Source organism: Klebsiella sp. CN_Kp097 (assembly GCF_040064495.1).
Classification (GTDB): Bacteria; Pseudomonadota; Gammaproteobacteria; order Enterobacterales; family Enterobacteriaceae; genus Klebsiella; species Klebsiella aerogenes.
This window is the reverse complement of the sequence record NZ_JBEAIL010000004.1, coordinates 56,415-171,757: the sequence shown is the minus strand read 5'-3', so window position 1 is coordinate 171,757 and position 115,343 is coordinate 56,415. Positions and strand designations below refer to the sequence as shown.

The following is a 115,343-nucleotide window of genomic DNA, read 5'->3' as shown; positions in this document are numbered from 1 at the left end:
TTTTTGTGCCACAATTTCGGCTCCCTCTTCAGACAAGGATAAGTTGTGAACGGTGAATTGATTTGGGTGTTATCGCTACTGGCCATCGCGGTTGTCTTGTTTGCAACCGGCAAGGTGCGCATGGATGCCATCGCGCTGATGATCATTGTGGCGTTTGTGCTTAGCGGTACGTTAACCCTCAGCGAGGCCTTCTCCGGCTTTAGCGATCCGAACGTCATTCTCATTGCTGCGTTATTTATCATTGGCGATGGCCTGGTGCGCACCGGCGTGGCGACTAAAATGGGCTCCTGGCTGGTCAAGGTTGCCGGTAATAGCGAAACCAAAATGCTGGTCTACCTGATGCTCACCGTTGCCGGGCTGGGCGCGTTTATGAGCTCAACCGGTGTCGTGGCGATATTTATTCCGGTGGTGCTCAGCGTTTCGCTGCGTATGAATACCTCGCCATCGCGGCTGATGATGCCGCTGAGTTTCGCCGGGCTGATTAGCGGCATGATGACCCTGGTGGCGACGCCGCCGAACCTGGTGGTCAACAGTGAACTGCTGCGCGAAGGGTTGCATGGATTCAGCTTCTTCAGCGTGACCCCGATTGGCCTGGTGGTGCTGGTGTTGGGTATCGTCTATATGCTGGTGATGCGCTTTATGCTGAAGAGCGAAGATGACAGCGCCGCTCGCGATGTGCGCAAGAAAAGCACCTTTCGTGATTTAATCAAAGAGTACCGCCTTACCGGCAGGGCGCGCCGGCTGGCGATTCGTCCGGGCTCGCCGATGATCGGCCAGCGGCTTGATGATTTAAAGCTGCGTGAACGCTACTGCGCCAACGTTATCGGCGTCGAACGCTGGCGGCGTTTTCGCCGGGTGATTGTCAACGTTAACGGGGTATCGGAGTTTCGCGCCCGTGACGTGTTGCTTATCGATATGTCAGCCTCCGACGTCGATCTGCGGCAGTTTTGCGGCGAACAGATGCTTGAGCCGATGGTGCTGCGTGGCGAATACTTTGCCGATCAGGCGCTGGACGTCGGCATGGCTGAAGTCTCGTTAATCCCTGATTCAGAGCTTATCGGTAAAACGGTGCGCGAGATGGCTTTCCGTACCCGTTTTGGTCTGAATATCGTTGGTCTGAAGCGCGATGGCAAAGCGCTCGACGGCGCGGTAGTCGATGAACCTCTCCAGTTAGGCGATATTATGCTGGTGGTCGGCAACTGGCGGCAGATAGCCATGCTGGCGAAACGTGGCCGCGATTTTGTGGTGCTGAATATGCCGGTAGAGGTCAACGATGCTTCGCCAGCGCATAGTCAGGCGCCGCACGCCATATTCTGCCTGGTGTTGATGGTAGCGCTGATGCTTACCGATGAAATCCCCAACCCTATCGCTGCCATCATCGCCTGCCTGTTGATGGGCAAATTTCGCTGCATCAACGCCGAGAGCGCCTATAAGGCGATTCACTGGCCGAGCATCATTTTGATTGTGGGGATGATGCCGTTCGCCCTGGCATTGCAGAAAACCGGCGGCGTGGATTTGGTGGTGCAGGGGTTAATGGACGTCGCCGGGAGCAAAGGCCCCTACTTGATGCTGGGTTGTCTGTTTGTGATGTGCGCGGCGATTGGTCTGTTTATCTCTAACACCGCGACGGCGGTGCTGATGGCGCCGATTGCTCTGGCGGCGGCGAAATCGATGGGGGTATCGCCGTATCCCTTCGCCATGGTGGTGGCGATGGCGGCTTCGGCGGCTTTCATGACCCCGGTCTCTTCACCGGTTAACACGCTGGTGCTCGGACCCGGTAAATATTCGTTTAGTGATTTTGTCAAAATCGGTGTGCCCTTCACCGTACTGGTGATGGTGGTCTGCGTGCTGCTGATCCCGGTACTCTTTCCGTTTTAATTCATTCAGGCCGGGCAGGGGATGCCCGGCCTGAAAATTAAAGCGGTGAATCCTGGCTGATTTCATCGAGCGACAGCTGGAAGCTCGGGACAAATACCTGCATAAAGTAATCCATCTCCGGGCTACGGCGCGACTCCAGCGTTTTTTCCAACCGACCTTTAGCCAGCAGGAATTCGTTATTGCCGGCGGAAAGCTCTTCAAGACATTTCAGATAGGCGCAAAGAGCGTCGGCCTGCTTCACAATTGACTGCTCTTCTTCACTGTAATGGTGCTCATCAATCAGGGGCTCAAAGATATCGCGCAGCTCATCGGGAACCATATCGACCAGTTTTTGCTGAGCAATTTTCTCAATCGCCTTATATTCCTGGGCAATCTGCGAATTGAAGTATTTCACCGGTGTGGGCAGATCGCCGGTGAGGACCTCGGAGGCATCGTGATACATCGCCAGCAGGGCAATACGTTCGGCGTTGACCTGGCCGCCAAACTTGCGGTTCTTTATTGCCGCCAGCGCATGGGCGACCATCGCCACCTGCAAACTGTGCTCGGAGACGTTTTCGGTACGCACGTTGCGCATCAAAGGCCAGCGGTTAATTAGTTTCAGGCGGGAGAGGTGGGCAAAGAAATGACTCTGACTCATAGGAACCCTTAAGCGGTGACAAAATCAGGTTCCATTGTGCGCAGGGATCGCCGCCGGATGCAAATACCGGCGGCGGCGCGATTAAAGCTGATGATAGCCGGAGAGGAAACGGCCAAAGCGAGAAATCGCCATTTCCAGGTCATCTTCACGCGGCAGGGTGACGATACGCACATGATCCGGCCACGGCCAGTTAAAGGCGGTACCCTGAACCAACAGCACTTTCTCCTGCAGCAGGAAATCGAGCACCATTTTCTGGTCATCGTGGATATTAAAGCGTTTGGCGTCGATTTTCGGGAACATATACAGCGCGCCTTTCGGCTTGACGCAGGAGACGCCTGGGATCTCGTTGATTAACTCCCAGGCGCGGTTGCGTTGCTCATACAAACGCCCGCCCGGAATGATAAATTCGCTAATGCTCTGATAGCCGCCCAGCGCGGTTTGGATTGCGTGTTGCGCCGGGACGTTGGCGCACAGGCGCATCGAGGCCAGCATTTCCAGCCCTTCGATATAGCCTTTGGCGTGCTTTTTCGGCCCGTTAAGCACCATCCAGCCCTGGCGGAAACCGGCGACACGATAGGTCTTCGACAGTCCGTTAAAGGTGACGGTCAGCATATCCGGCGCCAGCGCGGCGATCGAATGGTGTTCGGCATCGTCGTACAGGATCTTGTCGTAGATTTCGTCGGCGAAAATAATCAGGTTGTGCTGACGGGCGATCTCGACTATCTCCTGCAACAGTTCTTTGGAATAAACGGCGCCCGTCGGGTTATTCGGGTTAATGATGACGATCCCACGGGTGCGTGGCGTAATTTTGGCACGGATATCGTCGAGGTCCGGGAACCAGTCTGAGGATTCGTCGCACAGATAGTGCACCGCTTTGCCGCTGGAAAGGGAGACCGCAGCGGTCCACAGCGGGTAGTCCGGAGCCGGAACCAGCATTTCGTCGCCGCTGTTGAGCAGCGCCTGCATGGCCTGGACGATCAGCTCGGACACGCCGTTACCGATATAGATATCTTCCACGGTAACATCGCGCATCCCGCGCGCCTGGTAGTGCTGCATAATCGCTTTACGGGCGGAATAGAGACCTTTTGAGTCGCTGTAGCCCTGGGCGGTCGGCAGATTGCGGATAACGTCGACGAGGATTTCGTCAGGCGCATCGAAGCCGAACGGCGCCGGGTTGCCGATATTCAGCTTGAGTACTTTGTTGCCTTCTTCTTCAAGGCGTTTTGCTTCTTTGAGAACCGGACCGCGGATGTCGTAACAGACATTCTCTAACTTGCTGGATTTTTCGATAGGGGACATGAACCTTTGACCTTTTAGCTGTTATCGCCACTCCCTGCCGTGGAAGTCAGCACGGAACAATGTACTCCGCATCCCCGCTGTTTTGAAGGGTTAACAGGAGAAGATTTTGCTAATAGTATTTTTTTGGAGTAATGAGTTTATCTGTGTAATGGCGTTATTCTTTATATAATGTGCCTGGTATGGGTTTTTGAATGGTTTTATGTTGCGCGTATTAGGTGATTACATGGATGTTTATCCGGTTTGTTGCTGAAGGGAAAAGCGGTTTGCCGGAATTTTAACCGCTAAAAGACACTATGCTAATAAAAAGAGGGCGATGGCGACTGTAGCAACTATGTTAATTTTTTTTAATAAAACATGCCAATGAATGAATCAGGTATATTTGGTTGCATGGATTATTTCGGCTTTTGTTAATTTAATTATAGTGCTGCAAAAAAGTTTAAAATTACCTTAGATAATACTGATTAGCGCTTATAAATATTGTGGTTTTCGGTTAGGATAAGACAGTTAATATCGACGTGTAAACCTCTGTTTAACGGCGTGATTTTATTAATATATTGTTATTGCAGGCTTTTTTGTTTGTGTTCAGCAGGCGTTGTTATGCGTGTCGGGCTTCCTGGCGTAACGACATCTGTTATTGCAGACTTTGTTTGAGATTCATCACATAACCTAAGTCTCAGTAATTAAAAATGCGTAGAGCTACGAACAAAATATTACTCAAATTTTTCGCACATTTGTCGCGAACGAGTGCTTTCACATGCAATGACGTTCTTCCAGTTGTCCTCCGCGGAATTTGTCCGCTCGGCACGAGGCTCATGGAATAGCCGGAAACCTGGATACAGCATCAACAAGGCAGGCCAGCATTAGCGCCTGTAAGTGAAGAAATATGATAAATGCAAATCGTCCGATACTGAATCTCGATCTCGATCTGCTGCGGACCTTCGTCGCCGTCGCCGATCTGAGCACCTTCGCGGCGGCCGCTGCCGCGGTATGTCGTACCCAGTCCGCCGTCAGTCAGCAGATGCAGCGCCTGGAGCAACTGGTAGGCAAAGAGCTTTTCGCCCGTCATGGGCGCAATAAATTACTGACCGAGCAGGGGATCCAACTGCTCAGCTACGCGCGCAAAATACTGCGCTTTAATGATGAGGCCTGCATGTCGCTGATGTTTGGCAGCCTGCAGGGGACGCTGACTATCGGCGCTTCCGATGAAACGGCGGATACCATCCTGCCTTACCTGCTCAACCGAATCGGCAGCTTCTATCCCAAACTGACGCTGGAAATAAAGGTCCTGAGCTACGCCGATATCGTCGCGAAGTTGGGCAGCGGCGAGATCGACCTGGCATTAACAACGCATCAAACCGGCGAATTTGACGTCCTGACGCTGCGTACCTCGCCGACGCTGTGGTACTGCGCCGCGGATTACGTACTGGCGCAGGGTGAATCCGTTCCGCTGGTGCTGCTCGAAGAGTCCGGGCCGTTTCGCGAAGATATCATCTCCGCGCTGAATGCCGCGCAGGTTCCCTGGCATTTGGCGCATGCCGCCAGTTCTTTAGCCGGGGTGAAAGCGGCGGTGAAAGCGGGCCTTGGCGTCACCGCACGTCCGGTAGAAATGATGAGTCCGGAGTTACGGGTACCGGGTAAAAGCGATGGCCTACCGGGCTTGCCTGATACCCACTATGTGCTGAGCTGCAATCCGCAGCGGGAAAACGAACTGGCGCAGGCGATTTTTCAGTCGCTGAGCCAGGACCATAATCCGTGGAACACGGAAACGCTGTATACCCCGGAAGGGGGAGACAGTTCTCTGGTTTCATAAAGCCGAATTATCATATATCGATCACAATAATCCGGTAACAAAATGTAAGTGTAAAAAAGAGCCGCCGATCGACAAAATGAGGTCAGTGGCTCTTTTTTTTTATATTTTACAAGGATTTTAAGCAGTTTAATAATTTATTGATCTATGAATCAATCAGTTAGCTTGAAAGCGGCTATTGTTTCCCTGTTTTTAGCTGCAGTTTCAATACTTCCTGCTAATGTTAAAAAACCGGACGGATTGTTGCCGTTTTCCAGATGTAATTAACAAAAGCGTGTCACAGATCAAGAAAATACCCCTACTTGGGGGGAGGAATCGCGGCCAAATCCTGTCAAAATAGATTGGCGAAATTGATTTACGTCTAAAACGGACACGATTCAACAACACTAAATCCGAATGATATGCAAGGTTATTACGCAACAAAGGGCATTTAATGTTAATGAAAATATTCCAATGTAAATTAATGTAGTTAAAACTTTTGTTAAAGTTGACAAAAGGTTAAAGAAAGGGGTAAAAAGCCACGGCATTTGGGCTTCCTCATCAACCAGGGACGCTTTTTTGCAAGGTCATTTTTTTATTCCTCCCGTGAAACGCTGTGGCGTTCATCTGCCATCAAGAGCAGAGGGTTTTGGCGCTACACTTTTTTGGTTAAGCAATGCGTATGTCAACATCCACTGAAGTCATCGCTCATCATTGGGCATTCGCTATATTTCTCATCATCGCTATCGGTCTGTGCTGCCTGATGCTCGTCGGCGGCTGGTACCTCGGCGGTCGCGCGCGCGCGCGCAGCAAAAACACGCCGTTTGAATCGGGGATCGACTCCGTTGGTTCGGCCCGCTTACGTCTTTCTGCGAAGTTTTATCTGGTCGCCATGTTCTTCGTTATCTTCGACGTGGAAGCCCTGTATCTCTACGCATGGTCAACATCCATTCGCGAAAGCGGCTGGGTTGGCTTTGTGGAAGCCGCAATTTTCATTTTAGTGCTACTGGCTGGTCTGGTTTACCTCGTTCGCATCGGCGCACTGGACTGGACGCCTGCGCGTTCCCGTCGCACGCTGGTTAACCCGGAAACAGACAGTCCCACTAACCGTCATATGCAGTAAAAGCGAGGCAATAAGATGGATTATACGCTCACCCGCATAGATCCTAACGGTGAGAACGACCGTTACCCCCTGCAAAAACAGGAGATCGTAACTGACCCCCTGGAGCAAGAAGTCAATAAAAGCGTGTATATGGGGAAACTCGAACACGCGCTGCATGACATGGTGAACTGGGGCCGTAAGAACTCGATTTGGCCGTACAACTTCGGCCTGTCTTGCTGCTATGTAGAAATGGTGACGTCATTCACTGCGGTGCATGACGTTGCGCGTTTTGGCGCGGAAGTACTGCGTGCCTCTCCGCGTCAGGCCGACCTGATGGTGGTCGCCGGTACCTGCTTCACCAAAATGGCCCCGGTTATTCAGCGCCTGTACGATCAGATGCTGGAGCCGAAGTGGGTTATCTCTATGGGCGCATGCGCTAACTCCGGCGGGATGTACGATATCTACTCCGTCGTCCAGGGCGTGGACAAGTTTATTCCGGTGGATGTTTACATCCCGGGCTGTCCGCCGCGTCCGGAAGCTTATATGCAGGCGCTGATGCTGCTGCAGGAATCCATTGGTAAAGAGCGCCGTCCTCTCTCATGGGTGGTTGGCGATCAGGGCGTCTATCGCGCCAACATGCAATCCGAGCGCGAGCGTAAACGCGGCGAACGAATTGCGGTGACCAATCTGCGGACTCCGGACGAGATTTAACTTGCGCCTGCGGGCGGGAACCAGACTTCGCAAATCAATCTACAAAAGCAGCGAAGCCTCGCCCGGCAGTCACCACGGACCTTTTGCAATGGTGAACAATATGACTGATTTAACCGCGCATGACGCCGCACCAGCCTGGCAAACCCGCGATCACCTTGATGACCCGGTGATCGGCGAACTGCGCAACCGTTTTGGGCCGGATGCCTTTACCGTTCAGCCTACCCGTACCGGCGTTCCGGTGGTGTGGGTGAAGCGCGAACAGCTGCTTGAGGTGGGTGATTTCCTGAAGAGATTGCCGAAACCTTACGTGATGCTGTTTGACCTGCACGGCATGGACGAACGTTTACGTACGCACCGCGATGGCTTGCCAGCCGCGGATTTTTCCGTTTTCTACCACCTGATCTCAGTAGACCGCAACCGCGATATCATGCTCAAGGTGGCGTTGTCTGAAAACGATCTGCATCTGCCGACCTTCACCAAACTGTTCCCTAACGCCAACTGGTATGAGCGTGAAACCTGGGAAATGTTTGGCGTGACCTTCGACGGTCACCCGAATCTGCGCCGCATCATGATGCCGCCGACCTGGGAAGGCCACCCGCTGCGTAAAGACTATCCGGCGCGCGCCACCGAATTCGATCCGTTTGAGCTGACCAAAGCCAAGCAGGATCTGGAAATGGAAGCGTTAACCTTCAAGCCGGAAGAGTGGGGTATGAAGCGCGGCACCGAAAACGAGGACTTTATGTTCCTCAACCTCGGCCCGAACCACCCGTCCGCTCACGGCGCATTCCGTATTATTCTGCAGTTGGATGGCGAAGAGATCGTCGACTGCGTGCCGGACATCGGCTACCACCACCGCGGCGCGGAGAAAATGGGCGAACGCCAGTCCTGGCACAGCTACATCCCGTACACCGACCGTATCGAATACCTCGGCGGCTGCGTCAACGAGATGCCATACGTGCTGGCGGTGGAAAAACTGGCCGGGATCACCGTGCCGGATCGCGTGAACGTGATCCGCGTGATGCTGTCCGAACTGTTCCGCATCAATAGCCACCTGCTGTATATCTCGACCTTTATTCAGGACGTCGGCGCGATGACCCCGGTCTTCTTCGCCTTTACCGACCGTCAGAAAATCTACGATCTGGTCGAAGCGATCACCGGTTTCCGTATGCACCCGGCGTGGTTCCGCATCGGCGGCGTCGCCCACGACCTGCCGCGCGGCTGGGATCGCCTGCTGCGTGAATTCCTTGAGTGGATGCCGAAGCGCCTGGATTCCTATGAGAAAGCCGCGCTGCGCAACACCATTCTGATTGGCCGTTCCAAAGGCGTTGCCGCCTACACCGCGAAAGAAGCGCTGGAGTGGGGCACCACTGGCGCAGGTCTGCGCGCGACCGGTATCGGCTTCGACGTGCGTAAATGGCGTCCTTATTCTGGCTACGAAAACTTCGACTTTGAAATCCCGACCGGCGGCGGCGTTTCCGACTGCTACACCCGCGTGATGCTGAAAGTGGAAGAGCTGCGCCAGAGCCTGCGCATTCTCCAGCAGTGCCTCGATAATATGCCGGAAGGCCCGTTCAAAGCGGATCACCCGCTGACTACGCCGCCGCCGAAAGAGCGCACGCTGCAGCACATTGAGACCCTGATTACGCACTTCCTGCAGGTTTCCTGGGGCCCGGTGATGCCGGCCAACGAATCCTTCCAGATGGTTGAAGCGACGAAGGGGATTAACAGTTACTACCTGACCAGCGACGGCAGCACCATGAGCTACCGTACCCGTATTCGTACCCCGAGCTATGCGCACCTGCAGCAGATCCCGGCGGCGATCCGCGGCAGCCTGGTATCCGACCTTATCGTCTATCTGGGTAGTATCGATTTTGTTATGTCAGACGTGGACCGCTAATTATGCACGAGAATCAACAACCACAAACCGAGGCTTTTGAGCTGAGTGCGGCAGAGCGTGAAGCTATTGAGCACGAAAAGCACCACTACGAAGACCCGCGTGCGGCGTCCATCGAAGCGCTGAAAATTGTTCAAAAACAGCGCGGCTGGGTGCCGGATGGCGCGATCTACGCGATCGCCGATGTGCTGGGGATCCCGGCAAGCGATGTCGAAGGTGTGGCGACATTCTACAGCCAGATCTTCCGCCAGCCGGTTGGCCGTCACGTGATCCGCTACTGCGACAGCGTGGTGTGCCATATCACCGGTTTCCAGGGGATCCAGTCGGCTATCGAGAAAAAGCTGGACATCAAACCGGGTCAAACCACCTTTGATGGCCGCTTCACGCTGCTGCCGACCTGTTGCCTTGGCAACTGCGACAAGGGGCCGACCATGATGATTGATGACGACACGCACAGTTATCTGACGCCGGAAGCGATTCCTGACCTCCTGGAGCGGTATAAATGAAAACCATTATTCGTACTGCCGAAACGCATCCATTAACCTGGCGTCTGCGCGATGACAAGCAGCCGGTGTGGCTGGACGAGTATCGCAGCAAAAACGGTTATGAAGGGGCGCGCAAGGCCTTAAGCGGCATGGCGCCGGATGAAATCGTCAATGCGGTAAAAGACGCCGGCCTGAAAGGGCGCGGCGGCGCGGGCTTTTCCACCGGTCTGAAGTGGAGCCTGATGCCGAAAGACGAGTCCATGAACATCCGTTACCTGCTGTGTAATGCCGATGAAATGGAACCGGGTACCTATAAAGACCGTCTGCTGATGGAACAGCTGCCGCACCTGCTGGTGGAAGGCATGCTGATCTCCGCCTTTGCGCTGAAGGCCTACCGTGGTTACATCTTCCTGCGCGGCGAATATATCGAAGCGGCGCAGCATCTGCGTCGTGCGATTGCCGAAGCTACCGAAGCGGGCCTGTTGGGGAAAAACATCCTCGGTACCGGTTTTGACTTCGAGCTGTTCGTGCACACCGGGGCAGGGCGCTATATCTGCGGTGAAGAGACGGCGCTTATCAACTCGCTGGAAGGCCGTCGCGCTAACCCGCGCTCCAAGCCGCCGTTCCCGGCGAGCTCCGGCGTATGGGGTAAACCGACCTGCGTCAACAACGTTGAAACCCTGTGCAACGTCCCTGCCATCCTCGCCAACGGCGTGGAGTGGTACCAGAATATTTCAACCAGCAAAGATGCCGGCACCAAGCTGATGGGCTTCTCCGGGCGCGTGAAGAATCCGGGCGTATGGGAGCTGCCGTTCGGCACTACCGCGCGCGAGATCCTCGAAGATTACGCCGGCGGCATGCGCGATGGCCTGAAGTTTAAAGCCTGGCAGCCGGGCGGCGCCGGTACCGACTTCCTGACCGAAGCGCACCTCGATTTGCCGATGGAGTTTGAAAGCATTGGTAAAGCAGGTAGCCGTCTGGGCACCGCGCTGGCGATGGCCGTCGACCACGAGATCGGCATGGTTCCGCTGGTGCGCAATCTCGAAGAATTTTTTGCCCGCGAATCCTGCGGCTGGTGTACGCCTTGCCGCGACGGCCTGCCGTGGAGCGTGAAGATCCTGCGCGCCCTGGAGCGCGGCGAAGGCCAGCCTGGCGATATCGAAACTCTTGAGCAACTGTGTCGATTCCTCGGGCCGGGTAAAACCTTCTGCGCGCACGCGCCGGGCGCGGTTGAACCGCTGCAGAGCGCTATCAAATATTTCCGCGAAGAATTCGAGGCTGGCATTAAGCAGCAGTTCAGCAATACCCATGCAATTAACGGTATTCAGCCGAACCTGCTTAAGACGCGCTGGTAATCTAAAGGTTTTTTATTTTTGGAAGCACGCAAATGGCTACGATTCATGTAGACGGCAAAGAATACGAGGTCAACGGAGCGGACAACCTGCTAGAGGCTTGTCTCTCTCTTGGTCTTGATATTCCATACTTTTGCTGGCACCCGGCGCTAGGGAGCGTCGGTGCTTGCCGCCAGTGTGCGGTGAAGCAATATCAGAACGCGGAAGACACGCGTGGTCGCCTGGTGATGTCCTGTATGACTCCGGCATCTGACGGCACCTTTATTTCTATTGACGACGGCGAAGCGAAGCAGTTCCGCGAAAGCGTGGTGGAGTGGCTGATGACCAACCACCCGCACGACTGCCCGGTCTGCGAAGAGGGGGGCAACTGCCACCTGCAGGATATGACGGTCATGACCGGCCATAGCTTCCGCCGCTATCGTTTCACCAAGCGTACCCACCGCAACCAGGATTTGGGGCCATTTATTTCTCACGAAATGAACCGCTGCATCGCCTGCTACCGCTGCGTTCGCTACTATAAAGATTATGCCGACGGCACCGATCTGGGCGTTTATGGCGCTCATGACAACGTCTACTTCGGCCGCCCGGAAGATGGCACGCTGGAAAGCGAATTCTCCGGTAACCTGGTTGAAGTCTGCCCGACCGGCGTCTTCACCGATAAAACGCACTCCGAGCGTTACAACCGTAAGTGGGACATGCAGTTTGCGCCGAGCATCTGCCAGCAGTGTTCCATTGGCTGTAACATCAGCCCTGGCGAACGCTATGGCGAGCTGCGTCGTATCGAAAACCGTTATAACGGCACCGTGAACCGCTACTTCCTCTGCGACCGCGGTCGTTTCGGCTATGGCTACGTAAACCTCAAAGATCGTCCGCGTCAGCCGGTTCAGCGCCGCGGCGACGATCTGATCGCGCTCAACGCCGAACAGGCGATGCAGGGGGCGGCGGATATCCTGCGTCAGTCGAAGAAAGTCATTGGTATCGGTTCTCCGCGCGCCAGCATTGAAAGTAACTTCGCGCTGCGTGAGCTGGTCGGTAGCGAAAACTTCTATACCGGCATCGCTAAAGGCGAACAAGCGCGCCTGCAGATGATGCTCAAAGTGCTGCGCGAAGGTGGGATCCATACCCCGACGCTGCGCGATATCGAATCCTACGATGCGGTACTGGTGCTGGGCGAAGACATTACCCAGACCGGCGCGCGCGTTGCCCTGGCGGTACGCCAGGCGGTGAAAGGGAAAGCACGCGAAATGGCGGCGGCGCAGAAAGTGGCCGACTGGCAGATTGCGGCAATTCTCAACATCGGACAGCGCGCCAAGCATCCGTTATTCGTCACTAATATCGACGACACCCGTCTCGATGACATCGCGGCGTGGACCTATCGCGCGCCGGTGGAAGATCAGGCGCGTCTGGGCTTTGCTATCGCCCATGCGCTGGACAACAGCGCGCCGGCGGTTGATGGCCTGAGCCATGACCTGCAGGGTAAAGTTGATGTGATCGTTCAGGCGCTGGCCGGGGCGAAAAAACCGCTGATTATCTCCGGCACTAACGCCGGCAGCATGGAAATCATTCAGGCTGCCGCCAACGTGGCGAAAGCGTTGAAAGGCCGCGGCGCCGATGTTGGCGTGACTATGGTCGCCCGCGCGGTGAACAGCGTTGGCCTGGGCATGATCGGCGGCGGCTCGCTTGAAGAGGCGCTGGATGAACTGGAAAGCGGTGCCGCAGATGCGGTTATCGTGCTGGAAAACGACCTGCACCGTCATGCTTCCGCCGCACGCGTCGACGCTGCGCTGGCGAAAGCGCCGCTGGTGATGGTGGTTGATCATCAGCGCACCGCGATTATGGACAAAGCTCACCTGGTGCTCTCCGCGGCAAGCTTTGCTGAAAGCGACGGTACCGTGGTGAACAACGAAGGCCGCGCCCAGCGTTTCTTCCAGGTTTACGATCCGGCTTACTACGACGCGAAAACCGTGATGCTGGAAAGCTGGCGCTGGCTGCATTCGCTGCACAGCACCGTCAACAACCGTCAGGTTGACTGGACGCAGCTGGACCACGTCATCGATGCGGCGATTGCGGCGTTGCCGCAGCTGGCGGGCATTAAAGATGCCGCGCCGGATGCGACCTTCCGCATTCGCGGTCAGAAGCTGGCGCGTGAACCGCACCGCTACAGCGGCCGCACGGCGATGCGCGCCAACATCAGCGTGCACGAACCGCGCCAACCGCAGGATAAAGACACCATGTTCGCCTTCTCGATGGAAGGGAACAACCAGCCGTCCGCGCCGCGTTCGCAAATTCCGTTTGCGTGGGCGCCGGGCTGGAACTCCCCGCAGGCATGGAACAAATTCCAGGATGAAGTGGGCGGTAAACTGCGCCACGGCGATCCGGGCGTGCGTCTGATTGAAGCTTCCGCCAGCGGGCTGGAGTACTTCACGGCGGTTCCGGCCAGCTTCCACGCGGAAGAGGGCAAATGGCGTATCGCGCCTTACTACCACCTGTTTGGCAGCGATGAGCTGTCGCAGCGTTCTCCGGTGTTCCAGAGCCGGATGCCTGAGCCGTACATCAAGATGAACCCGGCGGATGCCGCAAAGCTTGGCGTCAATGCCGGGGCGATGGTTTCCTTCAGCGTTGAAGGCCAGACGCTGAGTCTGCCGCTGGTTATTTCTGAAGGGCTAGCCGCGGGACAGGTTGGCTTACCGATGGGCATGCCGGGCATCGCGCCGGTACTGGCCGGGGCGCGTATTGATTCACTGCAGGAGGCGCAAGCATGAGTTGGTTAACGCCGGATCTTATCGACATTTTGTTAAGCATCCTGAAGGCCGTGGTCATTCTGCTGGTGGTCGTCACCTGCGGCGCGTTCATGAGCTTCGGCGAGCGTCGTCTGCTCGGCCTGTTCCAGAACCGCTACGGACCTAACCGCGTGGGCTGGGGCGGTTCGCTGCAGCTGGTCGCCGACATGATCAAGATGTTCTTCAAAGAGGACTGGATCCCGCGCTTCTCCGATCGCGTGATCTTTACTCTGGCGCCGGTTATCGCCTTTACTTCGCTGCTGCTGGCTTTTGCTATCGTGCCGGTTAGCCCGTCGTGGGTGGTCGCCGACCTGAACATCGGTATTCTGTTCTTCCTGATGATGGCAGGCCTGGCGGTCTACGCGGTCCTGTTCGCCGGTTGGTCGAGTAACAACAAATACTCGTTGCTGGGGGCGATGCGTGCTTCCGCGCAAACGCTGAGCTACGAAGTGTTCCTCGGTCTCTCCCTGATGGGCGTGGTGGCGCAGGCGGGGTCATTCAACATGACCGATATCGTCAACAACCAGGCGCATCTGTGGAATGTCATCCCGCAGTTCTTTGGCTTCGTCACTTTCGCCATCGCCGGCGTGGCGGTGTGTCACCGTCACCCGTTCGACCAGCCGGAAGCGGAGCAGGAACTGGCCGATGGTTACCACATTGAATATTCCGGTATGAAATTCGGTCTGTTCTTCGTCGGTGAATACATCGGGATTGTCACCGTTTCAGCGCTGATCGTTACGCTGTTCTTCGGCGGCTGGAATGGCCCGTGGTTACCGCCTTTCATCTGGTTCGCGCTGAAAACCGCGTTCTTCATGATGATGTTCATTTTGATCCGCGCATCATTACCGCGTCCGCGTTATGACCAGGTAATGTCCTTTGGCTGGAAGGTATGCCTGCCGTTAACGCTGGTCAACTTGTTGGTAACGGCGGCTGTCATTCTCTGGCAGGCGCAATAAGGGGTGAATTGAACATGACCTTAAAAGAATTATTGGTAGGGTTCGGCACCCAGGTCCGCAGTATTTGCATGATCGGGATGCACGCCTTCGCCAAACGTGAAACTCAGATGTACCCGGAAGAGCCGGTATATCTGCCGCCGCGCTATCGTGGCCGTATCGTGCTGACGCGCGATCCGGACGGTGAGGAGCGCTGCGTTGCCTGTAACCTGTGTGCGGTAGCCTGCCCGGTTGGCTGTATTTCTCTGCAGAAAGCAGAGACCAAAGATGGCCGCTGGTACCCGGAGTTCTTCCGCATCAACTTCTCACGCTGCATTTTCTGCGGCCTGTGCGAAGAAGCATGCCCGACCACGGCGATTCAGTTGACCCCGGACTTCGAACTGGGCGAATACAAACGTCAGGATCTGGTGTACGAAAAAGAGGATCTGCTGATTTCCGGTCCGGGCAAATACCCGGAATATAACTTCTACCGGATGGCGGGTATGGCAATCGACGGCAAAGATAAGGGCGAAGCGGAAAACGAAGCTAAGCCAATCGACGTCAAGAGCCTGTTACCGTAAGGAGAGGGGCAATGGAATTCGCTTTTTATATCTGTGGCCTGATAGCCATCCTCGCAACCTTGCGGGTCGTCACCCACACCAATCCGGTGCACGCGCTGCTGTACCTGATCATTTCGCTGTTAGCGATTGCCGGGGTGTTTTTCTCGCTGGGCGCTTACTTCGCCGGTGCGCTGGAAATCATCGTTTACGCCGGGGCCATTATGGTGCTGTTCGTGTTCGTGGTGATGATGCTCAACCTGGGCGGCACCGAGATCGAACAGGAACGCAAATGGCTGCAGCCGGGGATCTGGATTGGCCCGGCCATCCTTTCCGCGGTGCTGCTGGTAGTTATCGTTTACGCCATCCTGGGCATTAATGACCAGGGTATCGACGGCGCGGCGATCAACGCCAAAGAAGTGGGTATTGCGCTGTTTGGGCCGTACGTCCTGGCGGTGGAGCTGGCCTCCATGCTGCTGCTGGCGGGCCTGGTTGTCGCCTTCCACATTGGCCGCGAAGAGCGCGCAGGTGAGGTGCTGAGCAACCGCGTGAATGACAGCGACAAAAGAAAAACGGAGGAACACGCATGATCCCCTTAACACATGGACTGATCCTCGCCGCCATCCTGTTTGTGCTCGGCCTGACTGGTCTTGTGATCCGCCGCAATCTGCTATTTATGCTGATTAGCCTGGAAATCATGATTAACGCCGCCGCGCTGGCATTCGTGGTCGCGGGAAGCTACTGGGGCCAGACTGATGGTCAGATTATGTATATCCTCGCCATCAGCCTCGCGGCTGCGGAAGCGAGTATCGGTCTGGCGCTGCTGCTGCAGCTCCATCGTCGCCGCCAGAACCTGAACATCGATTCAGTAAGTGAGTTGCGTGGATGAACATGCTTGCCTTAACCATTCTTCTGCCATTGATTGGCTTTGTGCTACTGGCCTTCTCCCGCGGACGCTGGTCGGAAAATCTTTCCGCCACCGTTGGGATGGGGTCGGTAGGCCTGGCGGCGCTGGTGACGGCGTACGTCGGCGTCGATTTTTTCGCTAACGGTAAACAGGCGGTCAGCGTACCGCTGTGGAACTGGATGTCGGTCGGTGATTTCAACATCGGCTTCAACCTGGTGCTGGATGGCCTGTCTCTGACCATGCTCTCCGTGGTTACCGGCGTCGGCTTCCTGATCCACATGTTCGCTTCCTGGTACATGCGCGGCGAAGAGGGCTACTCTCGCTTCTTCGCTTACACCAACCTGTTTATCGCCAGCATGGTCGTTCTGGTGCTGGCCGATAACCTGCTGTTAATGTACCTTGGTTGGGAAGGCGTGGGTCTATGTTCTTACCTGCTGATCGGTTTCTACTACACCGATCCGAAGAATAACGCCGCGGCGATGAAAGCGTTCGTGGTCACCCGCGTCGGCGACGTGTTCCTCGCCTTCGCGCTGTTCATTCTTTATAACGAACTGGGCACCCTGAACTTCCGCGAAATGGTTGAGCTGGCGCCGCAGCACTTCGCAAACGGCAGCACCACGCTGCAGTGGGCGACGCTGATGCTGCTCGGCGGCGCGGTCGGTAAATCCGCTCAGTTGCCGCTGCAAACGTGGCTTGCCGATGCGATGGCGGGCCCAACGCCGGTCTCTGCGCTGATCCACGCGGCTACCATGGTGACCGCGGGCGTGTACCTGATTGCCCGTACCCACGGCCTGTTCCTGATGACGCCGGAAGTGCTGCATCTGGTCGGTATCGTTGGCGCAATCACACTGGTGCTGGCGGGCTTCGCCGCGCTGGTGCAGACCGATATCAAACGTGTGCTGGCTTACTCGACCATGAGCCAGATTGGCTACATGTTCCTCGCGCTGGGCGTGCAGGCATGGGACGCAGCGATCTTCCACCTGATGACGCACGCGTTCTTTAAAGCGCTGCTGTTCCTGTCGTCCGGTTCGGTGATCCTCGCCTGCCATCATGAACAGAACATCTTCAAGATGGGCGGCCTGCGCAAATCCATTCCGCTGGTTTATGTCTGCTTCCTGGTGGGGGGCGCGGCGCTGTCCGCTCTGCCGCTTATCACCGCAGGCTTCTTCAGTAAGGATGAGATTCTGGCTGGCGCGATGGCCAACGGTCATATCAATCTGATGGTAGCGGGCCTGGTCGGCGCCTTTATGACCTCGCTGTATACCTTCCGTCTGATTTTCATCGTGTTCCACGGTAAAGAGCAAATTCACGCGCACGCAGGGAAGGGGATTACCCACCATCTGCCGCTGATTGTGCTGCTGATTCTGTCCACCTTCGTTGGCGCGCTGATTGTGCCGCCGCTGGAAGGCGTACTGCCGCAGACCACTGAGCTCGCTCACGGTAGCGTGATGACGCTGGAAATGACCTCCGGGATTATCGCTATCGCCGGCATCCTGATCGCCGCATGGCTGTGGCTGGGCAAACGTACGCTGGTGACTTCCATCGCCAACAGCGCGCCTGGCCGCTTCTTCGGCACCTGGTGGTTCCATGCCTGGGGCTTCGACTGGTTATACGACAAAGTGTTCGTCAAACCATTCCTCGGCATTGCCTGGCTGCTGAAGAGCGATCCGCTGAACTCGTTGATGAATATCCCGGCGATTCTGTCCCGCTTCGCAGGCAAAGGTCTGCTGGTGAGCGAGAACGGCTATCTGCGCTGGTATGTGGCTTCAATGAGCATTGGCGCGGTGGTGGTGCTGGCTCTGCTGATGGTACTGCGTTGATTTGAGCGCGCGGTTTTGCCCGGTGGCGCTTTGCTTACCGGGCCTACGAAACCGTAGGTCGGGTAAGCGAAGTGCCACCCGACACAACAAATCGCCCTCAAACGTGAATGTAGTCGAATTCGTTGAAAATCGGTCCTGAACGGGACTTTAACAAGGAATAAAAATCGCCATGTTATTACCCTGGCTAATATTAATCCCCTTTATTGGCGGCTTCCTGTGCTGGCAGACTGAACGCTTTGGCGTGAAACTGCCGCGCTGGATCGCGCTGATTACCATGGGACTGACGCTGGTGCTTGGCCTGCAGCTGTGGATGCAGGGCGGCTATTCTCTGACGCAATCCGCGGGGATTCCGCAGTGGCAGTCGGAATTCGTGCTGCCGTGGATCCCACGTTTCGGCATTAGCATCCATCTGGCGATTGACGGTCTGTCGCTGCTCATGGTGGTGCTGACCGGCCTGCTCGGCGTGTTGGCGGTGCTCTGTTCCTGGCGCGAAATCGAAAAGTACCAGGGCTTCTTCCACCTCAACCTGATGTGGATCCTGGGCGGCGTCATCGGGGTATTCCTCGCCATCGACATGTTCCTGTTCTTCTTCTTCTGGGAAATGATGTTGGTGCCGATGTACTTCCTGATCGCGCTGTGGGGGCACAAAGCCTCTGACGGTAAAACGCGTATCACGGCGGCCACCAAGTTCTTCATCTATACCCAGGCGAGCGGTCTGGTGATGCTGATCGCCATTCTGGCGCTGGCATTCGTCCACTTCAACGCCACCGGCGTGTGGACCTTCAACTATGAAGAGCTGCTGAAAACTCCGATGTCTCACGGCGTGGAATACATGCTAATGCTCGGCTTCTTCATCGCCTTCGCGGTGAAAATGCCGGTAGTACCGCTGCACGGCTGGCTACCGGACGCCCACTCCCAGGCGCCGACTGCCGGTTCCGTCGACCTCGCGGGCATCTTGCTGAAAACCGCGGCCTACGGTCTGCTGCGCTTTGCGCTGCCGCTGTTCCCGAACGCTTCCGCCGAGTTTGCGCCAATCGCCATGTGGCTGGGCGTGATCGGTATCTTCTACGGCGCGTGGATGGCCTTCGCCCAGACCGATATCAAACGTCTGATTGCTTACACCTCCGTTTCCCACATGGGCTTCGTGCTGATTGCTATCTACACCGGTAGCCAGCTGGCTTATCAAGGGGCGGTGATTCAGATGATTGCCCACGGTCTGTCCGCGGCGGGTCTGTTCATTCTGTGCGGCCAGCTGTACGAACGTCTGCACACCCGCGATATGCGCCAGATGGGCGGCTTGTGGAGCAAAATTAAATGGCTGCCGGCGATGTCGATGTTCTTCGCTGTCGCCACCCTGGGGATGCCGGGCACCGGTAACTTTGTCGGCGAATTTATGATTCTGTTCGGCAGCTATAAAGTGGTGCCGGTGATTACCGTTATCTCGACCTTTGGTCTGGTATTCGCTTCCGTTTACTCGCTGTCGATGCTGCATCGCGCCTACTTCGGTAAGGCGAAAAGCGAAATCGCGACGAAAGAGCTGCCGGGGATGTCCCTGCGTGAACTGTCTATCATCCTGCTGCTGGTGGTGCTGCTGGTGCTGTTGGGCTTCTTCCCGCAGCCGATTCTTGACACCTCGCATGCTGCGATGAGCAACATTCAGCAGTGGTTTGTTAATTCTGTTTCTACTACAAGGCCGTAATTCGCCATGACAATAACTCCACAACAACTGATCGCACTGCTACCGCTGCTGATCGTCGGCTTGACGGTGGTGGTTGTGATGCTCTCCATTGCGTGGCGACGCAATCATTTTCTCAATGCCACGTTGTCGGTTCTCGGACTTAACGCCGCGCTGGTCTCGCTCTGGTTTGTTGGTCAGAACGGGGCGATGGACGTCACCCCGCTGATCCGCGTTGACGGTTACTCGATGCTCTATACCGGGCTGGTGCTGTTGGCGAGCCTCGCGACCTGTACTTTCGCCTACCCATGGCTTGAGGGTTACAAGGACAATAAAGAAGAGTTCTACCTGCTGGTGCTGATCGCCGCACTGGGTGGCATTCTGCTGGCCGGCGCCAATCACCTGGCCTCGCTGTTCCTCGGTATCGAATTGATTTCGCTGCCGTTGTTCGGCCTGGTCGGTTACGCCTTCCGCCAGAAACGTTCGCTGGAAGCGAGCATCAAATACACCATCCTCTCCGCGGCAGCCTCGTCTTTCCTGCTGTTCGGTATGGCGCTGGTGTATGCGAATTCCGGTAACCTGTCCTTCCTCGCGCTGGGCAAGAGCCTGGCTGACAACGCGCTGCACGAGCCGCTTCTGCTGGCGGGCCTCGGTCTGATGATCGTCGGTCTTGGCTTTAAATTGTCGCTGGTGCCGTTCCACCTGTGGACGCCGGATGTATACCAGGGCGCGCCTGCGCCGGTATCCACCTTCCTGGCGACCGCCAGCAAGATTGCCATCTTCGGCGTGGTGATGCGTCTGTTCCTGTACATGCCGGTGGGCGACAGTGAAGCGGTACGCGTGGTGCTGGGCCTGATCGCCTTCGCCTCTATCATCTTCGGTAACCTGATGGCGCTGAGCCAGACCAACATTAAGCGTCTGCTCGGTTACTCTTCCATCTCACACCTTGGCTATCTGCTGGTGGCGTTAATCGCCCTGCAGAGCGGCGAAATGTCGATGGAAGCCGTTGGCGTCTACCTGGCCGGTTATCTGTTCAGCAGCCTCGGCGCGTTCGGCGTGGTCAGCCTGATGTCCAGCCCGTACCGCGGTCCGGATGCTGACTCGCTGTTCTCCTACCGTGGTCTTTTCTGGCACCGTCCGATCCTGTCGGCGGTAATGACGGTGATGATGCTGTCGCTGGCCGGTATCCCGATGACCCTCGGCTTTATCGGTAAGTTCTACGTGCTGGCCGTCGGTGTGCATGCGCACCTGTGGTGGCTGGTTGCCGCGGTGGTGATCGGCTCGGCGATTGGTCTCTACTACTATCTGCGCGTTGCCGTCAGCTTGTACCTCAGCGCCCCGGAGCAGTTGAACCGCGATGCGCCGTCAAACTGGCAGTACAGCGCCGGCGGTATCGTAGTGCTGATCTCCGCGCTGCTGGTGCTGGTGCTCGGCGTGTGGCCGCAGCCGCTGATTAGCATCGTGCAGCTGGCGACGCCGCTGATGTAATCTGCGCTATAAATAAAAAACCGCCGACTTGTCGGCGGTTTTTTTATGCCTGCGGTTTACGCCAGCCGATAGACCATAAAATCTTCCGCCAGTAGCGTATTGGCGAAAATCTCCCGGCATTCCGCCAGCATACGCAGGCAGCCTTCGGCATCGTAGCGCGAGCTAAAGTGGGTGGCGATTAGCGTGCCGACCCCCGCTTCTTTGGCAAGCGCCGCGGTTTGCTGACTGGAAGAGTGGCCACGGCTATTGGCTTTCTCCGCCATCGCCTGCTCAAGCGTGGTTTCGTGGACTATCACATCCGCGCCGCGCGCCATCTCCAGCGCCTGCGGGCAGGGGGCGGTATCGCCAAAAATGGCCAGCGTTTTACCCGGCGTCGATGGTCCCAGATAGCGGCTACCGTCGATGACCCGGCCATCTTCCAGTTCAACACGCTGGCCGAGCTTGAGCTGATGGAACAGCGGCCCCGGACGCACGCCATCGGCAATCAGTTGGGCGGCATCGAGCGTTCCGGGCTTGTCATGCTGTTCGATGCGGTAGCCGTAGCACTCCACCGGATGACTGAGCGGGTACGCGCTGACCCGATAGCCATCTTCGTCGAAGACCAGGCCGGGGCCGACTTCGATGATAGTGAGCGGATAATCGGTCCACGAGCCGCTCAGGCGCAGTGCGGTTTCGATGAATTCTTTAATCCCTTTTGGCCCGTAAACCGTCAGCGGCAGCGAGTTTCCCTGCATCGAGCGGCTGCACAACAGGCCGGGCAGGCCGAACAGATGATCGCCGTGCAGGTGAGTGATGAAAATTTTATTCAGTTTGCCTGGGTGGTAAGGGGTATGGAGAAACTGATGCTGGGTGCCTTCGCCGCAGTCAAACAACCACATTTCAGCGCTGGTGGGTTGTTGCAAATTCAGTATTATCGACGTCATATTACGCGTACGGGTCGGCACGCCGGCGGATGTCCCCAAAAATGTTAATTCCATCGTCCAGTGTCCTCAGGCGAGTGGTAAAGCATCAGTATATCAATAAGGAGTCACAAATGATGACCTGGCAGGATTTACATCACAGCGAGCTCACCGTTGCTCAACTGTACGCCTTGCTGAAGCTGCGCAGCGCGGTGTTTGTCGTCGAACAACGCTGCGTCTATCAGGATATCGACGGCGATGATTTAGTCGGTGAGAACCGTCATCTGCTCGGCTGGCGCGACGGAGAGCTGGTGGCCTATGCGCGGATCCTCAAAAGCGAAGAGGAGTTCGAACCGGTGGTGATCGGTCGGGTTATCGTTAGCCCGTCCGTGCGCGGCGAGAAGCTGGGCTACCAGCTGATGGAGCAGGCGCTGGCCAGCTGCCGGCAGAACTGGCCGCAGAAGGCGATTTATCTTGGGGCGCAGGCGCATCTGCAGAAATTTTATGCCAGCTTTGGTTTTGTGCCGGTGACGGAGGTATACGATGAGGACGGTATTGCCCATATCGGTATGGCGCGTGACATCACAACTCATTAAGAAGCTAAATAGTAATAGCGTATCGCTATCAATTATCTATACTTTTCCTCCTGTAGCGAATCCAGTGGCTGGCGTTCGCCGGGCCTGTTAAGGTTCGCTCCCTCATGATGGGTACTGCTATTTATCGCAGCTACCCTTTATAATGTGGGGTTTTTAATTTCGTGGAGGTTCGCGTGCTGTCTGTTTCCACCGCGCTGGAAAGCCTGCTGGGCTGCCTGGCTGAAGATTTCCCTCCGTCACCCGGCACGCGAATTTTTGATATCCCATTCCCGTTAAACGACGCCTTCGACCCGTTACTGTGGTGCGCGCATCAGCCGTGCTGGCCGCAATTCTACTGGCAGCAGCGTAACGGCGATGAAGAGCTGGCGGCGCTGGGGGCAGTAACCACCTTTGCCTCTTTGTCCGCGGCGCATGATTTTTTATGCGCCCAGGGACGGGAAGATCTGCGCATCAGCGGGCTGAATGCGTTCGACCCGCAGCAGGGTCATCTGTTTCTGCCGCGGCTGGAGTGGCGCCGCCTGGGCGGCAAAGCGACTTTGCGGCTGGTGGTACACAGTGTGACCTCGCTGCAAGACGACGCGGCCGCCGCGCGGGCGTTTCTCCAATCATTAAATAGCGAGCAGGCGACGGCGGCATCGATGCCGCCGCTGCAAAGCGAGCAGCATGCGCCGGAATACCCGCAGTGGCGCGAGCTGATTACGCAGGCGACGCAGGCAATCGGCGCCGGCGAAATGGATAAGGTTGTGCTGGCGCGGGTCACGGATTTACGCTTTAGCGCGCCGCTGCAGGCGTTTGCCATTATGGCGGCCAGTCGGCGCAGCAATCTTAACTGTTTTCACTTCCTGATGGCCTTTAGCCCACAGCAGGCGTTTCTCGGCTCCACGCCGGAACGGCTGTGGCGGCGACGCGGCGCGCTGCTGCGCACCGAAGCGCTGGCGGGCACCGTCGCTAATCATCACGATGACGCCCGTGCGCAGCAGTTGGCCGATTGGCTAATGAAAGACGATAAAAACCAGCGGGAAAATATGCTGGTGGTGGAGGATATCTGCCAGCGTTTGCAGGGCGAGTCGCCGACGCTTGACGTTCTGCCGCCGCAGGTCGTACGCCTGCGTAAGGTGCAGCATCTCCGGCGCTGTATCTGGTGCGAACTGGCTGAGCCCGACGACAGCCGCTGTCTGCTGCAGCTGCAGCCTACCGCCGCGGTGGCGGGGCTGCCGCGCCAGGCGGCGCTGGCGTTCATCCGCCGCCATGAGCCTTTCACCCGCGAATGGTATGCCGGCTCCGCAGGTTATCTTTCACTGGCGCAAAGCGAGTTTTGCGTGGCGCTGCGTTCGGCAAAAGTCGAAAACGACACCCTGAGGCTGTATGCCGGGGCCGGTATTGTCAGCGGATCTGACCCGCAGCAGGAGTGGCAAGAAATAGAAAATAAAGCGGCGGGATTACGAACGTTATTACTTTCAGAAACGTAGAGAGACGACGTATATCAAAACGGCGCAACTCTGCCTTATCTATACTTAGCATCAATATTTGATACCGGACAATTTCATGTCAGTAAGCGCATTTAACCGACGCTGGGCGGCGGTGATCCTTGAAGCTTTAACCCGCCACGGCGTGCAGCACATTTGCATTGCCCCAGGCTCGCGCTCGACGCCCTTAACCCTGGCGGCGGCGGAAAACCGCGCTTTTATTCATCATACTCATTTTGACGAACGTGGTCTTGGCCACCTGGCGCTGGGACTGGCGAAGGCCAGCCGCCAGCCGGTGGCGGTGATTGTGACCTCCGGAACCGCAACTGCGAATCTCTATCCGGCGCTGATTGAAGCGGGCCTGACGGGTGAAAAACTGATCCTGCTGACCGCCGACCGCCCGCCGGAGCTTATCGACTGCGGCGCCAATCAGGCCATCCGCCAACCGGGAATGTTTGCTTCTCATCCTGCGCAGACCGTTTCTTTACCGCGTCCTTCGCAGGATATTTCCGCCCGCTGGTTGGTCTCGACCATCGATCAGGCGCTGGGCGAGCTGCATGCCGGCGGGGTGCATATCAACTGCCCGTTCGCTGAGCCGCTATATGGCGATATGGACGATAGCGGGCTGGAGTGGCAACAGCAGCTCGGCAACTGGTGGCAGAGCGATAAGCCCTGGCTGCGTCAGGCGCTGCAGATGGAGAGTGAGAAACAGCGCGACTGGTTCTTCTGGCGGCAAAAACGCGGCGTAGTGGTCGCGGGCAGGATGAGCGCCGCGGAAGGTAAAAAAGTGGCTGAATGGGCGCAGACCCTCGGCTGGCCGCTGATTGGCGATGTCCTGTCGCAGACCGGGCAGCCGTTGCCGTGCGCCGACCTGTGGCTGGGCAACGGTAAAGCGGTCAGCGAACTGGCGCAGGCGCAAATCGTCGTGCAACTCGGTAGCAGTCTGACCGGCAAACGCGTGCTCCAGTGGCAGGCGACCTGCGAGCCGGATGAATACTGGCTGGTGGATAATCTGCGCGGTCGCCTCGATCCGGCGCAGCACCGCGGTCGCCGTCTGCTCTCAAGCGTTGAGCGCTGGCTCGAATTGCATCCGGCGGAGAAACGCCAGCCGTGGGCGACGGTGATCCCGCAGCTTGCCGGGCAGGCGTGGCAGGCCGCCGTCGCCAGCAACGAGCCTTTTGGCGAAGCGCAGCTGGCGCAGCGCATTCGGCGCTATTTGCCGGATCAGGGACAGCTGTTTGTTGGCAACAGTTTAGTGGTACGCCTGATAGACGCGCTGGGGCAACTGCCGGCGGGTTATCCGGTCTATAGTAATCGCGGCGCCAGCGGCATTGATGGCCTGTTGGCGACCGCCGCCGGCGTGCAGCGGGCGAGCGCCCGGCCTACGCTTGCGATCGTCGGCGATCTTTCGGCGTTATACGATCTCAACTCGCTGGCCCTGCTGCGCCAGGCGTCGGCGCCGCTGGTGCTGATTGTGGTCAATAATAACGGCGGGCAGATTTTCTCTATGCTGCCGACGCCGCAGGACGAGCGCCGCCAGTTCTATTTAATGCCGCAGGACGTGGATTTCAGCCACGCGGCGGCGATGTTCGGTCTGGCTTATCACCGCCCTGATGACTGGCAGTCGCTGGATGAGGCGCTGGCAGGCGCGTGGCGCCGCGCCGGGGCGACGGTAATTGAGCTGGCGGTTAACGAGACCGATGGTACGCAGACTCTCCAGCAACTGCTGGCGCAGGTAAGTCGCCTGTGACGCTCAACGCGGCGGTTGAAAGCGGCCAGCCGGGTTATCCCTGGCTGGTATTCCTGCACGGCTTTTCCGGAGACCGCGACGAGTGGCGTACGGTTGGCGAAGCGTTTCCGGCCTGGCCGCGGCTGTATCTCGATCTGCCGGGGCACGGTGGCTCGGCGGATATCGCGGTTGATGGCTTTACCGGGGTTAGCGAATTACTGCAGGCTACGCTAAATAGTTACAACATCCTGGATTACTGGTTGGTTGGCTACTCCCTGGGCGGCCGGGTGGCGATGAACTTCGCCTGCCAGCCGCGCGCGGGCCTGCGCGGCCTGATCGTTGAGGGCGGACATCCGGGCCTGCAGGACGAAGCGTCGCGGCAGGCGCGGCGCGGCAATGATAGTGCCTGGGCGGAACGTTTTCGCCGCGAGCCGTTAGCGCAGGTCTTCGCCGATTGGTATCAGCAGCCGGTCTTCGCTTCGCTGAATGCGGCGCAGCGCGCGTCATTGGTCGCCCTACGTCGCCGCAATAACGGCGCTACGCTGGCGGCGATGCTGGAGGCGACCTCCCTTGCCCGGCAGGCCGATTTGCGCCCGTCTCTGCAGGCTCGCGATTTTCCTTTTCACTACCTGTGCGGCGAACGCGACGCCAAGTTTCGCGCTATCGCGCAAGCGCTCGCCGCCGATACCCATATCATTCACCATGCCGGACACAACGCGCACCGGGACAACCCCGAGGCGGTGATTGCCTGTCTGGCGCAGATTCTGGCAAGTTAACTGAAGGACATTCTATGATCTCTCTTGATGAAGCAATGCTCTACGCCCCCGTTGAATGGCACGATTGCTCAGAAGGCTATACCGATATTCGTTATCAAAAATCGACTGACGGGATTGCTAAAATCACTATCAATCGTCCGCAGGTGCGCAACGCCTTCCGTCCGCTGACCGTCAAAGAGATGATTCAGGCGCTGGCGGATGCCCGCTATGACGACAATATCGGCGTTATCGTACTGACTGGTGAAGGCGATAAAGCTTTCTGCGCCGGCGGCGACCAGAAAGTTCGCGGCGATTACGGCGGCTATCAGGACGACTCCGGCGTTCACCATCTCAACGTGCTCGACTTCCAGCGCCAGATCCGCACCTGCCCGAAACCGGTAGTAGCGATGGTCGCCGGTTACTCTATCGGCGGCGGCCACGTACTGCACATGATGTGCGATCTGACCATCGCGGCGGACAATGCCATCTTCGGCCAGACCGGGCCTAAAGTCGGCTCCTTTGATGGCGGCTGGGGCGCTTCCTATATGGCGCGTATCGTCGGGCAGAAAAAAGCGCGCGAAATCTGGTTCCTGTGCCGTCAGTATGACGCCCAGCAGGCGCTGGATATGGGGCTGGTGAATACCGTGGTCCCGTTGGCGGATCTGGAAAAAGAGACCGTGCGCTGGTGTCGTGAAATGCTGCAAAACAGCCCGATGGCGCTGCGCTGCCTGAAAGCGGCGTTGAACGCCGACTGCGATGGCCAGGCCGGGCTGCAGGAGCTGGCGGGTAACGCCACCATGCTGTTCTACATGACGGAAGAAGGGCAGGAAGGACGTAACGCTTTTAACCAGAAACGTCAGCCGGACTTCAGCAAATTTAAACGGAATCCATAATGCGCGTTTCGCAGGTTTACCGCTGGCAGATACCGATGGACGCGGGCGTGGTTCTGCGCGAACGGCGGTTAAAAACCCGCGACGGGCTGTTCATCCGTCTGCAGGAGGGTGAACGCGAAGGCTGGGGGGAAATTTCTCCCCTGCCGGGATTCAGTGACGAAACGCTGGAAGAGGCGCAAATGGCGCTGCTGGCGTGGGCGCGGGCCTGGCGCGACGGCGCTGAGCCGCCGCTTCCTATGCAGCCCTCCGTCGCTTTTGGTATTAGCTGCGCGCAGGCGGAGCTTGGCGGCGAGCTACCACAGGCGGCGGATTATCGCGCGGCGCCGCTCTGTTCCGGCGACCCGGATGAACTGTTCGCCAAACTGGCGGCGATGCCCGGCGAGAAAGTCGCTAAGGTGAAAGTAGGGCTGTGGGAGGCGGTACGCGACGGCATGGTGGTGAATCTGCTGCTGGAAGCGATCCCCGACCTGCAGCTGCGGCTGGATGCCAACCGGGCGTGGACGCCGATCAAAGCGCAGCAGTTCGCCAAATATGTTAATCCGGCCTATCGCCAACGCATTGCCTTTCTCGAAGAACCGTGCAAAAGCCGCGACGATTCGCGTGAATTCAGCCAGCAGACCGGTATTGCTATCGCCTGGGATGAAAGCCTGCGCGAGGCGGATTTCCGTTTTGTCGCCGAGCCCGGCGTGAGCGCGGTGGTGATCAAACCGACGCTGACCGGCAGCTTACAAAAGGTTCAGCAACAGGTCGCCGCGGCGCATGCGCTGGGGCTGAGCGCGGTGATTAGCTCGTCGGTCGAGTCCAGCCTGGGGTTAACGCAGCTGGCGAGGATCGCCGCCTGGCTGACTCCGCAGACTATCCCCGGACTCGATACGCTGGCGCTGATGGGCGCGCAGCTGGTGCGGGCGTGGCCGGAGAGTACGCTGCCAATATTCAATGCTGATGAGCTGGAGCAACTGCTGTGATGTTTTCCGATTGGCCGTGGCGCCACTGGCGTCAATTACGCGGCGAGTCGCAGGCGCTACGCCTGAATGACCAGGCGTTGACCTGGCGTGAGCTATGCGCGCGGATTGACGCGCTGGCATCTGGTTTTGCCGCGCAGGGCGTAATGGAAGGTCAGGGCGTGGCGCTACGGGCCTACAACCAGCCGGAGACGCTACTCGCCTGGCTGGCGCTGCTGCAGTGCGGGGCGCGGGTGCTGCCGCTTAATCCGCAGCTGCCTATGGCATTGCTGCAGGAACTGTTGCCTGCGTTAACCATACAGCATCAACTGGTGCTTAACGGTGATACGCTGCCGGGGAATTTACCGGCGTTAACTCTGCAGGCGGCAGAAGGCGCTTGTGCCGTTTGCTGGCATGGCGAACGGCTGGTGTCGATGACGTTAACCTCCGGCTCAACCGGCCTGCCGAAGGCGGCGGTACATAGCGCCAGCGCCCATCTGGCCAGCGCCGCTGGCGTACTGGCGCTGATGCCGTTTGCCGCGGAAGACGACTGGCTGCTGTCGCTGCCGTTGTTCCATGTCTCCGGGCAGGGGATCATCTGGCGCTGGCTGCTGGCTGGCGCGCGGCTGACGGTGCGCGATAGACAACCGCTGGAGCAGGCGCTGCGGGGCTGTACCCATGCTTCGCTGGTACCGACTCAGCTATGGCGCCTGCTGAATGGCGATGCCGATGTATCACTCAAGGCGGTGCTGCTTGGCGGCGCGGCGATCCCCGTCGAGCTGACCGAAAGGGCGCGAGCGCAGGGAATACGCAGCTTCTGCGGCTATGGCCTCACCGAATTCGCCTCCACGGTCTGCGCTAAAGAGGCCGACGGAGCGGCGGATGTGGGCGAAGCGCTGCCGGGAAGGGAGGTGAAAATTGTCGCCGGCGAGATCTGGCTGCGGGCGGCGAGCATGGCCGCCGGCTACTGGCGCGATGGTCAACTGCTGCCATTAACCAACGATGAAGGCTGGTTTGCGACGCGCGATCGCGGAGTGTTACGTGCCGGTCGGCTGTCGGTTATTGGGCGGCTGGATAATCTCTTTTTTAGCGGCGGCGAAGGCATTCAGCCGGAGGAGGTTGAGCGCGTGATACTCGCCCATCCGCAGGTTCAGCAGGTGTTTATTGTGCCGCAGGATGATATCGAATACGGCCAACGCCCGGTGGCGGTGGTTGAATGCGAGGATGGCTGCGAAATGGCCACGCTGGCGGCATGGAGCGCTGAACGGTTAGCGCGTTTCCAGCAGCCGGTACAGTGGCTACGGCTGCCGGAAACGTTAAAGAACGGCGGGATTAAGATTTCGCGCCGGGCACTGCGCGAATGGGTCAATTCGCCGATTTAGCCGATATTAGCCTCGGCGCGGCGCTGGCGCTGTTTACGTCTCAGACGCAGCAGCGGCGGTACCACCAGGACGGCGACAGCCAGCATCAGCAATGTTTTGGTTACGCCGCTTTCCCAGAGGATAGCCAGATTACCGTTGCTGATCGACAGCGCGCGGCGCAGGTTCTGCTCCAGCATCTCGCCCAACACAAAACCGAGGATCAGCGGCGACATCGGGAAGTGCATTTTACGCATGATATAGCCGAGCACGCCGAGGCCAACCATCAGCAACAGGTCAAAGGTGGTGCTGTGCACCGCATAGACGCCGACGGCGGAAACGGCGGCGATGGCCGGTACCAGGAACCATAGCGGGATCGTCAGCATGCGGGTGAACAGGCCAATCAGCGGAATGTTCATAATAAGCAGCATCACGTTGGCGATAAGCAGCGCGGCGATGAGCCCCCAGACGATATCCGGCTGTTCGGTGAACATCGCCGGGCCGGGCGTAATGTTATACAGCGTCAGCGCGCCCATCATGACCGCGGTGGTGCCGGAACCAGGCACGCCGAGCGTCAGCATTGGAATAAACGAACCGCAGGCGGAGGCGTTATTCGCGGCTTCCGGCGCCGCTACGCCGCGAATATCCCCCTTGCCGAAGTTATCGCTATTACCACTGATTTTTTTCTCCGTCATATAGGTGATGGCGCTGGCGATGGTCGCCCCGGCGCCGGGCAGAATACCGACGAAGAAACCCACCACGGAAGAACGCAGGGTCGCGCCGACGCACTGCGCGGCCTCTTTGGTGTTAAATAGCATGCGCCCGGTTTTACGCACCAGCGTTTGCCCGCCGCTGGTGCTCTCCAGCATCAACAGGATCTCGGAAACGGAGAACAGGCCGATAACCACCACTATAAACTGAACGCCATCGGAGAGATGGACGCTGTCGAAGGTAAAGCGGTAAACCCCGGTGTTGGCATCGACGCCCACCGTCGCCAGGCCCAAACCGATTAACGCCGCGAGGAACGATTTCAGCGGGTTTTGCGCCATCATGCTGCCGAGGCAGGCGATGGCAAACACCATCAGCGCGAAATATTCCGCCGGGCCGAACGCCAGTGACCACTGGGCGAGAAGCGGCGCGAACAGAATAATGCCGCCGATCGCGATAAGCGAACCGAAGAAAGAGCTGACGGCGGAAATCGACAGCGCGACGCCGCCGCGCCCTTGCTGCGCCATGGGATAGCCATCAAGCGCCGTCATGATGGCGGCGGCATCGCCGGGCACGTTCAGCAGGATAGACGAAATACGCCCGCCATATTCGCAACCGATATAGACCGTCGCCAACAGAATCAGCGCCGATTCCGCGGGCAGGTGTAGGGCAAAGGCCAGCGGCAGCAGGATGGCGACGCCGTTAATCGGCCCGAGGCCGGGCAGCAGCCCGACGATGGTTCCGACAAAGCAGCCGATGAGGGCGATAAGCAGATTTTCCGGCGTCATGGCGACGGCGAAACCCTGCGACAGATAGATCCAGGTATCCATAAGCTTCTCCGTTAATTTAACCAGACGCCAAGCGGCAGAGTCACATCAAGTAAGGTATCGAAGGCGTACCATAACGAGACGCCCATCACCACGCCGGCAATGCCTGCCGCCGGTAGCGTGGCGCCGAATAGCAGGCCGATCACCGCCGTCAGCAGCGCGGTCGCCAGCGGAAAGCCCAGCCATTCAAATCCCCAGGCATAGACCACCAGTACCACGACCATGGTTAACAGCCGTTGCAGGACATGTCGTCCCGGCCACTCGATGGCGTCCGGGCGACGCAGCAGCATCAGCGCTGAACACAGTAGCATCAGGCCGATAATGCCCAACGGGAAAGGACGCGGGCCGACGGGTTCATACGAGTATTCGCTGTGGATCTGCCAGGCGATAAACAGGCCGCCAATGCATAACAACAGCCAGACTCCGGCAAAGATACGATCGCTCATTAGCGCCTCCGCGGATTATTTAGCCAGGCCAAAGGCTTTCGCCTGTTCGCGATAATCGCTGACCTGCTGTTTTACATAGGTATCGAGTTCCTTGCCGTTCATGTTGAATTCAAACAGGCCGCGCAGTTCACGTTGCTTTTTGAACTCATCGGTTTGCTGCAGTTTAGTGAATTCATCAACCCACCACTGGTAGTCGGCATCGCTTACTTTCGGGCCCATAAAGAAGCCGCGAATAATCGGCCAGACCAGGTCATAGCCCTGCTCTTTAGCGGTAGGAACATCAGCCAGCGCGCCCGGCAGACGTTCGTTGGAGAAGACCGCCAGGACGCGGATCTTATTTCCCTGCAGGTACGGCACCATTTCACTTAGATCGCCGGAGACCGCCTGCACATGGTTGCCGAGCAGGGCGGTTACCGGCTCGCCGCCGCCCTCAAAGGCGACGTAGCGCATCTTGTGCGGGTCAACGTTGGCTTTTTGCGCCAGCAGCGCCGCTTTCATCCAGTCCTGGCTGCCGATGGAGGCCCCGGCGCCAATGACGATAGTGGCGGGATTTTTCTCCATTGCGCTCATGAATGACTTCAGGTCTTTCCATGGCGAATCGGCGCGCACGGCAATCATGCCGTAGTCGGTACCGACGCTGGCCAGCCAGCGCACGTCATCAACGCCGTAGCGGCCGAATTTCCCCTGCGACAAATTCAGCAGCGAGCCGCCGGAAAAAGCGACCACGGTTCCGGCCTCTGCCGGGCGCTGGGCGACGATGGCGTTGTAGGCCACCGCGCCGACGCCGCCGGGCATATAGGTAACGCGCATCGGTTTCTCGATCGCGCCAGTTTCCATCAGGCTCACCTGAATCAGTTTACAGGTGAGGTCAAAGCCGCCGCCGGGTTTGGCGGGGGCGATACATTCGGTGCGGGACGGGGCTTGCGCCGCGAAAGCGGTGGTTGTACAGAGGCACAGCGCGATGGCGCTAAGATGGCGGAAAAATGGCGTTTTCATAGGCTTCCTCAGTAGGTACAGGGAATGTTTTTCTGATTATGTGAACCGACATGTGGCGATTCGGTTGCGTGATTGTTAAAACAGTTACCTTTCATTTCCCTTTCAATGCGGCAGCAACTTTACAGGATGTGATATGCGTCTCTTATTAGCCGAGGATAACCGTGAGCTGGCTCACTGGCTGGAAAAAGCGCTGGTGCAGGGCGGTTTTGCCGTGGATTGCGTTTTTGATGGCCGGGCGGCGGATCACCTGCTGCAAAGCGAAAAATATGCGCTCGCGGTGCTGGATATCGGTATGCCGGGCTTAGATGGCCTCGAGGTGGTACAGCGGTTGCGTAAGCGTGGACAAACGCTGCCGGTGCTGCTGTTGACCGCGCGCAGCGCGGTAGCGGATCGGGTGAAAGGGCTGAACGTCGGCGCCGACGATTACCTACCCAAACCTTTTGAGCTGGAGGAGCTCGATGCCCGGCTGCGGGCGCTGCTGCGACGCAGCGAAGGGCAGGTGCATGAGGTGCAGCAGCTTGGCGATCTGGAATATCGCGATGAAGGCTATTTTCTGCTGCGTGGTGAGATGTTGTCCCTGACGCCGCGCGAGCTGGCGCTGTTGAAAGTGCTGATGTTTCGCCGTACCCGTCCGGTTTCCCGCCAGCAGCTATTTGAACAGGTGTTTAGCCTCAGCGACGACGTCAGCCCGGAAAGCATCGAACTTTACATTCACCGTCTGCGCAAGAAGCTCCAGCAGAGTAATGTGCGTATCACTACGCTACGCGGGCTGGGTTATCTGCTGGAGTGTGAGCCGCATGAAATGGGGTAAACCGCAGTCGCTGTATGCCCAACTGCTGCTGTTTCTCGGCCTGCCGCTGGCGCTGTTGTGGGGGCTATCGGCATTCAATAGCTACGTGAGCGCGCTGCAGGCGGCGACGCAGGCCTACGATCGTACGCTGCTCTCCTCGGCGCGCACCGTGGCGGAGCGGCTGGTAGTGCGCGGCGGCCATCTGGAGGTCAATGTGCCCTGGGTGGTGCTGGACAGCTTTGAACTCAACATGAACGACCGGCTGTATTACAAGGTGGTCGACCCGCAGGGGAAAGTGATCTCCGGTTTTGACGATCTGCCGGCGATGCCGCCGGCCACGTCACGAACCCAGCTCTATCCGGCGCTGGCATGGTTTTATCATACCGAATACCGCGGCCAGGCCATCCGCGTAGCGCGCCTGCTGCAGCCGGTCAACGAAGGCGGCATCGTCGGAATGGCGGAGATTTATATTGCCGAAACGCTGCAGTCGCGGCGCTGGCTGGCCGGACAACTGCTGTTTTCATCCTGGGTGTCACAGGGCTTATTAGTGCTGTTGACGTTGGTACTGGCGGGGTGGCTACTGCGCCGCGTTCTGCGGCCAATGCGTCAGCTCTCGGCGCTGATGGTGCGCCGCGAACCCGGCCTGCTGACGCCGCTACCGGAATTGCTGCCGTGGTCGGAAACGCGGCTGCTGATCGTGGCTTTTAACCGCTATATTGACCGTCTGCGGGTGATGATCTCCCGGCAAGAGCGCTTTAGCGCCGATGCCTCCCATCAGTTAAAAACGCCGCTGGCGGTCCTGAAAACCCAGGCCTCGGTGGCGCTGGCCAGCGACGATCCGCAGCTGTGGCGCGAGAGTTTGCAGGCCATGCGCGCGACGCTGGATGATACGATTTTACTCACCGAACGTTTGTTGCAACTGGCGACGGTGAAACGCCGGGAGCAGGGCGAGCAGGCGTTTGTCGCGGTCGATCTGCAGGAGGTCGTGCACCATAGCTGTTTTTCGCGTATTGCCCAGGCGCGTAGTAAAAACATCGATCTGGGTTATGAGGGCGAACAGTCGCCGGTGAACGTTTTGGGGGATGGCGTTTTGTTGGGGGAACTGTGCGCCAACCTGCTCGACAATGCGATTCGCTACACTCCGGCACGCGGGACGGTGACGCTGAGCCTGCATCGCGATGGCGAAGCCGTCACGCTGAGCGTGGAGGATAGCGGCCCGGGCATTGATGAAAACCTGATTAACCAGGCGCTGACGCCGTTTCGCCGGCTTGATAACGTCGGCGGCATACCCGGCGCCGGGCTGGGCCTGGCGCTGGTAAACGATATTGCGCGTCTACATCGTAGCCGCCCGCAGCTGTCGCGCAGCGAAAGCCTGGGGGGATTGAAGGTGACGCTGCGTCTGTTGACCGTGGTTTAAAGCAGCCCTTTCTGGCTGAGGGTGAGGCGGGTCGCGGCATTAAGATCGTAATGTTGCAGGTCTTCGCCCTTCACCCAGGCGTAATCGTCGAATTCCACGTTGATCGTGACCTCGCGGTTGGCGCTTATGCAATCGAAAATCAAATAGATCATGTAGATCTCTTCCTGGCGACCATCGGCATAGGTTTTCACGCGGGTATCATCGCGGAAGCTCCATGGCGTGATGCGGGTCAACTGTAATTTTTCGCCAAGCTCCTCGCGGACTTCACGTCGCAGCGCCTCTTCAATAGTTTCCCCCGGCTCCACGCCGCCGCCGGACAGCGCCCACTGTCCGGGAAAAACCCCGCGGTCGGCAGCCATCTTGCACAACAGGTAATGGCCATCATTTTGGATTAGCGGGCAAACAATCGTCCTTTGACGCATGATTTTTCTCCTTCGCAGTGAGTCGGGCCAGGTATCGAGGAAACAGTTTGCGAGGCGCCTCGGCAAACCGCAAGGGAAATACGGCGCTGGTGGCGAAGCTGACGGGGCTTGCGCCGGAGCGTCTGGCGCTGCTCACCCATTAATTTTTCTGCTTCCTTCAAACGGCCTGCGCGACGGCGATCGCGCAGGTTAATATAGATTTATTTAATCAATGCAACTTAATTAAATATAATTCCGCTGAATTTGAATTCGGTGGAATTTACTTTCTTTCGCAAATGCGCGGCGTTATTGCTGTAAAAAGACGCAACTGGTTACACTCTTGTGAAAAATCATTTCGCCAGGTCATTGATTCCTGACGGGTGCGCAGTAGAATTTTCAGGTTTTTTCGGGACTTCTTTGATTCTTCTTTTCTGGATAGAGTAAATAATGAAAAAGAGCATTTTTATGGCCCTGGCCGGGGTAATGATGGTTTCCTCGGCGGCCCATGCTATTAGCGTTACCGGCGAAGCCGGCGAGCACTATACCAACCTCGGCGTTGGCTTCGGAACCGAATCCACCGGCCTGGCTATTTCCGGCAACTGGTTGCATAGCGATAACGACGGCGACGCCGCGGGCTTAGGTCTGGGTCTGAATATTCCGCTGGGACCATTCCTGGCGACCGTGGGCGGCAAAGGCATTTACACTAATCCGAAGCAGGGCGATGAAGGTTACGCGGCAGCGGTCGGCGGCGGCCTGCAGTGGAAAATCGGCGATAGCTTCCGTCTGTACGGCGACTATTACTACTCGCCTGATTCACTCTCCAGCGGAATCGATAGCTATGAAGAAGCGAACGTCGGCGCCAGCTGGACCATCATGCGTCCGCTTAGCATCCAGGCAGGTTATCGCTACCTGAACCTGGCGGGCAAAGACGGCAACCGTGATAACACCATCGCCGACGGTCCGTACATCGGCGCCAGCGCCAGCTTCTAATCCTCCGGCGCGGCCTTCCGCCGCGCCAAATTTCTTCGTCGCCAGCCCGCGCCTTTGCGCTATAGTAATTCGACTTATCAGGCTGGAGTTCATAATGCTACAAGTGGAAATGCTGTCCACCGGCGATGAAGTGCTGCATGGGCAGATTGTCGATACCAATGCCGCCTGGCTGGCGGATTACTTTTTTAATCAGGGTTTACCGTTAACGCGCCGCAATACCGTCGGCGATGACCTCGACGCGCTGGTGGCTATTTTGCGCGAACGCAGCGAACAGGCGGATGTGCTGATCGTGAATGGCGGCCTGGGGCCGACCAGCGACGATCTTAGCGCGCTGGCGGCGGCGACGGCGAAAGGCGAAGGGTTGGTCCTCAACGCTGAATGGCTGGAGACGATGACGCGATTCTTTGCCGAGCGCGGTCGGCCAATGGCGGAAAGCAATCGCAAGCAGGCGGAAATCCCCGCCAGCGCCGAAATGATCAATAATCCGGTAGGGACCGCCTGCGGGTTCGCCGTACAGCTCAACCGCTGCCTGATGTTTTTCACCCCCGGCGTGCCGTCTGAATTTAAAGTTATGGTCGAGCAGGAGATCGTACCGCGTTTACGTGCGCGCTTCACGCTTCCGTCGTCGCCTGTCTGTCTGCGTTTAACTACTTTTGGACGTTCAGAAAGCGAGCTGGCGCAGAGCCTTAATCACCTGCAGCTCCCCCCTGGTGTGGTGATGGGCTATCGCTCGTCAATGCCGATTATCGAGCTAAAACTAACCGGTCCTGCCGAACAGCGCGATGCAATGCTGGCGCTGTGGCCAGAAGTGCGTAAGGTAGCCGGAGAGAGCCTTATCTTTGAGGGCACGGAAGGGTTACCGGCGCAGATCGCGCGCTGCCTGCAGGAGCGTCAGCTTAGCCTGACCTTGAGCGAACAGTTTACCAGTGGCCTGCTGGCGCTGCAGCTGAGGCGGGCGAACGCGCCGCTTCTCGCCAGCGAAGTGGTGCCGGCGCAGGAGGAGACCTTAGCGCAATCGGCGCGCTGGGCCGCCGAGCGGCGCGTTAACCATTTTGCCGGGCTGGCGTTGTCGGTCAGCGGTCAGGAGGCCGATTACCTGAACTTTGTGCTGGCGACACCGGAAGGTACGCACGCGCTGCGGGTCAAGTTCAGCGTGAATCGCCACGGGCTGTCGGTGCGGCAAGAAGTCTGCGCCATGATGGCGCTGAATATGCTGCGCCGCTGGCTCGACGGTAAGCCGGTCAGCGGCGAGCATGGTTGGATCAACGTCGTCGAGACGCTGTTTATCGACTGATTCAGGCAGGCGCGCTCAGCGCCTGCGCCAGCAGAGTAATGGGATGTTCGCAGCGCTTGCTGGTGGACATCTCAATCTGCCATTTGCAGGTTTCGCAATCGGTAATCACTACGTCCGCGCCGCTCTCCTCAATCTGGCGAAATAATGGCGCGCCAATCGCCTGCGCCGACGAATAGTTTTCCGACTTAAAACCGAAGGTGCCGGCGATACCGCAGCACTGCGAATCCAGTACTTCCAGCTGTAGGCCCGGGATTTGGCGCAGAAGCTCAAGGGTGTATAGCGACCAGCCCATTTTTTCCATATGACATGGGGTGTGATAGACCACCTTCAGCGGCAGCGGGCGCAATGGAAGGGTTTTGCCGGCATCGAGCTGTTTCCAAATCCAGCGGGTCGCTAACTCCACCCGATCCCGCAGATCGCTGTTATCGATATCCAGGAGATGGGGATATTCATCGCGCAGGGTAAAAGTACAGGTTGAAGAGGTGGCGATGATCGGCAAGCTGTTTTCGCGCATGGCGGCGACGTTGCTGTGCGCTTGCTTGCGCGCTTTGTCAAAAAAGCCGTTGGCGATAAGCGGGACGCCGCAGCATTTTTCTTTTGATAAGAGCTGCACGCCGGTACCCAGCGCGTTGACGACGCGAATCAGATCCTTACCCAATTGCGGGTGGTTATAGTTGACGTAGCAGCCATGGAAGAAAGCCACCTGCTCGCTGTACTGCGCCTGTCCGGCGGCGAGCTGGCGGTAAGCGCGGCGAAAGGTGCCGAAGCCATATTTCGGCAGCGTGCGGCGATGGTCGATTTTCAGCGCCGCGTCGAGCAGGCGGCGCACCGGTTTTAACCCCGTTGTGGCGTTGACCAGCGGCGCAAAAGGCGTGGAAAGGGTGCCCATCAGATCGGTATGGCTGAGGATGGCATCGCGCAGGGTTGGTGTTTGCTGGCTGTACTGCGCACGCGCGCGTTGAATAATATCGCCGATTTTCACATCAGATGGACAGGCCACCTCGCAGCGTTTGCAATTAATACAATATTTCAGCGCATCGTCGTACAGCGCACCATCTTTCAGACGCAGACGTTCGCCGTCCGGCCCCGCCTGTTTCGGGCCGGGATAGCGCGGATTTACCCGGCTCACCGGGCAGGCGGTGGTACAGACCGTGCATTTTATGCAGCTTTCAAAGCGGGTATCGTTCATGACCGGCCTCCTGCAAGGGCGTGGATCTGTCTGGCGGCATGCAGCGCGGTGACGGCGCAAACGCCGCCGCCGCAGCCGAGTTGAATGGCATCGAAACCGCCGAGCAGCGAGCCGATAGCGAAAAGATTCGTTAGCGGCTGGCCGAGCAGGTGTGGGCGCAGCATAGGGTCGGTCTTCAAACCAAAGCGCTGCCACGGTTGTGATGCGAAGAAATCACGCTGATACCAGCTATCGCGCGCCAGCGTTTGCTGCAGATCGAGGCCGAGAATCGGTTCGCGCACGCTATCACGGGTGGCGACGAGACCGTTACTGAAAAAGCTACCGCTCGCCAACACGGTAAAGCGCGGACGCAGTGCGATATCGCCGTGATTTCGCGTCCAGACGGCCTCGACGGCGCCCTGCTGATGGCTGATTTTCACCACCTCGTCACCGGCAAGCCAGGTGCCGCCGGTGCGGATGAACTGGCGCTGAAGCTGGCTATGCAGGCGCATCCCCGGCACCGAAGGCGGCAGCGTCGGCAGCAGGCGCAGCGGGCAGGGCAGATGTTCTTGTAGCCAATGCCAGAGGCGATTATCCGCGAGCCCAAAACAGGCGGGCATCATCAGCAGCTCGTACTCTTGCGCCAGCGGCAGCAGCGCGGACTGCAGGGCAGGCCACAGGTTTTCATCATCAAGCACGCGGGCGATGTTGGCGGCACGGAACTCCGTAGGGTTATCGCGCAGCACATCAAGCAGCGGTAAATCAATCTCCGCCGCGGCGGCATCCACTCCGCTCTGTCCGAGGGCGGCGGCGGCCAGATGCGGCTGAAAATCGGCAAAACCGCTAATCCCCACCATGCATACGCGTTGCTGCGCGATGGGCGCCAGCGGAACCTCTTCCGGTGACAGCCACGCCGGGCGCAACGTCCCCAGCGGCGTTACCCGCAGGTGCGGTCGGCGCGCTTCGCCTTGCATATTCGCGCCGCAGGCAGCCAGCAGCGCTTCGGTCTGTCTGGCGTATTCGAGCACCGCGTCGGCGCCGAGGCGGGAGTAGGGGTGTTCAGGAAGCTGAACGGCCAGTTGCTGAAGACCTTGTGCGACATCAGTGACGGTATCGCCGTTCGGCAGCGCCGAGAGCAGGTCTAATGAAGCAGAGGAAAAGTGCAGCGCGCTTTGCCCACGGCTGATTATCACGCAGCGCAGGCCGTGTTGATTCAGCGCCAGCCCGCACAACAGCCCGGCCAGTCCGCCGCCGACGATGGCGCAATCAAATTTCATCCTGATGCTCCTTTTGCAGTCCGCATAAGCCGAGGTAGACCCAGCGGGTAAATTCACTTTCGCGCAGCGCGTCGCCCCAGGCGATGGGCTGAACGCCCTTCCAGCGCTCATTGAGAAATTCCGACAGCTGAGTTAACGACTGCGCCGGGGTGGCGACGTTAAAGCGCTGGAGCAGTCCGGCGGCGCGGCAGGCGCACAGTTCGCCCTGGCAGGTGCCCATGCCGACTCGGGTACGGCGGCGCAGGTCGAGCAAATTCTTCACCGCCAGATTCTCTACCGCGTACTGCACTTCCCCGGCGGTGACCGCTTCACATTCGCAGACCAGGCTACGGTGCTGGCGGCTGTCGCCGAGCCATGCTGGGGTGCGGTCGCCGTGGCGATACACCGCCGACCCGCGCAGCGGCGTCGGTAGCGAGATAATCTTTTTCAGCGTGGTTTCTGTCGCTTCCAGCGAACCCGGTAGCGGGCGCTCCGCGGTGCGGCACGGCGCAGTATTGCCGAGTTTGCGGCAGACGGCGTCGCTGGCCCATTCCGCCATCAAACGGTAGGTCATCAACTTACCGCCGGTGATGGTGATAAAGCCTTCCATGCCGTCGCGCGGGGCGTGGTCGAGCAGCACAATACCGCGGCTGACGCTGCGCCCGCTGGGATCGTCATCGCTGGCGACCAGCGGACGGACGCCGGAGTAGGCGCGTAGCACCCGGGTGCGCCCCATGATCGGCGCCAGTTTTTCACCTTCGCGCAGCAGCGTATCGACCTCTTCCGTCGTCACCCGGTTATCGTCAATTTCGTCATAAGGAATATGCGTCGAGGTGGTGCCAATCAACGAAATGGTATCGCCGGGCACCAGAATATCGGCATCCGCCGGCTTGCGGCAGCGGTTAATCACCTGGTTATTAATGCGGTGATCGAGGATCAGCAGCGAGCCTTTTGCCGGGAACATGGAGATGCGCAGATCGGCGTACTCCGCGATGCGTTGGCCCCAGATCCCGGCGGCATTGACGACCACCTGTGCGCGAATGTTACGCGCTTCGCGGCGTTGATGATCGTAGATCTGTACGCCGTACACACGATCGCTCTGACGCAGCAGGCCGGTGACCTCGCAGCCGGTAAGGATCTGCGCACCGTGTTCGCGGGCGTCGAGCATATTGGCGGCCGTCAGGCGGAACGGATCGACGGTGCCGTCCGGTACCTGTACGGCGCCAAGCAGCGTAGGGTTGACCGCGGGTTCCAGACGCAATGCTTCAGCGGGGGTAAGCGGTTTAGCATCAATACCGGCCTGCTGACAGGCGTGGATAAAGGTTTGCTGCCAGGCCATGTCATCTTCAGGCAGGGTGATAAACAGCCCGTTGGTGGGTTCAATGCAGTGGCGGGCGATGCGACGTAAAATGCGATTCTCGCTGATACATTCGCGCGCGGATTCGCTATCAGTGACGGCATAGCGCGCGCCGCTGTGCAACAGACCATGGTTGCGGCCGGTGGCGCCGGTGGCGATATCGTGCCGCTCAATCAACGCCACACGTAACCCGCGCAGGGCGCAGTCGCGGGCGATTCCCGCGCCGGTGGCGCCGCCGCCAATAATCAGCGCATCAAATTCTTGCGTCTCGGCCATCTTCCGGTCCTCTACTTTCGTTTTACACCATTTAGCCATATCAATAGTGTGGAATGTTTGATTTCGAGCATATTTGCGCGCAATTCGAGCGTTTGCTGTGATTTTGTGCTCACATTGGAAAATTTTGTCATATATCTGTAACAAAATGTGCGATATTTCACAGTATTAGTTCTACGCTTTGCCTACCATCGCGACCTAATTAGAAGTACGTGAATAAACTAGATTTTTTGCGTCGATGTCAGTGAAACAGCAATGGCCACGGAGGCTGATATGTTAAGTATTTTTAAACCCGCAGCGCATAAAGCGCGTTTGCCGGCGGCGGAAATCGACCCGTTGTATCGTCGATTACGTTGGCAGATCTTTATTGGCATCTTCTTCGGTTATGCCGCTTACTATCTGGTTCGTAAGAACTTTGCGCTGGCGATGCCTTATCTGATTGAGCAGGGCTTCTCTCGTGGCGACCTCGGTTTCGCGCTTTCCGGTATCTCTATCGCCTACGGATTTTCGAAATTCATCATGGGGTCGGTCTCCGACCGCTCGAATCCGCGCATTTTCCTACCGGCAGGGTTAATTCTGGCGGCGCTGGTGATGCTGGTGATGGGCTTCGTGCCGTGGGCGACTTCCAGCATCATGATCATGTTCGTATTACTGTTCCTGTGCGGATGGTTCCAGGGGATGGGCTGGCCGCCGTGTGGTCGTACCATGGTGCACTGGTGGTCGCAGAAAGAGCGCGGCGGGATTGTCTCAGTGTGGAACTGCGCGCATAACGTCGGTGGCGGTATTCCGCCGCTGCTGTTCCTGCTGGGGATGGCGTGGTTTAACGACTGGCACGCGGCGCTGTATATGCCGGCCTTCGGCGCGATCCTGCTGGCGATTTTTGCCTTCGCGATGATGCGCGATACCCCGCAGTCCTGCGGTCTGCCGCCGATCGAAGAGTATAAAAACGACTATCCGGATGACTATAGCGAAAAGCACGAAGAAGAGCTGACGGCGAAGCAGATCTTTATGCAGTACATTCTGCCGAACAAGCTGCTGTGGTACATCGCGATCGCTAACGTCTTCGTTTATCTGCTGCGCTACGGCATTCTGGACTGGTCGCCGACCTACCTGAAAGAGGTCAAACACTTCGCGCTGGATAAATCTTCCTGGGCCTACTTCCTGTATGAGTACGCGGGGATCCCCGGTACTTTGCTGTGCGGCTGGATGTCGGACAAAGTGTTTAAAGGCAACCGCGGCGCGACCGGCGTGTTCTTTATGACCCTGGTGACGATTGCCACTATCGTTTACTGGCTGAACCCGCCGGGTAATCCGGGCGTCGATATGGCCTGTATGATCGTCATTGGCTTCCTGATTTACGGCCCGGTGATGCTGATCGGTCTGCATGCGCTGGAACTGGCGCCGAAAAAAGCCGCCGGCACCGCCGCGGGCTTCACCGGTCTGTTCGGTTATCTTGGCGGTTCCGTAGCCGCGAGCGCCATTGTTGGCTATACCGTCGATTTCTTCGGCTGGGATGGCGGCTTCATGGTGATGATTGGCGGTAGCGTACTGGCGGTACTGCTGTTGATTATCGTCATGCTTGGCGAGCGTCGCCATCATCAACAACTGAAACAAGCCTAAGGAGCGGCGATGAAAATGAAACTCACCGCGTTAATGAGCGGAATGATTTTGGCCAGTTCGGCGCTGTGCTTCAGCGCCGTCGCGGCAGAGAAAATTGTCATCGCCCACCGCGGCGCCAGCGGGTATCTGCCGGAACATACCCTGCCGGCGAAAGCGATGGCTTACGCTCAGGGGGCGGATTACCTTGAGCAAGACCTGGTGATGACCAAAGACGACCGGCTGGTGGTGTTGCATGACCACTATCTCGATCGGGTGACTGACGTTGCGCAGCGTTTCCCGCAGCGGGCGCGTAAAGACGGCCGTTTTTACGCCATCGACTTTACCCTGGCCGAGATTAAGTCGCTGAAGTTCACCGAAGGTTTTGAGCCGAAAGATGGCAAAAACGTGCAAACCTATCCTGGGCGTTTCCCGATGGGCAAATCCGATTTCCGCATTCATACCTTTGAAGAAGAGATTGAGTTTGTACAGGGGCTAAACCATTCGACGGGTAAAAATATCGGTATCTACCCGGAAATCAAAGCGCCGTGGTTCCACCATCAGGAAGGCAAAGATATTGCCGCCAGCACGCTGAAAGTGCTGAAGGAATATGGCTACACCAGCAAGCAGGATAAGGTTTATCTGCAATGTTTTGACGCCAACGAGCTCAAACGCATTAAGGATGAGCTGGAGCCGAAGATGGGGATGGATCTCAATCTGGTGCAGCTCATCGCCTATACCGACTGGAATGAAACGCAGCAGAAACAGGCCGATGGTAAATGGGTGAACTACAGCTATGACTGGATGTTCAAGCCGGGGGCGATGGCGCAGATTGCGCAGTACGCCGACGGTATCGGCCCGGATTACCATATGCTGGTAGCGGAAGGCTCGAAGCCGGGCGCGGTGAAGCTGACGGCGATGGTAAAAGAGGCGCACGCCAGCCATCTGCAGGTGCATCCGTACACCGTGCGCGCGGATCAGTTGCCGGAGTACGCCACTAACGTTAATCAGCTCTATGACGTGCTGTATAACCAGGCGGGTGTCGACGGCTTGTTTACCGATTTCCCGGATAAAGCGGTGCAGTTCCTGGACGCGAAATAAAGCAAAAGGGCCGTAAGGCCCTTTTATGTTTTCCCCCTCTCTCTGTGGGAGAGGGCCGGGGTGAGGGCATCAGGCCGCACACATCGACAACACTTACATCTCGATCTCAATATCGCCTTTCGCCCGGCAGCAGCAGGGCAAAATCTCTCCCGGCTGGATAAACGCCAGCGGTTCGGTCAGCCAGTCAACCTGGCCTGACACCAGACGCGTGCGGCAGGAACCGCAATAGCCTTCGCGGCACTGATACTCCACGTCGATGTTATGCGATTCAAGCGCGGCCAACAGGGAAGGATGTTCATCCTGACACTCAAGGCGAGTGTCAGAAATCCTCAAGAAAATCCGCTTCATTACAGCTGGAAGTTGCTCAGATCGTCGGCATCGACTTCAGAATCGATCTGGCCGACGAGATAAGAGCTGACCTCCACTTCCTGCGGCGCGACCTGAACGTTGTCGGAAACCAGCCAGGTATTGATCCATGGGATCGGGTTGGAGCGGGTCTGGAACGGTAGATCGAGGCCCACCGCCTGCATGCGAATATTGGTGATGTACTCGACGTACTGGCAGAGAATATCTTTGTTCAGGCCGATCATCGAGCCGTCGCGGAACAGATAGTCCGCCCACTCTTTTTCCTGCTGCGCCGCCAGCACGAACAGGTCATAGCACTCTTGTTTGCACTCTTCGGCGATTTCCGCCATTTCCGGATCGTCGCTGCCGGAGCGCAGCAGGTTCAGCATATGCTGAGTGCCGGTCAGGTGCAGCGCTTCATCGCGGGCGATCAGGCGAATAATTTTGGCGTTGCCTTCCATCAGCTTGCGTTCGGCAAAGGCGAAAGAGCAGGCGAAGCTAACGTAGAAGCGGATTGCTTCCAGCGCGTTGACGCTCATCAGGCACAGATACAGTTTCTTTTTCAGCTCGCGCAGATTCACGGTCACGGTTTTGCCGTTGACGGTGTGGGTGCCTTCGCCCAGCAGATGCCAGTAGCTGGTCATTTCAATCAAAGAATCGTAATAGTGAGAGATGCCTTCCGCGCGTTTCTGGATCTGCTCATTGGTCACGATATCGTCGAACACCGTCGCCGGATCGTTGACGATGTTGCGGATAATATGGGTGTAGGAGCGCGAGTGGATCGTCTCGGAAAAAGCCCAGGTTTCTACCCAGGTTTCCAGTTCCGGGATGGAAATCAGCGGCAGCAGCGCGACGTTCGGGCTACGGCCCTGGATGGAATCGAGCAGCGTCTGATATTTCAGGTTGCTGATAAAAATATGCTTTTCATGTTCGGGCAGCGCCTGATAGTCGATGCGATCGCGCGAAACGTCGACTTCTTCCGGGCGCCAGAAGAAGGAGAGCTGCTTTTCAATCAGCTTTTCAAAGATGTCATATTTTTGCTGATCGTAGCGGGCCACGTTAACCGGCTGGCCAAAAAACATCGGCTCAAGCAGTTGATTGTTTTTCGTCTGTGAAAAAGTGGTGTATGCCATGAGTGGGTCCTGTTGAGATTGTATCGCCCGGCGACACTGCGTTTGCCGGGCCTACAAAACCGTAGGCCGGGTAGGCATCGCGCCACCCGGCAAAAATACTTTAGATCTTACATGCGCCGCTTTCGCAGCCGTCGTCCTGAATTGACGGGGCCAGGTCATCCTGGGCGTCTTCCGCGCCATCACGGGTGTTGTGATAGTACAGCGTTTTCACGCCGAATTTATAGGCGTTGAGCAGATCTTTCAGCAACTGCTGCATCGGCACTTTTCCGGACGGGAAACGCGTCGGGTCGTAGTTGGTGTTGGCGGAAATCGACTGATCGATAAACTTCTGCATGATGCCGACCAGCTGCAGATAGCCGTCGTTATTCGGCATTTCCCACAACAGTTCGTAGGCGTTCTGCAGATTTTCGTAATCCGGAACGACCTGGCGCAAAATCCCATCTTTCGACGCTTTGATGCTCACGTGGCCGCGCGGCGGTTCGATGCCGTTGGTGGCGTTGGAGATCTGCGAAGAGGTCTCAGACGGCATCAGCGCGGAGAGCGTGGAGTTACGCAGGCCGTGAGTTTTAATGGATTCGCGCAGCTGCTCCCAGTCGAAATGCAGAGATTCGCTCACGATCGCATCCAGGTCTTTCTTATAAGTATCGATCGGCAGAATACCCTGCGCGTAGGTGGTTTCATTGAACCACGGGCAGGCGCCTTGTTCGATAGCCAGTTCGTTGGAGGCCTTCAGCAGATAGTACTGAATAGCTTCGAACGTTTTGTGCGTCAGATTGTTGGCGCTGCCGTCGGAGTAGCGCTTGCCATGTTTCGCCAGATAGTAAGCGAAGTTGATAACGCCGATACCCAGCGTACGACGACCCATTGCGCCACGTTTAGCCGCCGGGATTGGGTAATCCTGATAATCCAGCAACGCATCCAGCGCGCGCACCGCCAGTACCGCCAGATCCTCCAGCTCATCGAGGCTATCGATGGCGCCAAGGTTGAATGCCGACAGCGTGCACAGCGCGATTTCGCCATTTTCGTCGTTCACATCGTCCAGCGGTTTGGTCGGCAGGGCGATTTCCAGGCACAGGTTAGACTGGCGCACCGGCGCGACAACCGGGTCGAACGGGCTGTGGGTGTTGCAGTGGTCAACGTTCTGGATATAGATACGGCCGGTAGAGGCGCGTTCCTGCATCATCAGCGAGAACAGCTCAACGGCTTTAATACGCTGTTTGCGGATACTGTCGTCTTTTTCGTATTTAGTGTACAGACGTTCGAACTCGTCCTGATCGGCGAAGAACGCATCGTACAGGCCAGGAACGTCGGACGGGCTGAACAGGGTGATGTCCTCGCCCTTCAGCAGGCGGGTGTACATCAGCTTGTTGATCTGCACGCCGTAGTCCATGTGGCGAACGCGGTTGGCGTCGGTGCCGCGGTTGTTTTTCAACACCAGCAGGCTTTCGACTTCCAGATGCCACATCGGATAGAAGAGGGTGGCCGCGCCGCCGCGAACGCCGCCCTGCGAACAGGATTTCACCGCGGTCTGGAAGTGCTTATAGAACGGGATGCAGCCGGTGTGGAAGGCTTCGCCGCCGCGGATTGGGCTACCCAGCGCACGAATGCGGCCGGCGTTGATACCGATACCGGCGCGCTGGGAAACATATTTCACAATCGCGCTGGAGGTGGCGTTGATCGAATCCAGACTATCGCCGCACTCGATCAGTACGCAGGAGCTGAACTGACGGGTTGGGGTACGCACGCCGGACATGATCGGCGTCGGCAGCGAGATTTTAAAGGTGGACACCGCGTCATAGAAACGCTTGATGTAGTCCAGACGGGTCTCACGCGGATAGTTAGAGAACAGGCAAGCCGCAACCAGAATATAGAGGAACTGGGCGCTTTCATAGATTTCGCCGCTGACGCGGTTCTGCACCAGGTATTTACCTTCCAGCTGCTTAACGGCCGCGTAGGAGAAGTTCATATCGCGCCAGTGGTCGATAAAACCGTCCATCTGCTGGAACTCTTCTTCCGTGTAGTCTTCCAGCAGATGATGATCGTATTTACCTTTTTCGACCATGTTCACCACATGGGTGTACAGCGCCGGCGGTTCAAACTGGCCAAACGCTTTCTTACGCAGGTGGAAAATCGCCAGTCGCGCGGCCAGGTACTGGTAGTCCGGCGCATCGCGGGAGATCAGGTCCGCTGCGGCCTTAATAATGGTCTCGTGGATGTCGGCGGTTTTAATGCCGTCATAGAACTGAATATGCGAACGCAGCTCTACCTGGGAAATCGAAACGTTATTCAGTCCTTCTGCCGCCCAATCTAGTACGCGATGGATTTTGTCGAGATTGATACGCTCGGTGCTACCGTCGCGCTTTGTCACCAGCAGACTCTGATTCATGTGGTTTTTACCTGTCCGTGAGAAAAAATATCCCCCCATTTATCCACAGCCAGTCGTTGTGACTAACTCTGTGGATAAATACTATATGTAGGGGGTTGTCGATAAAAAGAACGCTATATGGTGAGTTATTTTAGTAAGGATTCTTTTGAGTACAAGGGTTGATTTTGACGTTAATTTGAGGTTGCGCAGGCGTAATAATCGCTAAGTCCACGCCGTATAAGGCCTGGAGAAGAAGTCAATAAAACAGAAAAAAAAATCAAAATTTGATCGAGTGCTGATTTCTTCGTCGGAAGGGAAAATTGCGCAGCTTGATGCCGCGCAATCATCATCATAAAAACGTATGACGTTATGCTTTTTTCGCCGTTGTATGCAACATATAGTTAACATCAACGCCCGGCGCCAGCTTGAAGGTATTGGTGAGCGGATTGTAATGCAGGCCGGTAATGTGCTGCTCTTTCAGAGGAGTCTGATCGATCCAGCCGATGAGCTCCGCCGGCTTGATAAATTTCTTAACGTCATGCGTACCTTTTGGCACCATTTTCATCACGTATTCCGCGCCGACCACGGCCATCAGCCACGCTTTGCCGTTGCGGTTAATGGTCGAGAAGAAGACCTGGCCGCCGGGCTTCACTAGCCGCGCGCAGGCGTGCACTACCGACTGTGGGTCAGGGACGTGCTCGAGCATCTCCATACAGGTGACGACGTCGTACTGCTGGGCGTGCTTCGCCGCATGCTCTTCGACGGTCTCTTGTACGTACTCTACCTGAACGCCGCTCTCCAGCGCGTGCAGTTTTGCGACCTGCAGCGGCTCGAAGCCCATATCCAGACCAGTGACCGTCGCACCTTCGCGCGCCATGCTTTCGGCGAGGATGCCGCCGCCGCAGCCGACATCGAGCACTTTTTTGCCGAACAGGCCGCCGGAGCGTTCGGCAATATAGCCAAGGCGCAACGGGTTGATGCGATGCAGCGGTTTGAACTCACCTTCTAGATCCCACCAGCGCGAGGCGACGGCTTCAAATTTGGCGATTTCATTGTGATCAACGTTGGGGGCCACCGACGGTTTTTCGGCATTCATGGGCGCTTTTACTCCTTTTCTGTTCTGACCTGCGAGTATATCAGCAGACTGCCACGAATAAACCGTATTGCTTTACCTCTATTACGACGGCTGTGTTATAATTTGCGACCTTTGAATCCGGGACACAGTAGAGGGATAGCGGTTAGATGAGCGACCTTGCGAGAGAAATTACACCGGTCAACATTGAGGAAGAGCTGAAAAGCTCGTATCTGGATTATGCGATGTCGGTCATTGTTGGCCGTGCGCTGCCGGATGTCCGAGATGGCCTGAAGCCGGTACACCGTCGCGTACTATACGCCATGAACGTATTGGGCAATGACTGGAACAAAGCCTATAAAAAATCAGCCCGTGTCGTTGGCGACGTAATCGGTAAATACCACCCGCATGGTGATACCGCCGTTTATGACACCATCGTACGTATGGCGCAGCCGTTCTCCTTGCGTTATATGCTGGTCGATGGCCAGGGTAACTTTGGTTCTGTCGATGGCGACTCCGCCGCAGCGATGCGTTATACGGAAATCCGTATGTCGAAGATCGCTCATGAGCTGATGGCCGATCTCGAAAAAGAGACGGTTGATTTCGTCGACAACTATGACGGCACGGAGAAAATCCCTGACGTCATGCCGACAAAAATCCCTAACCTGCTGGTGAACGGTTCTTCCGGTATCGCCGTAGGTATGGCGACCAACATTCCGCCGCATAACCTGACGGAAGTCATCAACGGCTGCCTGGCATACGTTGACAACGAAGACATCAGCATTGAAGGGCTGATGGAACACATTCCGGGCCCGGACTTCCCGACCGCCGCTATCATTAACGGCCGTCGCGGTATTGAAGAGGCCTATCGTACCGGTCGCGGTAAAGTTTACATTCGCGCGCGCGCGGAAGTCGAAGCTGACGTGAAAACCGGCCGTGAAACCATCATCGTGCACGAAATTCCGTATCAGGTGAACAAAGCGCGCCTGATTGAGAAAATCGCCGAGCTGGTGAAAGAAAAACGCGTTGAAGGCATCAGCGCGCTGCGCGACGAGTCTGACAAAGACGGTATGCGTATCGTTATCGAAGTGAAACGCGACGCGGTGGGTGAAGTGGTTCTTAACAACCTCTACTCCCAGACCCAACTGCAGGTTTCCTTCGGTATCAACATGGTTGCGCTGCACCACGGTCAGCCGAAGATCATGAACCTGAAGGACATCATTGCGGCGTTTGTTCGTCACCGCCGCGAAGTTGTCACTCGTCGTACTATTTTCGAACTGCGCAAGGCGCGCGACCGTGCGCATATCCTTGAAGCGCTGGCGATTGCGCTGGCTAACATCGATCCGATCATTGAACTGATTCGCCGCGCGCCGACGCCGGCGGAAGCAAAAGCGGGTTTAATCGCGCGTTCATGGGATCTGGGCAATGTCTCCGCGATGCTGGAGCGCGCCGGCGATAACGCCGCACGTCCGGAATGGCTGGAGCCAGAGTTTGGCGTGCGTGATGGCCAGTACTATCTGACCGAACAGCAGGCTCAGGCGATTCTGGATCTGCGTCTGCAGAAACTGACCGGTCTGGAGCACGAAAAACTGCTCGACGAGTACAAAGAGCTGCTGGATCAGATTGCCGAGCTGCTGCACATCCTGGGCAGCGCCGATCGTCTGATGGAAGTTATTCGCGAAGAGCTGGAGCTGGTTAAAGAACAGTTTGGCGATGCACGTCGTACCGAAATCACCGCCAACAGCGCTGATATCAATATCGAAGACCTGATTAACCAGGAAGATGTTGTCGTGACCCTGTCGCACCAGGGCTATGTGAAATATCAACCGTTAACCGACTACGAAGCGCAGCGTCGTGGCGGTAAAGGTAAATCGGCAGCGCGTATTAAAGAAGAAGACTTTATCGACCGTCTGCTGGTGGCCAACACCCATGACACGATCCTCTGCTTCTCCAGCCGTGGTCGTCTGTACTGGATGAAAGTGTATCAGTTGCCGGAAGCCAGCCGCGGCGCGCGTGGTCGACCAATCGTCAACCTGCTGCCGCTGGAAGCTGACGAGCGTATCACCGCTATCCTGCCGGTTCGCGAGTACGAAGAGGGCGTTAACGTCTTTATGGCGACCGCCAGCGGTACCGTGAAGAAAACGGCATTGACCGAGTTCAGCCGCCCGCGTTCTGCCGGTATCATTGCCGTCAATCTGAACGAAGGCGACGAACTGATCGGCGTCGATCTGACTTCTGGCCAGGACGAAGTGATGCTGTTCTCCGCCGCTGGTAAAGTGGTGCGCTTTAAAGAAGACGCCGTTCGCGCGATGGGCCGTACCGCAACAGGCGTACGCGGTATCAAGCTGGCGGGCGAAGATAGCGTCGTGTCGCTGATTATTCCTCGTGGCGAAGGGGCGATCCTGACCGTGACGCAAAACGGTTACGGCAAGCGTACCGCGGCCGAAGAGTATCCGACCAAGTCGCGTGCGACGCAGGGCGTTATCTCTATTAAGGTCACCGAACGTAACGGTTCCGTGGTCGGCGCCGTGCAGGTCGATGATTGCGACCAGATCATGATGATTACCGATGCGGGCACCCTGGTGCGTACTCGCGTTTCTGAAGTGAGCATCGTGGGTCGTAATACTCAGGGCGTGATTCTGATCCGTACCGCGGAAGATGAAAACGTTGTCGGCCTGCAGCGCGTGGCTGAACCGGTTGACGACGAAGAACTGGATGCCATCGATGGCAGCGTAGCGGAAGGCGATGATGATATCGCGCCGGAAAACGACGCTGACGACGACATCGCCGAAGACGAAGAGTAATCGTCGCAGGTAAATGTTCTGAAAGGGCCGGGTGTTATCCCGGCCCTTTTTGCATTAACATTGCGGCAGAGCCCATTTACCGCTACTTTAACCCCATTCTGTTGAGCCCCTGACGACCGAGCATTGCCCCATTGAAATATCTTGCCTCGTTTCATACGACCTTAAAGGTTTCTCGTTATCTGTTCAGAGCGCTGGCGGTTCTGCTATGGATGCTGATTGCTTTTGTCTCCGTGTTTTATATCGTTAATGCGCTGCATGAACGGGAATCGGAAATTCGTCAGGAACTGAATCTTAACGCCGACCAGGCCCAGCGCTACATCCAGCGTACCGCGGATGTCATTAAAGAGCTGAAGTACGTCGCAGGCAACCGCGCGGCGACCGGGAGCGAGGGTAGCGCGCTGCTTGCCAATAGTGGCAATATCACAATCCCTAATTTTGAGCCGCTGTATCCGGATTCCGACTGCGGCGCAATGAGCGGCGCCTGGCGCAACTCACTGCAATCGCTGGCGTGGTTCATGCGCTACTGGCGGGATAATTTCTCTGCCGCCTACGACCTGAACCGTATTTTTTTAATTGGCAGCGACAACCTCTGCATGGCTAACTTCGGCCTGCGCGATATGCCGCTGGAGCGCGATCAGGCGCTGAAGGTGCTGCATCAGCGTATCGAACAATATCGCGATGCGCCGCAAAACGAGCGCGGCAATAACCTGTTCTGGATTAGCCAGGGCGTGCGTCCGGGCGTTGGTTATTTCTACGCCCTGACGCCTATTTATATGGCTAACCGCCTGCAGGCGATGCTTGGCGTTGAGCAGACTATCCGCATGGAGAGCTTCTTTACGCCAGGTAGCCTGCCGATGAGCGTGACGATCCTCGATGATAACGGTCAGCAGCTCATTTCCCTTGCCGGGCCGGATAACAGCATTAAACCGGAAACCCGCTGGATGCAGGAGCGGATGTGGTTTGGCTACAGCTCTGGTTTCCGCGAGCTGGTGCTGAAAAAGAGCCTGCTGCCATCATCGCTGAGCATTGTCTATTCGGTTTCCGTCGATCAGGTGCTGGAGCGTATCAGGATGCTGATCCTCAACGCTATCGTACTGAATATCCTGACCGGCGCGATCCTGTTCGCGCTGGCGCGTATGTATGAACGGCGGATCTTTATACCGGCGGAAAACGACGCTCAAAGGCTGGAGGAACATGAGCAGTTCAACCGTAAGATCGTCGCCTCCGCGCCGGTCGGGATCTGCATTCTACGCACGCAGGACGGCACCAATATACTGAGTAACGAACTGGCGCATAACTATCTGAATATGCTGACTCACGAAGATCGCCAGCGGCTCACGCAGATTATTTGCGGCCAGCAGGTCAACTTCGTCGACGTGTTAACCAGCAACAACACCAACCTGCAGATTAGTTTTGTACACTCGCGATATCGTAATGAAAACGTCGCGATTTGCGTGCTGGTTGACGTTTCCGCCCGTGTGAAAATGGAAGAGTCGCTGCAGGAGATGGCCCAGGCGGCAGAGCAGGCCAGTCAGTCGAAATCGATGTTCCTCGCCACCGTCAGCCACGAGCTGCGTACGCCGCTGTACGGCATTATTGGCAACCTCGACCTGCTGCAGACCAAAGCGTTGCCGAAGGGAGTCGATCGGCTGGTGACGGCGATGAATAACTCCTCCAGCCTGCTTTTGAAGATTATCAGCGATATTCTCGACTTCTCGAAAATTGAGTCTGAGCAGCTCAAAATCGAGCCGCGAGAGTTTTCGCCGCGCGAGGTTATGAATCATATTTCGGCGAACTATCTACCGCTGGTGGTGCGCAAGCAGCTTGGGCTGTACTGCTTCATTGAGCCGGATGTCCCGCAGACGATGATTGGCGACCCGATGCGCCTGCAGCAGGTCATTTCCAACCTGCTGAGTAACGCCATTAAATTTACCGATACCGGCTGTATCGTGCTGCATGTACGGCGGGCCGGCGACTATCTGCAAATAAGCGTACGTGATACCGGCGAAGGGATCCCGGCGAAAGAGGTTGTGCGCCTGTTCGACCCGTTCTTCCAGGTTGGTACCGGGGTGCAGCGTAATTTCCAGGGCACCGGCCTGGGACTGGCTATCTGTGAAAAACTCATCAGCATGATGGATGGCGACATTGACGTGGAAACTGAACCCGGCATGGGGAGCCGTTTCACCATTCGCATTCCGTTATACGGCATGCAGCAGATGCCGCCGCTGTTGGCCGAACAGCACAGCAACAGCACCTGTTGGCTGGCGATTCATAATACGTCACTGGCGTTGTTTATCGAATCGTTGCTGCAATATCATGGCCTGACGGTACGGCAATTTGCTGGCCAGACGCCAGCCGCTGACGATATTTTATTAACCGATGATGAACTCAGCGAGCGTTGGCCGGGAAGCGCTGCGGTGATCTTCTGCCGTCGGCATATCGGTATCCCCGTTGAGCGCGCGCCGGGAGAGTGGTTGCATAGCGTCACCACGCCGCATGAACTTCTGCCGTTGCTGGGACGCCTGCTGCATCTGGCGCTGGCGGTCGAAGAGAATGGTCCGGCGCTGTCGGCCCACGACGCGCCAACGGTCAGCAATGACGACATGATGATTCTGGTGGTCGACGATCACCCGATTAACCGCCGCCTGTTGGCCGATCAGCTTGGCTCACTGGGTTATCAATGCGTGACGGCCAATGATGGCGTCGATGCGCTTAACGTCCTGAGTAAACAACATATTGATATTGTTCTCAGCGACGTGAACATGCCAAACATGGATGGTTACCGTCTGACGCAGCGGATCCGTCAACTGGAGATGACGCTACCGGTTATTGGCGTGACGGCAAACGCGCTGGCGGAAGAAAAACAACGCTGTCTGGAGTCGGGAATGGATAGCTGTCTGTCAAAACCAGTGACGCTGGATATCCTCAAGCACACGCTGGCCACCTATGCCGCGCAGGTGCGTAAAGCCAGAAAAACAAGCTGAAGTCGCACTTCATCGTGTTGAGATCGCCCCGGAGCGTGATGCTTTCCGGGGTGGGGGAATAAGGCTTCAGAATGGCCCGGAAACGGCGGCTTGCCGCCATCCGGGAAATGTGAATTACTCTTTATCCGTTGAGGTGAGAGAAACGGAAGAGAGGTAGTTCAGCAGCGCGATATCATTTTCAACGCCCAGCTTCATCATGGCCGATTTCTTCTGGCTACTGATGGTCTTGATGCTGCGGTTCAGCTTTTTGGCGATTTCGGTGACCAGGAAGCCTTCAGCGAACAAACGCAGAACTTCACTCTCTTTCGGCGACAGGCGTTTGTCGCCATAGCCGCCGGCGCTGATTTTCTCCAGCAGGCGGGAGACGCTTTCCGGGGTAAACTTTTTGCCTTTCTGCAGCGCGGCCAGCGCTTTCGGCAGATCGGTCGGCGCGCCCTGTTTCAGCACGATCCCTTCAATGTCGAGATCCAGTACTGCGCTCAGGATCGCCGGGTTGTTGTTCATCGTCAGGACAATGATCGACAGCTCCGGGAAATGGCGTTTGATGTATTTGATCAGGGTGATCCCATCGCCATATTTGTCGCCAGGCATCGACAAGTCGGTAATCAGAACGTGCGCGTCAAGCTTAGGAAGGTTGTTAATCAGGGCTGTGGAATCTTCAAATTCGCCAACAACATTCACCCACTCGATCTGCTCAAGTGATTTGCGAATGCCGAACAGTACGATCGGATGGTCATCGGCAATAATTACGTTCATATTGTTCATGTATTAGGCTACCTTGCTACAGCAAGCTCTTGACGTAACCGTCAATGTCGCTGATGTATTTTTCTATACCTTGAGTATCTCGTTCATGAATCAGATGCTCAAGCGCTTCACATAACTGCTTGCCGGGTATCAAATTAAGCATAGCAAACGCGCCTTTAAGGCGGTGAGCGGTCTGCGCCAGCGCAGCGAAATCGCTGGTGGTGAATTCAGTATACAATCTCTGAACATCATCCGGTACCGTGTCGGCAAACAGCGCGTAATAGCCGCTGGCATGGAGTTCCGCATTCCCCTCATTTCCTGTTGAGGAGGGCTGAACCTCTTCTTGCGCCAGCTGCTGCTCAATCAGCTGCAGGATAGCTTCCTGCATTGCAGTGCTGATATTAAAATTGACGCTCAACTGACCTGGGCCAATTTTGCGTATCCCAACCTCATCATCGCTTAAAAGCAAGCCTGAAGCAGTAAGATTAGACGGATTATCCGTTAAAAAGAGATCATACTCTTGACTTGTGAGCCTTTCGTCCGGGGTGATACAGCTTGCGCCCCAGCTCTCTAACTGACGCGTCACGATGCGGCGCACTTCATTGGCGGTGATGTCAATCATCACGACCACATCGTCCAGCAGATGTTCGCCGGAATCGCTCTCTTCCTCGCTCGCCGCCATTTTAAGGTGTAGCGAGTAGCGGGTGCCGAGCGATTCCCGCGCCTTAATATTAAGCTGTCCGCCAAGCTTGCGAGTTAACCGGTCGCACAGCCAGAAGGTGAGGGCGTTGGCTTTGCCGTACTGGTCGGCTTGCGTCTCATTAAGGAACGGGAAGTGCATATTATCGATTTCATTGCCGCTCACGCCATTGCCGGTATCGAGGATACGGAAGGTCAGACGATCGTCGGCAGATTCATCTTTGCTCACCTCAAGCGTAATTTTACCGATGGGGGTGGTGGTGATCGCGTATTGAATCAGAAGTAATAGCGTGCGGCGCAGCGCGTCGCGGTCGCCGTAGCGCTGCTCATTGGCCGGCAGCGCATTATTGATTAACAGCTGAAGTCCTTTGCGTTTCACCATCGGCAGGACTTCAGGAACCACTTCATCTATTAAGCCCTGAATGGAGAACAAACCGGGGGTGGTTTTCCAGGTATCGCTTTCCAGTAAGTTCGCCAACTGAATCTCATCGACAAGATGAACCAGTTCATCAGCGTGCTGCGCCAGTTTGCGGCTTTCATGAATCCCGACGGCCGCCGCCTCCTGCGCCAGCGCCTGCGCCGGTTCTTTCAGCGCGGCGCCAATATTCTGCATAAAGGCGATGCGCCCCTGCTGATTTTTCTCATACAGACGCTGGGCCTGTTTGAGTTTTTTGTTCACCATCACTTCTCTATCCTGGTCGCGAATAATCAGGATCTGCGTGCGAGGAGCCACCTGGCTGCGGTACTGGCGGATTTCATAAAGTTCATTATTGATCGTCGCCTGAATCACCCCTTGATGCTGATCGGCCATATTGGTGATGTTCTGCAGGTTGAGGTGCGGCAGCAGATGATCGGCAATCGGGTTACTAATAATGGTGCGGTTGGCTTCCTGATCGTGCACCAACAGGCCCAACGGTAGCAAAGAGACGATCTCTTCATTAATTGCGCGCTGAGCGCGCAGCTCGCTGTTGGCCGCGGCGGGGGCCGTGCTTACGCTGCCGGGGGTACGGCGGCCGCTATAGTTGCGGAAAGTGGTAAAGCCAAACAGAGTTAACGCCAGCAGGCCAATGGTGAGCAGCAGCGGCAGTAAAATATTCTGTAAGGATTCCATTAGCAAAGTGCTGAACGGCACGACCCACACCAGCCGCATGCCGGTGGTATTGATGGCTGTGGTTATCTCAATACGCAGGCCATTAAAGCTGACGCTAACGTTATCAACGGCTTCTTTGTCTGAGCTGGTAGCGCCATTTTGCGCCGGATCTGGCTCGAGACGGAAGCTGTCCAGCGACATGCTCGGGGGGATGAGGTCGTTAATCGGTAAATCGAAGGCGACAACCGTTGCCAGATGACCCGGCTGGTTAAAGGTGGTACGCAGCGTGAAGTAATGGCCATTTTGCCACGTCAGATGACGCAGCGAAGAAAAGGTTTCCCGTTCGTCCAGCGTATTTGCCTGCAGGAGCATTTCGGCGCGGCGGGATTCCACCACGCTGCTAATCGTCGATTCTTTAAAACTCGAAGACAGATCTTTCAGCGGCAGGGTAGAGACCAGAATCAGGCTGTTATCCAACCCATTCAGGTAATACATCGACCAGGGAATGGTTTCCGCGCCCCATAAAATATCGAGATAGTTGGAAATTTTCTGCGTCATCTCAAGCGTCGAGCTGTCATGAGAGCCGAAGATCAGCGCTTCGGTCTTACGTCGCGGCTTTTCCAGATAGTAGACATCCTGCTTCAGCCGCGTCTCCTGCAGACCATCGCTTGAGGTACTTGAGCTGGTGGCGGCAATGTTGTCGTAAATCTGCCAGGTGGCATAACGCCAGGTATCGATGCGTTTGTGTAAAGCGTGGCTGATATCAACCACCTGGTAACTCCGGTCTTTTAGCCACGTATTAACCGAACTTTGGATCATCACGCCCATCGTCGCGAGCAAGACGATAACCATCAAGATGAAGAACCGGGTGATGCTACCGGGGATCAGGGAGAATTTTTTTTGGGTCATCGCGTGGCAGAGCTGCTCAGTAGTGTTTGTAAACAGGATGTTGCGCCATAGTGACGGGCAGCACAACGAATACTGGCAGGAAGTATAAAGGCTAACGCGGGAAATCCATACAACAGATTGACGCTGAGGGATCTTTTAATGCTGAGATTTCTCTCAAAACCATAGATGCGACAAATATGTACAGCTGAATTGATCTTGTACAATTAACCGACATTTCTTGCAGATAAATAGCACGAAAAAACAAGAAATTGGCCAAATAGGCTGACTTTCATTCGGAATTGATTGATTAATAGTCGTTATTTTTTTGCTGCGTTAGCACAGCATAATTCAAGATACGTAAAGAAGGGTAAAAAAAACCGGATGCGAGGCATCCGGTTGAAATAGGGGTAAACAGACATTCAGAACTGAATGACGGTAATAAATAAAGTTAATGATGATAGCGAGGATTATTTTAGTCTTCGGGGAGGATTTTGTTTTACCATTCAGTGCTATACATTTGAATGCTTATAATGCAATGATTTTTAATGAAAATATTATTTTTTTGATTTTTGGTGCTTATTTTTGCGACCTTTATTGCGCCTAAAAAGTTCCTTGGCATTTACAAATTGAAACATCTTGTGCGCATTTTGAAACACCTTAGAAGTTTTCGTATCATATTCTTGTTGGATTATTCTGCATTTTGCAGCACAATGAATACAGCCGACTGATTAGAAGGGTAATCAGTAAGCAGTGGCAATAATAAAAGGCATATAACAAACAGAGGGTTAATAACATGAAAGTTAAAGTACTGTCCCTCCTGGTACCAGCACTGCTGGTAGCGGGCGCAGCAAATGCGGCTGAAATTTATAACAAAGACGGCAACAAATTAGACCTGTACGGTAAAATCGACGGTCTGCACTACTTCTCTTCCGACGACAGCGTCGACGGCGACCAGACCTACATGCGTATCGGCGTGAAAGGCGAAACCCAGATCAACGACCAGCTGACCGGTTACGGCCAGTGGGAATACAACGTTCAGGCGAACAACACTGAAAGTTCCAGCGACCAGGCATGGACTCGTCTGGCCTTCGCGGGTCTGAAATTCGGCGACGCGGGTTCTTTCGACTACGGTCGTAACTACGGCGTTGTTTACGACGTAACTTCCTGGACCGACGTTCTGCCGGAATTCGGCGGCGACACCTACGGTTCCGACAACTTCCTGCAGTCCCGTGCTAACGGCGTTGCCACCTACCGTAACTCTGACTTCTTCGGTCTGGTTGACGGCCTGAACTTTGCTCTGCAGTACCAGGGTAAAAACGGCAGCGTGAGCGGCGAAGATCAGACCAACAACGGTCGCGGCTTCCAGAAACAGAACGGCGAAGGCTTCGGCACCTCCGTGACTTATGAGATCTGGGATGGCATCAGCGCTGGTTTCGCGTACTCCAGCTCTAAACGTACCGATGAGCAGAACAACTCTACTTATTTTTCTAAGTCCTATCAGCGTACATACGGTGTTCTGGGTGAAGGCGATCACGCTGAAACCTATACCGGTGGTCTGAAATATGACGCCAACAACATTTACCTGGCGACTCAGTACACCCAGACCTACAACGCAACTCGCACTGGCGACATCGGTTTTGCTAACAAAGCGCAGAACTTCGAAGTGGTTGCTCAGTACCAGTTCGACTTCGGTCTGCGTCCGTCCGTGGCTTACCTGCAGTCTAAAGGTAAAGACATGGGCCGTTACGGCGACCAGGACATCCTGAAATATGTTGACCTGGGTGCGACCTACTACTTCAACAAAAACATGTCCACCTACGTTGATTACAAAATTAACCTGCTGGACGACAACAAGTTCACTAAAGATGCAAGCATCTCTACTGACAACGTTGTGGCTCTGGGCCTGGTTTACCAGTTCTAAGCAAGCTGAAGTGTTGAAAAAGGCGCCTGCGGGCGCCTTTTTTTATGCCCGGTTTAACCTCGCTGGTATACTCTGGCTGCCTTTGTAACAGGAGCCCGTTTTCATGGATACCACCTTTTTCCGCGCCGCCTTTTTCGGCCTCTGCGTTCTGCTTACCGGCTGTGATTCCGCGACATCCCCGGCCACGCCAAAATCCGCCGCCACCGTGCTCGATGGCAAAACGATGGGGACCTACTGGCGCGTTAGCGTTGTTGGGTTGGATCCGGCGAAAGCCGAAGATTTACGCCATAAAGTTCAGGCGCAGCTCGACGGCGATGATTGGCTGCTTTCGACCTGGAAAAACGACTCCGCGCTGATGCGCTTCAATCATGCCGCCACCACCGAACCGTGGCCGGTGAACGAGGCGATGGCGGATATCGTCACTCTGTCGCTGCGTATTGGCGCCAAAACCGCCGGAGCGATGGACATTACCGTCGGGCCGCTGGTCAATTTATGGGGTTTTGGCCCGGATAAGCAGCCGGTAAAAACGCCGACGGAGCAGCAAATCGCGGCGGCAAAAGCGCGTACCGGGCTGCAGCATCTGACGGTGATTAACCGCGCCGATAAACAATATCTACAAAAAGATATTGCGGATTTATTTGTCGATCTTTCCACCGTCGGCGAGGGCTATGCCGCCGATCATCTGGCGCGCCTGATGGAGCAGGAAGGGATCGCCCGCTATCTGGTGTCGGTTGGCGGCGCGCTGGTCAGCCGCGGCATGAACGGCGACGATAAACCGTGGCGGGTGGCGATTCAAAAACCGACCGACCGTGAAAACGCTGTGCAGGCGATAGTCGATATCAACGGCCACGGCATCAGTACCTCCGGCAGCTATCGCAACTACTACGAGCTGGACGGCAAACGTATTTCTCACGTTATCGATCCGCAAACCGGCCACCCCATCAACCATAAGCTGGTATCGGTGACGGTGATTGCGCCGACGGCGCTGGAAGCCGACGGCTGGGATACCGGGCTGATGGTATTAGGGCCGGAAAAAGCGCAACAGGTGGCACACGAGCAGGGGCTGGCGGTCTATATGATCGTCAAAGAGGGCGACGGCTTTAAGACCTGGATGTCGCCGCAGTTCCGCACCTTCCTGGTCGGCGAGCAGAATTAAAAAGCAAGAAGCGCAGTTTTTTAGATCGGAGCAAGGCGCAAAGTAAGGATACACTTACAGCAGGAGCCCGCTATGAAACCGATGATTGCCGATATGACTAACGATGACCGCCGCTGGCAGGCGGTCTGCGAACGTGACGCCAGCGCCGACGGGCAGTTTGTCTTCGCCGTGTTGACCACTGGCGTCTGCTGCCGTCCCTCGTGCCGTTCACGGCGTGCGCTACGGGAGAATGTCCGTTTTTATTCTGATGTTGAAGCGGCAAAGGCCGCCGGATATCGCCCCTGTAAACGGTGTCGGCCGGATAATCTCGACCCGGACCAACAGCGGGTCGAGAAGGTTGCCGCCGCCTGTCGCCTGTTGGAGCAAGAGGCGACAGTCACCCTTGAGGCGCTGGCGCAGCAGCTGGCGGTCAGTCCGTTTCACTTTCATCGTATCTTTAAATCCGTCACCGGGCTCACGCCAAGGGCCTGGCAGCAGGCCTGGCGCGCGCGGCGCCTACGCGAAGCATTAAGCCATGGCCAGAACGTCACCAGCGCGGCATTAGCCGCCGGCTTCCCTGATTCCGCCAGCTATTATCGCCAGGCAAACGAGACGCTGGGCATGACCGCCCGCCAGTTTAAACGCGGTGGCGAAGATGTGGCGATTAGCTGGGTTTGCAGCGATAGTACCTCTGGCCGGTGCCTGGTGGCGTTCAGCGAACGTGGCGTATGCGCCGTGTTGCTGGGCGATGACGATAAGGCGTTATATGCGCAGCTGACGAGCTTGTTTCCGGGCGCCCAATTACAGCCGGGTGATGACATGTTTGCCGAACGCGTGGCGCAGGTGGTTGCCCATTTGGATAATCCGCAGCAGGCGGTGAATTTGCCGCTGGATATTCGCGGTACCGCTTTCCAGCAGCGGGTCTGGCAAGCCTTACGCCAGATCCCGGCAGGCGAAACCCGCAGCTACCGCGAGGTGGCGCACAGCATCGGTCAACCGCGCGCGGTCAGAGCGGTAGCCGGGGCCTGCGCTGCCAATAAGCTGGCGATAGTCATTCCTTGCCATCGGGTAGTGCGTGAGGGTGGGGCGCTTTCCGGCTATCGTTGGGGCAGCGAACGTAAAGCGCTGCTGCTGGCGCGCGAAGCGAAAATACGGGAGAAATAATGCTCGATTTGTTTGCAGATACGCCACCCTGGCAGGAGCCGCTGGCTCCCGGAGCGATGATATTACGGCGCTTTGCCGTGCAGCGTGCGCCGACGCTGCTGCAGGCCATCGCCGGGGTGGCCAGCGCTTCTCCGTTCCGCCAGATGGTGACCCCAGGTGGTTATACCATGTCGGTGGCCATGACCAACTGTGGCCAACTCGGCTGGACAATCGATATGCACGGCTATCTCTATGCGCCGGGCGATCCGTTGACCGGCGAACATTGGCCACCGATGCCATTGGTTTTTCAACAACTGGCGGCGGAGGCGGCGCAGGAGGCGGGCTATGCGCATTTTTCCCCGGACGCCTGTTTGATTAACCGCTACCAGCCGGGCGCGAAGCTGTCGCTGCATCAGGATAAAGACGAGCGGGATTTGCGTGCGCCTATCGTTTCGGTGTCGCTGGGACTGCCGGCGGTGTTTCAGTTTGGCGGGCTGAAACGTAACGATCCGCTGCGCCGGCTGTTGCTTGAACATGGCGATGTGGTGGTGTGGGGCGGCGAATCACGGCTCTTCTATCACGGCATTCAGCCGCTTAAACCGGGGGTGCATCCGCTGACCGGCGCCTGTCGCTACAACCTCACTTTTCGCCTCGCGGGTCACCGGCAAAAACAAAAATAAGAATTATTCTTGCTGTCGTCGGCAAGCCGTTTAAACTGCTGGCTGTTTGCTTGTCCGGATCGTAGCTTATGGAATTACTTGTTCTTGTTTGGCGCCAGTACCGCTGGCCGTTCATTGCCGTCATGGCGCTCAGTTTGCTCAGCGCGGCGCTGGGTATCGGGCTTATCGCCTTTATTAACCTGCGCCTGATTTCCCTTGTGGATACCTCGCTCACCGTGCTGCCGGAGTTTCTCGGCCTGCTGCTGCTGTTGATGGCGGTCACGCTCGGCTCGCAGCTGGCGTTAACCACCCTTGGTCACCACTTTGTCTATCGCCTGCGCGGCGAATTTATTAAACGCATTCTCGACACCCAAATCGAAAAGATCGAAAAAATCGGCAGCGCTTCGCTGCTGGCGGGCTTAACCAGCGACGTGCGTAACATTACCATCGCCTTTGTGCGCCTGCCGGAGCTGGTGCAGGGGATTATCCTGACCTTCGGGTCCGCCGCCTACCTGGCGTTTCTGTCCGGAAAAATGATGCTGGTGACCGCGGTCTGGATGGCGGTCACCATCTGGGGCGGCTTTGTGCTGGTGGCGCGCGTCTATAAGCATATGGCGACGCTGCGCGAGACCGAAGATAAGCTGTATCATGATTATCAGACGGTGCTGGAAGGGCGCAAAGAGCTGACGCTGAACCGTGAACGCGCCGAATATGTTTTTAATCAGCTGTATCAGCCGGATGCCCGCGACTATCGCCACCACATCATTCGCGCCGATACGTTCCACCTGAGCGCGGTGAACTGGTCGAATATCATGATGCTTGGCGCCATCGGTCTGGTGTTCTGGATGGCGAATGGCCTCGGGTGGGCCAATACCGCGGTGGCGGCGACCTATTCTCTGACGCTGCTATTCCTGCGTACGCCGCTGCTGTCGGCAGTGGGGGCACTGCCGACCTTGCTCAGCGCCCAGGTGGCATTCAATAAACTGCATCAGTTCGCGCTGGCGCCTTACCGCCCCGGTTTCCCCGAGCCGCAGGCGCATCCGCACTGGCAGACCCTGGAGCTGCGCGACGTGTCGTTCCACTACCCGGATAACAGTTTTGCCGTCGGGCCGATTAATTTGACTCTCAAACGCGGCGAACTGGTGTTTCTGATTGGCGGCAATGGCAGCGGCAAGTCGACGCTGGCGATGTTGCTGACCGGGCTGTATCAACCGATCTCCGGGCAGATCCTGCTCGATGGTCAGCCGCTGGCGGCGGAAAAACCAGAAGATTACCGCAAGCTGTTCTCGGCGGTGTTTACCGATGTCTGGCTATTCGACCGTCTGTTAGGGCCAAAAGGCGAACGCGCCGATCCGGCGCTGGTCGCGAAGTGGCTGGCGTATCTGAAGATGGACCACAAGCTGCAGCTGGAAGAGGGGAAAATCCTCGATCTGAAGCTGTCTAAAGGGCAGAAAAAACGCGTGGCGCTGCTGCTGGCGCTGGCCGAAGAGCGCGATATTATTTTGCTCGATGAGTGGGCTGCGGATCAGGATCCACATTTCCGCCGCGAGTTTTATCAGGTGCTATTGCCGCTGATGCAGCAAATGGGGAAAACCGTGTTTGCCATCAGCCACGATGATCACTATTTCCAGCATGCCGATCGCCTGCTGGAGATGCGCAGTGGCAAGCTTAGCGAGCTCACCGGCGTTGAGCGCGAACTGGCGACCCGCGACGCGGTCGCGCGTACTGCCTGACGGTTTTGCTGGTAACCCGAGCGGGCGTGCTCGCCCGTTCGGGCCATATTGCTGTTTTTTACGGCAGATAAATTGCTGGCGGTTATTATTTCCCCCTCCTCGCGCTATGCTTATGGCTGCGGCCATGCAGGTCGACTTCTATTCTCACAAGGATTGCCTGAGCGATGTCCGTTTTGCATAAAAAAAGCGCCCGATTACGCGATGAAGAACGCGCCCGCCTGATTTGGCTATTGAGCACTGATAAAGCCGTCACCTCCGCGCTGCTGGGGAAACTCACCCTCGCGGAGCGCTATGATGAAGGGACGCTGGCCGATGACCTGGCGGAAGTGGAAGTGCTGGTGTCGCATCTGCCGCCGCCGGACCTCGCCGATGCCCTGGAAGCGCTGCCCTATGACGCGCGTACCGCGCTGTGGGGGCTGGTTGCCGATGACAAGCGCGGCGAGGTGCTGCTGGAGGCGTCAGAGAGCGTATGGGGCGATCTCATCGACAAGATGAGCGATCACGACCTGATATTTGCCCTGCAATCGCTGGATATTGATGAACAGGTTTACCTGTTGCAGCACCTGCCGCGCGACTTAACCGGCCGCCTGCTGGCGACGCTGCCGCCGGATAAACGCGCGCGCATTCGTCAGATGATGCGCTACGCCGATAACACCGTTGGCGCGATCATGGAATTTGAAGTGATTACCGTACGCCCGGAAGCCACTCTGGCGGCGGTACAGCGCTATCTGCGCCGTCTGGGCAAAATGCCGGAAAACACCGACAAACTGTTCGTCACCACCCGTAATAAACTGCTGCTTGGCGAGCTGGAGCTGCAGACTATTCTGCTCAATGATGCGCAAAAGCGCGTTGGCGAAGTGATGGAAGGCGATCCGGTGACTTTCCAGCCGCAGGAAGAGGCGGAAAAAGTGGCGCGTACCTTCGAGCGTGATGACTTACTGAGTGCTGCGGTGATTGATGCCGACGGCAAGCTGATGGGGCGTTTGACCATCGATGAGATCGTCGATGTGGTGTACGAAGAGACCGATAACGACCTACGCCGGATGGGCGGTCTGAGCGAAGATGATGATGTTTTTGCGCCGGTGAGCAAAGCGGTGAAAACCCGCTGGGCGTGGCTGGCGGTGAACCTCTGTACGGCGTTTATCGCTTCACGGGTGATCGACGGCTTTGAACATACGATTTCGCAGCTGGTGGCCCTGGCCTCGCTGATGCCGATCGTCGCCGGGATTGGTGGGAATACCGGCAATCAGACGATCACCATGATCGTCCGCGCGATGGCGCTGCAGCAGATCCAGCCGGGAAGTTTTACCTTCCTCATCCTGCGCGAGATGGGCGTCGCGCTGATTAATGGCCTGGTATGGGGCGGGATAATGGGCGCTATCACCTGGTGGCTGTACGATGACCCGCAGCTTGGCGGGGTGATGACGTTGGCGATGATGCTCAACCTGCTGATGGCGGCGATGATGGGGGTTATCATCCCGATGGTGATGGTCAAGCTGGGGCGCGATCCGGCGGTCGGCTCCAGCGTGATGATCACCGCGATTACCGATACCGGCGGCTTCTTTATTTTCCTTGGTCTGGCGACGCTGTTTCTGATGTAAGCTGCGCTTTTACGCGCAGGCGGCGAGGGATGAGCGCCATTGCGATAAGCCCCGCCAGTACGCCGATCGCCAGATTACTGGTAGTGACCGTCACGACAACGGTCGCTGCCATGACCACCGTTTCCGGCCACGGATTGCGCGCCAGCGCGGTTGGGCGAATACTCTGCCAGCTGAAGGTTTTCACTGCCACGATCACCATGACCCCGGCCAGCACCGCCATTGGAATTTTGGCCATCACCTGGCTTAGCACCGTCACCAGAAGCAGCAGTACCATACTGGCCACTATCGTCGATAGGCGGCTACGCGCCTTGCCCATTTCTACGTTAACGATAGTCTGGCCGATCATCGCGCATCCGGCGATGCCGCCATAGCAGCCCGCGAGGATATTGGCGATCCCCAGTCCTGCGCTCTCACGTGACTTATTTGACGGCGTATGGGTGAGATCGTCCACCAGCTTTGCCGTCAGCAGCGATTCCATCAGGCCGACAAAGGCGATACTCAGGGCGCAGGGCCAGATAATTTTTAAGGTGCTTAAATCCAGCGGCACCGCCAGCGCGTTGAAGCCCGGCAGACCGCCGCTCATAGCGCCTTCATCACCCACGGTCGGCAGGAGCTGTCCGCTGGTGACGGTATAAGCAGTAAGGAGGACGATAGCGATAAGCGGCGCCGGCACGGCTTTGATAAAACGCGGCGCCCACAGCACGATGAGCAGCGTCAGAACGAACAGGCCGACGATGAGCGGCTGCCTGCTCCAGAAATGGGGAACCTGGGCGAAAAAAATAAGAATGCCTAGCGCATTAACAAACCCGGTCATCACCGGTGGCGGGATAAAGCGCATTAACCGCGCCATACCGCATATCCCAAACAAAATTTGAATAATACCAGCCAGAATGACAGCAGGCAGAATATACCCTACGCCATGCTGATGTACCATCGGGCCGATCACCAGGGCGACAGAACCTGCCGCCGCCGTCACCATCGCCGGGCGCCCGCCAAGAACCGACATCGCCAGACAGAGCACTACCGAAGCAATCAGGCTGACCTGTGGGTCAACGCCGGCAATGACCGAAAATGAAATGACTTCAGGGATTAACGCCAGGGCAGTCAGCACGCCAGCAAGGGTCTCGCGTGTTATCAACGCCGGAGAGAGAGAGCGGAAAGTTGAGGGCATAAAAGTTCGCGGATGATAAAAAATTTGAAGTGAGGCATGCCGCCGTTGGCGTGCGCTCCATCACAGAACGGGAGATGATAGCGCGGAAATGACCATCATACCAGTACAAAAAGTGATTTTGTGTACACATTTATTAAACATTTTTATAACAGATCTCAAAACTCAACTTAAAATTTAAACAATATTTAAATTTTTGAGTACAGGTGGTACCTTTGATCCCGAGAATCGTTTCACCTGCGCTAAATAAAAAAGCGAGTAAAAGTAAGGCTCAAATCCGATGAAGAAAAAGATGGCCGTACCCAGCTCACAGGCGGTTGGTTCCAATACAAATCGGACCAACACCCGCCATGAGCAAGAGACGGATGTATTGTTGATTGGCGGCGGTATCATGAGCGCCACGTTGGGAACCTGGCTGCAGGAACTGGAGCCGGATTGGTCTATTACCATGGTCGAGCAGATGACCAGCGTTGCCGAGGAGAGCTCGAACGGCTGGAACAATGCGGGTACCGGCCATGCGGCGCTGATGGAGCTTAACTACACGCCGCAAACCGCCAATGGAATCAATATCGACAAAGCGGTCGATATCAATGAGTCCTTCCATATTTCTCGTCAGTTTTGGGCCCACCAGGTGACCCGCGGCATCCTGACTAAGCCGAAATCTTTTATTAATAGCGTGCCGCACATGAGCTTTGTGTGGGGTGAAGACAACGTTAACTTCCTGCGCGCGCGCTACGCCGCGTTGCAGCAGAGCGAGCTGTTCCGCGGTATTCGCTATTCTGAAGATCATCAGCAGATCAAGGAGTGGGCGCCGCTGGTGATGGAAGGTCGCGATCCGCAGCAAAAAGTGGCGGCGACGCGTACCGAAATGGGCACCGACGTTAACTACGGCGAGATCACTCGCCAGCTGATCGCCGGGCTACAGACGCATGATAACTTCTCTCTCCAGTTGGGTACCGTCGTTCGCCGCTTTAAGCGCAATGCGGACAACAGCTGGACGGTGACGCTGGCGGATGCCAACAATCGTCACCAGAAGCGGACAATCAAAACCAAATTCATCTTTATTGGCGCGGGCGGCGCTGCTCTGACGCTGCTGCAGGAAACCGGCATTCCGCAGGCGAAAGAGTACGCGGGCTTCCCGGTTGGCGGACAGTTCCTGGTGTGTGAGAACCCGGAAGTGGTTAATCATCACCTGGCGAAAGTCTACGGCCAGGCGGAAGTTGGCGCGCCGCCGATGTCGGTGCCGCATATCGACACCCGTATTATCGACGGCAAACGCGTGGTGCTGTTCGGGCCATTCGCGACCTTCTCGACCCGTTTCCTGAAAAATGGATCGCTTTGGGATCTGCTGGCCTCGACGAATACCTCGAATATTCTGCCGATGCTTAACGTCGGGATGGATAACTTCGACCTGGTGAAATATCTGATTAGCCAGGTATTGCAGAAAGATAAAGATCGTCATGCCGCACTGTGCGAGTACTACCCGGAAGCGCGCAAAGAGGACTGGCGCCTGTGGCAGGCCGGTCAGCGTGTACAGATTATCAAACGTGATAAGAAGATGGGCGGCGTGTTGCGCCTTGGCACCGAAGTGGTGTGCGATGATGAAGGCACCGTAGCCGCGCTGCTGGGCGCTTCTCCTGGCGCGTCGACGGCGGCGCCGATCATGGTGCAGCTGTTGGAGAAAGTCTTCAAAGACAAAGTACAGACGCCGGCCTGGCAGGCGAAGATGAAAGAGATCGTGCCGAGCTACGGTATGCGTCTGGATGGTAACCCAGCCGCTATTGAGCAGGCGCTGGCGTGGACCAGTGAAGTGCTGGGGCTACACTACGAGCCGACGACCGCGGCGGACGAGGTGCCGCAGGCCGAACTCAAACCGTTGACCGGCGGCAAACCGATGGCGGATATCGCGCTATAACAAAAACGGCAGCCTTCGGGCTGCCGTTTTGTATTACCGCAGGCGATTAACGCTCAACGGCATTACCGATAGTTTCTTCAGCTTTCCAGATGCGGTATTTCACTTCGACGTTGGCCGGAGTATAAACCACGATCGGCAGCTTGCTGTTGTAACGCAGCAGGCCTGTATCGCCGAGACCAGCGGTAATAAATTTCTTCTCTTTCTTACCGTCCGGGCAGGCCATCATGGTGGAAACCGGGGACGTCAGCTTATCAAAGACATAGTAGTCATAGCCCCAGCCTTCCAGGGTTTTGCTTTCCAGTTGACCGCCCAGGCGGTGATGGTTGCAGTCGACTTCCAGCGTCTGGCCAATCATCAGTTCAACTTTTAACGCGGATTCATCCTGCTGCTGCGGCAGCTGAATCACCTGACGCTTCATCCCTTTTTCCGCTTTCGGATAGGGGGCGACTTTCTCCAGCGGCTGTTCAGCGGCTAAGGCGCTGGTGGAAACACAGGCAACGGCCAGCAGAGAAACAGCGAGCGTAGCGATTTTTTTCACGGTTGATCATCCTTTATTATCGTTACTAACCAATACAGACTAACATCATTGTCGTGAATGGTAAGGGTTATTTACCATTATTTTCAATATGAATAGTGAAATGCACTAGCAAGCTGAGGCTTGCGTTAGCTATTCATCGCGGCTGTTTTTGGCTTCTTCAATAAACTCTTCGTCCAGTAAGTCGGCGTTCCCGGCGTGTTCACGGCCCGATAACAGGTTCCAGCAGGCAATAAACAAGGCGGCAATCAGCGGGCCGATGACAAAGCCGTTGATGCCATAGATTTCCATGCCGCCAAGGGTGGCAATCAGGATCAGATAATCCGGCATTTTGGTATCTTTCCCCACCAGTAGCGGACGCAGAATGTTATCCACCAGGCCGATGACAATCACGAAGAAACCGACAATAAACGCCCCTTGCCACAATTGCCCGGTGGCAAACAGGTAAATCGCCGCCGGCACCCAGATGATGGCGGAACCTACCGCCGGGATGAGCGACAGAAAGGCCATTAAAGCGCCCCACAGAATGCTGCCATCAAGACCGACAATCCAGAATGCAAAGCCGCCGAGCGCCCCCTGCGCCAGCGCGACGGCAACGGTGCCTTTAACCGTCGCCCGCGCGACGGCGGCGAATTTGGCAAACAGATGTTGTTTTACGTAATTGGATAGCGGCAAGGATTCAAGGATCAGAAGTACCAGATAGGGGCCATCCTTCAGCAAGAAGAACAGCAGGTATAACATAATGCCGAAGCTGACGGTAAAGCCAAAGGTCCCTTTACCAATCAGGAAGGCGCTACCGGCCAGATACTGCCCGCCTTTCAGGGCGGCATCGGACAGCTGCTGCTGAATCTGTTCCGCGCTATCGAGATTGTGCTCGGAGAGGAAACTTCTGGCCCAGCTCGGGAGATGGGCAAACAGGTTGGCGACCACCGTCGGAAACTGGGTGTCGTTGTGCTGTAACTTGGTGTAGACCACGTTGAGTTCGAAGGCTAGCGACGAAATGATAATCGCCAACGGGGTGAAAACAATAAGACAGATAATCACGACGGTCAGTAGCGCCGCGATACCGTTGCGCTCACCGATGCGCGTACGGATGTTGTTTTTTACCGGATTAAATATCACCGCCAGGATAGCTGCCCACAGGATAGCGGAATAGTAAGGGGAGAGTACGTCAAAAAAGGCCAGGGTAACGATCAGTAAAATAAGGATAAAAAATCCTTTGGTAAGTCCTTTAACTCTCATTGGGTCCGCTCCAGATGATAACGAATACAGTCGAATGATAGATGGAATTTAACAATTTGCCATCAGGATAATCGCAGTCACAAAGGGAAGGGGAGTACAAACATTAAAAAACCCGCGCTCTCAGGGAGAGTGCGGGTTCTAAAGGGGACCGGTGGTTGTAGCAACCTACCGGTTAAATTTTTGGTCGGCACGAGAGGATTTGAACCTCCGACCCCCGACACCCCATGACGGTGCGCTACCAGGCTGCGCTACGTGCCGACGCGTGGAGGATAATATTACCCGTTCCCCCATCGAATGCAAGCGACCGACAACTGATTGATTTAAAATTAATCAATCAGTTAGCGATAAAGCGTTTTTCATCCGTCAGCACCTGCAGCAGCAGGCTGAGCTGCGGTTTTTGGTCTTTAATCTTCTCACCATCGCTGTTCCACGTGTGGTAGGTGCCGTTGTTGTCGAGCACCACGGTCATCGTTGGCGTGGTAATCGCCAGAGTATCGCTATTGGCCGCAGTGACCCAGCTGCGGCGGCGTGCCGGGCTAAACAGGTCTTCGCCCTGCGAATATTCATTCGCTGGCGTCGACACGTGCAGCAGACGCTGCATCAGTGTGGTCATCACGTCTTTGTTATCCGTGAGCGTTGCGATCTCTTGCGCTGGGGTTCCCGGCCAGTGGATAACCAGCGGCACCTGCAGATTGCCACGTGACCAGTCGAATTTACCCTGCTTGTTATCCAGCGGCATACCGTGCCCGGCGGTGATAATCACCACCGTATTATCCAGTTTGCCCGCTTTACGCAGCGCGTCCAGCACGCGGCCAATTTGTGTATCGACGTTGCCTGCGGCGCGGCCATAGGTGCGCGCAAAATTCTGCTGCTGGCTGTTATCAAGATTAGTGCCGTTCAGCGATACCCACGAGAACCAGCGGTTCTCGTCCAGGGCGTAGCGATCCAGCCAGCCGATCCATTGGTCAGCCGTTTGTTCATCGCTCTGCGTTTTAGCCGCCGGCAGCGAGAAGTCCGACAGCAGCGCCTGGCGATAAAGCGGGCTGCTGAAACCGTCTGATGAGAACAGGCCCAGCTGGTAACCCTGTTGGTTGAGGGCGGTAATCAGCGCCGCCGGGATACGCGCCGAGAGCACGCCATCCATATAACCCGGCGATATGCCGTAGAACAGGCCGAACATCCCGCTGTCGGTGCTATTACCGGAGCTCATATGCTGGCTAAAGTTGACGCTCTCTTTCGCAAAAGCCGCCAGTTGCGGCATGTTCTTCTCGAAACGTGAATAGTTAAGGTTATCCACGGTAATGAGCAGCACGTTGTAACCCGTACCGAGGTCGCGATAGCGCAGATCGCTCAGCGGATACTGCACCGAAACCGCTTCCGGCGCGCCTTGCTCAACCAGACGACGCTGATAGTCTTGCGCATCGAGCAGGCCATGCTTCTCAAGGAAGCGGCGGGCGGTCATCGGATAAGAAAGCGGCAAGTTGGCCCGCTGCATGGTGATCGGGCGATAAAAATTGGCATCCGCCCAGATATAAATCAGGTGGCTGCTGATAAACGAAATAAAGAAAAACCAGGCGACGGGGCGCGCGTAGTGGCGGCGGCGCGTCAGGCTGCGCAGCTTTTGCCAGCTCCAGGTGGCGAAGAGCATCTCAATCAGGAAGATGATCGGTACGCTGATAAACATCAGCTGCCAGTCGCGAGCCATCTCGTTCTGATCGGGGTTAATCACCAGTTCCCAGACGACGGGATTTAAGTGCAGGTGGAAGCGAGTGAAGACTTCGCTATCGATTAGCAGCAGCGTCATCCCCGCGGTGGCGAAGATAACCGACAGGAAGCGCATAAGCCGCTGCGAGCCGACAATAAAGGTCAGCGGAAAGAGAATCAGTACATAGCTGGTGAAAACCAGAAAACTGAAATGACCAACGAGGCTGACATACGAGAATACTCGTCCGGCAAGCGTCGTTGGCCAGTCGGCGACAAAAAGATAGCGGCTGCCGAGCGCCATAGCCAACAATATGTTGAACAGGGCGAACCAGTGTCCCCAGCTGACCATCTGGGAGACTTTTTCTCGGTAGGGCTGACGAAGAGTCACCATATACTGTTGTTCGTTATCCTTAGTGCGCGGGATCGTCGTTAATGGACGATTGCAGCGCCTGGGCGAAAGAACGGGCGATTGCCTGACGCTGAGCCGGCGCGACGCTACTGTTGAGCAGGTTGGTCACCATATTGCCCAGCACCATCAGTGACAGGTCAACCGGCGCTTTGTGTGTTTCCAGGACGTTCGTTAGCTCGCTGAGCAGCTGCTCGACCTGTTCATCGCTATAGCGGGATATTTGTGGCATAAACTCAAAATCTGTTTGTTCGTGAAAGGGCAACATATTACCGTAGCAGCAGCTTTTTTTCCGCATTTTTTCGCCACGGCGCAAAAGCGCCCGGCCACGCGAGTCTCAAGCATAAAAGAGGCGTCTGCCGGTTGCGTCGTCGTCCCGGTGGTGGTTGAATACCGCCCGGTCTAAAAGGAGAGTTTAACATGAGTCTGGATATCGACCAGATTGCCCTGCATCAGTTGATCAAACGTGATGAACAGAATCTGGAACTGGTGCTACGCGAGTCGCTGCTGGAACCAAATGCCACTGTCGTGGAGATGATGGCCGAACTGCATCGTGTCTACAGCGCAAAAAGCAAAGCCTATGGCCTCTTTAATGAAGAGAGCGAGCTGGCGCAAGCGTTGCGTTTACAGCGTCAGGGTGAAGAAGAATTTCTTCCTTTCAGCCGTGCGGCCACCGGCCGCCTGCGCGATGAGCTGGCGAAGTATCCATTTGCCGAAGGCGGCATTGTGCTGTTCTGTCAGTATCGTTACCTGGCGGTCGAGTATCTGCTGGTGGCGGTGCTCAATAATCTGAGCAGCATGCGCGTTAACGAAGAGCTGGATATCAGTTCCACCCATTATCTGGACATCAACCATGCCGACATCGTGGCGCGTATCGATCTGACCGAGTGGGAAACCAATCCCGAATCGACCCGTTATCTGACCTTCCTGAAAGGGCGGGTGGGGCGTAAAGTCGCCGATTTCTTCATGGACTTCCTCGGCGCCAGCGAAGGGCTCAATGCCAAAGCGCAGAACCGCGGTCTGTTGCAGGCGGTGGATGATTTCGCCGCTGACGCGCAGCTGGATAAATCCGAGCGCCAGAACGTGCGCCAGCAGGTGTACGCCTACTGTAACGAACAGCTGCAGGCGGGCGAAGAGATCGAGCTGGAATCGTTGTCGAAAGAGCTCTCCGGCGTCAGCGAAAAGAGTTTTCAGGAGTTTACCGCCGAGCAGGGTTATGAGCTCGAAGAGAGCTTCCCGGCGGATCGCAGTACGCTGCGCCAGCTGACCAAATTTGCCGGTAGCGGCGGCGGCTTGACCATTAACTTTGATGCGATGCTGCTCGGCGAGCGCGTATTCTGGGATCCGGCAACGGATACGTTGACCATCAAAGGTACGCCGCCGAACCTGCGCGATCAGCTGCAGCGCCGTACCTCAGGCGGTAATTAATCCCTGCTGATTATCCCGGCGGAACATGATGCCGCCGGGTTAACCTGCTACCTGAATAATCCCGACGCCGCTTTGCTTAAGCTTCTGGCGTAACCTGTCATCCAGTTCGCTATCGATAACCACTGTGCTGGCAAGATTAAGCTCGCCGATGGCAAACGCGGAGGCGGAATTAATTTTTTCGGCAGAGGCCATCACCACGGTTTCTGCGGCTCTGGCCGCCAGCGCGCGCTTAATGCCCGCCTCTTCATAATCACCGGTGGTAAAGCCCGCCTGCGGGTGCACGCCGGTAACCCCCATAAAGAACAGATCGGCATGAATCCGCGCCATCGCCGCCAGCGTCCCGGCGCCGACCGTAACTACGGAATGTTTAAACAATGTACCGCCGAGCAGGATTACTTCGATCCGCGGATGCTCGACCAGCGCCACGGCGATCCCCGGACTGTGCGTCACCACGGTGCAAGCAAGGTCGGCAGGTAGCGCGGCGATCATCGCCGTGGTGGTGGTGCCGCCGTCGACGATGACTACCTGTCCTGGCTGGATAAGCGCCGCAGCCCGGCGGGCTATCGCCTGTTTGGAAGCCATCTGCACGCTTTTTCTGCTTTCGATTGGCGCGATAGCGGCGGATACCGGCAGCGCGCCGCCGTGGACCCGTTGCAGTTTACCTTCCGCCGCCAGTTCGCGCAGATCGCGACGAATGGAGTCTTCTGAGACCTGAAAGCGCTGGCTTAACTCCCCCGACATCACCTGTTTTTCTGCGGCAAGGATCTGCAGGATGTGCTGTTTTCTCTGGCTGGCGAGCATTTTGTTTACTTCATGATTGATCTTGTTTGTGCACGATTATGCATGTTATGTTGCCAGTTGTCACCTTGGAAGGGGAAATATCATGCATGAAGACGCACCGCGCGTTCGCCACGTTCGCGAAACGCTCTTGTCCGATAACTGGTACACGCTGAAAAAATATACCTTTGAGCTGTTGCGCCGGGATGGGCGCTGGCAGGAGCAGAGCCGGGAAGCCTACGACCGCGGCAACGGCGCGGTTATTCTGCTCTATAACCGCCACCAGCAGAGCGTGGTGCTCATCCGCCAGTTTCGTTTTCCGGTGTGGATTAACGGTCACGACGGCTTTCTGATTGAGGCCGCCGCGGGGTTACTGGATAACGCCTCGCCGGAAGAGCGCATTATCGCCGAAGCGGAAGAGGAGACCGGATTTCGCGTTACCCGCATTGAGCCGGTATTCACCGCGTTTATGAGCCCGGGGTCGGTTACCGAGAAGCTGTACTTCTTTATTGCCGAATACTCCGCGGACGATCGCCGTGGCGATGGCGGCGGGCTGGCGGCGGAAGGAGAGGATATTGAAGTGCTGGAGTGGCCGCTGGCGCGGGCGTTACAGGCCATTCGCGAGGGTGAAATCGTGGATGCGAAAACCATTATGCTGCTGCAGCACCTGGCGTTAAATGCCGATACGCTCCTTGCCGGTTAAGCGGCAAGGAGCAGGGGAGATTAGCGCAATTCGCGGGCAATGGCGCTGTACATCAGCGCCGCTTCCAGCGGCTGTGCGTTAAAGGACGGTTCCGCTTGTGGCCAGGTTGACCACTGCACGATCACCAGATGTTCCGCACGGTTGACCATAATCACCTGGCCGTAGATCCCCAGCGCCCACAGCGAGCCTTTCAGCCCTTCCTGCGGCGTCGGCTGTACGTTTTGCGCATTGGCCGGAATGGCGTTATTCCACCATTGATAGCCATAGATACCTTCCGGATGCGCGGCTGAAACCGAGTTCAGCGCTTTTGTCCAGCTTGCGGCTTGATCGAACCAGCCAGCGGGCACCAGCTGTTTACCGTTGCTCAGGCGGCCATCGTGGGCGACAAACTCGCCAAAGCGGCCCCAGTCTTCGAGGGTGGCGTTAAAGCCGTGGGCGCCGACATCATGTTGTCCTTTTTTGTAGGCGTGCCAGACGCCATCGTGGGCCATACCCGCAGGCTGCCACAGTGATTGTTCAAGCCAGGCGGCCAGCGACATACCGGTCGCGCGCTCCAGCACATCGCCCAGCAGCCATGCACCGCCGGAAGAGTAGGACCACTGCTCGCCTGCCGGGTGTTTACGCGACAGCGTCGACACAATTTTACGCACGCAATCGTAGGCGCCGGGCTGTGCTTCACACTGGGTCAGACGGGCGAAGTGCGACTGTGGATTGGTGTAATCTTCATTCCATTCCACGCCGCTGGTATGTTGAATGAGCTGCTTGAGCGTTACGCCGTCCCAGGCGGTGCCTTTCAGTTCGGGTTCATAAACGGTAATCAGGTCGTCGAGGGAGTGGATTTTACCCTGTTGAATAGCGATGCCGACCAGCGTTGAGACGACCGATTTGCCCACCGAGCGCGAGGTCCACAACGTGGTGTCGGTATTACCTTCGGCGAGATATTTCCAGGCGACTTTACCGTCTTTCAGCACCAGCATACCGCTGACGTTTTCGCGCTTCAGGTAATCCTGCAAATTCCAGGTGTGGCCGTTGAGCGTATAGCGGGCATCGGTCAGTTGCTTTTCAGCGCGCTCCAGCGGGACCGAGGCGCCGTGGCGGAATACATCGCCAGCATAGTTGCGATAGTCATTACGAAAGCCAATCACGCGTGAAGTCTGATCCCAGGTGAGCATGTCTTTGGCCGCGGGTAGCGTTTGATCGTAAGGCGTGGGGCAGACATCCAGCGTCAGGCCGCCGCAGTTTTGCGCCATTGCCGCCGCCGGCAGCGCCGCCAAAATTAACGCCAGGGCCAGTGGTTTTCTTATCATTTTCATTTCCTCGTTTGCCATAGATTCGCATCGCAGTATATAAATCGGCGCGCGGCGGCTAAAATCACTACATGGGGGATTTTCCCCCGAAAGGGAGGGAAGGATGAAAACCCTGCAGTATTCATTTGCACAGATTGAAGCCTTCGCGACGATTGCTGAGACCGGCAGCCTGTCGCGGGCGGCGATCCGTTTAGGGAAAGACCGTACGACGCTTCGCGATCTGCTGGATTATCTGGAAGATGCGTTGGGCTACCGGCTATTCAGCCGTGCAGGGCGTAGCCTGACCTTAACCGCCGAGGGCGAGCAGCTTTTTCGCCAGGCGCACCTGTTGTTGCGTCAGGCGCAGGCTTTCGAGTCTTTTGCGCAAACGCTGCCGCAAACGGCCTGGCAGGAGTTACGCCTGGTGTACGATCCCTTCGTGCCGCGTGAGTTTCTCTGTTTGCTGGTCGATACGCTTGCCCGGCGGCAGATCCGTTTAAGCTGCTGGAGCGCGTCGCGTCGCGAAGCCGAGCAGGCGTTGAGCGATGGCGTCGCGGATATGGCCATTTGCCAGGCGAACAATCGTACGCTGGGTAGCGAAATGGAGTGGCGGGCGCTGGGTACCGTTGATTTACGCTTTTACGCCGCGCAGCGGTTGTTCGCTGATGCCGCAAGGCCGCTGACGTTGCTGAATTTATCGCTCACCCCGCAGTTAGTCATGCACCGGCGCAGCGACGATCAAATCGCCCGCCGGCTGCAGATATCCGGCCATACGCTGTATATGAATGAAATCACTATGTTGCGCCACGCAATGGAGCAGGGGCAGGGCTGGGGTTTTTTACCCGATCATTTACGGCCCGACGAGTGGCAGGGGGTTGCTGAAATTGCCACCGAGGTCGGTAATCAGGGGCTTAACGTTACCATGGTGATGCTGTGGTTGCCGGGAATGAATAAACACCGCGCGTTGGGAGAGATTGTTGACGACGCGCCAGGGTTATGGCGGCGCAGATAACAAAACGCCCCGGGTCAGAAGACACCAGGGCGTTTGCCATACAACTTGCTATCGGCGATTAAGCGCGAACGAAGTCGATGTGGGTCAGTTTCGGCTTGAACGCGTGACGCTGAACAGCCTGAACTTTAACTTTTTCTTCTTTGCCATCGACAACCAGGGTCAGAACTTCGCCGTAGAACTCAGCTTTGTCCTGCATGTTCCACAGTTTGTCGTGGTCCAGTTCGATAGCAACCGGAGCAGCTTCGCCACCGTAGATGATTGCCGGGAACTTGTTAGCTGCGCGCAGGCGGCGGCTCGCACCCTTACCCTGCTCTTTACGTACTTCTGCGTTGATAGTAAACATTGATGTCTCTCTATATATAAAGCCTGCAACAGGCGACCCAGCAGCAGGCAGATTATCTGCTTTGCGAATGCAAAAGCGGGCGGCATTATAGCCGCCTATCGGCACAGCGGCAATCAAAACCTCAGTTTTTGACGGATTAACGTAGCTCATTGGCGCGACGGAAACGGCCCTGATAATCGAACACTTTTTCCCGCACCTGCCAGTATTGCCCCTTCATCCGGGCGACGACAAAGTCCGGATGGCGCAGTAGCGCCTGCTGGGCAATGATATCCGCCGGGGTTATCCAGCGCAGCGGCACGCCCGGCGTACGGGTATGCGGGCGGATAAACAACTGCTCAAAGGCGGTACGCTGCGCGGGCGTTTGCAAACGGAAGCGCTCACTCACATCGGCGCCGTCCTCATCGTAATAGGTGATTTTTAGCCACGGGCCTTTTTCGTCGCCGCCATGCTGCAGCGCCATGCCGCTGCAGCGCAATACCAGCGCGTCTTTAAGCTTCAGCGCCGCCTTCAGCATGTCGTCCGGGTCGACCAGCACCGTATCGCACTCGCGACAGCGGCGGGCGGCAATGTCATTCTCGGCGTTGCACTGCGGGCAGTTTTTAAAACGAAAGCGGAAGTCGCACTGTTCGCGGTGGCCGTCGTCGTCTTCGAACCAGCCCTGGCAGCGGCGGCCAAAATGCTCAATCAGCGTGCCGTCGGCGGTGGTTTTCCCCCAAAAAGTATTGGCGAAACCGCAGGCCGGGCAGAAGACCTGCACCGGGACATTATCGCTTTTGCCTTTTGGCGTGCCGACTTCCGGCGCATACAGGTCGTGAGGGTTGCCGGCATAGTCGAGGATCAGACAGTCGGTTTTGCCCGGCGCCAGACGCAGGCCGCGGCCAACAATTTGTTGGTAAAGGCTTACCGACTCGGTTGGCCGAAGAATCGCGATAAGATCGACGTGCGGCGCGTCAAAGCCGGTGGTCAGTACCGCGACGTTCACCAGATAGCGATACTGCTGCGCCTTAAAGGCTTCGATGATGCGATCGCGCTCCGGCCCCGGGGTTTCGCCGGTAATCAGCGCCGCCTGCGCGGGCGGCAGCAGGCCGGTAATTTCCCGCGCGTGTTCGACGGTCGCGGCGAAGATCATCACGCCTTTACGGTTTTCGGCAAACTCAACGATTTGGCTAACGATATGCGGCGTGATGCGCTGCTGTTTTTTCAGCTCGTGGTTAAGGTCAGCTTCGCTGAACAGGCCATTGCTCTGCGCCTGCAGGCGGCTGAAATCGTACTGTACCACCGGCATATCGAGGCGCTCAGGCGGCGTCAGGTAGCCGTGCTTAATCATATAACGCAGCGGCAGTTCATAGATGCAGTCGCGGAACAGCGCTTTCTCGTCGCCGCGTACCATACCGTGATAGTGGAACTGATAGATCCAACCCTTGCCCAGGCGGAAAGGGGTGGCGGTCAGGCCAAGCAGCCTGAGATGCGGATTCACCTGCCGCAGGTGGCTGATGATTTGCTGATACTGACTGTCGTCATCGTCGCTGATACGGTGGCACTCATCGACGATCAGTAAGGAGAATTCGCTTTGAAACTGCTCAAGATTACGCGCCACCGACTGCACGCTGCCGAAGACGACCTTGCCCTGGCTCTCCTTACGCTGCAGACCGGCGGCGAAAATATCCGCTTCCAGCCCAAGCGCACAGTATTTACTGTGATTCTGCGCCACCAGTTCTTTAACGTGGGCCAGAACCAGTACGCGTCCGCGCGCCAGCCGCGCCAGTTCGGCGATCACCAGGCTTTTGCCGGCGCCGGTCGGCAGTACGATGGCGGCGGGCTCATGGTGACGGCGGAACCAGGCGAGCGTGGCGTCAACGGCCTCTTTTTGGTAGGGACGTAGTGTAAAAGTCATCAATTCTCGGGGGTTAATTAACTCGCAAATAGTATGCCATGAATCTTTTCCCTTGAGTGGTGTTAAGAGCCCGTTATACTAACCAATGGAATTCTTCTTTTTCGGGCGAGATGCCCGCTCCAGCATTATTACAGGCTAAAAAATCTCATGCGACTTGATAAGTTTATCGCTCAGCAGCTTGGCGTCAGCCGTGCTATTGCCGGGCGTGAAATCCGCGGCAGCCGCGTTACCGTGGACGGCGACATTGTGAAAGATGCCTCCTTTAAGCTCCAGCCAGAGCACGAGGTGGAATATGACGGCAATACGCTGACCCAGCAGCACGGCCCCCGTTACTTTATGCTCAACAAGCCGCAGGGTTATGTCTGTTCAACAGACGATCCCGATCATCCAACGGTGCTTTATTTTCTCGATGAGCCGGTTGCCCATAAGCTGCACGCCGCCGGGCGTCTGGATATCGACACCACCGGTCTGGTACTGATGACCGATGACGGTCAGTGGTCGCACCGCATCACTTCGCCGCGTCATCACTGCGAAAAAACCTATCTGGTGGAGCTGGAAAATCCGCTGGAAGAGGGCGTCGCCGAGCAGTTTGCCAAAGGCGTGCAGCTGCATAATGAAAAAGATCTCACCAAACCTGCAGTCCTCGAAGTTATCACTCCGACAGAAGTGCGCCTGACCATCAGCGAAGGCCGCTACCACCAGGTAAAACGCATGTTCGCGGCGGTGGGTAACCACGTCGTGGGATTACATCGCGAGCGTATCGGCGACATTACCCTCGATGCGTCGCTGGAGCCCGGCGAATACCGCCCGCTGACGGAAGATGAAATCGCCAGCGTTGGCGCCCCACAAGCACGGAGTAAAACGTGACGACAAAGCAGAATTCTTCATTTGGGATTGTGTTTATTCTTGGCCTGTTGGCCATGTTAATGCCGCTGTCGATTGATATGTATCTGCCGGCGCTGCCGGTCATCTCGTCGCAGTTCAACGTGCCGGACGGCAGCGCGCAAATGACGCTCAGTACCTATATTCTGGGCTTTGCGCTGGGGCAGTTGCTGTACGGGCCGATGGCCGACAGCATTGGCCGTAAACCGGTGATCCTTGGTGGGACGCTGATATTCGCCGCGGCGGCGGTGGCCTGCGCGTTGTCGCAGACCATCGAGATGCTGATTACTATGCGTTTCTTCCACGGCCTGGCGGCCGCGGCGGCCAGCGTGGTGATCAACGCCCTGATGCGCGATATCTACCCGAAAGAGGAGTTCTCGCGCATGATGTCGTTTGTCATGCTGGTCACCACCATTGCGCCGCTGGTGGCGCCGATGGTCGGCGGCGCGGTGCTGGTATGGTTCAGCTGGCACGCGATTTTCTGGATCCTGGCGCTGGCGGCGCTGCTGGCATCGGCGATGATCGCTTTCTTTATTAGCGAGACGCTGCCGGTAGAACGGCGGCAGAAATTTCATATTCGCACCACGCTTGGCAACTTCGCCACCCTGTTCCGCCACAAGCGGGTACTTAGCTATATGTTGGCCAGCGGCTTCAGTTTTGCCGGCATGTTTTCATTTCTCAGCGCGGGTCCATTCGTCTACATCAACATTAATCACGTGTCGCCGCAGCACTTTGGCTACTATTTTGCGCTGAATATCGTGTTCCTGTTCATCATGACCATCATTAACAGCCGCTTTGTCCGCCGGGTCGGCGCATTGAACATGTTCAGAGCCGGGCTGTGGATCCAGCTGGCGATGGCGGTGTGGATGGTGGTGTGCGCGCTGCTTGATGTTGGTTTCTGGTCGCTGGTGGTGGGCGTGGCGGCGTTCGTCGGCTGCGTATCGATGGTCTCCTCTAACGCCATGGCGGTGATCCTCGACGAGTTTCCGCATATGGCGGGAACCGCATCGTCGCTGGCCGGAACATTTCGCTTTGGGATTGGCGCGATTATCGGCGCATTGCTGTCGATGGCCACCTTTACCACCGCCTGGCCGATGCTGATTTCTATCGCATTTTGCGCCGTTAGCTCCATTCTCTTCTATCTGTACGCCAGCCGGCGACGAAAAGTCGCACATTAAGTCACATTTTCAGGGGCGATTTCCGCCCCTTTTTTGATACATGTCAACCGAAATCGGCTTCCCTGTTTAGCTATATGTTTCTTTTATGTAAAATCAATTAGTGTAAAAAGTCGCAATGTTGCGATAAAAAAGTTGTTTTGGATCACAGAAACGGGTACATATAGCCGCGAACTGTTTCCGCAAGGCAACTATAAAGTTCTGGATAATAAGCTGTTAGCCCTGACCCCATGCGGGTGTAAGCGTTTTCTAAGCTGTTGCAGGACTATTTGTCAACAATGTGTTAATATTGATGTAAATTTATTGTGAAGCCTTTTGCTTCCGGGGAAACCAAGTGAATACACAGCAACTCTCTATCGTACACCGACTGCCGCAGAGCTATCGCTGGTTGGCCGGTTTTGCGGGTTCAAGAGTTGAACCGATTCCGCAAAACGGCGCTGAGGGCGAAAATAGCCTTGTGGCATTAAAACTGCTCAGCCCGGACGGCGAGAAAGCGTGGCCGGTGATGCGCACGCTGAGCCAGGCGCTGAGCGACATCGAAGTGGACTGTTCCATTCTTGAGTGTGAAGGCGAACCGTGCCTGTTCGTTAATATGCAGGATGAGTTTGCCGCTACCTGTCGTCTGAAAAATTTCGGCGTGGCCATTGCCGAGCCTTTCTCTGGCAACAACCCCTTCTGACCGTCAGCTTAACGCCAGCAGCTGGCGGGTATACTCCTGAAGCGGTGCCGTAAATACGCGCTCGCATTCTCCCTGCTCGACGACTTCTCCCTGCCGCAGCACTATCACCTGATGGCAGAGCGTCCGTACAACACGTAAATCGTGGCTGATAAACAGATAGGCCAGCTGATGCTTTTGCTGTAGCGTCTTCAGCAGCGCCAGGATCTGCGTCTGCACGGTTTTATCCAGCGATGACGTCGGTTCATCCAACACAATCAGCTGCGGTTTGACGATCAGCGCCCGGGCAATGGCAATACGCTGGCGCTGGCCGCCGGAGAATTCCGCCGGATAGCGCTGTCGCGTCGCGGGGTCGAGCCCCACTTCCTGCATCACCTGAATCACCGCGTGTTCACGTTGCGCGGACGTCAACGTCGGCTGGTGAACGCGTAATCCTTCCTCGATAATCTGCAGGACGTTCAGACGCGGGTTGAGGGATGAATTCGGATCCTGAAAGACCACCTGAATGCGTCGGCGCAGCGGCAGCATCTGGCGGCGATTTCGTCCCTGGATCGACTCGCCGGCAAACTGCATTTCTCCGCTGGAGTTAATCAGCCGCAGCAGCGCCAGCCCGGTAGTGCTTTTGCCAGAGCCGGATTCTCCCACCAGCCCCAGCGTTTCTCCGGCCCGCAGGGTAAAAGTCAGATGGTTGACCACTCGATTGTGATCGACCACCCGGCGCAGGATCCCTTTGCGGATTGGGAAGGCGACATTAAGATCGCGGGCCTGCAGTAGGATGGGCGCGTCGGCGGGGAGCGGCACCGGTTTGCCGGCCGGTTCGCTATCCAGCAGGCGGCGGGTATACGGGTGCGTTGGCGCCTGAAACAGCTCCCGGCAACCGTTTTGTTCGACGCAGCGGCCGTTTTGCATCACCGCCACCCGGTCGGCAAGCTGGCGGACGATGCTCAGATTGTGGGTGATGAACAACATCCCCATGTTGAGCTCACGCTTCAGTTCGCGCAGCAGTTGCAGAATCTGCGCCTGTACCGAGACGTCCAGCGCGGTGGTCGGTTCATCGGCAATGAGCAGCTCCGGGCGCGTCAGCAGCGCCATGGCGATCATCACCCGTTGGCGTTCGCCGCCGGAAAGCTGGTGCGGATAGTCGGCAAGCCGTCGTGAGGCGTTGCGGATGCCAACCCGATCCAGACAGTCGAGGATTTCGCCGCGCGCCGCCTCTTTGCGCATGCCGCGGTGCAGCGAAAGCACCTCGTACAGTTGTTTCTCCAGATTATGCAGCGGATTGAGCGACACCATCGGCTCCTGGAAAATCATCGCGATGCGGTTGCCGCGGATCCCACGCAGGGTTCGTTCATCGGCGTGCAGCAATGATTGACCGTGAAAGCGAATATCGCCGCTGGGGTAGCTGACCGGCGGCGAGGGCAGGAGGCGCAGTACCGACAGCGCGGAGACGCTCTTGCCGGAGCCTGATTCGCCGACCAACGCCAGCGTTTCACCTGCGGCAATCCGCAGCGTCAGGTTGCTGACGACCGTTTGGCTTGCCCCTTGCTGGCGGAAGGCGATAGAGAGGTCGTCAATGTCTAATAACGGCTGGCCCATGTTATACCGCCTTACCCGGATCGAAGGCGTCGCGGACCGCTTCGCCAATGAAAATTAGCAGCGTCAGCAGCACCGCCACCGACAAAAATGCCGCCATCCCCAGCCACGGCGCCTGCAGGTTATTTTTCCCCTGCAGTAGCAGTTCGCCCAGCGATGGCGAGCCTAGCGGCAGGCCAAAGCCGAGAAAGTCGAGCGAGGTCAGGGTGGTAATCGAACTGCACAAAATAAACGGCAGGAAGGTGAGGGTGGCGACCATCGCATTCGGCAGCATATGGCGCAGGATTATATGGCGATCGCTGACCCCCAGCGCCTGTGCGGCGCGAATATAATCGTAGTTACGGGTTCGCAGGAACTCGGCGCGAACTACCCCGACCAGCGTCATCCAGCCAAATAAAACGGTAATCGCCAGCAGCCACCAGAAATCAGGTTGCACCACGCTTGAGAGCAGAATAATTAAAAATAGCGTCGGCATGCCGGACCATACTTCAATAAAACGCTGCCCCCACAGGTCGAGCTTACCGCCGTAGTAGCCCTGCAGCGCCCCGGCAAGCACGCCAAGCACGCTGGAGAAGAACGTCAGCAGTAGGCCGAATAATAATGAGATCCGTGCGCCATAGAGGATCCGTGCGAATACATCGCCGCCGTTAGCGTCGGTACCCAGCCAGTTGTGCCGGGACGGCGGCGAAGGGAAGGGGCTGTCGGTGGCGAAATTGATGCTGGTGGCGCCGAAACGCACCGGCGCCCACAGCACCCAGCCGTTTTCCGCCAGCCGTTTTTGCAGCCAGGGATCCTGATAGTCGGCGGCGGTGGCAAAATCACCGCCAAAGGTTGTTTCGCTATAGGTTTTCAGCACCGGTACGTAGAGACTACCGCGATACTGCACCAGCAGTGGTTTATCGTTGGCGATAAGCTCGGCGCACAGGCTGCAAATAAATAGCGCAAGGAAGATCCACAGCGACCAGTAGCCGCGGCGGTTGTGGCGAAAACGCGCCCAGCGGGCCTGATTAACGGGGGAGAGAAATGACATTAGCGGCCCTCGAAATCGATACGCGGATCGACCAGCGTATAGCTGATGTCGCTGATAATGTTTAATAACAGGCCGATTAACGTGAAGATATACAGAGTGCCGAACATCACCGGATAATCGCGCGACACGGTGGCTTCGTAGCCGAGCAGCCCAAGACCATTGAGCGAGAACATCACCTCAATCAGCAGCGAACCGGTAAAGAACATGCTGATAAAGGTGGCGGGAAAACCGGCAATCACCAGCAGCATGGCGTTGCGGAAAACGTGTTTCCACAGGATCTGTTTTTCACCGACGCCTTTGGCGCGGGCCGTTACCACATATTGCTTGCGGATCTCATCAAGGAAACTGTTTTTAGTCAGCATGGTCAGGGCGGCGAAACCGCCGATCACCGTCGCCAGCACAGGTAGGGTGATATGCCAGAGATAGTCGGCGATCTTCTGATACCACGGCAGGCTATCAAAATTAGCGGAGACCAGGCCGCGCAGCGGAAAAAGATCGAAATAGCTGCCGCCGGCGAAGATCACGATCAGTAATATCGCGAACAAAAACGCCGGGATGGCGTAACCGATGATGATAAATGTGCTGCTCCAGACGTCGAAATGGCTGCCGTTACTGACGGCTTTACGGATCCCCAGCGGTATCGACACCAGGTAGATAATCAGCGTGCTCCACAGGCCGAGGGTAATAGATACCGGCAGGCTGTCTTTAATCAACTGCAGCACCGAGGCGCTGCGAAACAGGCTATCGCCAAAATCAAAACGCAGATAGTCGCCGAGCATCTTAAAGTAGCGTTCGTGAATGGGTTTATCGAAGCCGTAGCGGTGGGTGATTTCGGCAATCACTTCCGGATCGAGCCCACGTCCGCCGCGATAATGGCCTTCACTGATATTGCCAACGCCGGTACGTGCATGGCTGGCGCCCATACCGCTATCTACTGCGCCGGGCAACCCGCCGCGGTCGCCGAATTCCACGGCGGCGATCGCCTGATCGACCGGACCGCCTGGCGCAATCTGCACGATAAAAAAATTGATGGTGATGATGGCCCAGAGCGTCGGGATCACCAGTAATAGTCGGCGGAGCAGGTAGGCGCCCATCTTTAATCCTTAACGTCGGTCCGCAGGAAGCCTGGCGGCTTTGTTAACATCGTACCACCAGCCATCAAAACCGGAGGAGTAGGTCGGGCGTGTTTGCGGGAAGGAAAATTTATTCCAGTAGGCCGTCCTGTCCTGCGCCATATACCACATCGGCAGCATGTAATAGTTCCAGGTCAGCACCCGGTCGAGCGCGCGGCCCAGCGGCAGAAGCTTCTGTTTGTTGCCCTGCCAGCGCACGATCTGCGCAATCAACGCGTCGACCGCCGGGTTCTGCACTCCCGGCGCGTTATAGCTGGAGTTAATATAGTCCGAGGCCCACGAAACCTGTAAGCCCGTATCTGGCCAGGCGGTGGCGCGCCACAGTGAGGGCATCATGTCGTAATCGCGGCTCCGCAGTCGGCTGTTGGCCTGGGAGTTATCCACCTGACGGATATCCATCGTCACGCCTAAACGCTGTAAATTATGCTGGAACGGTAGAACCCAACTGACGTTGCCGCCGGAGGCGAGCAGCAGCTCAAAGCGCAGCGGTTTGCCGGTTTTGGCATTAACGCGCTGACGGTTTTTTAGCACCCATCCCGCCTGGTTCAATAGGGCATCTGCTTTGAGTAAATTGGCGCGGTCAAAACCATCGCCGCTGGAAACTGGCGGCTGATAAATCCGGGTAAAGACCTCAGGCGGCAATTCTTTTTTCATCGGCGCCAGCAGGGCGAGCTCATCGGCCTTCGGGTAATCACGAGCGGCATATTCTGTGTTCTGAAAGTAGCTGTTTGGCCGACTGTAGGCGCCGTAAAACAGCGCCTTATTCATCCATTCGAAATCAAATGCAAGGGTGATGGCCTCACGTACCTGACGGTCGGCAAAGACCGGGCGCTGAATATTAAAAGCCAGCCAGCGGGTATCCGTTGCCGAGGTATTCGTTCGATCGTCTTTCACAATATAACCGTTGCTAAAGTTGCGCCCGATATAGCGCGTGGCCCAGTTTTTTGTTGAACTCTCCTCGCGCATATCTACTGCTCCGGCCTTGAAGGCTTCGAAAGCGACGTTATCGTCAAGATAGTAGTCGTAGCGAATCGTGTCGAAGTTCCAGCGCCCGCGGTTTACCGGCAGGTCGGCGGCCCAGTAGTTCTCGACTCGCGAATAGACAATATACTGCCCCATTCGCCAGCGGCTGATACGATAGGGGCCACTGGCGAGCGGCGGCGTTGAAAGCGGGTCACTCAGTTTATGATGGCGCCAGAATGACTCAGGCATTACCGGCAGCGACAGCAGGCTGAGCATATTTTCTTTGCCCGGCTTGGCCAGTTCGATGCGCACCGTCAGCGGGGCGATGGCTTTGACGGTCGTCCCTTTATAGATAAGACGGAACTGCGGTACCCCTTCGGTCATAAATTTGTGGAAGGTGAAAGCAACGTCGCTGGCGGTAATCGGGCTACCGTCATGAAAGCGGGCACGCGGGTTGATGGTAATTTCCATCCACGAGAAATCATCGGCAAAGCGCGCGCGATCGGCTATCAGCGGGTAGTAGCTGCCCGGTTCATCGTCCGAGGTGGTAAACAGGGTGTCATACAGCGCATCGGTGCGTACGCCGGGGTTACCGCGCAGGGCGTAGCGGTTAAAATTGTCAAAGGTGCCAATGGCGGCAAGCGTTATACTGCCGCCTTTAGGTGCGTCCGGATTGACGTAATCGAAGTGATGAAAGTCAACGGCATACTTTGGCTCGCCGATAATAGCGAACGCTTCGCTCTCTTTAATGGTTTGCGCCTGGCTACTCAGGCTAAATAAAGCCAGCAGCAGCAGGCCGATGCGCGCAAACATAGTTGGAATATCATCCTCTGACCATTAACCCCGGTGGTTTCGCATCATAAGCGACCCTCAGCGGCTTGTGAAATAATTTGCCGGTTCATCATGGGCGGCGACCAGTTTATCCAGCGGCAGCGGGCGGCTGAAGCAGTAACCTTGCAGATACTTCACGCCGTGAGCGCGCAGCCATTCCGCCTGTTCAGGCGTTTCTACACCTTCAGCCACGGTTTTCAGCTGCAGACGGCGGCTTAGCGTTAACACCGCATCCAGCACGGGAGAGGTGACGGTTTCGGTACCGATCGCCTGCACAAAACCACGATCGATCTTCAGATAATCAAAGTTATAGCGCTCCAGATAAATCAGCGCGCTATGGCCGGTACCAAAATCATCGATAGCAATTTCGAAGCCCTGCTGATGCAGCCATTCAAAAATGGCCATCGACTGGTTTTTATCGATCATCGAACGTTCAGTTATCTCCAGCACGACGTCGAAGTAGTTTGCGGGTAACGCGGCGGCAAAACGTTGCATATCTTGCTGAAATCCGGCGGCATGCAGGTGGGCAGGTGAGATATTCAGACCGAGCTTGGTACCGCGCGGCAAAATACGCTGCAACGTCGGCGCATCGCGGGCAATCAACATTAACAGGTGATGGGTAAGCGGCACGATCATCTGCTGCGTCTCTGCCAGATTAATAAAGACGTCTGGCGGGATTTCACCTACCACCGGATGCCGCCAGCGCATCAGCACTTCAACGCCGCTAATCTGCAGGGTATCGGCCTTTACCACCGGCTGGTAGACCACGTAGAACTGGTTGTTTTTGATCCCCAGTTGGATCGATTTCCGCGGATCGGATTTGATCGTCAGGATGTAGTAGCTGAGCAAGCCGGCAAGCATGCCGCATACTACGCCAAGCAACAGGGCGAACTGGGTATTCTCGCCGAGCCAACTGTTAGAAAAGAGATACACTTTTAGCGGTAGCCCCGGAACCTGAATCTGGCGTATCGGCTCATTGGGCAATGATAGCGGGTCGATAATTTTGCTGCTGAAGGTCGAAATTGCCGTATGGCCGATGGCCAGCGCAATGCCGCTGAAATCATTCTGTCGTGCGGTATAGAGGATATAAGGCGTCAGATTGGCATTGATGGATACAAAAATGCCGCTGTCTCGATCGCCGGGACGTTGTACCCACATTGCCAGCGCGGCGGTGTTCGGCATCATCGGCGTGCCCTGGAGGATGGCCATATCCAGAGGTTTATTGGTATCAAGCTGCGGTATCAATTGTTTAAACGGTGTGTCCATTGCGCCGGTGGCGGATGAGCAGAACGCTTTGCCGTTTTTCACCAGCAGGAAGGCGCGCACGTTGGGACTAAAGGCGGCGCTGGCGGCGAGGCCGGAGTCAATATGTTCGCAGGGCTGATCGAGCAGCGGCTGCAGGCCATCAATGGTTTTGCTTAAATCAGCGAAATAGCTATTAAGGTAGTGGCTGACGTTATTGATTATCTGATCGAAACGCTCAGAGCGGTTGTGGTAGATAACCATAAACTGGATGCTGCCGGCCAGTAGTGCGACGGCAACGCCGATACAAATACTGGTAAGCCAGATTTTACGTCGGGGTGAAAAGTAGCGGGTTAGCATAGGCCAGAATCTGTCCGTATTATTGAATCACGCCAATGGGATGCCTGAAGAGTATGGTTCCATTTCCTTTAAAAGACATAGCTTATAAAGACATAGCCTATTTTGCGGGGTTCACCGGCGGAGAAGCAAAAAAAAAACACTGCCGGGGCAGTGTTCTTTTCATTTCTTACCGTCAGCCAAGGGATAACTCACGGTAAGAAGAAGAATCAGGAACGACTCAGAACGCGACGCGCTTCGTTATAGCGCTTTTTCCAGTATGGCTCATCCAGGCTTGAGATGGTGACGCCGCTGCTGGTAGAGGCATGAACAAACTGGTTGTTGCCGATATAGATACCAACATGACGACCCGTAGAGCCAGCGCGGAACAGCACTAAATCGCCGGTACGCAGTTGAGTGCGCGAAATCGATTTGCCGGAATCCTGTTGCTCGGAAGTTGAGCGTGGCAGCTCCAGGCCAAATTGTTCACGGAAAGTACGCTGCACGAATGCCGAGCAATCGATCCCTTTCCGGGTGCTGCCGCCAAGGCGGTAACGCACGCCTTTCCAGCTAGCATACTGGTCCATCAAACGGGACTTCACGTCCAGGTTGCTGACCATTTTTTCAAATTCATCCTGAGAAGCTTGCAGTGATGATAAATCTCCACTACCCACAGCATGCGTCTCAGAATGCATATTCTTGGCGGTACTTGTTGAACTACACGCGGAAAGCAGAACCGCAACTGCAATCGCGGGGGCGACCCGCAAGATATATCTCAAAATCGGCTGAGATTTGACCATTATGTTTATTTTCCCTTGTTGTCCTTAACGACAATGTCGTTATAAAAAATGCCAAACGTGGTAGAGCCTAGATTCCAGAAAGCAATGAGACAATTCCTTAAGCCTAAAAATGTGGAGTACCGCACAAATTTATTTGGATGATGAATTGTGTTGCTTGGGAAGGCAAAACGAGAAAGAGATTACCCTATCAAACGTGGGATGGCGAGCGGTTTTGCGCGATTTCTTATAAGTATTTTTGCGACCAAAAGTGAATCATCGGCAAAGGGGAAAATAGCGCCTTTTTTGGCTGAAAAATATGCAATATCTTCATTTCAATGATGATTAATGTGACAGGAAGATGATGTCGCGAATAAATCATCAGCAAATATAAAAAAAGGGGTCAGAACGACCCCTTATGGATAATATTAATAAAATGTAAAAATGATCTTAATTTTTTGCTATTCCACCCGGAAGCGAACGGTCAAACCAGGCGATGGCCTTATCGGAAAGCGAGGTCATTAATACCCATGGCGCGCCAATCAGCACCGCGCTGAGTGAACCTACGGCAATATCGGTGAACCAATGGGCGCCGATCATCACTCGCGGGAAAGCAAAAACCACAAAAATAATCAGTGAAATGGTAAATGCCCGGCGGCCGAAATATCGCCACATAAACGAGGCGAAAATGAGCAGCATCATGCCATGGTCGCCCGGGAAGCTATCTTTTGAAGCGTCTTTGGTGGGCAGTGAGACCACGTCGCTGACTTTCGTAATATCCGTAAAGAACAGCGAAGGGCTAGCGCGTTTTACCGGCATCAGATGCTGGGCAAGTTGATTGATAATTACCGCTGCGAGCAACATCACCAGCCCCATAATGATTATGCGGCGGCGCTCAGCGCTCTGCGCTTTGATCCAGAAACTGAGCATCAGGCAGCCCATCGCCAGCAGCGAGCAGGCGTCGAACGCGCGATTGTTGATAATGGCTAACAGCCAGGCATACGCGCGATTGGTGCTGACGCCCTGGTTAAAGAAGTGAAAAATAGCCGAGTCAAGCGGGAACCAGAAACCGTGATTTGCCGGTAGATACCAGGAACAAAATAAGGCTACGCCCGCGACGTTCAGCAGCAAGATAAGGGGAATACGGTTTTTAGTCATAACAGATGCGATTTTTTTAAACAGCGGCCAAACATAGCCGCATTAACTTAAACGAAGCTTCAACAGCGAGGACTGCAGGGCATTCCAGTCAACGTCTGATTCACAAATCAGTTCGATGCGGCTATCCGGCGGCGGCGCGTTTTGGGTTTCGATATGCAGATCGAGTCCCTGGCGGTTGATACGCACCAGACCCTCGGCAATTCGCATCACGCCTTTCACCCGGCCAACCGGCGCCAGACGCGCCCATTCCAGCAACCCAACGGTGTCAAATTGGGTATCAGCATCAAAAATCCAGCCGCAGGCATGGTATCCCTGACCACTGTTAACGCTGCGACGCCAGCGTTGATGTGCCGGCAAATTTAACGCCGCCAGACCCTGCTTTTGCCCGTGACTATGCACGTGGTCCGGGCTTGCCGGCAGCGGGGCGGTGTTACGGCGCGGGAGATCCAGCAGCGCGAGCTCGATGTTACCCTGGGTGGCGTTCACCTGCAGGCGCTCGCCCCCGTACTGTTGCCACCAGTTGGCAAAAGCGGCCTCGCTTTCCGGCGTCGCCCGATCGCTTTTATTGGCGACGATGATATCGGCTGCGGCCAGCTGATCGCGGAAATTATCATTGGCCACGATCTTTTCCTCCAACAGCTGGCGCGGATCGAGAATGCACAGCGTCGCGCGCAGATCGATCCACGGCTCGTAGACCGCAGCGGTGAGGATATCAAGGATCTGCCTGGGATGACCCAGTCCGGTTGGTTCAATCAGCAGACGATCGGGCTTTCCCTGGCGCAACAGCGTATTGAGCCCAACCTGCATTGGCAGACCGTTGACGCAGCACATGCAGCCGCCGGGGATCTCTTTTAGCAACGCGCCGCTTTCCGCCAGCAGGGCGCCGTCGATGCCGACTTCGCCGAACTCGTTGACCAGCACGGCCCATTTTTCATTTGCAGGCTTGTGGGCCAGTAAATGAAGAATCGAGGTTGTTTTGCCGCTGCCGAGAAAGCCCGTGATCAGGTTAGTTTTGGTCACATCCCCTCCAGCATAGAAATGTAATGTTGTAACAGTTGAGACTATCCTGACGAAAAAAGGGGAAAAAGAGAAGGGTTACTGCGGACAGAAAAACATTCTGTCCGCTAAACAGCAGAAATTGTTAACTATGCAGAGCGTTAGCCACGGCCTGGCGGGAGCCGAATGTTGTCAGTTGCTGCCAGGCTGAAGTGATTTCAGCAACAAACTGCGGGTTGCCCGGCAGATCTTTGCCAAATATCTCTTCCAGGCCAAGCAGGGCGCTGACGCGTTCCTCTTGCTGGCTGGCGTCAACCAACCGTTTGATTTTGTCGACTAGCGGGTCGCGCACGTCAATGGCTTGCCCGGCGTCGTCGACGCCGCTTACGTAACGCATCCAGCCCGCCACGCCCAGCGCCAGCAGTGGCCAGCGGCTGTCGTTTGCCAGATGAACGCGTATACTATCGAGCATCCGCTGCGGCAGCTTTTGGCTGCCGTCCATGGCTATTTGCCAGGTGCGATGTTTTAACGCCGGATTGGCGAAGCGCGTTATCAGGCTGTCGGCATAGGCAACTAAATCCACACCGGTGATAGATAGCGTTGGCGCTTGTTCATCAAGCATCAGGCGACGGGCGGCATGGCGGAAAACATCGTCCTTTATGCAGTCGCTAACGTGCGCATGCCCCGCCAGGTAGCCCAGCCAGGCGAGGAAGGAGTGGCTACCGTTGAGCATGCGCAGTTTCATTTGTTCCCACGGCAGGACGTCGCGGGTCATCTGTACGCCCGCGGTTTCCCAGGCTGGACGCCCGGCGACAAAATTGTCTTCCACCACCCATTGAATAAACGGTTCGCAGCTGATGGCGCAGGGATCTTCAACGCCCAGCACGGAGGCAATCTCAGCCAGAGATTCTTCGGTGGCGGCTGGCACGATGCGGTCAACCATGGTGCCGGGAAAGCTGACATGTTCAGCAATCCAGTTGGCCAGCTCCTGACTACGTTTCTCAGCCATGCCGAGGACGGCGTTTTTCACGACGTGACCATTGTCGGGAATATTGTCGCAGGAGAGTACGGTAAAGGGAGCGAGTCCGCGTTCGCGGCGGCGATTGAGCGCTTCAACTAAAATACCGGGAGCCGACTGCGGCAGCGTCGGGTTTTCCAGATCGTGAACGATGCGCGGCTGGGTTGGGTCCAGTTTACCGGTGGCCGGATCGATGCAATAACCTTTCTCAGTAATCGTCAGCGAAACGATAGCCACCTGCGGTTCGCAAAATTTTTCGATAATTGCTGCCAGCGAATCAAGTTTGGCGTTCAGGCATTCATGTACTGCGCCAACCACGATCGGTTGGTTACCCTCAGCGCCTTTTTCCAGCACCGTAAACAGGTGGTCTTGCGCACGCAGTTGGCTCATCAGCTTATCGCCGCTGAACAGGCTGATTTCACAAATTCCCCAGTCGCCGCCGCTGGCGTTAAGCACCCGGTCGGTTAGCAGCGCCTGATGCGCACGGTGAAATGCGCCAAAACCAAGGTGCACGATACGCGAGCGCAATTGGCGGCGATCGTATTGCGGAAGTTGCACGCCTGCTGGCAGCGCGGCGGTAGCGATAGTTGTCATTTTTATACACCTGATTAACCAATGATTAACATGAGGTAGTGTAAAGTTATATGACAACAATTTAAATTGGTAAGCCGAATTTATCCGCTTAGTGTGAGCTGGATCAATCAATGCTACGGGGGAAATTGACCATTCAGCAGAAGCATGTATGGTAGTCGTCATGATGTTCCACATTATTGGTATAACAACTTAAAGAGGGCATTGCGATGGAGCAAACCTGGCGTTGGTATGGACCTAACGATCCGGTATCGCTTGATGATGTGCGCCAGGCGGGCGCCACGGGTGTCGTGACCGCGTTGCATCATATTCCGAATGGCCAGGTCTGGCCGGTAGAAGAGATCCAACAGCGTTTAGCGCTACTGACGGAAAAAGGCCTGAGCTGGTCGGTTGTTGAGAGTATCCCGGTGCACGAGGATATCAAAACTCACAGCGGGCAATATGAGAAGTGGATTGCCAACTATCAGCAGAGCATCCGCAATCTGGCGGCCTGCGGTATTGATACCGTGTGCTATAACTTCATGCCGATTCTGGACTGGACGCGTACCGATCTGGAATATCAGCTGGCTGATGGCTCCAAAGCGCTGCGTTTTGACCAGATTGCTTTCGCCGCTTTTGAACTGCACATCCTTAAACGCCCGGGCGCCGAAGCTGACTATAGCGCTGAAGAACAGCAGCAAGCGGACGTTTACTTTAAGGCGATGAGCGCGGCGGATATCGACAAGCTGACCCGCAATATCATCGCTGGTCTGCCGGGAGCGGAAGAGGGCTATACCCTCGATCAGTTCCGCGCACGTCTGGCGGAGTATGACCATATCGATAAAGCGCAATTGCGTGAGAACATGGCTTACTTCCTGCGGGCGATTGTGCCGGTGTGCGAAGAAGTCGGCGTGCGCCTGGCGGTTCACCCGGACGATCCGCCGCGTCCGATCCTCGGCCTGCCGCGTATCGTGTCGACTATCGAAGATATGCAGTGGTTGAAAGAGACGGTGGACAGCATTTATAACGGCTTTACCATGTGTACCGGATCCTACGGCGTGCGTGCCGATAACGATCTGGTGAAGATGGTGGAAACCTTCGGCGATCGTATCCACTTTACCCATTTGCGTTCTACCTGCCGTGAAGAGAATCCTAAAACCTTCCACGAGGCGGCGCACCTGAACGGTGACGTCAATATGGTGGCGGTGGTTGATGCGATTTTGAGTGAAGAGCTGCGTCGTAAGAAAGCCGGCGATCTGCGCCCGATCCCGTTCCGTCCGGATCATGGGCATCAAATGCTTGACGATCTGCGTAAGAAAACCAACCCCGGTTATTCGGCGATTGGCCGTCTGAAAAGCATGGCGGAAGTGCGCGGCGTTGAGCTGGCGCTGAAGATGACCAAATACCCTGAGCTGCTGTAATCGTGGCGTGAGGGAAAGCAAAAGGACAGCCAACGGCTGTCCTTTTTTGTGCCTGATATTGGCAGCGGGTAGCCTGGATAAGGCGCGCAGCGCCGCCATCCGGGACATTCCCCGGCCTGCGCTACGCTTAGCCGGGCTACCGAACTACCGAACGTCGCGGGTTGTGTAGCCCGGATAAGGCGCGCAGCGCCGCTATCCGGGAAGAGTCCGGCCTGCGTGACGCTGGGCCTGGCAACCGTCAGAGGCGGGAGGTTAGTCCGCGCGGCCCATATAGCGGCACTCTTCGATATGAATGCGGATTTTCTCGCCGCTGGTCAGGTATTCCGGAACCTGAATCACCAACCCGGTGCTCATGGTGGCCGGTTTGGTGCGCGAACTGGCGGAAGCGCCTTTGATTCCCGGCGCGGTTTCTACGATTTCCAGGTCAACGGTTTGCGGCAGCTCCAGCGCCAGCAGCTGGCCATCCCAGGTCAAAACCTGCATATCCGGCATGCCGCCTTCCGGGATAAACTGCAGCTCTTCTTCGATCTGCTCTTTGGTGAAGGTATACGGGGTATAGTCTTCTTTATCCATGAACACGTATTCGTTGCCATCGACGTAGGAGAAGTCAACGAAACGACGGGTCAGGGTAACGGTATCAACGATGTCGTCGCCCTTAAAACGTTCTTCTACTTTCAGGCCGGTACGCACGTCGGAAAAACGCATTTTATACAGCGTTGCTGCGCCACGGGCGCTTGGCGACTGAATATCAATATTTTTAACAATCAGCAGTTTGCCGTTGTAATTCAGCACCATACCTTTTTTAATTTCATTCGCTCTTGGCATTGCAGTAATCCTGTCACTTAAAGGGTCAAAAATATCGCGTAAAACTACTCGCGCCGGGCCTTTCAGGCAAGCGGAATTCGCGACTTTTGCTATCTCCTGGCAAATCTTCGATCGGCGCTGCTGAAAAAGCCGTGTCGCCAGCTTCAGCTTTCCTGACGGGCGATATTTTGCTACTGTCCGCCTCCCACTCATTAAGGAGTTAGGTATGGAATGTCGCCCGGACTGCGGAGCCTGTTGCACCGCGCCGTCCATCTCAAGCCCCATTCCCGGAATGCCTGACGGCAAGCCGGCCAACACCCCATGCGTGCAGCTGGATGAACATCTGCGCTGCAAGATTTTTGCCTCGCCGCTGCGCCCTAAAGTCTGTGCAGGTTTACAGCCGGCCGCGGAAATGTGCGGCAGCACGCGTCAGCAGGCGATGGCTTATCTTATTCATCTCGAAGCGCTGACCGCGCCTTAAACGTCTTTAATCCGCCACAGGCAGCCCTGGGCGATAATTCCCATCGCCAGCGCAATCCAGAACACCGCGTGATAGCTCCAGATTTCCGCGACAACGCCCGCCAGCGAGCCGGCGATGATCCAGCCGACGCGCGTGGTATTGGTATACAGCGTGGTCGCCGCGCCCGCCTGGCCCGGCATCAGATCCTGAAAATAGAGCATACCGATACCGGCCAGGATCCCGATGTAAATCGCGTTCAGCGCCTGCATCGCCAGCAACAGAGCCGGGGTATGGACAGTCAGCATACCGACATAAAACAGCAGTCCGGCAAGCGCGGCAATGCGCATCAGCAAGCGCTTTCCAAAACGTTTCGCGTAATAACCGGCAATCAGCATGGTGGGGATTTCCAGCCCGGCGGCGGTCCCCATCATCAGCCCGGCCAGTTTCTCCGGCAGATGCAGTTCATTAATGATAAACAGCGGCATATTAATGATATAGAGGCTGTTGGTGCCCCACATTAACGTACAGATGCTGAACAGCAGCAGCGCATCGCGGCGGTTGGTGCGCGGCGCTTCAAGATGACCACCGGCGGTTTTGCTCTCTTTACGCATGCTGGGCAGGAAGAACCAGACCATCAGCGCGCAGACGATAAACGCCACGGCGGCGCTGAGATACATCACGGTAAAACCAAAACCCATCGCCAGCGCGTAGGCCAGCGGCGGGCCGATCACCCACGCCAGCGAGACCTGCGCGCGCAGAATGGAGCTGAACATCACCGCCTCGCGCCCGGTTTTGTCCGCGTGCTCGCGGGCGAGGGCGAACATTTGTGGGTTGGCGGTGGAGCCAAAACTACTGAGAAAGACGCCGACGAACAGCAGAATAAAGTAGTTGCGGTTCCAGGCGAACAGCACGCAGGCCAGCACCCCCAGCAGGCAGCAGGCGACAATCAGCTGCTTGCGATCGCCTTTACGATCGGAACGCCCGGCAAGAAACTGACTTACCAGAATGCCGATGACCGCGCTGCCGGTAAAAAAGAAGCCGACCATTGCCGGGCGCACGTGCACCTCATTGGTCAGAAACAGGCTCAGGGTCGGGGTTTGTAAGGCTCCGGCGATCCCCGTCAGAAAGGCGACGATAAGAAAAGCGGAGGAGGTTAAGTCGAACCCGCGGCGGGGAAGGGCGGCGCTACTGTTTTGCATGCTGGAATATCATTGGTTTCAGGAGAGGCGAAGTTTACGCCGACACCCATAAAATAAATAGTGGTATGGCACGAAAAATTAAAAAGGCGTTTCAAATTATGTTGTTCAGCAAAATGCTGAAGCCAATGGCGCATTTCACCATTAGCTTCAGCAAAAATGTGCGGTATCTCTAAATTCTGTTATCAGCCTTCGGAGTTTACTTGCGCAGTGCGCAAGAAAGGTACAGACTCATTGAAACGTTTCAGCGTCATCAGAGTATTATCCAGTCATCGGGTGGCGTATTTTTTCTCATGTTAGCTGAAACGATTCAATTCAGCGGAGAGGAGAACTATGTTCCAGTTATCTGTACAGGATATCCATCCCGGCCAGCAGGCCGCGAATAAAGAAGAGGCAATACGTCAGATTGCTGGCGCGCTGGTTAGCGCGGGTAATGTGGCTGACGGCTACGTTAACGGTATGCTTGCCCGCGAGCAGCAGACCTCCACTTTCCTCGGCAATGGCATCGCTATTCCGCACGGCACCACCGATACCCGCGACCAGGTTCTGAAAACGGGCGTACAGGTGTATCAGTTCCCGCAAGGCGTGACCTGGGGAGAAGGACAAACCGCTTATGTGGCGATCGGTATTGCCGCCAGCTCCGACGAGCACCTCGGTCTGCTGCGTCAGTTGACGCACGTCCTGAGCGACGATTCGGTGGCTGAAAAGTTGAGAACCGTCACCACCGCAGAAGAACTGCGCGCTCTGCTGATGGGCGAAAAGCAAAGCGAAGCGCTGAAGCTCGACAACGAAACGTTGAGCCTCGACGTGGTCGCCAACGATCTGCTGACGCTGCAGGCGCTGAACGCCGCGCGGCTGAAAGAGGCAGGGGCGGTAAACGCCGATTTCGTCAGCCGCACTATTAATGATGCGCCGCTCAACCTGGGCCAGGGGATCTGGTTGAACGACTGTGCGGAAGGCAACCTGCGCAGCGCCGTTGCCGTGAGTCGCGCCGCCAATGCGTTTACCGCTGACGGGCAGCCGGTGGCGCTGCTGATCACCGTCGCGATGGCCGATGAGCAGCCGACCGCGGTGCTTAATCGCCTGAGCAATCTGCTTATTGATAAAAAAGCGGAGCATCTGCTAAAAGCCGACGCCGCCACGCTGCTGGCGCTGCTGACCAGCGACGACGCCATTGCTGAAGACGTGCTGAACGCCGAGTTTGTGGTACGCAACGAGCACGGGCTGCACGCACGTCCGGGCACGATGCTGGTTAATACGATTAAACAATTCTCCAGCGACATTACCGTTACCAACCTCGATGGTTCCGGCAAGCCGGCCAATGGCCGCAGCCTGATGAAGGTCGTGGCGCTGGGTGTGAAAAAAGGTCACCGTCTGCGTTTTACCGCGCAGGGTGAAGATGCGCAACAAGCGCTGGATGCGATTGGCGAAGCGATCGCCGCAGGCCTTGGGGAGGGCGCATAAATGAGCAGACGTGTAGCAACGATTACTTTAAATCCGGCATACGACCTGGTGGGTTTCACCCCGGAAATCGAACGTGGCGAAGTGAACCTGGTACGTACTACCGGCCTGCATGCGGCAGGCAAAGGTATCAACGTGGCGAAGGTGCTGAAAGATCTTGGCATCGACGTCACCGTCGGCGGCTTCCTCGGTAAAGATAACCAGGATGGCTTCCAGCAGCTGTTTAGCGAGCTGGGTATCGCCAACCGCTTCCAGGTGGTGCAGGGGCGTACCCGTATTAACGTCAAGCTGACGGAAAAAGATGGCGAAGTGACCGATTTCAACTTCTCCGGTTTCGAAGTGACCCCGGCGGACTGGGAGCGTTTCGTTAATGATTCTCTGAGCTGGCTGGGGCAGTTCGATATGGTTTGCGTCAGCGGCAGCCTGCCGTCCGGCGTGAGTCCGGAAGCCTTTACCGACTGGATGACGCGCCTGCGCAGCCAGTGCCCGTGCATTATTTTCGATAGCAGCCGTGAAGCGCTGGTTGCAGGGCTGAAAGCCGCGCCGTGGCTGGTAAAACCAAACCGTCGCGAGCTGGAAATCTGGGCTGGCTGCAAGTTGCCGGAGATGAAAGATGTTATCGACGCCGCCCATGCGCTGCGCGAGCAAGGTATCGCCCACGTGGTGATTTCGTTAGGCGAAGAGGGCGCGCTGTGGGTTAACGCCTCCGGCGAATGGATTGCCAAACCGCCTTCAGTAGAGGTCGTCAGCACCGTCGGCGCCGGTGATTCGATGGTCGGCGGCCTGATTTACGGCCTGCTGATGCGTGAATCCAGCGAGCATACCCTGCGCCTGGCGACCGCCGTCGCCGCCCTGGCCGTCAGCCAGAGCAACGTTGGCATTACCGATCGTACCCAGTTGGCCGCAATGATGGCGCGCGTCGACTTACAACCCTTTAATTGACAGCAGGAGAGGCATAATGAAAACGCTGCTGATTATTGATGCCGGGCTTGGCCAGGCTCGCGCCTACATGGCGAAGACCCTGCTCAGCGCCGCGGCGCAGAAAGCGCACCTTGAGCTGATTGATAACCCGAACGATGCCGAACTGGCCATCGTACTGGGGACCGCGCTGCCGGCCGATAGCGCGCTGAATGGTAAAAACGTCTTTCTGGGCGATATTAACCGTGCTGTCGCCCATCCGGAGCTGTTCCTGGGTGAAGCGAAAGATCACGCTAAGCCGTACGTTGCGCCAGCGGCGGTAGCCGTTCCGGCCGCCGCCCAGGGGCAGAAACGTATTGTCGCCGTTACCGCTTGTCCGACCGGCGTAGCTCATACCTTTATGGCGGCGGAAGCCATTGAAACCGAGGCTAAAAAACGCGGCTGGTGGGTGAAAGTGGAAACCCGTGGTTCCGTGGGGGCCGGTAATGCCATTACTCCGGAAGAGGTGGAGCAGGCGGATCTGGTGATCGTCGCCGCCGATATCGAAGTCGATCTGGCGAAGTTCGCAGGTAAACCGATGTATCGCACCACCACCGGACTGGCGCTGAAGAAAACCGCGCAGGAGCTGGATAAAGCCGTTGCTGAAGCGAAGCCGTACCAGCCATCCGGCAAACCGCAGGCCTCCGGTGACGGTAAAAAAGAGTCGGCTGGCGCCTATCGTCACCTGCTGACCGGCGTCTCCTACATGCTGCCGATGGTGGTCGCGGGCGGTCTGTGTATCGCGCTGTCGTTCGCGTTCGGTATTAAAGCGTTTGAAGTGAAAGACACCATGGCGGCGGCGTTGATGCAAATCGGCGGCGGTTCAGCCTTTGCGCTGATGGTGCCGGTACTGGCAGGCTTTATCGCGTTCTCCATCGCTGACCGTCCGGGTCTGACGCCTGGTCTTATCGGCGGTATGCTGGCCGTGAGCGGCGGTTCCGGCTTCATCGGCGGTATTATCGCCGGTTTCCTTGCCGGTTATGTGGCGAAGTTAATCAGTACTAAGCTGAAACTGCCGCAGAGTATGGAAGCGTTGAAGCCGATTCTGATCATTCCACTGATTTCCAGCCTGATTGTTGGTCTGGCGATGATCTACCTGATCGGTAAACCGGTGGCGGGTATCCTGGCCTGGCTCACCCACTGGCTGCAAACCATGGGGACGGCGAACGCGGTGCTGCTCGGCGCGATCCTTGGCGGCATGATGTGTACCGATATGGGCGGCCCGGTGAACAAAGCGGCTTATGCTTTCGGTGTGGGTCTGTTGAGTACTCAAACCTACGCGCCGATGGCGGCGATTATGGCGGCCGGTATGGTGCCACCGCTGGCGCTTGGCCTGGCGACGCTGATTGCCCGCAACAAGTTCGACAAATCACAGCGTGAAGGCGGTAAAGCGGCGCTGGTTCTGGGTCTGTGCTTCATTACCGAAGGGGCGATTCCATTCGCCGCACGTGACCCGATGCGCGTACTGCCTTGCTGTATCGTTGGCGGCGCGGTGACCGGCGCTATCTCGATGGCGGTAGGCGCGAAACTGATGGCGCCGCATGGCGGTCTGTTCGTTCTGCTGATCCCAGGCGCCATCACTCCGGTGCTGGGTTATCTGCTGGCGATTATTGCCGGTACGCTGGTTGCGGGTCTCTCTTACGCGGTGCTGAAGCGCCCGGAAGCGCCGGCGGCGGAAGCTGAAAAAGCGGCGTAATATAAGCGCAATAAAAAAGGGCCGATTTGTCGGCCCTTTTTTTGTGTCTGGATTCAGGCCACTTCGGCGGTCTGCTGCGCCCGCAGCCAGGCAATTTCTTCCGCCCAGATATCCGGGTTAATGGTTTCCAGAATCAGCGGGATACCATCGAAACGGTTATCCTGCATGATCCAACGAAAAGCATCATGGCCGATATTGCCTTCACCCAGGCTATGGTGACGGTCGACGCGGCTGCCAAAAGCGCTTTTGGCATCATTCAGGTGCATGCCGCGCAGATACCGGAAGCCGACGATCCGTTCGAATTCGGCGAAGGTCTTTTCACACTCCTCCGCGCTGCGTAGGTCATAGCCGGCGGCGAAAGCGTGGCAGGTATCGATGCAGACGCCAACGCGGGATTTGTCTTCAACGCCGTCAATGATGGCGGCAAGATGCTCAAATTTAAAACCGAGGTTACTGCCCTGACCGGCGGTATTTTCGATAACCGCGGTTACGCCTTCGGTTTTCGCCAGCGCGATGTTGATGGATTCAGCGATACGCGCCAGGCATTCATCTTCCGGGATCTGCTGCAGGTGGCTGCCCGGATGGAAGTTGAGCAGCGTTAATCCCAACTGCTGGCAGCGGGTTAATTCATCGATAAACGCCTCGCGGGATTTCTCCAGCGCTTCTTCGACCGGGTGACCGAGGTTAATCAGGTAGCTGTCGTGCGGCAGGATTTGCCCCGGGCCGAAGTGATATTTTTCGCAGGCGGCTTTGAATTCGGCAATCGCTTCGTCGGTGAGCGGCGCGGCGCGCCATTGACGCTGATTTTTGGTGAACAGGGCGAAGGCGGTCGCTTCGATTTCGGCGGCGCGGATGGCGGCATTGGCCAGCCCGCCGGAGGCGCTAACGTGCGCTCCAATATATTTCATAAAAAAACTCCAGTTAAGCCGCTGGGGGGAGGGTAATGATAGCGGCTTAACCGGAGAGTTACAGCAATGAATGAATATCGACGAGAAAACTTACTGCTTAGCCAATCAGGTGGTGGATAGCGAAGTTAATCGCGCCGCCGCCAACAATCAGCCAGACGAACAGCATCAGCGCCATCAGCAGCGGCTTCGCACCGGCTTTTTTCAGTGCGCTGACGTGGGTGGTTAAGCCCAGCGCGGCCATCGCCATCGCCAGCAGTACGGTATCGAGGGTGACCAGCATATCGACGACGGCTTTCGGCAGCAGGTGGAAGGAGTTAAATACCGCCACCAGAATAAACAGAATGGCAAACCACGGAATGGTAATTTTGCTCTTTTCGCCGTTACCGGCTGGCGCCAGTTGTTTCACACGAGCAGCAATGAACAGCAGGAACGGAGCCAGCATCATCACGCGCAGCATTTTGGCGATAACCGCCGCATTTTCGGCGTCCGGGCTAACCGCATGACCGGCGGCGACCACCTGAGCGACTTCATGCATGGTGGAGCCCATATAGATGCCGTAGGCTTCCGGAGTGAACCAGTGCGCCAGCAGCGGGTACATCGCCGGGTAGAGGAAGATAGCGATAGTACCGAAGATAACCACTGTCGCCACGGCGACCGTCACTTTACTGGCTTCGGCTTTGACGACCGGCTCGGTGGCCAGGACCGCCGCGGCGCCGCAGATGCTGCTACCGGCGCCGATAAGCCAGCTGGTATGTTTATCGAGCCCGAAAACCTTCTGCCCGAGGAAACAGGCGATAAAGAAAGTGCTGGACAGCGTCAGTACGTCAATCAGGATCCCGCTGACGCCGACGTCAGCAATCTGGGCAAACGTCAGACGAAAACCATAAAGAATGATCCCCAGGCGCAGCAGATACTGCTTGGCGAAAATCACCCCGCCGTCGCAGGACTGCCAAATTTTGGGATAAACGGTGTTACCGACCACCATGCCGAACAAAATAGCCAGCGTCAGCGCGCTGAAGCCCGCGCCGGCGATAGCAGGGAAACTGCCTGCCCACAGGGCGGCGCCGGTCAACGCGGCGGTCAGCGCCAGGCCTGGGACGAAATGCCACAGGGTGCGATGTTTAGTGGGTAAAGTGAGTGCTGTCATAACCTTCTCCTTTGTCTGGGCAAAGAATACGACTGGCTGGTTTAAAAATAAAATTGATTATATATTTATAATCTATCGGAATAAGTGATAAACCCTTCATCCTTCGCGCTGCAGATGTGTTGGCTGCGTTTACTCACCCCAGTCACTTACTGATGTAAGCTCCTGGGGACTCGCTCACTTGCCGCCTTTCTGCAGCACGAATGATTTTGGGTTATACCCTTCATCCTTCAGGCCACAGCCCTGCTGATTTATGTCACCATAGCGTTGACGGTTATCCAGCTTGGGCTAATACACAGGTGAGTTATGCATATCACGCTACGGCAACTGGAAGTTTTTGCTGAGGTTTTGAAAAGCGGGTCAACGACGCAGGCGTCACAGATGCTGGCGCTGTCGCAGTCGGCAGTGAGCGCGGCGTTAACCGACCTGGAGGGGCAACTCGGCGTTCAGCTGTTTGACCGCGTCGGTAAACGGCTGGTGGTCAACGAGCATGGCCGCTTGCTCTACCCGCGGGCGCTGGCGCTGCTGGAGCGCGCCGGAGAGATAGAACAGCTGTTTCGCGGCGATAATGGCGCGATCCGCGTTTATGCCAGTAGCACCATCGGCAACTATATTCTGCCGGAAATCATCGCCCGCTACCGCCGCGACTTCCCCGAACTGCCGCTGGAGCTGAGCGTCGGCAACAGCCAGGATGTGATTAATGCGGTCAGCGATTTGCGCGTCGATATTGGCCTGATTGAAGGGCCGTGCCACGCGGCGGATATTATCGCCGAGCCGTGGATTGAAGATGAACTGGTGGTGTTCGCCGCCCCTGATTCGCCATTCCTCGAAGGCGAATTGACGCTGCAACGGCTGGCGGAAGCGCAGTGGATCCTGCGCGAGCATGGCTCTGGCACGCGGGAGATCGTCGACTACGTGCTGTTGTCGCATCTGCCCGCATTTCAACTGGGCATGGAGCTTGGCAACTCGGAGGCGATTAAACATGCGGTCCGCCACGGACTAGGCATCAGCTGCCTGTCGCGGCGAGTCATTGCCGAGCAGCTGGAGGCCGGAACGCTAGTGGAGCTCAAGCTGCCGCTGCCGCGCCTGACGCGCACGTTGTGGCGTATTCGCCATCGGCAAAAACACGTTTCCAAGGCGCTGCAGCGCTTTATCCGTTACTGCGAGGTGTAGCGGTATCCCTTATTGGCGCGTAGCCGTGCTGCACGCAGATCTCCGGGGTTCTGGCATAATGCCAGCTGCCCATGGGAACGGGTTCCCAGCAGCGAATATAGCGCGGCGAGCCGTATACCATAAAATGTAAGGTAAAAATGGCGCTGTTGATGACGATCAGCAGCGCCAGCGTAAATCCGGCGATAGCGGTCAGCAGGCGATTTTCATAACTTCCATCGACGGTTTTACCACGCAGCACTCTGCCCATCCGCCAGGCGAATGAAAAAAAGAGCAGCGCGGAGCCGGTAAAATTGGCCTTCAGTAAGGAAACGGAGGCGAAGTCCGGCCAACCGCGTAATTTCAGTAATGGCAGATAGTCGGTTGCTAAATAGAGCGCGTAAACCCCTAGCGCCGGAAAAATAAGCCATGCGTTTAGCTGTTGCCAGATTCGCTGTGCGCGAGTGGCCTGCGGTTCGGCGTTAGCAACTTTTGCTGGTTTCTTCACGGGGTATTCTCCCTATTAGCAATGGGGGAGGGGATTTGCACCCTTTTGTCGAAATGGTCGCACCAGTCGCTATTCCACACGTACATATAAATGGTGTGTTTGCTGTATTGCTTGCATACGCCGTACTGCGGGTTATCCCGATAGTGGTCCATCGTGCGCCAGTCCAGCCAGGCGAAAGCCGCAATATAGATAAGAGAAAAGGCGCAGAAGACTTTGCATAGCCGAACCATCAGCCGCTTTTTCACTCCGACGCCCGCCAGTAGCCCCAGCAGCCCCGCAATCGCAAGAGGAAGCGCGCCGACAAGAAAAGTCTCCCTGTTATCGGTCAGGTAATTCGGCAGCCGCAACCAGTGTTCCAGCACCGTGATACTGGCGTACAGGCCAATAACGAATAGATACAGGCAGAAAATCGCCAGTAGCAGAAAGGCATCGGGGGCCAGGCTGCGACGAGTGGGGGAAACCATAAGCTGACTCCTTCAGCATTGTGACAATCCTCGCGTTATTTTGCCGTAAGCCGCGATTTTTTGTCTGTTTTTTTATGCGCCAATGCAGGATTACTGCTTTACTAATAATTTGTGTCAGATCATGAAGCTCTCTTATAACTTTGCATTTGTACCGGATGGATGGACGATCGTCTGCTACAATCGCGCCTCATTTTTTGGATGGATAGCATTTTCACATGGTTTCGGAAACTAAAACCACAGAAGCGCCCACGCTCCGCCGCGAGCTAAAAGCGCGCCACTTGACCATGATCGCTATTGGCGGTTCCATCGGTACAGGTCTTTTCGTTGCCTCTGGCGCAACAATTTCTCAGGCAGGCCCCGGCGGCGCGCTGCTTTCCTACATTCTGATCGGTCTGATGGTGTATTTCCTGATGACCAGTCTCGGCGAGCTGGCGGCGTTTATGCCGGTTTCAGGCTCTTTTGCGACCTACGGTCAGAACTATGTAGAAGAAGGCTTTGGTTTCGCGCTGGGCTGGAACTACTGGTACAACTGGGCGGTGACTATCGCCGTTGACCTCGTTGCTTCGCAGCTGGTGATGAGCTACTGGTTCCCGGATACACCCGGCTGGATCTGGAGCGCCTTATTCCTCGGCATCATGTTCCTGCTGAACTGGATCTCGGTACGCGGCTTCGGCGAAGCGGAGTACTGGTTCTCGCTGATTAAAGTTGCCACCGTGATTATCTTTATCATCGTCGGCATTATGATGATTTTTGGCATCTTCGAAGGCGCCAAGCCGGCGGGCTGGAGCAACTGGGGCATTGATGATGCGCCGTTTGCCGGCGGTTTTGCGGCGATGATCGGCGTGGCGATGATTGTCGGCTTCTCCTTCCAGGGTACCGAGCTCATCGGTATTGCCGCGGGCGAATCGGAAAATCCGGAGAAGAACATTCCGCGCGCGGTGCGTCAGGTGTTCTGGCGTATCCTGCTGTTCTATGTCTTCGCGATTTTGATTATCAGCCTGATCATCCCGTATACCGATCCGAGCCTGCTGCGCAACGACGTTAAAGACATTTCCGTTAGCCCGTTCACCCTGGTGTTCGAGCACGCCGGTCTGCTCTCTGCGGCGGCGATCATGAACGCGGTTATCCTGACGGCGGTGCTGTCGGCGGGTAACTCCGGGATGTACGCCTCTACGCGTATGTTGTATACCCTGGCGTGCGACGGCAAAGCGCCGCGCATTTTCTCGAAGCTGTCGAGAGGCGGCGTACCGCGCAACGCGCTGTATGCGACTACCGTGATTGCGGCGCTGTGCTTCCTGACCTCGATGTTCGGCAACCAGACGGTTTACCTGTGGCTGCTGAATACCTCCGGGATGACTGGCTTTATCGCCTGGCTGGGTATTGCGATCAGCCACTACCGTTTCCGTCGTGGTTACGTGTTGCAGGGTAACGATATTAATAACCTGCCGTACCGTTCCGGGTTCTTCCCGCTGGGGCCGATCTTCGCCTTCGTACTGTGCCTTATCATCACCCTTGGCCAGAACTATGAAGCCTTCCTCAAGGACACCATTGATTGGGGCGGCGTGGCGGCGACCTACATCGGTATTCCGCTGTTCCTGGTTATCTGGTTTGGTTACAAGCTGGTGAAAGGTACCCGCTTCGTGCGCTACAGCGAAATGAAGTTCCCGGAACGCTTTAAAGGCTAATTCCACACTCTACCGCTTTCGATAAAGCCCTCTTTTAAAGAGGGCTTTTTTTATGCCCGCAAGGCTTACAATCGGACACACTTCTTCATAATTGTATTGATAATTGTAATCATTATCCTTATCATTTCGGCAAATTCAGGATGAAGCCAATCTCCATATCTTGCCGCTCAACTACGAAAGGCAAGGGGTGACCAGCCACATCGACTGTAAAAAAATTGCGCGCGGCCGCCAGAGCCGCGTGTCGACAGGATGTGCAAGCAGCACCCTTTGTTTGATTTGTAGTTGACCTCATGGAGATTTGGTATGTTCAGGTTAAACCCTTTTGCCCGGGCGGGACTGTGCGCGTCCGTCGTAGCATTGGCATTTCCGGCGCTGGCCGCAAATGATGACGAAACGCTGGTTGTCACCGCCGCGGCGACTGAACAGAGCGTCAAAGATGCGCCCGCCAGTATCAGCGTGATCACCCAACAGGACTTGCAGCGTAAGCCGGTGCAGAACCTGAAGGACGTGTTGCGCGATGTGCCTGGCGTTCAGCTCACCAACGAAGGGGATAACCGCAAGGGTGTCAGCATCCGCGGTCTGGATAGCAGCTATACGCTAATCCTGATCGATGGCAAACGTGTCAACTCGCGTAACGCCGTCTTCCGCCATAACGATTTCGATCTGAACTGGATCCCGGTGGACTCCATCGAACGGATTGAAGTGGTGCGCGGCCCGATGTCTTCCCTGTACGGTTCCGATGCGCTCGGCGGCGTGGTCAATATCATTACCAAAAAAATCGGCCAGAAATGGACCGGTACCCTCAGCAGCGATGCCACCATTCAGGAACACCGCGATCGCGGTGACACTTATAACGGCCAGTTCTTCACCAGCGGCCCGCTGATTGACGGCGTGCTGGGGATGAAAGCCTACGGCAGCCTGGCGAAACGTAGTAAAGACGATCAGCAATCTTCCAGCAACGCTGCGGGTGAAACGCCGCGCATTGAAGGTTTCACCAGCCGCGACGGTAACGTTGAGTTCGCCTGGACGCCAACGGAGAATCAGGACATTACCGCCGGCTACGGTTTCGATCGCCAGGATCGCGACTCAGACTCGCTTGATAAAAATCGCCTTGAACGCCAAAACTACTCTTTGACCCATAACGGGCGCTGGGATGTCGGCAATAGCGAAGTGAAATTCTACGGCGAGAAAGTGGATAACAAAAACCCGGGGCAGGCTGGGACCATTACCTCTGAAAGCAATGCGGTGGATGGTAAATATGTGATGCCGTTGGGGATGATCAACCAGATCGTCACCCTCGGTGGTGAATGGCGCCATGATAAACTCAAAGATCCGGTAAACCTGAGCAGCGGCGGAAAATCGACTTCCGCCAGCCAGTACGCGCTGTTCCTCGAAGACGAGTGGCGGATCTTTGAACCGCTGGCGCTGACCACCGGCATCCGTATGGACGATCACCAAACCTACGGCGATCACTGGAGCCCGCGTGCGTATCTGGTCTATAACGCCACCGATACCGTGACCGTGAAAGGCGGTTGGGCTACGGCCTTTAAAGCGCCGTCGCTGCTGCAATTGAACCCGGACTGGACCACTAACTCCTGTCGCGGTAGCTGCAGCATTATCGGTAACCCGGATTTGAAGCCGGAAACCAGCGAAAGCTTTGAGCTTGGTCTGTATTACAGCGGTGAAGAGGGCTGGCTGGAAGGGGTTGAAGGCAGCGTGACCGCCTTCCAGAACAACGTTGACGATATGATCGACATCCTGCGTACCTCCAGCGCCAGCGAAGCGCCGGGTTACCCGAACTTCGTCGGCTGGAAGACCGTGAACGGTAAGCGCGTGCCGGTATTCCGCTACTTCAACGTCAACAAAGCGCGGATTAAAGGCGTGGAGACCGAAGTGAAGGTTCCGTTCGGCGAAGAGTGGAAACTGACGGTCAACTATACCTATAACGATGGTCGCGATCTGAGCAACGGCGGCAATAAACCGCTGCAGACGCTGCCGTTCCATACCGCTAACGGTACCCTCGACTGGAAACCGCTGGAGGATTGGTCTTTCTATGTCACGGCCAACTATACCGGCGAGCAGCGTGCGGTAAGCGCGACGGGTAAAACCCCGGGCGGCTATACCATGTTTGATATCGGCGCCGCGTGGCAGGTCAGCAAAAGCGTGAAACTGCGCTCTGGCGTGCTTAACGTCGGCGATAAAGACCTGAGCCGCGACGATTACAGCTACACCGAAGATGGGCGTCGCTACTTTATGGCCGTCGATTACCGCTTCTGATCGTGATGAACCGGGCGATGTAAATCGCCCGCAGAGACTCGCGGCTGAAACTACTTCAGCAGGAACTGCGCATGGAAGCGCAGATGATCTTCTATAAAGGTGGCAATGAAATAGTAGCTGTGGTCGTAGCCGGGCTGGATACGCAGGCTCAGCGGCCACTGTTTCTGTCGCGCCGCCTCTGCAAGGACCGCGGGCTGTAGCTGGGTACCGAGAAACTGGTCGGCGTCACCTTGATCAATTAATGTGGGAATGGCATCCCCGGTCTGACTTGCCTGCATCAGTGCGCAGCTGTCCCACTCTTGCCAGTTCGCTTCATCATTGCCGAGATAGGCGCTGAACGCCTTTTGTCCCCATGGAACTTTGCATGGGTTGACGATCGGCGCGAAGGCCGAGACGCTGGTAAAGCGCCCTGGGTTTTTCAGCGCCATGATGAGCGCGCCGTGGCCGCCCATCGAGTGGCCGCTGATAGCGCAACGGTCGGCGACCTTAAATTGACGGTTAATCAACTGCGGCAGCTCATCGCGCAGATAGTCGTACATGCGAAAATGCGCCGCCCACGGCGCCTGAGTGGCGTTGAGGTAAAAACCCGCGCCTTTACCGAGATCGTAACCGGCATCATCGGCGACGTCATCACCGCGCGGGCTGGTGTCGGGCATCACCAGCGCGATGCCAAGTTCGGCGGCGACACGCTGGGCGCCAGACTTGGTGGTGAAGTTTTCGTCATTGCAGGTCAAACCGGATAGCCAGTACAGCACCGGCGGAGGGGCGGTTTCCGTCGTCGGCGGTAAAAAAATGCTGAACGTCATCGCACAGTTCAGGGTACTGGAGTGATGACGCCAGCGCTGCTGCCGACCCTCGTAACAGCGATGTTCTTCAAGCAGTTCCATGCAGGGCTCCTCGGGTATCTATGTGTAATGCTTAATAATACAGATATTTCATTAACCGGTGAGTAACTTTCACTTTCCCGTCGCGCAAAGCTATTGCATCATTAATACGAGTTATAAAGAACGTCTCTAAACATCTACAGTGCTAATGAATGCGCGCGAGGGCGGTAGGGCTCGCTGGCGTGGCGCATCGACAACGTCCAACCGCAGCGGTAAAAATGAAAGGTTGCGCCAATTTCAATAATTATCGTGACGGCTACTGGATTATGTGCGCCACCTCACGCACAATGAGTGCAAACTTTGCCCTCAGAAGAGCAAAGAGCGCCACACCTGCAGGAGAACCTAAATGTCATCATTGAGTAAAGAAGCCATACTCGTTCATGAAGCGCTGGTCGCTCGTGGGCTGGAGACGCCGCTGCGTCCGCCAGTACAAGAAATTGATAATGAAACGCGCAAGCGTCTGATCGCCGGGCACATGACTGAGATTATGCAGCTGCTGAATCTTGATCTCAGTGACGACAGCCTGATGGAGACTCCGCATCGCATCGCAAAAATGTACGTTGATGAGATTTTCTCCGGTCTGGATTATGCCAGATTCCCGAAAATCACCGTTATTGAAAACAAAATGAAAGTTGACGAGATGGTGACGGTCCGCGATATCACGCTGACCAGTACCTGTGAACATCACTTTGTGACGATTGACGGCAAAGCGACCGTTGCTTATATCCCGAAAGATTCGGTAATCGGCCTGTCGAAAATTAACCGCATCGTGCAGTTCTTTGCCCAGCGTCCGCAGGTGCAGGAGCGCCTGACGCAGCAGATCCTTACCGCGCTGCAGACTTTGCTCGGTACCAGCAACGTCGCGGTATCCATTGACGCGGTGCATTACTGCGTGAAAGCGCGCGGCATCCGTGATGCGACCAGCGCCACGACCACCACTTCGCTTGGCGGTCTGTTTAAATCCAGCCAGAATACCCGCCAGGAGTTCCTGCGCGCCGTACGTCACCACAATTAATTCGGAGCAGGGTGCATGGAGAGAAACGTCACGCTGGACTTCGTTCGCGGCGTCGCCATCCTCGGCATTCTGCTACTGAATATCACCGCCTTCGGCTTGCCGAAGGCGGCCTATCTGAATCCGGCCTGGGCCGGGAGTATTTCGCTGAGCGACGCCTGGAGCTGGGCAATCCTCGACCTGTTTGCGCAGGTAAAATTCCTCACCCTGTTTGCACTGCTGTTCGGCGCCGGATTGCAAATGCTGCTGGTACGCGGTAAACGCTGGATCCAGTCGCGGCTAACGCTGCTTGCCCTGCTTGGTTTTATTCACGGCCTCTTTTTCTGGGACGGCGATATTCTGCTGGCCTATGCGTTGGTGGGGCTAATTGCCTGGCGCATGGTGCGCGATGCCCATCATGTTAAATCGCTTTTTAATACCGGCGTAGTGCTATATCTCATCGGTATTGCGGTGCTGGTATTGCTGGGATTGATTTCCGCCAACGGCGCCAGCCGGTCATGGGTGCCCGATGCCGCGAATGTGCAGTATGAGCAGTTCTGGAAGCTCAAAGGCGGTATGGAGGCGGTGAGCAATCGCGCGGATATGCTGTCCGATAACCTGGTGGCGCTGGGCGTGCAGTACGGCTGGCAGCTGGCGGGGATGATGCTAATGGGCGCGGCGCTGATGCGCTGCGGCTGGTTGAAAGGGCAGTTTAGCCTTAGCCATTATCGCCGCGTCGGGGCTGTGCTGATTATTGCCGGAATGATGGTAAATGTGCCGGCCATCGCCGCGCAGTGGTACTTGCAATGGGACTACCGCTGGTGCGGTTTTCTGCTGCAGGCGCCGCGTGAACTTGGCGCGCCGCTACAAACCATCGGCTATGCCGCGCTGGCGTGGGGATTCTGGCCGCAATTATGCCGCTTTCGTCTGGTTGGGGCGATTGCCTGCGTTGGGCGGATGGCGCTCAGTAACTATTTACTGCAAACCCTGATCTGCACCACGCTGTTCTATCATCTGGGCCTGTTTATGAAATTTGACCGTTTACAGCTGTTGGCCTTTGTGCCGGCGGTGTGGGCCGTTAATCTCCTCTTCTCGCAGTTTTGGCTGCGTCATTTCCGCCAGGGGCCCGTTGAGTGGCTATGGCGTCAGTTAACCCTGAGAGCCTCAGGGACATCATCCAGAGATACATCTGTATAACGATCTCGATCACAATCATTAACAAAATGGATGTAACCGTTTCCAGCCGTGTGACCTCACTCACGTAGCGCGGTGCGCGTCGCTGCCAGAATAGCCACCTTGCTGAACACAGGAGGTGGGTGTGACGTATTGCAATGCGATAAAGGCGGGTATGTATGATCACCATTCGTGATGTCGCCCGTCAGGCGGGGGTTTCCGTGGCGACGGTTTCACGGGTTCTGAACAACAGCGCGCTGGTGAGCCCGGATACCCGGGAGGCAGTGATGAAGGCGGTCGCGCAACTGGGCTATCGGCCGAATGCCAATGCCCAGGCGCTGGCGACCCAGGTTAGCGATACCATTGGCGTGGTGGTGATGGATGTGTCAGACGCCTTTTTCGGCGCGCTGGTGAAAGCGGTGGATACCGTCGCGCAGCAGCATCAGAAATATGTGCTAATCGGCAACAGCTACCATGAAGCTGAAAAAGAGCGTAAC

At 56.5% G+C, this 115,343-nt stretch carries 95 protein-coding genes and 1 tRNA gene (1 of these 96 only partly in view); 54 read left to right on the top strand and 42 right to left on the bottom strand.

All coding sequences use genetic code 11. From position 1 onward, the window contains the following. Positions 1–45: 45 nt before the first annotated feature. Positions 46–1,878, top strand: coding sequence for an SLC13 family permease (locus ABLV07_RS06390; protein ID WP_015365581.1), 1,833 nt, complete (start codon positions 46–48; stop codon positions 1,876–1,878). 37 nt (positions 1,879–1,915) lie between these two features. Here ABLV07_RS06390 and yfbR read toward each other — a convergent pair whose 3' ends face one another. Continuing rightward, positions 1,916–2,515: a 5'-deoxynucleotidase gene (gene yfbR / locus ABLV07_RS06385; RefSeq protein ID WP_032712094.1), complete on the bottom strand. Its 600-nt coding sequence runs from the start codon at positions 2,513–2,515 to the stop codon at positions 1,916–1,918. 81 nt (positions 2,516–2,596) lie between these two features. Next, complete coding sequence (alaA, locus tag ABLV07_RS06380) at positions 2,597–3,814, bottom strand: alanine transaminase AlaA (protein ID WP_015365583.1); 1,218 nt, start codon at positions 3,812–3,814, stop codon at positions 2,597–2,599. Between the two features lie 883 nt (positions 3,815–4,697). Between alaA and ABLV07_RS06375 the strand changes: the two genes are divergently transcribed. The 14 genes from ABLV07_RS06375 (at position 4,698) to nuoN (ending at position 21,303) form a co-directional block, all read left to right on the top strand. Further along, entirely contained in the window at positions 4,698–5,624 is a 927-nt protein-coding gene (locus tag ABLV07_RS06375; protein ID WP_032715037.1) for a LysR family transcriptional regulator, read from the top strand. A 652-nt stretch (positions 5,625–6,276) separates the two neighbouring features. Next, positions 6,277–6,723, top strand: coding sequence for an NADH-quinone oxidoreductase subunit NuoA (gene nuoA / locus ABLV07_RS06370; protein ID WP_002913181.1), 447 nt, complete (start codon positions 6,277–6,279; stop codon positions 6,721–6,723). Positions 6,724–6,738: 15 nt separating this feature from the next. After that, positions 6,739–7,413 (top strand): NADH-quinone oxidoreductase subunit NuoB, encoded by a 675-nt coding sequence (gene nuoB, locus ABLV07_RS06365; protein WP_002913178.1) that lies wholly within the window; start codon positions 6,739–6,741, stop codon positions 7,411–7,413. An 88-nt stretch (positions 7,414–7,501) separates the two neighbouring features. After that, positions 7,502–9,310 carry an NADH-quinone oxidoreductase subunit C/D gene (gene nuoC, locus ABLV07_RS06360; protein ID WP_015365585.1) on the top strand — a complete coding sequence of 603 codons (1,809 nt, stop codon included), beginning with the start codon at positions 7,502–7,504 and terminating at the stop codon, positions 9,308–9,310. A 2-nt stretch (positions 9,311–9,312) separates the two neighbouring features. Continuing rightward, the gene (nuoE, locus tag ABLV07_RS06355) at positions 9,313–9,813 is read left to right on the top strand and encodes an NADH-quinone oxidoreductase subunit NuoE (RefSeq protein WP_015365586.1); all 501 of its coding nucleotides are present in this window, start codon (positions 9,313–9,315) and stop codon (positions 9,811–9,813) included. Then, positions 9,810–11,147 (top strand): NADH-quinone oxidoreductase subunit NuoF, encoded by a 1,338-nt coding sequence (gene nuoF / locus ABLV07_RS06350; protein ID WP_015365587.1) that lies wholly within the window; start codon positions 9,810–9,812, stop codon positions 11,145–11,147. The genes nuoE and nuoF overlap by 4 nt, the downstream gene beginning before the upstream one ends. Positions 11,148–11,179: 32 nt before the next feature. Continuing rightward, positions 11,180–13,906, top strand: coding sequence for an NADH-quinone oxidoreductase subunit NuoG (gene nuoG / locus ABLV07_RS06345; RefSeq protein WP_042893860.1), 2,727 nt, complete (start codon positions 11,180–11,182; stop codon positions 13,904–13,906). Then, complete coding sequence (gene nuoH, locus ABLV07_RS06340) at positions 13,903–14,880, top strand: NADH-quinone oxidoreductase subunit NuoH (protein WP_015365589.1); 978 nt, start codon at positions 13,903–13,905, stop codon at positions 14,878–14,880. The genes nuoG and nuoH overlap by 4 nt, the downstream gene beginning before the upstream one ends. A gap of 14 nt (positions 14,881–14,894) precedes the next feature. Further along, on the top strand, positions 14,895–15,437 hold the full coding sequence (gene nuoI / locus ABLV07_RS06335) for an NADH-quinone oxidoreductase subunit NuoI (protein WP_015365590.1): 543 nt from the start codon (positions 14,895–14,897) through the stop codon (positions 15,435–15,437). An 11-nt stretch (positions 15,438–15,448) separates the two neighbouring features. Beyond that, positions 15,449–16,003 (top strand): NADH-quinone oxidoreductase subunit J, encoded by a 555-nt coding sequence (gene nuoJ / locus ABLV07_RS06330; protein ID WP_015365591.1) that lies wholly within the window; start codon positions 15,449–15,451, stop codon positions 16,001–16,003. Beyond that, positions 16,000–16,302, top strand: a complete 303-nt coding sequence (nuoK, locus tag ABLV07_RS06325) for an NADH-quinone oxidoreductase subunit NuoK (RefSeq protein WP_004865088.1) — start codon at positions 16,000–16,002, stop codon at positions 16,300–16,302. Before nuoJ ends, nuoK begins: the two co-directional genes overlap by 4 nt. Further along, positions 16,299–18,140 carry an NADH-quinone oxidoreductase subunit L gene (nuoL, locus tag ABLV07_RS06320; protein ID WP_348853349.1) on the top strand — a complete coding sequence of 614 codons (1,842 nt, stop codon included), beginning with the start codon at positions 16,299–16,301 and terminating at the stop codon, positions 18,138–18,140. The genes nuoK and nuoL overlap by 4 nt, the downstream gene beginning before the upstream one ends. Positions 18,141–18,309: 169 nt before the next feature. Next, positions 18,310–19,839, top strand: a complete 1,530-nt coding sequence (nuoM, locus tag ABLV07_RS06315; RefSeq protein WP_015365593.1) for an NADH-quinone oxidoreductase subunit M — start codon at positions 18,310–18,312, stop codon at positions 19,837–19,839. A 6-nt stretch (positions 19,840–19,845) separates the two neighbouring features. After that, positions 19,846–21,303, top strand: coding sequence for an NADH-quinone oxidoreductase subunit NuoN (nuoN, locus tag ABLV07_RS06310; protein ID WP_015365594.1), 1,458 nt, complete (start codon positions 19,846–19,848; stop codon positions 21,301–21,303). Between the two features lie 56 nt (positions 21,304–21,359). Here nuoN and rnz read toward each other — a convergent pair whose 3' ends face one another. Next, positions 21,360–22,280: a ribonuclease Z gene (rnz, locus tag ABLV07_RS06305; RefSeq protein WP_015365595.1), complete on the bottom strand. Its 921-nt coding sequence runs from the start codon at positions 22,278–22,280 to the stop codon at positions 21,360–21,362. Between the two features lie 56 nt (positions 22,281–22,336). Between rnz and ABLV07_RS06300 the strand changes: the two genes are divergently transcribed. The 7 genes from ABLV07_RS06300 to menE all read left to right on the top strand — a co-directional run bounded on the left by ABLV07_RS06300 (position 22,337) and on the right by menE (position 29,964). Beyond that, a complete protein-coding gene (locus ABLV07_RS06300) occupies positions 22,337–22,798 on the top strand; it encodes a GNAT family N-acetyltransferase (protein WP_015365596.1) in 462 nt (153 codons plus the stop codon). A 173-nt stretch (positions 22,799–22,971) separates the two neighbouring features. After that, positions 22,972–24,267 (top strand): isochorismate synthase MenF, encoded by a 1,296-nt coding sequence (gene menF / locus ABLV07_RS06295; protein ID WP_042893857.1) that lies wholly within the window; start codon positions 22,972–22,974, stop codon positions 24,265–24,267. Positions 24,268–24,343: 76 nt separating this feature from the next. Next, entirely contained in the window at positions 24,344–26,014 is a 1,671-nt protein-coding gene (gene menD / locus ABLV07_RS06290; RefSeq protein ID WP_015365598.1) for a 2-succinyl-5-enolpyruvyl-6-hydroxy-3-cyclohexene-1-carboxylic-acid synthase, read from the top strand. Further along, a complete protein-coding gene (gene menH / locus ABLV07_RS06285) occupies positions 26,011–26,769 on the top strand; it encodes a 2-succinyl-6-hydroxy-2,4-cyclohexadiene-1-carboxylate synthase (RefSeq protein ID WP_015365599.1) in 759 nt (252 codons plus the stop codon). Before menD ends, menH begins: the two co-directional genes overlap by 4 nt. Before the next feature lie 14 nt (positions 26,770–26,783). Further along, a complete protein-coding gene (gene menB, locus ABLV07_RS06280) occupies positions 26,784–27,641 on the top strand; it encodes a 1,4-dihydroxy-2-naphthoyl-CoA synthase (protein ID WP_015365600.1) in 858 nt (285 codons plus the stop codon). After that, on the top strand, positions 27,641–28,606 hold the full coding sequence (gene menC, locus ABLV07_RS06275) for an o-succinylbenzoate synthase (RefSeq protein ID WP_015365601.1): 966 nt from the start codon (positions 27,641–27,643) through the stop codon (positions 28,604–28,606). The genes menB and menC overlap by 1 nt, the downstream gene beginning before the upstream one ends. Continuing rightward, entirely contained in the window at positions 28,603–29,964 is a 1,362-nt protein-coding gene (menE, locus tag ABLV07_RS06270; RefSeq protein ID WP_046883424.1) for an o-succinylbenzoate--CoA ligase, read from the top strand. Before menC ends, menE begins: the two co-directional genes overlap by 4 nt. Here the strand turns inward: menE and ABLV07_RS06265 are convergent. From ABLV07_RS06265 to ABLV07_RS06255, 3 genes are read right to left on the bottom strand one after another with little or no spacing between them, the layout of a single operon-like run. Beyond that, a complete protein-coding gene (locus tag ABLV07_RS06265; RefSeq protein ID WP_015365603.1) occupies positions 29,961–31,478 on the bottom strand; it encodes a tripartite tricarboxylate transporter permease in 1,518 nt (505 codons plus the stop codon). The two genes, menE and ABLV07_RS06265, sit on opposite strands and share 4 nt — an antisense overlap. A gap of 11 nt (positions 31,479–31,489) precedes the next feature. Further along, positions 31,490–31,921, bottom strand: coding sequence for a tripartite tricarboxylate transporter TctB family protein (locus tag ABLV07_RS06260; protein ID WP_015365604.1), 432 nt, complete (start codon positions 31,919–31,921; stop codon positions 31,490–31,492). A 15-nt stretch (positions 31,922–31,936) separates the two neighbouring features. Continuing rightward, positions 31,937–32,917, bottom strand: coding sequence for a tripartite tricarboxylate transporter substrate binding protein (locus ABLV07_RS06255; RefSeq protein ID WP_015365605.1), 981 nt, complete (start codon positions 32,915–32,917; stop codon positions 31,937–31,939). Between the two features lie 133 nt (positions 32,918–33,050). Here ABLV07_RS06255 and tctD point away from each other — a divergent pair, with 133 nt between their 5' ends. After that, a complete protein-coding gene (gene tctD, locus ABLV07_RS06250; protein ID WP_015365606.1) occupies positions 33,051–33,728 on the top strand; it encodes a transcriptional regulator TctD in 678 nt (225 codons plus the stop codon). Continuing rightward, positions 33,715–35,124: a sensor histidine kinase gene (locus tag ABLV07_RS06245; protein ID WP_015365607.1), complete on the top strand. Its 1,410-nt coding sequence runs from the start codon at positions 33,715–33,717 to the stop codon at positions 35,122–35,124. The genes tctD and ABLV07_RS06245 overlap by 14 nt, the downstream gene beginning before the upstream one ends. On the opposite strand, the gene nudI is transcribed toward ABLV07_RS06245, so the two are convergent. Beyond that, the gene (gene nudI, locus ABLV07_RS06240) at positions 35,121–35,546 is read right to left on the bottom strand and encodes a nucleoside triphosphatase NudI (RefSeq protein WP_126027664.1); all 426 of its coding nucleotides are present in this window, start codon (positions 35,544–35,546) and stop codon (positions 35,121–35,123) included. The genes ABLV07_RS06245 and nudI overlap by 4 nt on opposite strands. A 426-nt stretch (positions 35,547–35,972) precedes the next feature. Between nudI and ABLV07_RS06235 the strand changes: the two genes are divergently transcribed. Together ABLV07_RS06235 and ABLV07_RS06230 are read left to right on the top strand one after the other, a co-directional pair. Continuing rightward, positions 35,973–36,515, top strand: coding sequence for a YfaZ family outer membrane protein (locus ABLV07_RS06235; RefSeq protein WP_015365610.1), 543 nt, complete (start codon positions 35,973–35,975; stop codon positions 36,513–36,515). 94 nt (positions 36,516–36,609) lie between these two features. Beyond that, positions 36,610–37,809 (top strand): nicotinamide mononucleotide deamidase-related protein YfaY, encoded by a 1,200-nt coding sequence (locus ABLV07_RS06230; RefSeq protein WP_015706150.1) that lies wholly within the window; start codon positions 36,610–36,612, stop codon positions 37,807–37,809. A 1-nt stretch (position 37,810) separates the two neighbouring features. Here ABLV07_RS06230 and glpC read toward each other — a convergent pair whose 3' ends face one another. Genes glpC through glpA form a run of 3 tightly spaced genes read right to left on the bottom strand, consistent with a single transcriptional unit; the run spans position 37,811 to position 41,866 of the window. Next, a complete protein-coding gene (gene glpC, locus ABLV07_RS06225; RefSeq protein WP_047038218.1) occupies positions 37,811–38,998 on the bottom strand; it encodes an anaerobic glycerol-3-phosphate dehydrogenase subunit GlpC in 1,188 nt (395 codons plus the stop codon). Next, complete coding sequence (glpB, locus tag ABLV07_RS06220) at positions 38,995–40,254, bottom strand: glycerol-3-phosphate dehydrogenase subunit GlpB (protein WP_042893850.1); 1,260 nt, start codon at positions 40,252–40,254, stop codon at positions 38,995–38,997. Before glpB ends, glpC begins: the two co-directional genes overlap by 4 nt. Next, a complete protein-coding gene (gene glpA / locus ABLV07_RS06215) occupies positions 40,244–41,866 on the bottom strand; it encodes an anaerobic glycerol-3-phosphate dehydrogenase subunit A (RefSeq protein WP_042893848.1) in 1,623 nt (540 codons plus the stop codon). The genes glpB and glpA overlap by 11 nt, the downstream gene beginning before the upstream one ends. A gap of 270 nt (positions 41,867–42,136) precedes the next feature. On the opposite strand from glpA, the gene glpT reads away from it, so the two are divergent. Together glpT and glpQ are read left to right on the top strand one after the other, a co-directional pair. Further along, positions 42,137–43,483, top strand: coding sequence for a glycerol-3-phosphate transporter (glpT, locus tag ABLV07_RS06210; RefSeq protein ID WP_015365615.1), 1,347 nt, complete (start codon positions 42,137–42,139; stop codon positions 43,481–43,483). Positions 43,484–43,492: 9 nt separating this feature from the next. Next, positions 43,493–44,560, top strand: a complete 1,068-nt coding sequence (gene glpQ / locus ABLV07_RS06205; protein ID WP_032708774.1) for a glycerophosphodiester phosphodiesterase — start codon at positions 43,493–43,495, stop codon at positions 44,558–44,560. A gap of 93 nt (positions 44,561–44,653) precedes the next feature. Here the strand turns inward: glpQ and yfaE are convergent, their stop codons facing one another. The 4 genes from yfaE to ubiG all read right to left on the bottom strand — a co-directional run bounded on the left by yfaE (position 44,654) and on the right by ubiG (position 49,499). Then, positions 44,654–44,908, bottom strand: coding sequence for a class I ribonucleotide reductase maintenance protein YfaE (gene yfaE, locus ABLV07_RS06200; RefSeq protein WP_015365617.1), 255 nt, complete (start codon positions 44,906–44,908; stop codon positions 44,654–44,656). Beyond that, on the bottom strand, positions 44,908–46,038 hold the full coding sequence (gene nrdB / locus ABLV07_RS06195; protein WP_015365618.1) for a class Ia ribonucleoside-diphosphate reductase subunit beta: 1,131 nt from the start codon (positions 46,036–46,038) through the stop codon (positions 44,908–44,910). Before nrdB ends, yfaE begins: the two co-directional genes overlap by 1 nt. Before the next feature lie 100 nt (positions 46,039–46,138). Further along, positions 46,139–48,424, bottom strand: coding sequence for a class 1a ribonucleoside-diphosphate reductase subunit alpha (gene nrdA / locus ABLV07_RS06190; RefSeq protein WP_015365619.1), 2,286 nt, complete (start codon positions 48,422–48,424; stop codon positions 46,139–46,141). Positions 48,425–48,770: 346 nt separating this feature from the next. Further along, positions 48,771–49,499: a bifunctional 2-polyprenyl-6-hydroxyphenol methylase/3-demethylubiquinol 3-O-methyltransferase UbiG gene (gene ubiG, locus ABLV07_RS06185; protein WP_020078258.1), complete on the bottom strand. Its 729-nt coding sequence runs from the start codon at positions 49,497–49,499 to the stop codon at positions 48,771–48,773. 146 nt (positions 49,500–49,645) lie between these two features. Between ubiG and gyrA the strand changes: the two genes are divergently transcribed. Both gyrA and rcsC read left to right on the top strand, forming a co-directional pair. Beyond that, on the top strand, positions 49,646–52,279 hold the full coding sequence (gene gyrA / locus ABLV07_RS06180) for a DNA topoisomerase (ATP-hydrolyzing) subunit A (RefSeq protein ID WP_045412296.1): 2,634 nt from the start codon (positions 49,646–49,648) through the stop codon (positions 52,277–52,279). Positions 52,280–52,410: 131 nt separating this feature from the next. After that, positions 52,411–55,263 (top strand): two-component system sensor histidine kinase RcsC, encoded by a 2,853-nt coding sequence (gene rcsC / locus ABLV07_RS06175; RefSeq protein WP_045412294.1) that lies wholly within the window; start codon positions 52,411–52,413, stop codon positions 55,261–55,263. Positions 55,264–55,377: 114 nt separating this feature from the next. Here the strand turns inward: rcsC and rcsB are convergent, their stop codons facing one another. Together rcsB and rcsD are read right to left on the bottom strand one after the other, a co-directional pair. Beyond that, positions 55,378–56,028 (bottom strand): response regulator transcription factor RcsB, encoded by a 651-nt coding sequence (gene rcsB, locus ABLV07_RS06170; protein ID WP_015365624.1) that lies wholly within the window; start codon positions 56,026–56,028, stop codon positions 55,378–55,380. A 16-nt stretch (positions 56,029–56,044) separates the two neighbouring features. Beyond that, the gene (gene rcsD, locus ABLV07_RS06165; RefSeq protein ID WP_045412291.1) at positions 56,045–58,705 is read right to left on the bottom strand and encodes a phosphotransferase RcsD; all 2,661 of its coding nucleotides are present in this window, start codon (positions 58,703–58,705) and stop codon (positions 56,045–56,047) included. Positions 58,706–59,477: 772 nt separating this feature from the next. On the opposite strand from rcsD, the gene ABLV07_RS06160 reads away from it, so the two are divergent. From ABLV07_RS06160 to mgtE, 6 genes are all read left to right on the top strand, one after another. Beyond that, positions 59,478–60,605 carry a porin OmpC gene (locus ABLV07_RS06160; protein WP_015365628.1) on the top strand — a complete coding sequence of 376 codons (1,128 nt, stop codon included), beginning with the start codon at positions 59,478–59,480 and terminating at the stop codon, positions 60,603–60,605. A gap of 103 nt (positions 60,606–60,708) precedes the next feature. Then, the gene (apbE, locus tag ABLV07_RS06155) at positions 60,709–61,761 is read left to right on the top strand and encodes an FAD:protein FMN transferase ApbE (protein WP_042893842.1); all 1,053 of its coding nucleotides are present in this window, start codon (positions 60,709–60,711) and stop codon (positions 61,759–61,761) included. A 72-nt stretch (positions 61,762–61,833) separates the two neighbouring features. Further along, complete coding sequence (ada, locus tag ABLV07_RS06150; protein ID WP_046883418.1) at positions 61,834–62,904, top strand: bifunctional DNA-binding transcriptional regulator/O6-methylguanine-DNA methyltransferase Ada; 1,071 nt, start codon at positions 61,834–61,836, stop codon at positions 62,902–62,904. Continuing rightward, on the top strand, positions 62,904–63,563 hold the full coding sequence (gene alkB, locus ABLV07_RS06145) for a DNA oxidative demethylase AlkB (protein ID WP_348853350.1): 660 nt from the start codon (positions 62,904–62,906) through the stop codon (positions 63,561–63,563). Before ada ends, alkB begins: the two co-directional genes overlap by 1 nt. 68 nt (positions 63,564–63,631) lie before the next feature. Then, on the top strand, positions 63,632–65,275 hold the full coding sequence (locus ABLV07_RS06140) for a multidrug ABC transporter permease/ATP-binding protein (protein ID WP_046883416.1): 1,644 nt from the start codon (positions 63,632–63,634) through the stop codon (positions 65,273–65,275). A gap of 164 nt (positions 65,276–65,439) precedes the next feature. Further along, a complete protein-coding gene (gene mgtE / locus ABLV07_RS06135) occupies positions 65,440–66,876 on the top strand; it encodes a magnesium transporter (RefSeq protein ID WP_015706137.1) in 1,437 nt (478 codons plus the stop codon). Here mgtE and ABLV07_RS06130 read toward each other — a convergent pair. Further along, positions 66,839–68,047, bottom strand: a complete 1,209-nt coding sequence (locus ABLV07_RS06130; RefSeq protein WP_046883415.1) for a SulP family inorganic anion transporter — start codon at positions 68,045–68,047, stop codon at positions 66,839–66,841. The two genes, mgtE and ABLV07_RS06130, sit on opposite strands and share 38 nt — an antisense overlap. 277 nt (positions 68,048–68,324) lie before the next feature. Here ABLV07_RS06130 and mqo point away from each other — a divergent pair, with 277 nt between their 5' ends. Then, positions 68,325–69,959: a malate dehydrogenase (quinone) gene (mqo, locus tag ABLV07_RS06125; RefSeq protein WP_042893836.1), complete on the top strand. Its 1,635-nt coding sequence runs from the start codon at positions 68,325–68,327 to the stop codon at positions 69,957–69,959. Between the two features lie 46 nt (positions 69,960–70,005). Here the strand turns inward: mqo and eco are convergent, their stop codons facing one another. The 5 genes from eco to ABLV07_RS06100 form a co-directional block, all read right to left on the bottom strand. Beyond that, entirely contained in the window at positions 70,006–70,497 is a 492-nt protein-coding gene (gene eco, locus ABLV07_RS06120; protein WP_032715000.1) for a serine protease inhibitor ecotin, read from the bottom strand. Positions 70,498–70,626: 129 nt separating this feature from the next. After that, positions 70,627–71,736 carry an AI-2E family transporter gene (locus ABLV07_RS06115; protein ID WP_015365665.1) on the bottom strand — a complete coding sequence of 370 codons (1,110 nt, stop codon included), beginning with the start codon at positions 71,734–71,736 and terminating at the stop codon, positions 70,627–70,629. A gap of 181 nt (positions 71,737–71,917) precedes the next feature. Next, positions 71,918–71,994: transfer RNA gene (locus ABLV07_RS06110), tRNA-Pro, on the bottom strand. Positions 71,995–72,070: 76 nt separating this feature from the next. Beyond that, on the bottom strand, positions 72,071–73,831 hold the full coding sequence (gene yejM / locus ABLV07_RS06105) for an LPS biosynthesis-modulating metalloenzyme YejM (RefSeq protein ID WP_348853351.1): 1,761 nt from the start codon (positions 73,829–73,831) through the stop codon (positions 72,071–72,073). 19 nt (positions 73,832–73,850) lie between these two features. Next, positions 73,851–74,078 (bottom strand): YejL family protein, encoded by a 228-nt coding sequence (locus ABLV07_RS06100; protein ID WP_015365667.1) that lies wholly within the window; start codon positions 74,076–74,078, stop codon positions 73,851–73,853. Positions 74,079–74,266: 188 nt separating this feature from the next. Here ABLV07_RS06100 and yejK point away from each other — a divergent pair, with 188 nt between their 5' ends. Beyond that, on the top strand, positions 74,267–75,274 hold the full coding sequence (gene yejK / locus ABLV07_RS06095; protein WP_015365669.1) for a nucleoid-associated protein YejK: 1,008 nt from the start codon (positions 74,267–74,269) through the stop codon (positions 75,272–75,274). A gap of 39 nt (positions 75,275–75,313) precedes the next feature. On the opposite strand, the gene ABLV07_RS06090 is transcribed toward yejK, so the two are convergent. Further along, positions 75,314–76,075, bottom strand: coding sequence for a DeoR/GlpR family DNA-binding transcription regulator (locus ABLV07_RS06090; RefSeq protein WP_047038200.1), 762 nt, complete (start codon positions 76,073–76,075; stop codon positions 75,314–75,316). Positions 76,076–76,157: 82 nt separating this feature from the next. On the opposite strand from ABLV07_RS06090, the gene ABLV07_RS06085 reads away from it, so the two are divergent. Beyond that, on the top strand, positions 76,158–76,754 hold the full coding sequence (locus tag ABLV07_RS06085) for an NUDIX domain-containing protein (RefSeq protein WP_045359604.1): 597 nt from the start codon (positions 76,158–76,160) through the stop codon (positions 76,752–76,754). A 20-nt stretch (positions 76,755–76,774) separates the two neighbouring features. On the opposite strand, the gene ABLV07_RS06080 is transcribed toward ABLV07_RS06085, so the two are convergent. Further along, complete coding sequence (locus tag ABLV07_RS06080; RefSeq protein ID WP_116289357.1) at positions 76,775–78,061, bottom strand: serine hydrolase; 1,287 nt, start codon at positions 78,059–78,061, stop codon at positions 76,775–76,777. Positions 78,062–78,164: 103 nt separating this feature from the next. Here ABLV07_RS06080 and ABLV07_RS06075 point away from each other — a divergent pair, with 103 nt between their 5' ends. After that, positions 78,165–79,052, top strand: a complete 888-nt coding sequence (locus tag ABLV07_RS06075; protein ID WP_116289358.1) for a LysR family transcriptional regulator — start codon at positions 78,165–78,167, stop codon at positions 79,050–79,052. A 58-nt stretch (positions 79,053–79,110) separates the two neighbouring features. On the opposite strand, the gene rplY is transcribed toward ABLV07_RS06075, so the two are convergent. Both rplY and ABLV07_RS06065 read right to left on the bottom strand, forming a co-directional pair. After that, a complete protein-coding gene (rplY, locus tag ABLV07_RS06070) occupies positions 79,111–79,395 on the bottom strand; it encodes a 50S ribosomal protein L25 (protein ID WP_015365674.1) in 285 nt (94 codons plus the stop codon). A 136-nt stretch (positions 79,396–79,531) separates the two neighbouring features. Then, positions 79,532–81,289, bottom strand: coding sequence for a DEAD/DEAH box helicase (locus tag ABLV07_RS06065; protein WP_032712059.1), 1,758 nt, complete (start codon positions 81,287–81,289; stop codon positions 79,532–79,534). A 147-nt stretch (positions 81,290–81,436) separates the two neighbouring features. Between ABLV07_RS06065 and rsuA the strand changes: the two genes are divergently transcribed. From rsuA to ABLV07_RS06050, 3 genes are all read left to right on the top strand, one after another. Next, complete coding sequence (gene rsuA / locus ABLV07_RS06060) at positions 81,437–82,156, top strand: 16S rRNA pseudouridine(516) synthase RsuA (RefSeq protein ID WP_015365676.1); 720 nt, start codon at positions 81,437–81,439, stop codon at positions 82,154–82,156. After that, positions 82,153–83,349, top strand: a complete 1,197-nt coding sequence (locus ABLV07_RS06055; protein WP_015365677.1) for a Bcr/CflA family multidrug efflux MFS transporter — start codon at positions 82,153–82,155, stop codon at positions 83,347–83,349. Before rsuA ends, ABLV07_RS06055 begins: the two co-directional genes overlap by 4 nt. Before the next feature lie 331 nt (positions 83,350–83,680). After that, positions 83,681–84,025, top strand: a complete 345-nt coding sequence (locus ABLV07_RS06050; RefSeq protein WP_015365678.1) for a YejG family protein — start codon at positions 83,681–83,683, stop codon at positions 84,023–84,025. Positions 84,026–84,028: 3 nt separating this feature from the next. Here the strand turns inward: ABLV07_RS06050 and yejF are convergent, their stop codons facing one another. From yejF to ABLV07_RS06005, 9 genes are all read right to left on the bottom strand, one after another. Beyond that, positions 84,029–85,618 carry a microcin C ABC transporter ATP-binding protein YejF gene (gene yejF, locus ABLV07_RS06045; RefSeq protein WP_063444968.1) on the bottom strand — a complete coding sequence of 530 codons (1,590 nt, stop codon included), beginning with the start codon at positions 85,616–85,618 and terminating at the stop codon, positions 84,029–84,031. Between the two features lies 1 nt (position 85,619). Then, positions 85,620–86,645, bottom strand: coding sequence for a microcin C ABC transporter permease (locus tag ABLV07_RS06040; RefSeq protein ID WP_046883887.1), 1,026 nt, complete (start codon positions 86,643–86,645; stop codon positions 85,620–85,622). Next, positions 86,645–87,739, bottom strand: a complete 1,095-nt coding sequence (locus tag ABLV07_RS06035; RefSeq protein WP_046883888.1) for a microcin C ABC transporter permease YejB — start codon at positions 87,737–87,739, stop codon at positions 86,645–86,647. The genes ABLV07_RS06040 and ABLV07_RS06035 overlap by 1 nt, the downstream gene beginning before the upstream one ends. Positions 87,740–87,748: 9 nt before the next feature. Further along, the gene (locus ABLV07_RS06030) at positions 87,749–89,554 is read right to left on the bottom strand and encodes an extracellular solute-binding protein (protein ID WP_020078277.1); all 1,806 of its coding nucleotides are present in this window, start codon (positions 89,552–89,554) and stop codon (positions 87,749–87,751) included. A 57-nt stretch (positions 89,555–89,611) separates the two neighbouring features. Continuing rightward, on the bottom strand, positions 89,612–91,174 hold the full coding sequence (locus ABLV07_RS06025; protein WP_015365683.1) for a cyclic di-GMP phosphodiesterase: 1,563 nt from the start codon (positions 91,172–91,174) through the stop codon (positions 89,612–89,614). 206 nt (positions 91,175–91,380) lie between these two features. Further along, positions 91,381–91,950 (bottom strand): bifunctional murein DD-endopeptidase/murein LD-carboxypeptidase, encoded by a 570-nt coding sequence (gene mepS / locus ABLV07_RS06020; protein WP_015706124.1) that lies wholly within the window; start codon positions 91,948–91,950, stop codon positions 91,381–91,383. Positions 91,951–92,376: 426 nt separating this feature from the next. Then, positions 92,377–93,084: a phosphatase PAP2 family protein gene (locus ABLV07_RS06015; RefSeq protein ID WP_047041596.1), complete on the bottom strand. Its 708-nt coding sequence runs from the start codon at positions 93,082–93,084 to the stop codon at positions 92,377–92,379. A 42-nt stretch (positions 93,085–93,126) separates the two neighbouring features. Next, positions 93,127–94,104 carry a GTP-binding protein gene (locus tag ABLV07_RS06010; protein WP_048229090.1) on the bottom strand — a complete coding sequence of 326 codons (978 nt, stop codon included), beginning with the start codon at positions 94,102–94,104 and terminating at the stop codon, positions 93,127–93,129. A 121-nt stretch (positions 94,105–94,225) separates the two neighbouring features. After that, positions 94,226–95,692, bottom strand: coding sequence for a fructuronate reductase (locus ABLV07_RS06005; RefSeq protein WP_059476454.1), 1,467 nt, complete (start codon positions 95,690–95,692; stop codon positions 94,226–94,228). Between the two features lie 206 nt (positions 95,693–95,898). Here ABLV07_RS06005 and uxuA point away from each other — a divergent pair, with 206 nt between their 5' ends. Next, a complete protein-coding gene (uxuA, locus tag ABLV07_RS06000; protein WP_348853352.1) occupies positions 95,899–97,089 on the top strand; it encodes a mannonate dehydratase in 1,191 nt (396 codons plus the stop codon). A 252-nt stretch (positions 97,090–97,341) separates the two neighbouring features. Here uxuA and yeiP read toward each other — a convergent pair whose 3' ends face one another. After that, entirely contained in the window at positions 97,342–97,914 is a 573-nt protein-coding gene (yeiP, locus tag ABLV07_RS05995) for an elongation factor P-like protein YeiP (protein WP_015365690.1), read from the bottom strand. Positions 97,915–98,119: 205 nt separating this feature from the next. Between yeiP and ABLV07_RS05990 the strand changes: the two genes are divergently transcribed. Then, a complete protein-coding gene (locus ABLV07_RS05990) occupies positions 98,120–98,374 on the top strand; it encodes a YkgJ family cysteine cluster protein (RefSeq protein WP_015365691.1) in 255 nt (84 codons plus the stop codon). Here the strand turns inward: ABLV07_RS05990 and setB are convergent. Then, entirely contained in the window at positions 98,371–99,552 is a 1,182-nt protein-coding gene (setB, locus tag ABLV07_RS05985) for a sugar efflux transporter SetB (RefSeq protein ID WP_015706120.1), read from the bottom strand. The two genes, ABLV07_RS05990 and setB, sit on opposite strands and share 4 nt — an antisense overlap. A 330-nt stretch (positions 99,553–99,882) precedes the next feature. Here setB and fruB point away from each other — a divergent pair, with 330 nt between their 5' ends. Genes fruB through fruA form a run of 3 tightly spaced genes read left to right on the top strand, consistent with a single transcriptional unit; the run spans position 99,883 to position 103,663 of the window. Further along, positions 99,883–101,013 carry a fused PTS fructose transporter subunit IIA/HPr protein gene (fruB, locus tag ABLV07_RS05980; RefSeq protein ID WP_348853353.1) on the top strand — a complete coding sequence of 377 codons (1,131 nt, stop codon included), beginning with the start codon at positions 99,883–99,885 and terminating at the stop codon, positions 101,011–101,013. Continuing rightward, complete coding sequence (gene fruK, locus ABLV07_RS05975) at positions 101,014–101,952, top strand: 1-phosphofructokinase (RefSeq protein WP_348853354.1); 939 nt, start codon at positions 101,014–101,016, stop codon at positions 101,950–101,952. It abuts the gene before it with no gap. Between the two features lie 16 nt (positions 101,953–101,968). After that, a complete protein-coding gene (gene fruA / locus ABLV07_RS05970; protein ID WP_015365696.1) occupies positions 101,969–103,663 on the top strand; it encodes a PTS fructose transporter subunit IIBC in 1,695 nt (564 codons plus the stop codon). A gap of 53 nt (positions 103,664–103,716) precedes the next feature. Here the strand turns inward: fruA and nfo are convergent, their stop codons facing one another. Together nfo and ABLV07_RS05960 are read right to left on the bottom strand one after the other, a co-directional pair. Next, entirely contained in the window at positions 103,717–104,571 is an 855-nt protein-coding gene (gene nfo, locus ABLV07_RS05965; protein WP_032714981.1) for a deoxyribonuclease IV, read from the bottom strand. 97 nt (positions 104,572–104,668) lie between these two features. Next, positions 104,669–105,718, bottom strand: coding sequence for a YeiH family protein (locus ABLV07_RS05960; RefSeq protein WP_020078285.1), 1,050 nt, complete (start codon positions 105,716–105,718; stop codon positions 104,669–104,671). Positions 105,719–106,021: 303 nt separating this feature from the next. On the opposite strand from ABLV07_RS05960, the gene yieE reads away from it, so the two are divergent. Continuing rightward, complete coding sequence (yieE, locus tag ABLV07_RS05955) at positions 106,022–106,888, top strand: DNA-binding transcriptional regulator YeiE (protein ID WP_015365699.1); 867 nt, start codon at positions 106,022–106,024, stop codon at positions 106,886–106,888. Here yieE and ABLV07_RS05950 read toward each other — a convergent pair. Both ABLV07_RS05950 and ABLV07_RS05945 read right to left on the bottom strand, forming a co-directional pair. After that, positions 106,866–107,372 (bottom strand): hypothetical protein, encoded by a 507-nt coding sequence (locus tag ABLV07_RS05950; RefSeq protein ID WP_046883894.1) that lies wholly within the window; start codon positions 107,370–107,372, stop codon positions 106,866–106,868. The genes yieE and ABLV07_RS05950 overlap by 23 nt on opposite strands. Further along, entirely contained in the window at positions 107,369–107,836 is a 468-nt protein-coding gene (locus ABLV07_RS05945; RefSeq protein WP_032712047.1) for a hypothetical protein, read from the bottom strand. Before ABLV07_RS05945 ends, ABLV07_RS05950 begins: the two co-directional genes overlap by 4 nt. 215 nt (positions 107,837–108,051) lie before the next feature. Here ABLV07_RS05945 and ABLV07_RS05940 point away from each other — a divergent pair, with 215 nt between their 5' ends. Both ABLV07_RS05940 and cirA read left to right on the top strand, forming a co-directional pair. After that, positions 108,052–109,521, top strand: a complete 1,470-nt coding sequence (locus ABLV07_RS05940; RefSeq protein ID WP_015365702.1) for an amino acid permease — start codon at positions 108,052–108,054, stop codon at positions 109,519–109,521. A 303-nt stretch (positions 109,522–109,824) separates the two neighbouring features. After that, entirely contained in the window at positions 109,825–111,798 is a 1,974-nt protein-coding gene (gene cirA, locus ABLV07_RS05935; RefSeq protein ID WP_045376785.1) for a catecholate siderophore receptor CirA, read from the top strand. Between the two features lie 50 nt (positions 111,799–111,848). Here cirA and fghA read toward each other — a convergent pair whose 3' ends face one another. Continuing rightward, positions 111,849–112,685 carry an S-formylglutathione hydrolase gene (gene fghA / locus ABLV07_RS05930; RefSeq protein WP_046883895.1) on the bottom strand — a complete coding sequence of 279 codons (837 nt, stop codon included), beginning with the start codon at positions 112,683–112,685 and terminating at the stop codon, positions 111,849–111,851. 343 nt (positions 112,686–113,028) lie between these two features. Between fghA and folE the strand changes: the two genes are divergently transcribed. The 3 genes from folE to galS all read left to right on the top strand — a co-directional run. Beyond that, positions 113,029–113,697, top strand: a complete 669-nt coding sequence (folE, locus tag ABLV07_RS05925; RefSeq protein ID WP_015365708.1) for a GTP cyclohydrolase I FolE — start codon at positions 113,029–113,031, stop codon at positions 113,695–113,697. A 15-nt stretch (positions 113,698–113,712) separates the two neighbouring features. Next, positions 113,713–114,870, top strand: a complete 1,158-nt coding sequence (yeiB, locus tag ABLV07_RS05920; RefSeq protein WP_063443739.1) for a DUF418 domain-containing protein YeiB — start codon at positions 113,713–113,715, stop codon at positions 114,868–114,870. A gap of 155 nt (positions 114,871–115,025) precedes the next feature. Continuing rightward, positions 115,026–115,343, top strand: partial view of an HTH-type transcriptional regulator GalS gene (galS, locus tag ABLV07_RS05915; RefSeq protein ID WP_015365710.1) — the 5' portion only. It continues 705 nt past the right edge of the window; 318 of the gene's 1,023 nt are visible here — the first part of the coding sequence; the start codon lies at positions 115,026–115,028; its stop codon lies off the right edge, out of view.

Bases quoted from the DNA above. Each gene is read 5' to 3' on its own strand.
- yfbR (WP_032712094.1), bottom strand. From the start codon at position 2,515: ATGAGTCAGAGTCATTTCTTTGCCCACCTCTCCCGCCTGAAACTAATT.
- alaA (WP_015365583.1), bottom strand. From the start codon at position 3,814: ATGTCCCCTATCGAAAAATCCAGCAAGTTAGAGAATGTCTGTTACGAC.
- ABLV07_RS06375 (WP_032715037.1), top strand. From the start codon at position 4,698: ATGATAAATGCAAATCGTCCGATACTGAATCTCGATCTCGATCTGCTG.
- nuoA (WP_002913181.1), top strand. From the start codon at position 6,277: ATGCGTATGTCAACATCCACTGAAGTCATCGCTCATCATTGGGCATTC.
- nuoB (WP_002913178.1), top strand. From the start codon at position 6,739: ATGGATTATACGCTCACCCGCATAGATCCTAACGGTGAGAACGACCGT.
- nuoC (WP_015365585.1), top strand. From the start codon at position 7,502: ATGGTGAACAATATGACTGATTTAACCGCGCATGACGCCGCACCAGCC.
- nuoE (WP_015365586.1), top strand. From the start codon at position 9,313: ATGCACGAGAATCAACAACCACAAACCGAGGCTTTTGAGCTGAGTGCG.
- nuoF (WP_015365587.1), top strand. From the start codon at position 9,810: ATGAAAACCATTATTCGTACTGCCGAAACGCATCCATTAACCTGGCGT.
- nuoG (WP_042893860.1), top strand. From the start codon at position 11,180: ATGGCTACGATTCATGTAGACGGCAAAGAATACGAGGTCAACGGAGCG.
- nuoH (WP_015365589.1), top strand. From the start codon at position 13,903: ATGAGTTGGTTAACGCCGGATCTTATCGACATTTTGTTAAGCATCCTG.
- nuoI (WP_015365590.1), top strand. From the start codon at position 14,895: ATGACCTTAAAAGAATTATTGGTAGGGTTCGGCACCCAGGTCCGCAGT.
- nuoJ (WP_015365591.1), top strand. From the start codon at position 15,449: ATGGAATTCGCTTTTTATATCTGTGGCCTGATAGCCATCCTCGCAACC.
- nuoK (WP_004865088.1), top strand. From the start codon at position 16,000: ATGATCCCCTTAACACATGGACTGATCCTCGCCGCCATCCTGTTTGTG.
- nuoL (WP_348853349.1), top strand. From the start codon at position 16,299: ATGAACATGCTTGCCTTAACCATTCTTCTGCCATTGATTGGCTTTGTG.
- nuoM (WP_015365593.1), top strand. From the start codon at position 18,310: ATGTTATTACCCTGGCTAATATTAATCCCCTTTATTGGCGGCTTCCTG.
- nuoN (WP_015365594.1), top strand. From the start codon at position 19,846: ATGACAATAACTCCACAACAACTGATCGCACTGCTACCGCTGCTGATC.
- rnz (WP_015365595.1), bottom strand. From the start codon at position 22,280: ATGGAATTAACATTTTTGGGGACATCCGCCGGCGTGCCGACCCGTACG.
- ABLV07_RS06300 (WP_015365596.1), top strand. From the start codon at position 22,337: ATGATGACCTGGCAGGATTTACATCACAGCGAGCTCACCGTTGCTCAA.
- menD (WP_015365598.1), top strand. From the start codon at position 24,344: ATGTCAGTAAGCGCATTTAACCGACGCTGGGCGGCGGTGATCCTTGAA.
- menB (WP_015365600.1), top strand. From the start codon at position 26,784: ATGATCTCTCTTGATGAAGCAATGCTCTACGCCCCCGTTGAATGGCAC.
- menC (WP_015365601.1), top strand. From the start codon at position 27,641: ATGCGCGTTTCGCAGGTTTACCGCTGGCAGATACCGATGGACGCGGGC.
- ABLV07_RS06265 (WP_015365603.1), bottom strand. From the start codon at position 31,478: ATGGATACCTGGATCTATCTGTCGCAGGGTTTCGCCGTCGCCATGACG.
- ABLV07_RS06260 (WP_015365604.1), bottom strand. From the start codon at position 31,921: ATGAGCGATCGTATCTTTGCCGGAGTCTGGCTGTTGTTATGCATTGGC.
- ABLV07_RS06255 (WP_015365605.1), bottom strand. From the start codon at position 32,917: ATGAAAACGCCATTTTTCCGCCATCTTAGCGCCATCGCGCTGTGCCTC.
- tctD (WP_015365606.1), top strand. From the start codon at position 33,051: ATGCGTCTCTTATTAGCCGAGGATAACCGTGAGCTGGCTCACTGGCTG.
- ABLV07_RS06245 (WP_015365607.1), top strand. From the start codon at position 33,715: ATGAAATGGGGTAAACCGCAGTCGCTGTATGCCCAACTGCTGCTGTTT.
- nudI (WP_126027664.1), bottom strand. From the start codon at position 35,546: ATGCGTCAAAGGACGATTGTTTGCCCGCTAATCCAAAATGATGGCCAT.
- ABLV07_RS06235 (WP_015365610.1), top strand. From the start codon at position 35,973: ATGAAAAAGAGCATTTTTATGGCCCTGGCCGGGGTAATGATGGTTTCC.
- ABLV07_RS06230 (WP_015706150.1), top strand. From the start codon at position 36,610: ATGCTACAAGTGGAAATGCTGTCCACCGGCGATGAAGTGCTGCATGGG.
- glpC (WP_047038218.1), bottom strand. From the start codon at position 38,998: ATGAACGATACCCGCTTTGAAAGCTGCATAAAATGCACGGTCTGTACC.
- glpB (WP_042893850.1), bottom strand. From the start codon at position 40,254: ATGAAATTTGATTGCGCCATCGTCGGCGGCGGACTGGCCGGGCTGTTG.
- glpA (WP_042893848.1), bottom strand. From the start codon at position 41,866: ATGGCCGAGACGCAAGAATTTGATGCGCTGATTATTGGCGGCGGCGCC.
- glpT (WP_015365615.1), top strand. From the start codon at position 42,137: ATGTTAAGTATTTTTAAACCCGCAGCGCATAAAGCGCGTTTGCCGGCG.
- glpQ (WP_032708774.1), top strand. From the start codon at position 43,493: ATGAAAATGAAACTCACCGCGTTAATGAGCGGAATGATTTTGGCCAGT.
- yfaE (WP_015365617.1), bottom strand. From the start codon at position 44,908: ATGAAGCGGATTTTCTTGAGGATTTCTGACACTCGCCTTGAGTGTCAG.
- nrdB (WP_015365618.1), bottom strand. From the start codon at position 46,038: ATGGCATACACCACTTTTTCACAGACGAAAAACAATCAACTGCTTGAG.
- nrdA (WP_015365619.1), bottom strand. From the start codon at position 48,424: ATGAATCAGAGTCTGCTGGTGACAAAGCGCGACGGTAGCACCGAGCGT.
- ubiG (WP_020078258.1), bottom strand. From the start codon at position 49,499: ATGAATGCCGAAAAACCGTCGGTGGCCCCCAACGTTGATCACAATGAA.
- gyrA (WP_045412296.1), top strand. From the start codon at position 49,646: ATGAGCGACCTTGCGAGAGAAATTACACCGGTCAACATTGAGGAAGAG.
- rcsB (WP_015365624.1), bottom strand. From the start codon at position 56,028: ATGAACAATATGAACGTAATTATTGCCGATGACCATCCGATCGTACTG.
- rcsD (WP_045412291.1), bottom strand. From the start codon at position 58,705: ATGACCCAAAAAAAATTCTCCCTGATCCCCGGTAGCATCACCCGGTTC.
- ABLV07_RS06160 (WP_015365628.1), top strand. From the start codon at position 59,478: ATGAAAGTTAAAGTACTGTCCCTCCTGGTACCAGCACTGCTGGTAGCG.
- apbE (WP_042893842.1), top strand. From the start codon at position 60,709: ATGGATACCACCTTTTTCCGCGCCGCCTTTTTCGGCCTCTGCGTTCTG.
- ada (WP_046883418.1), top strand. From the start codon at position 61,834: ATGAAACCGATGATTGCCGATATGACTAACGATGACCGCCGCTGGCAG.
- alkB (WP_348853350.1), top strand. From the start codon at position 62,904: ATGCTCGATTTGTTTGCAGATACGCCACCCTGGCAGGAGCCGCTGGCT.
- ABLV07_RS06140 (WP_046883416.1), top strand. From the start codon at position 63,632: ATGGAATTACTTGTTCTTGTTTGGCGCCAGTACCGCTGGCCGTTCATT.
- mgtE (WP_015706137.1), top strand. From the start codon at position 65,440: ATGTCCGTTTTGCATAAAAAAAGCGCCCGATTACGCGATGAAGAACGC.
- ABLV07_RS06130 (WP_046883415.1), bottom strand. From the start codon at position 68,047: ATGCCCTCAACTTTCCGCTCTCTCTCTCCGGCGTTGATAACACGCGAG.
- mqo (WP_042893836.1), top strand. From the start codon at position 68,325: ATGAAGAAAAAGATGGCCGTACCCAGCTCACAGGCGGTTGGTTCCAAT.
- ABLV07_RS06115 (WP_015365665.1), bottom strand. From the start codon at position 71,736: ATGAGAGTTAAAGGACTTACCAAAGGATTTTTTATCCTTATTTTACTG.
- yejM (WP_348853351.1), bottom strand. From the start codon at position 73,831: ATGGTGACTCTTCGTCAGCCCTACCGAGAAAAAGTCTCCCAGATGGTC.
- ABLV07_RS06100 (WP_015365667.1), bottom strand. From the start codon at position 74,078: ATGCCACAAATATCCCGCTATAGCGATGAACAGGTCGAGCAGCTGCTC.
- yejK (WP_015365669.1), top strand. From the start codon at position 74,267: ATGAGTCTGGATATCGACCAGATTGCCCTGCATCAGTTGATCAAACGT.
- ABLV07_RS06090 (WP_047038200.1), bottom strand. From the start codon at position 76,075: ATGCTCGCCAGCCAGAGAAAACAGCACATCCTGCAGATCCTTGCCGCA.
- ABLV07_RS06085 (WP_045359604.1), top strand. From the start codon at position 76,158: ATGCATGAAGACGCACCGCGCGTTCGCCACGTTCGCGAAACGCTCTTG.
- ABLV07_RS06080 (WP_116289357.1), bottom strand. From the start codon at position 78,061: ATGATAAGAAAACCACTGGCCCTGGCGTTAATTTTGGCGGCGCTGCCG.
- ABLV07_RS06075 (WP_116289358.1), top strand. From the start codon at position 78,165: ATGAAAACCCTGCAGTATTCATTTGCACAGATTGAAGCCTTCGCGACG.
- rplY (WP_015365674.1), bottom strand. From the start codon at position 79,395: ATGTTTACTATCAACGCAGAAGTACGTAAAGAGCAGGGTAAGGGTGCG.
- ABLV07_RS06065 (WP_032712059.1), bottom strand. From the start codon at position 81,289: ATGACTTTTACACTACGTCCCTACCAAAAAGAGGCCGTTGACGCCACG.
- rsuA (WP_015365676.1), top strand. From the start codon at position 81,437: ATGCGACTTGATAAGTTTATCGCTCAGCAGCTTGGCGTCAGCCGTGCT.
- yejF (WP_063444968.1), bottom strand. From the start codon at position 85,618: ATGGGCCAGCCGTTATTAGACATTGACGACCTCTCTATCGCCTTCCGC.
- ABLV07_RS06040 (WP_046883887.1), bottom strand. From the start codon at position 86,645: ATGTCATTTCTCTCCCCCGTTAATCAGGCCCGCTGGGCGCGTTTTCGC.
- ABLV07_RS06035 (WP_046883888.1), bottom strand. From the start codon at position 87,739: ATGGGCGCCTACCTGCTCCGCCGACTATTACTGGTGATCCCGACGCTC.
- ABLV07_RS06030 (WP_020078277.1), bottom strand. From the start codon at position 89,554: ATGTTTGCGCGCATCGGCCTGCTGCTGCTGGCTTTATTTAGCCTGAGT.
- ABLV07_RS06025 (WP_015365683.1), bottom strand. From the start codon at position 91,174: ATGCTAACCCGCTACTTTTCACCCCGACGTAAAATCTGGCTTACCAGT.
- mepS (WP_015706124.1), bottom strand. From the start codon at position 91,950: ATGGTCAAATCTCAGCCGATTTTGAGATATATCTTGCGGGTCGCCCCC.
- ABLV07_RS06015 (WP_047041596.1), bottom strand. From the start codon at position 93,084: ATGACTAAAAACCGTATTCCCCTTATCTTGCTGCTGAACGTCGCGGGC.
- ABLV07_RS06005 (WP_059476454.1), bottom strand. From the start codon at position 95,692: ATGACAACTATCGCTACCGCCGCGCTGCCAGCAGGCGTGCAACTTCCG.
- uxuA (WP_348853352.1), top strand. From the start codon at position 95,899: ATGGAGCAAACCTGGCGTTGGTATGGACCTAACGATCCGGTATCGCTT.
- yeiP (WP_015365690.1), bottom strand. From the start codon at position 97,914: ATGCCAAGAGCGAATGAAATTAAAAAAGGTATGGTGCTGAATTACAAC.
- ABLV07_RS05990 (WP_015365691.1), top strand. From the start codon at position 98,120: ATGGAATGTCGCCCGGACTGCGGAGCCTGTTGCACCGCGCCGTCCATC.
- setB (WP_015706120.1), bottom strand. From the start codon at position 99,552: ATGCAAAACAGTAGCGCCGCCCTTCCCCGCCGCGGGTTCGACTTAACC.
- fruB (WP_348853353.1), top strand. From the start codon at position 99,883: ATGTTCCAGTTATCTGTACAGGATATCCATCCCGGCCAGCAGGCCGCG.
- fruK (WP_348853354.1), top strand. From the start codon at position 101,014: ATGAGCAGACGTGTAGCAACGATTACTTTAAATCCGGCATACGACCTG.
- fruA (WP_015365696.1), top strand. From the start codon at position 101,969: ATGAAAACGCTGCTGATTATTGATGCCGGGCTTGGCCAGGCTCGCGCC.
- nfo (WP_032714981.1), bottom strand. From the start codon at position 104,571: ATGAAATATATTGGAGCGCACGTTAGCGCCTCCGGCGGGCTGGCCAAT.
- ABLV07_RS05960 (WP_020078285.1), bottom strand. From the start codon at position 105,718: ATGACAGCACTCACTTTACCCACTAAACATCGCACCCTGTGGCATTTC.
- yieE (WP_015365699.1), top strand. From the start codon at position 106,022: ATGCATATCACGCTACGGCAACTGGAAGTTTTTGCTGAGGTTTTGAAA.
- ABLV07_RS05945 (WP_032712047.1), bottom strand. From the start codon at position 107,836: ATGGTTTCCCCCACTCGTCGCAGCCTGGCCCCCGATGCCTTTCTGCTA.
- ABLV07_RS05940 (WP_015365702.1), top strand. From the start codon at position 108,052: ATGGTTTCGGAAACTAAAACCACAGAAGCGCCCACGCTCCGCCGCGAG.
- cirA (WP_045376785.1), top strand. From the start codon at position 109,825: ATGTTCAGGTTAAACCCTTTTGCCCGGGCGGGACTGTGCGCGTCCGTC.
- fghA (WP_046883895.1), bottom strand. From the start codon at position 112,685: ATGGAACTGCTTGAAGAACATCGCTGTTACGAGGGTCGGCAGCAGCGC.
- folE (WP_015365708.1), top strand. From the start codon at position 113,029: ATGTCATCATTGAGTAAAGAAGCCATACTCGTTCATGAAGCGCTGGTC.
- yeiB (WP_063443739.1), top strand. From the start codon at position 113,713: ATGGAGAGAAACGTCACGCTGGACTTCGTTCGCGGCGTCGCCATCCTC.